The sequence below is a fragment of the Phenylobacterium sp. genome (genome assembly GCF_013911965.1).
Lineage (GTDB): Bacteria > Pseudomonadota > Alphaproteobacteria > Caulobacterales > Caulobacteraceae > Phenylobacterium.
Genome location: NZ_JACESE010000006.1, coordinates 110,231 through 207,932 on the forward strand (window position 1 = coordinate 110,231; position 97,702 = coordinate 207,932).

General features: G+C 70.6%; 89 protein-coding genes, 2 tRNA genes and 1 other annotated feature (1 of these 92 only partly in view). Of the genes, 44 read left to right on the top strand and 47 right to left on the bottom strand.

Translation table 11 applies throughout. The features are described from left to right. A protein-coding gene (locus tag H2041_RS08085) for a hypothetical protein (protein ID WP_293411434.1) crosses the window boundary here: on the bottom strand, positions 1-658 show its 5' portion. It extends 68 nt beyond the left edge of the window; the window shows 658 of its 726 coding nt (coding positions 1-658); it begins with the start codon at positions 656-658; its stop codon lies off the left edge, out of view. A gap of 68 nt (positions 659-726) precedes the next feature. Next, entirely contained in the window at positions 727-2,238 is a 1,512-nt protein-coding gene (locus H2041_RS08090) for a CoA-acylating methylmalonate-semialdehyde dehydrogenase (RefSeq protein ID WP_293411437.1), read from the bottom strand. 79 nt (positions 2,239-2,317) lie between these two features. On the opposite strand from H2041_RS08090, the gene H2041_RS08095 reads away from it, so the two are divergent. From H2041_RS08095 to katG, 11 genes are all read left to right on the top strand, one after another. After that, positions 2,318-3,193, top strand: coding sequence for a GNAT family N-acetyltransferase (locus tag H2041_RS08095; RefSeq protein ID WP_293411439.1), 876 nt, complete (start codon positions 2,318-2,320; stop codon positions 3,191-3,193). Then, positions 3,190-3,657 carry a tRNA (adenosine(37)-N6)-threonylcarbamoyltransferase complex ATPase subunit type 1 TsaE gene (gene tsaE, locus H2041_RS08100; RefSeq protein ID WP_293411442.1) on the top strand — a complete coding sequence of 156 codons (468 nt, stop codon included), beginning with the start codon at positions 3,190-3,192 and terminating at the stop codon, positions 3,655-3,657. Before H2041_RS08095 ends, tsaE begins: the two co-directional genes overlap by 4 nt. Continuing rightward, entirely contained in the window at positions 3,635-4,729 is a 1,095-nt protein-coding gene (amgK, locus tag H2041_RS08105; RefSeq protein ID WP_293411444.1) for an N-acetylmuramate/N-acetylglucosamine kinase AmgK, read from the top strand. Before tsaE ends, amgK begins: the two co-directional genes overlap by 23 nt. Then, positions 4,726-5,442, top strand: a complete 717-nt coding sequence (locus tag H2041_RS08110; protein ID WP_293411447.1) for a nucleotidyltransferase family protein — start codon at positions 4,726-4,728, stop codon at positions 5,440-5,442. Before amgK ends, H2041_RS08110 begins: the two co-directional genes overlap by 4 nt. Further along, entirely contained in the window at positions 5,439-8,465 is a 3,027-nt protein-coding gene (gene addB, locus H2041_RS08115; RefSeq protein WP_293411449.1) for a double-strand break repair protein AddB, read from the top strand. Before H2041_RS08110 ends, addB begins: the two co-directional genes overlap by 4 nt. Next, the gene (gene addA / locus H2041_RS08120; protein WP_293411451.1) at positions 8,462-11,965 is read left to right on the top strand and encodes a double-strand break repair helicase AddA; all 3,504 of its coding nucleotides are present in this window, start codon (positions 8,462-8,464) and stop codon (positions 11,963-11,965) included. Before addB ends, addA begins: the two co-directional genes overlap by 4 nt. 81 nt (positions 11,966-12,046) lie before the next feature. Then, a complete protein-coding gene (gene trxA / locus H2041_RS08125) occupies positions 12,047-12,382 on the top strand; it encodes a thioredoxin (RefSeq protein ID WP_293411453.1) in 336 nt (111 codons plus the stop codon). A 644-nt stretch (positions 12,383-13,026) separates the two neighbouring features. Continuing rightward, a complete protein-coding gene (locus tag H2041_RS08130) occupies positions 13,027-14,223 on the top strand; it encodes an efflux RND transporter periplasmic adaptor subunit (RefSeq protein WP_293411455.1) in 1,197 nt (398 codons plus the stop codon). 2 nt (positions 14,224-14,225) lie between these two features. After that, positions 14,226-17,414 (top strand): CusA/CzcA family heavy metal efflux RND transporter, encoded by a 3,189-nt coding sequence (locus H2041_RS08135; RefSeq protein WP_293411458.1) that lies wholly within the window; start codon positions 14,226-14,228, stop codon positions 17,412-17,414. 115 nt (positions 17,415-17,529) lie between these two features. After that, a complete protein-coding gene (locus tag H2041_RS08140; protein ID WP_293411461.1) occupies positions 17,530-18,507 on the top strand; it encodes a nitronate monooxygenase family protein in 978 nt (325 codons plus the stop codon). Positions 18,508-18,855: 348 nt separating this feature from the next. Next, complete coding sequence (katG, locus tag H2041_RS08145) at positions 18,856-21,093, top strand: catalase/peroxidase HPI (RefSeq protein WP_293411463.1); 2,238 nt, start codon at positions 18,856-18,858, stop codon at positions 21,091-21,093. A 59-nt stretch (positions 21,094-21,152) separates the two neighbouring features. Here katG and H2041_RS08150 read toward each other — a convergent pair whose 3' ends face one another. Further along, positions 21,153-21,422, bottom strand: coding sequence for a hypothetical protein (locus H2041_RS08150; protein ID WP_293411466.1), 270 nt, complete (start codon positions 21,420-21,422; stop codon positions 21,153-21,155). Positions 21,423-21,490: 68 nt separating this feature from the next. Next, entirely contained in the window at positions 21,491-24,820 is a 3,330-nt protein-coding gene (locus tag H2041_RS08155) for a type ISP restriction/modification enzyme (protein WP_293411469.1), read from the bottom strand. 154 nt (positions 24,821-24,974) lie between these two features. On the opposite strand from H2041_RS08155, the gene H2041_RS08160 reads away from it, so the two are divergent. Further along, entirely contained in the window at positions 24,975-26,606 is a 1,632-nt protein-coding gene (locus tag H2041_RS08160) for an NAD(P)/FAD-dependent oxidoreductase (RefSeq protein WP_293411472.1), read from the top strand. Positions 26,607-26,624: 18 nt separating this feature from the next. Here H2041_RS08160 and H2041_RS08165 read toward each other — a convergent pair whose 3' ends face one another. The 10 genes from H2041_RS08165 to aroA form a co-directional block, all read right to left on the bottom strand. Then, the gene (locus H2041_RS08165) at positions 26,625-27,944 is read right to left on the bottom strand and encodes a folylpolyglutamate synthase/dihydrofolate synthase family protein (RefSeq protein ID WP_293411474.1); all 1,320 of its coding nucleotides are present in this window, start codon (positions 27,942-27,944) and stop codon (positions 26,625-26,627) included. Between the two features lie 30 nt (positions 27,945-27,974). Next, positions 27,975-28,901 carry an acetyl-CoA carboxylase, carboxyltransferase subunit beta gene (gene accD / locus H2041_RS08170; RefSeq protein ID WP_293411476.1) on the bottom strand — a complete coding sequence of 309 codons (927 nt, stop codon included), beginning with the start codon at positions 28,899-28,901 and terminating at the stop codon, positions 27,975-27,977. Between the two features lie 11 nt (positions 28,902-28,912). Then, on the bottom strand, positions 28,913-29,746 hold the full coding sequence (gene trpA / locus H2041_RS08175; RefSeq protein ID WP_293411478.1) for a tryptophan synthase subunit alpha: 834 nt from the start codon (positions 29,744-29,746) through the stop codon (positions 28,913-28,915). Beyond that, positions 29,743-30,966: a tryptophan synthase subunit beta gene (trpB, locus tag H2041_RS08180; RefSeq protein WP_293411620.1), complete on the bottom strand. Its 1,224-nt coding sequence runs from the start codon at positions 30,964-30,966 to the stop codon at positions 29,743-29,745. The genes trpA and trpB overlap by 4 nt, the downstream gene beginning before the upstream one ends. A gap of 34 nt (positions 30,967-31,000) precedes the next feature. Next, a complete protein-coding gene (locus tag H2041_RS08185) occupies positions 31,001-31,654 on the bottom strand; it encodes a phosphoribosylanthranilate isomerase (RefSeq protein ID WP_293411480.1) in 654 nt (217 codons plus the stop codon). Positions 31,655-31,709: 55 nt separating this feature from the next. Then, positions 31,710-32,183 carry a large-conductance mechanosensitive channel protein MscL gene (mscL, locus tag H2041_RS08190; RefSeq protein ID WP_293411482.1) on the bottom strand — a complete coding sequence of 158 codons (474 nt, stop codon included), beginning with the start codon at positions 32,181-32,183 and terminating at the stop codon, positions 31,710-31,712. Between the two features lie 50 nt (positions 32,184-32,233). Continuing rightward, positions 32,234-32,515 carry an integration host factor subunit beta gene (locus tag H2041_RS08195; RefSeq protein WP_293411484.1) on the bottom strand — a complete coding sequence of 94 codons (282 nt, stop codon included), beginning with the start codon at positions 32,513-32,515 and terminating at the stop codon, positions 32,234-32,236. Positions 32,516-32,694: 179 nt separating this feature from the next. Further along, positions 32,695-34,407, bottom strand: coding sequence for a 30S ribosomal protein S1 (rpsA, locus tag H2041_RS08200; protein WP_293411486.1), 1,713 nt, complete (start codon positions 34,405-34,407; stop codon positions 32,695-32,697). Positions 34,408-34,593: 186 nt separating this feature from the next. After that, on the bottom strand, positions 34,594-35,232 hold the full coding sequence (cmk, locus tag H2041_RS08205; protein ID WP_293411488.1) for a (d)CMP kinase: 639 nt from the start codon (positions 35,230-35,232) through the stop codon (positions 34,594-34,596). Further along, a complete protein-coding gene (gene aroA, locus H2041_RS08210) occupies positions 35,229-36,575 on the bottom strand; it encodes a 3-phosphoshikimate 1-carboxyvinyltransferase (RefSeq protein ID WP_293411490.1) in 1,347 nt (448 codons plus the stop codon). Before aroA ends, cmk begins: the two co-directional genes overlap by 4 nt. A gap of 120 nt (positions 36,576-36,695) precedes the next feature. On the opposite strand from aroA, the gene H2041_RS08215 reads away from it, so the two are divergent. The 12 genes from H2041_RS08215 to H2041_RS08270 all read left to right on the top strand — a co-directional run bounded on the left by H2041_RS08215 (position 36,696) and on the right by H2041_RS08270 (position 48,317). Then, entirely contained in the window at positions 36,696-37,184 is a 489-nt protein-coding gene (locus H2041_RS08215; RefSeq protein ID WP_293411492.1) for a TIGR02300 family protein, read from the top strand. Positions 37,185-37,289: 105 nt separating this feature from the next. Continuing rightward, a tRNA-Ala gene (locus H2041_RS08220) sits at positions 37,290-37,365 on the top strand. A 468-nt stretch (positions 37,366-37,833) separates the two neighbouring features. After that, positions 37,834-38,649: a sulfurtransferase/chromate resistance protein gene (locus H2041_RS08225; RefSeq protein ID WP_293411494.1), complete on the top strand. Its 816-nt coding sequence runs from the start codon at positions 37,834-37,836 to the stop codon at positions 38,647-38,649. Beyond that, positions 38,646-40,049, top strand: coding sequence for a chromate efflux transporter (chrA, locus tag H2041_RS08230; RefSeq protein WP_293411496.1), 1,404 nt, complete (start codon positions 38,646-38,648; stop codon positions 40,047-40,049). The genes H2041_RS08225 and chrA (H2041_RS08230) overlap by 4 nt, the downstream gene beginning before the upstream one ends. A gap of 35 nt (positions 40,050-40,084) precedes the next feature. Next, positions 40,085-40,789 (top strand): superoxide dismutase, encoded by a 705-nt coding sequence (locus H2041_RS08235; RefSeq protein WP_293411498.1) that lies wholly within the window; start codon positions 40,085-40,087, stop codon positions 40,787-40,789. A 22-nt stretch (positions 40,790-40,811) separates the two neighbouring features. After that, the gene (locus tag H2041_RS08240; RefSeq protein ID WP_293411500.1) at positions 40,812-41,240 is read left to right on the top strand and encodes a hypothetical protein; all 429 of its coding nucleotides are present in this window, start codon (positions 40,812-40,814) and stop codon (positions 41,238-41,240) included. Positions 41,241-41,304: 64 nt separating this feature from the next. Then, positions 41,305-42,534 (top strand): TolC family protein, encoded by a 1,230-nt coding sequence (locus H2041_RS08245; RefSeq protein ID WP_293411502.1) that lies wholly within the window; start codon positions 41,305-41,307, stop codon positions 42,532-42,534. Further along, positions 42,531-42,788: a hypothetical protein gene (locus H2041_RS08250; RefSeq protein WP_293411504.1), complete on the top strand. Its 258-nt coding sequence runs from the start codon at positions 42,531-42,533 to the stop codon at positions 42,786-42,788. Before H2041_RS08245 ends, H2041_RS08250 begins: the two co-directional genes overlap by 4 nt. A gap of 10 nt (positions 42,789-42,798) precedes the next feature. Beyond that, a complete protein-coding gene (locus tag H2041_RS08255) occupies positions 42,799-44,295 on the top strand; it encodes an efflux RND transporter periplasmic adaptor subunit (RefSeq protein ID WP_293411506.1) in 1,497 nt (498 codons plus the stop codon). Positions 44,296-44,304: 9 nt separating this feature from the next. Next, complete coding sequence (locus H2041_RS08260; RefSeq protein WP_293411508.1) at positions 44,305-47,397, top strand: efflux RND transporter permease subunit; 3,093 nt, start codon at positions 44,305-44,307, stop codon at positions 47,395-47,397. Positions 47,398-47,399: 2 nt separating this feature from the next. Then, positions 47,400-47,750 (top strand): DUF3147 family protein, encoded by a 351-nt coding sequence (locus H2041_RS08265; RefSeq protein ID WP_293411510.1) that lies wholly within the window; start codon positions 47,400-47,402, stop codon positions 47,748-47,750. 243 nt (positions 47,751-47,993) lie between these two features. Continuing rightward, positions 47,994-48,317, top strand: coding sequence for a hypothetical protein (locus H2041_RS08270; protein WP_293411512.1), 324 nt, complete (start codon positions 47,994-47,996; stop codon positions 48,315-48,317). On the opposite strand, the gene H2041_RS08275 is transcribed toward H2041_RS08270, so the two are convergent. Then, complete coding sequence (locus tag H2041_RS08275) at positions 48,275-48,964, bottom strand: hypothetical protein (protein WP_293411514.1); 690 nt, start codon at positions 48,962-48,964, stop codon at positions 48,275-48,277. The genes H2041_RS08270 and H2041_RS08275 overlap by 43 nt on opposite strands. A 395-nt stretch (positions 48,965-49,359) precedes the next feature. Between H2041_RS08275 and H2041_RS08280 the strand changes: the two genes are divergently transcribed. Continuing rightward, positions 49,360-49,593 carry a helix-turn-helix transcriptional regulator gene (locus tag H2041_RS08280; RefSeq protein ID WP_293411516.1) on the top strand — a complete coding sequence of 78 codons (234 nt, stop codon included), beginning with the start codon at positions 49,360-49,362 and terminating at the stop codon, positions 49,591-49,593. Further along, complete coding sequence (locus tag H2041_RS08285) at positions 49,590-50,873, top strand: type II toxin-antitoxin system HipA family toxin (protein WP_293411518.1); 1,284 nt, start codon at positions 49,590-49,592, stop codon at positions 50,871-50,873. Before H2041_RS08280 ends, H2041_RS08285 begins: the two co-directional genes overlap by 4 nt. Before the next feature lie 3 nt (positions 50,874-50,876). Here the strand turns inward: H2041_RS08285 and H2041_RS08290 are convergent, their stop codons facing one another. Both H2041_RS08290 and H2041_RS08295 read right to left on the bottom strand, forming a co-directional pair. Beyond that, positions 50,877-51,686 (bottom strand): hypothetical protein, encoded by an 810-nt coding sequence (locus tag H2041_RS08290; RefSeq protein WP_293411520.1) that lies wholly within the window; start codon positions 51,684-51,686, stop codon positions 50,877-50,879. Continuing rightward, positions 51,679-51,885, bottom strand: a complete 207-nt coding sequence (locus tag H2041_RS08295) for a hypothetical protein (protein ID WP_293411522.1) — start codon at positions 51,883-51,885, stop codon at positions 51,679-51,681. The genes H2041_RS08290 and H2041_RS08295 overlap by 8 nt, the downstream gene beginning before the upstream one ends. A gap of 229 nt (positions 51,886-52,114) precedes the next feature. Between H2041_RS08295 and H2041_RS08300 the strand changes: the two genes are divergently transcribed. Further along, positions 52,115-52,921, top strand: a complete 807-nt coding sequence (locus tag H2041_RS08300; protein ID WP_293411524.1) for a hypothetical protein — start codon at positions 52,115-52,117, stop codon at positions 52,919-52,921. Positions 52,922-52,923: 2 nt separating this feature from the next. On the opposite strand, the gene H2041_RS08305 is transcribed toward H2041_RS08300, so the two are convergent. The 3 genes from H2041_RS08305 to H2041_RS08315 form a co-directional block, all read right to left on the bottom strand. Then, positions 52,924-53,646 (bottom strand): autoinducer binding domain-containing protein, encoded by a 723-nt coding sequence (locus H2041_RS08305; RefSeq protein WP_293411526.1) that lies wholly within the window; start codon positions 53,644-53,646, stop codon positions 52,924-52,926. Positions 53,647-53,737: 91 nt separating this feature from the next. Further along, complete coding sequence (locus H2041_RS08310) at positions 53,738-54,895, bottom strand: DUF3363 domain-containing protein (protein ID WP_293411528.1); 1,158 nt, start codon at positions 54,893-54,895, stop codon at positions 53,738-53,740. A 407-nt stretch (positions 54,896-55,302) separates the two neighbouring features. Next, the gene (locus tag H2041_RS08315) at positions 55,303-56,235 is read right to left on the bottom strand and encodes a DUF2493 domain-containing protein (protein WP_293411530.1); all 933 of its coding nucleotides are present in this window, start codon (positions 56,233-56,235) and stop codon (positions 55,303-55,305) included. Positions 56,236-57,585: 1,350 nt separating this feature from the next. On the opposite strand from H2041_RS08315, the gene H2041_RS08320 reads away from it, so the two are divergent. Further along, positions 57,586-58,527, top strand: a complete 942-nt coding sequence (locus H2041_RS08320; protein WP_293411532.1) for an ImmA/IrrE family metallo-endopeptidase — start codon at positions 57,586-57,588, stop codon at positions 58,525-58,527. 163 nt (positions 58,528-58,690) lie between these two features. On the opposite strand, the gene H2041_RS08325 is transcribed toward H2041_RS08320, so the two are convergent. The 9 genes from H2041_RS08325 to H2041_RS08365 all read right to left on the bottom strand — a co-directional run bounded on the left by H2041_RS08325 (position 58,691) and on the right by H2041_RS08365 (position 65,636). Continuing rightward, positions 58,691-58,993, bottom strand: a complete 303-nt coding sequence (locus H2041_RS08325) for a lysozyme inhibitor LprI family protein (protein ID WP_293411534.1) — start codon at positions 58,991-58,993, stop codon at positions 58,691-58,693. Positions 58,994-59,226: 233 nt separating this feature from the next. After that, entirely contained in the window at positions 59,227-60,018 is a 792-nt protein-coding gene (locus H2041_RS08330; protein WP_293411536.1) for a hypothetical protein, read from the bottom strand. A gap of 11 nt (positions 60,019-60,029) precedes the next feature. Further along, positions 60,030-60,737 (bottom strand): hypothetical protein, encoded by a 708-nt coding sequence (locus H2041_RS08335; RefSeq protein ID WP_293411538.1) that lies wholly within the window; start codon positions 60,735-60,737, stop codon positions 60,030-60,032. A gap of 158 nt (positions 60,738-60,895) precedes the next feature. Beyond that, complete coding sequence (locus H2041_RS08340) at positions 60,896-61,297, bottom strand: single-stranded DNA-binding protein (RefSeq protein ID WP_293411540.1); 402 nt, start codon at positions 61,295-61,297, stop codon at positions 60,896-60,898. A gap of 31 nt (positions 61,298-61,328) precedes the next feature. Next, positions 61,329-61,676, bottom strand: coding sequence for a single-stranded DNA-binding protein (locus H2041_RS08345; protein ID WP_293411542.1), 348 nt, complete (start codon positions 61,674-61,676; stop codon positions 61,329-61,331). A 144-nt stretch (positions 61,677-61,820) separates the two neighbouring features. Beyond that, complete coding sequence (locus H2041_RS08350) at positions 61,821-62,210, bottom strand: hypothetical protein (protein ID WP_293411544.1); 390 nt, start codon at positions 62,208-62,210, stop codon at positions 61,821-61,823. A 77-nt stretch (positions 62,211-62,287) separates the two neighbouring features. Then, positions 62,288-63,358, bottom strand: a complete 1,071-nt coding sequence (locus tag H2041_RS08355) for a strawberry notch C-terminal domain-containing protein (protein WP_293411546.1) — start codon at positions 63,356-63,358, stop codon at positions 62,288-62,290. A gap of 81 nt (positions 63,359-63,439) precedes the next feature. Further along, complete coding sequence (locus H2041_RS08360; RefSeq protein ID WP_293411548.1) at positions 63,440-64,771, bottom strand: site-specific integrase; 1,332 nt, start codon at positions 64,769-64,771, stop codon at positions 63,440-63,442. Between the two features lie 364 nt (positions 64,772-65,135). After that, on the bottom strand, positions 65,136-65,636 hold the full coding sequence (locus tag H2041_RS08365; RefSeq protein WP_293411550.1) for a MarR family transcriptional regulator: 501 nt from the start codon (positions 65,634-65,636) through the stop codon (positions 65,136-65,138). 51 nt (positions 65,637-65,687) lie between these two features. Between H2041_RS08365 and H2041_RS08370 the strand changes: the two genes are divergently transcribed. Together H2041_RS08370 and H2041_RS08375 are read left to right on the top strand one after the other, a co-directional pair. Then, the gene (locus H2041_RS08370) at positions 65,688-66,596 is read left to right on the top strand and encodes an SDR family oxidoreductase (RefSeq protein WP_293411552.1); all 909 of its coding nucleotides are present in this window, start codon (positions 65,688-65,690) and stop codon (positions 66,594-66,596) included. After that, the gene (locus tag H2041_RS08375) at positions 66,593-67,573 is read left to right on the top strand and encodes an aldo/keto reductase (protein ID WP_293411554.1); all 981 of its coding nucleotides are present in this window, start codon (positions 66,593-66,595) and stop codon (positions 67,571-67,573) included. The genes H2041_RS08370 and H2041_RS08375 overlap by 4 nt, the downstream gene beginning before the upstream one ends. A gap of 60 nt (positions 67,574-67,633) precedes the next feature. On the opposite strand, the gene chrA (H2041_RS08380) is transcribed toward H2041_RS08375, so the two are convergent. Continuing rightward, complete coding sequence (chrA, locus tag H2041_RS08380) at positions 67,634-69,001, bottom strand: chromate efflux transporter (protein WP_293411556.1); 1,368 nt, start codon at positions 68,999-69,001, stop codon at positions 67,634-67,636. A 116-nt stretch (positions 69,002-69,117) separates the two neighbouring features. Continuing rightward, positions 69,118-69,172, top strand: a sequence feature (sul1 is cis-regulatory element that is thought to sense ions involved in sulfur or methionine metabolism; They are found in Alphaproteobacteria). A gap of 76 nt (positions 69,173-69,248) precedes the next feature. On the opposite strand from chrA (H2041_RS08380), the gene H2041_RS08385 reads away from it, so the two are divergent. The 4 genes from H2041_RS08385 (at position 69,249) to H2041_RS08400 (ending at position 72,509) form a co-directional block, all read left to right on the top strand. After that, positions 69,249-70,727 (top strand): SulP family inorganic anion transporter, encoded by a 1,479-nt coding sequence (locus tag H2041_RS08385; protein ID WP_293411622.1) that lies wholly within the window; start codon positions 69,249-69,251, stop codon positions 70,725-70,727. Positions 70,728-70,740: 13 nt separating this feature from the next. After that, complete coding sequence (locus H2041_RS08390; protein ID WP_293411558.1) at positions 70,741-71,595, top strand: universal stress protein; 855 nt, start codon at positions 70,741-70,743, stop codon at positions 71,593-71,595. A gap of 123 nt (positions 71,596-71,718) precedes the next feature. Continuing rightward, complete coding sequence (locus tag H2041_RS08395; protein ID WP_293411560.1) at positions 71,719-72,138, top strand: Hsp20 family protein; 420 nt, start codon at positions 71,719-71,721, stop codon at positions 72,136-72,138. Between the two features lie 119 nt (positions 72,139-72,257). Then, positions 72,258-72,509, top strand: a complete 252-nt coding sequence (locus H2041_RS08400) for a DUF1150 family protein (protein ID WP_293411562.1) — start codon at positions 72,258-72,260, stop codon at positions 72,507-72,509. Positions 72,510-72,566: 57 nt separating this feature from the next. On the opposite strand, the gene ptsN is transcribed toward H2041_RS08400, so the two are convergent. From ptsN to H2041_RS08415, 3 genes are all read right to left on the bottom strand, one after another. Beyond that, positions 72,567-73,031 (bottom strand): PTS IIA-like nitrogen regulatory protein PtsN, encoded by a 465-nt coding sequence (ptsN, locus tag H2041_RS08405; RefSeq protein WP_293411564.1) that lies wholly within the window; start codon positions 73,029-73,031, stop codon positions 72,567-72,569. A 76-nt stretch (positions 73,032-73,107) separates the two neighbouring features. Further along, positions 73,108-73,743, bottom strand: a complete 636-nt coding sequence (gene raiA / locus H2041_RS08410) for a ribosome-associated translation inhibitor RaiA (protein ID WP_293411566.1) — start codon at positions 73,741-73,743, stop codon at positions 73,108-73,110. 40 nt (positions 73,744-73,783) lie between these two features. Beyond that, complete coding sequence (locus H2041_RS08415; protein ID WP_293411568.1) at positions 73,784-74,407, bottom strand: exopolysaccharide biosynthesis protein; 624 nt, start codon at positions 74,405-74,407, stop codon at positions 73,784-73,786. Between the two features lie 274 nt (positions 74,408-74,681). Between H2041_RS08415 and H2041_RS08420 the strand changes: the two genes are divergently transcribed. Then, a complete protein-coding gene (locus tag H2041_RS08420) occupies positions 74,682-75,758 on the top strand; it encodes an aspartate-semialdehyde dehydrogenase (protein ID WP_293411570.1) in 1,077 nt (358 codons plus the stop codon). Positions 75,759-75,878: 120 nt separating this feature from the next. Here the strand turns inward: H2041_RS08420 and rpoN are convergent, their stop codons facing one another. Next, positions 75,879-77,387, bottom strand: a complete 1,509-nt coding sequence (gene rpoN / locus H2041_RS08425) for an RNA polymerase factor sigma-54 (RefSeq protein WP_293411572.1) — start codon at positions 77,385-77,387, stop codon at positions 75,879-75,881. 172 nt (positions 77,388-77,559) lie between these two features. On the opposite strand from rpoN, the gene H2041_RS08430 reads away from it, so the two are divergent. Further along, positions 77,560-78,846 (top strand): O-acetylhomoserine aminocarboxypropyltransferase, encoded by a 1,287-nt coding sequence (locus H2041_RS08430; protein WP_293411574.1) that lies wholly within the window; start codon positions 77,560-77,562, stop codon positions 78,844-78,846. Positions 78,847-78,980: 134 nt separating this feature from the next. On the opposite strand, the gene lptB is transcribed toward H2041_RS08430, so the two are convergent. The 5 genes from lptB to H2041_RS08455 all read right to left on the bottom strand — a co-directional run bounded on the left by lptB (position 78,981) and on the right by H2041_RS08455 (position 81,780). Beyond that, positions 78,981-79,742 carry an LPS export ABC transporter ATP-binding protein gene (lptB, locus tag H2041_RS08435; RefSeq protein WP_293411624.1) on the bottom strand — a complete coding sequence of 254 codons (762 nt, stop codon included), beginning with the start codon at positions 79,740-79,742 and terminating at the stop codon, positions 78,981-78,983. 15 nt (positions 79,743-79,757) lie between these two features. Beyond that, the gene (locus tag H2041_RS08440) at positions 79,758-80,312 is read right to left on the bottom strand and encodes an LptA/OstA family protein (protein ID WP_293411576.1); all 555 of its coding nucleotides are present in this window, start codon (positions 80,310-80,312) and stop codon (positions 79,758-79,760) included. A gap of 31 nt (positions 80,313-80,343) precedes the next feature. Then, a complete protein-coding gene (gene lptC, locus H2041_RS08445; protein WP_293411578.1) occupies positions 80,344-80,970 on the bottom strand; it encodes an LPS export ABC transporter periplasmic protein LptC in 627 nt (208 codons plus the stop codon). 7 nt (positions 80,971-80,977) lie between these two features. Then, the gene (locus H2041_RS08450; RefSeq protein ID WP_293411580.1) at positions 80,978-81,595 is read right to left on the bottom strand and encodes a ribonuclease D; all 618 of its coding nucleotides are present in this window, start codon (positions 81,593-81,595) and stop codon (positions 80,978-80,980) included. A gap of 98 nt (positions 81,596-81,693) precedes the next feature. Next, positions 81,694-81,780: transfer RNA gene (locus H2041_RS08455), tRNA-Leu, on the bottom strand. A gap of 150 nt (positions 81,781-81,930) precedes the next feature. On the opposite strand from H2041_RS08455, the gene H2041_RS08460 reads away from it, so the two are divergent. Further along, on the top strand, positions 81,931-82,932 hold the full coding sequence (locus H2041_RS08460; RefSeq protein ID WP_293411582.1) for a complex I NDUFA9 subunit family protein: 1,002 nt from the start codon (positions 81,931-81,933) through the stop codon (positions 82,930-82,932). Here the strand turns inward: H2041_RS08460 and H2041_RS08465 are convergent. Beyond that, positions 82,899-84,083 (bottom strand): citrate synthase, encoded by a 1,185-nt coding sequence (locus H2041_RS08465; protein WP_293411584.1) that lies wholly within the window; start codon positions 84,081-84,083, stop codon positions 82,899-82,901. The two genes, H2041_RS08460 and H2041_RS08465, sit on opposite strands and share 34 nt — an antisense overlap. A gap of 80 nt (positions 84,084-84,163) precedes the next feature. On the opposite strand from H2041_RS08465, the gene H2041_RS08470 reads away from it, so the two are divergent. The 4 genes from H2041_RS08470 (at position 84,164) to queG (ending at position 88,184) form a co-directional block, all read left to right on the top strand. Further along, positions 84,164-85,267, top strand: coding sequence for a citrate synthase/methylcitrate synthase (locus tag H2041_RS08470; protein ID WP_293411586.1), 1,104 nt, complete (start codon positions 84,164-84,166; stop codon positions 85,265-85,267). 60 nt (positions 85,268-85,327) lie between these two features. Then, on the top strand, positions 85,328-86,305 hold the full coding sequence (locus H2041_RS08475; RefSeq protein ID WP_293411588.1) for a cation diffusion facilitator family transporter: 978 nt from the start codon (positions 85,328-85,330) through the stop codon (positions 86,303-86,305). Positions 86,306-86,377: 72 nt separating this feature from the next. Next, entirely contained in the window at positions 86,378-87,064 is a 687-nt protein-coding gene (locus H2041_RS08480; protein WP_293411590.1) for a glutathione S-transferase family protein, read from the top strand. Beyond that, positions 87,045-88,184 carry a tRNA epoxyqueuosine(34) reductase QueG gene (queG, locus tag H2041_RS08485; RefSeq protein WP_293411592.1) on the top strand — a complete coding sequence of 380 codons (1,140 nt, stop codon included), beginning with the start codon at positions 87,045-87,047 and terminating at the stop codon, positions 88,182-88,184. Before H2041_RS08480 ends, queG begins: the two co-directional genes overlap by 20 nt. A gap of 173 nt (positions 88,185-88,357) precedes the next feature. On the opposite strand, the gene H2041_RS08490 is transcribed toward queG, so the two are convergent. From H2041_RS08490 to rfbC, 3 genes are read right to left on the bottom strand one after another with little or no spacing between them, the layout of a single operon-like run. Beyond that, entirely contained in the window at positions 88,358-89,182 is an 825-nt protein-coding gene (locus H2041_RS08490; protein WP_293411594.1) for a crotonase/enoyl-CoA hydratase family protein, read from the bottom strand. 53 nt (positions 89,183-89,235) lie between these two features. Further along, the gene (locus H2041_RS08495; RefSeq protein ID WP_293411596.1) at positions 89,236-90,072 is read right to left on the bottom strand and encodes an acyl-CoA thioesterase II; all 837 of its coding nucleotides are present in this window, start codon (positions 90,070-90,072) and stop codon (positions 89,236-89,238) included. After that, on the bottom strand, positions 90,072-90,629 hold the full coding sequence (rfbC, locus tag H2041_RS08500) for a dTDP-4-dehydrorhamnose 3,5-epimerase (protein ID WP_293411598.1): 558 nt from the start codon (positions 90,627-90,629) through the stop codon (positions 90,072-90,074). The genes H2041_RS08495 and rfbC overlap by 1 nt, the downstream gene beginning before the upstream one ends. A gap of 36 nt (positions 90,630-90,665) precedes the next feature. Between rfbC and H2041_RS08505 the strand changes: the two genes are divergently transcribed. Further along, on the top strand, positions 90,666-91,703 hold the full coding sequence (locus H2041_RS08505; protein WP_293411600.1) for a glycosyltransferase family 2 protein: 1,038 nt from the start codon (positions 90,666-90,668) through the stop codon (positions 91,701-91,703). Here H2041_RS08505 and argE read toward each other — a convergent pair. Continuing rightward, a complete protein-coding gene (gene argE / locus H2041_RS08510) occupies positions 91,663-92,841 on the bottom strand; it encodes an acetylornithine deacetylase (RefSeq protein WP_293411602.1) in 1,179 nt (392 codons plus the stop codon). The two genes, H2041_RS08505 and argE, sit on opposite strands and share 41 nt — an antisense overlap. Before the next feature lie 207 nt (positions 92,842-93,048). Here argE and H2041_RS08515 point away from each other — a divergent pair, with 207 nt between their 5' ends. Beyond that, the gene (locus tag H2041_RS08515) at positions 93,049-94,791 is read left to right on the top strand and encodes an ATP-binding protein (protein WP_293411604.1); all 1,743 of its coding nucleotides are present in this window, start codon (positions 93,049-93,051) and stop codon (positions 94,789-94,791) included. Here the strand turns inward: H2041_RS08515 and H2041_RS08520 are convergent. Next, the gene (locus H2041_RS08520) at positions 94,788-95,351 is read right to left on the bottom strand and encodes a cation transporter (RefSeq protein WP_293411606.1); all 564 of its coding nucleotides are present in this window, start codon (positions 95,349-95,351) and stop codon (positions 94,788-94,790) included. The genes H2041_RS08515 and H2041_RS08520 overlap by 4 nt on opposite strands. A gap of 166 nt (positions 95,352-95,517) precedes the next feature. Here H2041_RS08520 and H2041_RS08525 point away from each other — a divergent pair, with 166 nt between their 5' ends. Continuing rightward, positions 95,518-95,922 (top strand): helix-turn-helix domain-containing protein, encoded by a 405-nt coding sequence (locus H2041_RS08525; RefSeq protein WP_293411608.1) that lies wholly within the window; start codon positions 95,518-95,520, stop codon positions 95,920-95,922. On the opposite strand, the gene H2041_RS08530 is transcribed toward H2041_RS08525, so the two are convergent. After that, positions 95,919-96,407, bottom strand: coding sequence for an FKBP-type peptidyl-prolyl cis-trans isomerase (locus tag H2041_RS08530; protein ID WP_293411610.1), 489 nt, complete (start codon positions 96,405-96,407; stop codon positions 95,919-95,921). The genes H2041_RS08525 and H2041_RS08530 overlap by 4 nt on opposite strands. A 34-nt stretch (positions 96,408-96,441) precedes the next feature. Continuing rightward, complete coding sequence (locus H2041_RS08535; protein WP_293411626.1) at positions 96,442-97,650, bottom strand: threonine ammonia-lyase; 1,209 nt, start codon at positions 97,648-97,650, stop codon at positions 96,442-96,444. Positions 97,651-97,702: the final 52 nt, after the last annotated feature.

The window sequence follows — 97,702 nt, forward strand, 5'->3', positions numbered from 1 at the left end:
CGAGGGGCGTGTCGCTCTCGGCGGGCAGGCCGAAGTCCTGACGCAGGTCGGCGTAGCTCTCGCGGCGCTGGCAGACGCAGGCCGTCATCTGATCGGCCTCGTCCCACCAGACGAGCAGGGGGTAGCCGAGGTCCACGCCGTTGCCGGCCATCAGCGGCTCGAGCTCGGCGAGGAACCGGCGGCTCGCCTCGACCACGGCGCTGCGGGCCGGATCCCCGTCGGCGGGACGGATGCCCGGCGCGTCCCACTGGGCGGCGGGAACCGCGCGCCAGCGCTGCAGCAGGTCCCAGTCGCGGCTCAGCCAGAGTTCGGCCACGGTCGATCGCTCCATGGGCGTGGACTGGGACAGGGCGTTCACGTCGGGGCGCGCGACCATGATGACGCGGGTGTCGACGCCGGCCGCCTGCAGGTCCGGGAACTGCTCGGCCATGAAGCGCAGGCAGTCGGCGCAATCGCGATGGGCGACCATGTAGAGCGGCCGCCCCTCGCCCCCCGGCGAGACCCAGCCGGCGCTCTCGAGCAGGGCCGCGATCTCCTCCTGGTTCTTCTCCACCGTGGTCGGCCGCCAGCGCAACTCGAAGTTCCAGTAGGCGAAGAGGCCGCCGCCGACGACGAGCACCACGAGGGCGAGGGCCGCCCAAAGCTTGAAGTTCTTCATGTCGCTGTCCTGCTCCTCGCCGTTTCGTCGAAAGCTTAACCGCCGGCGGGCCGAGCGGTTCAGCCGGACTATCGCATGGTCGGGATGACGAAGGCTTGGTCCTCCGAAGCGCCCTCCGGCCAGCGCGCCGTCACCGTCTTGACCTTGGTGTAGAAGCGGACGCCCTCCATGCCGTGCTGGTTGGCGTCGCCGAAGGCGCTGCGTTTCCAGCCGCCGAAGCTGTGATAGGCCACCGGCACCGGGATCGGCACGTTGATCCCGACCATGCCGACGTTCACGCGGGATGCGAATTCCCGTGCCGCGCGGCCGTTGCGGGTGAAGATGGCCACCCCGTTGCCGTAGGCGTGCTGCGAGGGCAGGGCCAGCGCCTCCTCGAAGGTCTCCGCCCGCACGATCTGCAGGACGGGACCGAAGATCTCCTCCTGATAGGACCGCATCTGCGGCGTCACCCGGTCGAACAGGGACGGCCCGATGAAGAAGCCCGTCTCATGGCCCTGCAGGCGGAAGTCACGGCCGTCGACCACCAGTTCGGCGCCTTCGTCGACGCCCATCCGGATGTAGTCCGTCACCCGCTGCCGATGGGCCGCGCTGACGACCGGCCCGTACTGCGCCTCCGCGTCGCTGGAGACCCCGACCTTCAGCGTCTCGATCTTGGCCGTCATGAGTTCGCGGAAGGCCTCGGCGGTCTTGGCCCCGACCGGCACGGCCACCGGCAGGGCCATGCAGCGTTCGCCGGCCGAGCCGTAGGCCGCGCCCAGGATGTCGTTGGCGGCCGCCTCCAGATCGGCGTCGGGGAGGAGGATGCCGTGGTTCTTGGCCCCGCCCATGGCCTGGACGCGCTTTCCGTGCGCCGCGGCCGTGGAATAGACGTAATGGGCGATGTCGGAAGAGCCGACGAAGCTGACCGCGGCGATGTCCGGATGGGTCAGGATGGCGTCCACCGCCGCCTTGTCCCCGTGGACGACGTTCAGCACGCCGGCCACGTCGATCCCGGCTTCCGCGCCGGCCTCCATGAAGAGTTCGGCCAGCCGCACCGGCACGCTGGGGTCCTTCTCCGAGGGCTTGAGGATGAAGGCGTTGCCGACGGCGACCGCCACGCCGAACATCCACATCGGGATCATGGCCGGGAAGTTGAACGGCGTGATTCCCGCCGCCACGCCCAGAGGCTGGCGCATGGAATAGACGTCGATGCCGGGGCCCGCGCCCTCGGTGTATTCGCCCTTGAGCGCGTGCGGGATGCCGCAGGCGAACTCGATCACCTCCAGGCCGCGCTGCACGTCGCCCTTGGAATCGGCGATGACCTTGCCGTGTTCGGAGGAGAGCAGGGCGGCCAGTTCGTCCATGCGCGCCTCGACGAGCCGCTTGAAGGCGAACATGACGCGGGCGCGGCGTTGCGGATTGACCGCGGCCCAGGCCGGCTGGGCGGCCAGCGCGGCCTGGACGGCGGCGTCCAGCTCCTGCGGCGAAGCGAGCGCCACGCGCGCCTGGACCTCGCCGAGGTTGGGATCGAAGACGTCGCCGAAGCGGCCCGAGGTTCCGGCCTGGCTCCTGCCGGCGATGAAGTGATGGATCTCACGCATGGGAGAAGTTGTAGGCGCACGCGACGACCGCGCCTAGCGCTTGCCCAGGATATGGGCGCGGGCGCATTCTGGCGTGGCAATGACGATCGCTTCGTCCACGGACATCCTCAGCGCCGCCCGCAGCCGCCACGACCACGTGGTGGACGTGCTGATCGCCGAGCGCGCGCCGAACCTGACCGGCCACCCGGCCTGGCCCCTGCTGCGCCCGGCCCTCTACGGTCTGCTGGACTACGGCAAGGCGCGCCGGATGGCCGACGCCATCGCCCCCCTGCCCGGCGCCGACGCGCTGGAGACGGTCTCGCGCCTGCTGGACGTGAAGCTGCACGTGCAGAACCTGGACCGCCTGCCGCGGACGGGGCGCTGCGTCGTGATCGCCAACCATCCCACCGGCATCGCCGACGGGGTCGCGGTCTATGATGCTTTCAAGCACCTGCGGCCCGACCTCTGCTTCTACGCCAATTCCGACGCCCACCGCGTCTCGCCGGGATTCCAGGACGTGCTGATCCCGGTCGAATGGGTCGAGGAGAAGCGCACCCGCGAGCGCACGCGGCTGACGCTCCAGCTGACCCGCGAGGCCATGGAGGCCGAGCGCGCCCTGGTGATCTTCCCGGCCGGCCGCCTGGCCCGCCGCGGGCCGGACGGAACCCTGGCCGATCCGGCCTGGATGCCCAGCGCCGTCTCCATCGCCCGCAAGTTCGACGCGCCGGTGGCGCCGCTGCACATGGCCGGGCCCTGGTCGACCCTCTTCCACTTCTTCAACCGCTTCTCGGCCGAACTGCGCGACATCACCCTTTTCCACGAGCTGCTGAACAAGCGCGGGCGGCGGTTCTCGCTGACGCTGGGGCCCCTCATCCCGCCCGAGGCCCTGGCGGGGGAGGCCCAGGCCGCCACCGAGGCGCTGAAGGCCTATGTGGAACGCGCCCTGCCCGCCGATCCGGACCGGCCCTTCGCATGATCGTGGCCGCCGAGGGCGACTTCCGCCTGGACGACGAGGCCGCCACCCAGCGCCTGGGCGCGGCCCTGGCCAAGGCCCTGCAGCCGGGGGAGGCCATCTGCCTGACCGGGCCTCTGGGGGCCGGCAAGTCGACGCTCGCCCGCGCGCTGATCCGCGCCCGGACCACGCCCGACGAGGACGTGCCGAGCCCGACCTTCACCCTCGTCCAGTTCTATGAAGGCGAGGGGCTGCCCATCGCCCACTTCGACCTGTACCGGCTCTCCGACCCCGACGAGGCCTATGAGATCGGCCTGGACGAGGCGCTGGACGAGGGCGCGGCCATAGTCGAATGGCCGCAGCGCCTGGAGGGTCGCCTTCCCCCCCACCGCTTGGATATAGAGATCGCTCTGGACGGGGAGGCGCGCCGCGTTCGGCTGATCCCCCACGGCGCCTGGGAAGGACGTGCGATTGAGTTCGGATCGTGAAGGCCAGAAGGCCGAGTTTCTGGCCCGGCACGGCCTGGCGGACGCCGAGCGCGTGCCGCTGGCCGGCGACGCCTCCACCCGTCGGTACGAGCGCCTGAAGCGCCCGGGGAAGGCCAGCCTGATCTTCATGGATCAGCCGCCGGTCGAAAGCGCGCCCTGCCCGCCCGAAGCCACCCCCGACCAGCGGCGTCTGGCCGGCTACAATGCGATGGCCAGGCTCGCCGCCGGCCGCGTAGACGCCTTCGTGGCCACGGCCGAATGGCTGCGCGGCCAGGGCTTCTCCGCGCCCGAGATCGTCGCCCACGAGGCGGGCGAGGGCCTGGCCGTGCTCGAGGACCTGGGGGACGACCTCTATGCGCGCCTGATCGAGGGCGGCACGGACGAGGCGCCGCTCTACGAGGCCGCCGTCGATGTCCTGGCGCAGCTGCATCGGGCGAGCCCGCCGCCGGTCCTGGTGGCGCAGGGCGCCTCCTGGCCGCTGCTGACCTATGACGACCTGGCCCTGCGCACCGGCGGGGAGATGTTCCTCGAATGGTGGCCGAAGTACGCCGGCCTGCCGCCCTTCTCCGAAGACGCCGTCGCCGAGTGGGAGGACCTGTGGGCGCCCATCCGCGCCCGCGGCGAGGCCGAGGCCCGCGTCTTCTGCCACCGCGACTACCACGCCGAGAACCTGCTGTGGCTGCCCCTGCGCAAGGATGTGGCGCGCGTCGGCCTGCTGGACTTCCAGGACGCCGTCCGCGCCCATCCGGCCTGGGACTTCTCCATGCTGCTGCACGACGCCCGCCGCGACGTCTCGGCCGAGCGGGAGACCGCGGCCCTGGAGCGCTACCTCGCCCAGCGCGACGACCTGGACCGGGAGACCTTCCTGGCCGACTACCGGGCGCTCGGCGCGCTCAACTCCGCCCGCATCCTCTTCATCTTCGCCCGCCAGGTGGCCGGATACGGCCGTCCGCGCTACGAGGCCTTCATGCCCAGGACCTGGCGCTATCTGAACCGCTGCCTGCAGGCGCCGGAGCTTAAGCCCATCAAGGCCTGGTTCGACCGTCACGTGCCGGCCGAGGCGCGGCGGTGAGCGACGCCCCCAAGACCGCCATGGTCATGGCCGCGGGGCTCGGCACCCGCATGCGGCCGCTGACCGACCACAGGCCCAAGCCGCTGGTCGAGGTGGGCGGCAAGGCGCTCATCGACCATGTGCTGGACCGGCTGGTGGAGGCGGGCGTCGAAACCGCCGTGGTCAACATCCACCACTTCGCCGACCAGATGGTGGCCCACCTGGCGCGCCGCGACGACATCCGCATCAGGATCAGCGACGAGCGGGCCGCCCTCTTGGATTCCGGCGGCGGCATCGCCAAGGCGCGCGCCCTGCTGGGCGAGGACCCCATCCTGGTGGCCAATATCGACTCCCTGTGGACCGGCGGCGCGACCCCGCCGCTGGAGACGCTGAAGGCCGCCTGGGACCCGGAACGGATGGACGTCCTGCTGCTGCTCGTCCCGCGCGGCCACGGGCTGGGCTTCGAAGGGCCGCAGGGCTTCTTCCGCGACGACGAAGGGCGGCTGACCCACTCGGCCGCGCCCGAGCCGCCGACGCCCTACGCCAATGTCGGCTTCCAGATCCTCAAGCCCCAGATCCTGGACGACGTGCGTGAGGAGGCCTTCTCCATCGTGCCGATCTGGAAGGCGCTGGCCGAAAAGGGCCGCCTGCACGGGGCGGTGATGGACGCCTTCTGGATGCATGTCGGCGACCCGGCCGCCCGGGAGGCGGCCGAGGCGAAGCTGGCCCCGTGACCGGGGCCGACCTCTTCGCCGGTCCCGCCCCGCGCTGGTTCAACATCCCGGCGCACCGTCCCTTCGTGCGCGACCTGGCGCAGGGCCTTTTCGACGCCTTGGCCGACGGCGGGCCGGAGGCGCTGTCCCAGGCCGTCGTCCTGACGCCCACCCGCCGCGGCGCGCGGGCCCTGGCCGACGCCTTCCTCGCCGCCGCCGGGGGGCGCGCCGTCCTGCCGCCGCAGATCCGGCCGCTGGGCGACCTGGACGCCGGCGAGTCGCCCTTCGAGCCCGGCGAGCTGGCCGCCCGCCTGCCCGCCGCCATCGAGCCCCTGCGCCGCCGGCTGGAGCTGACCCGGCTGGTCAAGACGCACGAGGGCCTGCTGCGCCGCGAGCTGGACGCCTCCGCGGCCCTGGAGCTCGCCGACGCGCTCGGCGGCTTCCTCGACAGCCTGCAGATCGAGGAGGTCGACGCCACGGCCGCCCTGACCGACCTGGTGGAGGCGGAGCTGGCCGAGCACTGGCAGGTCAGCCGCGACTTCCTGGAGACGGCCCTGGCCGCCTGGCCCGAGCGGCTGAGGACCCTGGGCGTGGTCGACATCAGCGCGCGCCGCGTGCGCCTGCTGCGCGCCCTGGCCGACCAGTGGAGCGCCCGGCCGCCGCAGGGCGTGCTGGTGGCGGCGGGCTCGACGGGCACGGCGCCGGCCACCGCCGACCTCCTGCGCGTCATCGCCGAGGCGCCGCAGGGCTGCGTCGTCCTGCCCGGCCTCGACGAGAGCCTGGCGGGCGAGGCCTGGTCCAATGTGGACGAGCAGCATCCGCAGGGCGCCATGCGCCGCCTGCTGCTGCGGGCCCGCATCACCCGCGAGGACGTGGAGACCTGGCCGGCCTCGCGCCCCTTCCAGTCCCAGGGCCGCTGGCGGCGGCGCATCGTCAACGAGGCCCTGCGCCCGGCCGAGGACACGGCCGACTGGCTGAACGTCATCCACGCCCTGCGCGCCGAAGGCGCCGAGGAAGGGGTCGACCCCATCGCCGAGGGGCTGAAGGGCCTGTCGGTGGTCACGGCGCGCAGCGAGGAGGAGGCCGCGACCGCCGCGGCCCTGCTGCTGCGCGAAACCCTGGAGACGCCGGGCGCCACCGGCGCCCTCGTGACGCCCGACCAGAACCTCGCCCGCCGGGTCTCGCTGAAGCTCGCGCGCTGGGGCGTCGTCCCCGATTCCTCGGTCGGCGCGCCGCTCTCGGCCTGTCCCGTCGGCGTGCTGGCCGGCGAGATCGCCAAGCTCGCCGCCGAGCCCCTGAACCCGGTGATGATGCTGGGCGTGCTCAAGCATCCCCTGGTGCGCCTGGGCGAGAGCCGCGAGGCCCTGGAGGGGCGGCTGGCCGACCTGGAGCGCCACGGCCTGCGGGGGCCCAGGCCCGCCGACTGGGCGGCGCTGACGCGCCGGCTGGCCGAGAAGATCGAGGACGAAGGCCGCCGGTCCGGGGCGGCGGGGCTCGTCCTGGCCCTGCGCACGGCGCTCCTGCCGCTGACCGACATGAGCGAGCCGGCGCCGGCGGCCCTGCGCGCCGAGGCGCTGGCCCAGGCGATGGAGGCGCTCGCCGCCGACGGCGCGGGAAGCCCCGGGCGGCTGTGGGGCGGCCAGGGCGGCGAGGCCATGTCCCAGCTCCTGTCGGGGCTGATCGCCGAGGCCGGGGCTCTGCCGCCGGTGACGCCGCGCGGCTTTTCCGACCTGCTGGTCCGCCTGATGGGCGAGGAGACGGTGCGCGCCGGCGGGGCGACCCACCCGCGGCTGCGCATCCTGGGCGCCATCGAGGCCCGCCTGGTCCGCGCCGACCGGCTGGTGGTGGCGGGCCTGGAAGAAGGCGTCTGGCCCCAGGGCGCGCCGCTCGATCCCTTCCTGTCGCGGCCCATGCGCGAGCGGCTCGGCCTGCCGCCGCCCGAGCGCCGGGTCGGCCTGGCCGCCCACGACTTCGCCCAGGCCGCCTGCGCGCCCGACGTCGTCCTGCTGCATTCGGAGCGGCGCGAGGGCCAGCCGGCGGTGAAGTCGCGCTGGCTGTGGCGGCTGGAGACCCTGGCGCGCGGCGCCGACCTCGACCCCCTGCCCGGCCGGCCCGAGCTGCTGGACTGGGCCCGGCGGCTGGATGCGGCGGAGACCTACGCCCCCATCGCCCGGCCCGCGCCGGTCCCGCCCGTGGCCGACCGGCCCACGAAGCTGGCGGTGACGCGGATCGAGGCCCTGACGCGCGATCCCTACGCCGTCTGGGCCCGCGACATCCTCAAGCTCTATGCGCTCGACCGGCCCGACGAGCCGGTGGAGGCGCGCGCCCGCGGCACGGCCATCCACGCCGCCTTCGAGCGGTTCGCCACCGACTGGCCCAAGGCCCTGCCGCCGGACGCGCCGCGCGAATTCGCCCGCCTCTATCTGGAGGCCCTCGTGGAGGCCGGCGCCCCGCCGGAATCCCTGGCGCGCGAGGCGGCGCTCGCCCGCGAGGCCGCCGAATGGGTGGTGGCGCTGGAGGCCGAGCGCCGCGCCGACGGGCGCGACATCCATGTGGAGCAGGGCGGCCAGATCGTGGTCCGCGCCGGCGGGCGCGACTTCACCCTCACCGCCAAGGCCGACCGCATCGAGACGGGTCCGGACGGCTTCGCCCACATCCTCGACTACAAGACCGGCCAGGCCCCGTCGAAGAAGATGGTGGAGACCGGCTTCTCGCCCCAGCTGACGCTCACCGCCGCCATCGTCGCCCGCGGCGGCTTCGCCGGCATCCCGGCGAGGCCGCCGGGCGATCTCCTCTACCTGCAGGTCACCGGGCGGCGGCCGGCCGGCCGGGTGGAGACGCGGGGTAACGCCGGCGCGGACTCCCTCGACGCCGCCGAGCGGGCCCTGGCCGGCGCCGTCCGCCTGCTGGAGCAGTACGAAGACCCCGAGCGCCCCTACCTGTCGCGCACGGCGCCGCAGTTCGTGCACGACCATGCCGGCGACTACGGCCACCTGGCCCGGGTCTTCGAATGGTCGACCAGCGGCGAGGAGGGCGAGGAATGAGCGTGATCGCCTTTCCCGGCGGCGCCGATCCGCAGCGCACCGCCGCCGACCCCAAGCTCTCGGCCTTCGTCACCGCCAACGCCGGTTCGGGCAAGACCAAGACCCTGATCGACCGGGTGGCGCGCCTGCTGCTGTCGGGGGCCGCGCCGGCCGCCATCCTCTGCGTCACCTACACCAAGGCCGCCGCGGCCGAGATGCAGCGGCGGCTCTTCGACCTGCTGGGCGGCTGGTCGGTGTGCGACGACGCCGCCTTGCGCGCCGCGCTCGCCAAGCTGGAGGGACGACCGGCCGAGTCCTACGACCGCGCCGAGCTGTCGGCCGCGCGCGCCCTCTTCGCCCGCGCCCTGGAGACGCCGGGCGGCCTGAAGATCCAGACCATCCACGCCTTCTGCGAGAAGCTGCTGCGGCGCTTTCCGCTGGAGGCCGGCGTCTCGCCCGCCTTCCGGGTGATGGACGACGCCGACGCGGCGCTGATCGCCGACGCCGCCCGCCGCGGGGTGGCGCGCCATGCCCTGACCGGCGAAGGCGCGGTCGCCCAGGCCTATGCGCGGCTCTCCACCAGCCTCGACTTCCGCTCGTTCCAGCAGATGTTCGCCACCTTCGAGGCCCGGCGCGGGGCGATCGCGGCCTTCCTGGCGCGCGAGGGCGGGCTCAACGGGGCCCTGGGGTGGATCTGGGACAGGTGCGGCTTCAAGGGCGAGACCGATCCGGACACGGTGGCGCGACAGGCCATGGCGGCGCTGGACCGCGGCCTCTGGCGCGGCGCCGCCGAGGCGCTCGCTCTGGGGGGTAAGAAGGATCAGGAGTGCGCGGCGAGCCTCGCCGCCGTGGCCGCCGATCCGGACGCCGCCCTGGAGACTGCGCTTTCCGCCCTCTTCACCCAGGGCGGCCAGGGGACGCCGGCGACCTGGGTCGCCAAGACGAGCGCCTTCAAGGCCGCCGAGGCCCTGCGCGAGGCCCTGCTGGCCGAGCAGGAGCGGCTGGCCGCCGCGCGCGAGGCGGTTCGCGCCGCGACCGTCGCCTGGGAGAGCGCCTTCGCCCTGGTTCTGGCGGAGGCCTACCTCACCGCCTTCGAGCAGGAGAAGGCCGCCGCCGGCGCGCTCGACTTCTCCGACCTGATCGAGAAGACCCGCGCGCTGGTCGCCGAGCGGCCCATGGCCGCCTGGGTGCTCTACAAGCTCGACGGCGGCATCGACCACATCCTGGTGGACGAGGCGCAGGACACCGCGCCGGAACAGTGGGCCATCCTCTCGGCGCTCACCGCCGAATTCTTCTCAGGCGAAGGCCGCGAGCGCGAGCAGCTCCGCAGCCTCTTCGTGGTCGGCGACGAGAAGCAGTCCATCTATTCCTTCCAGGGTGCCGCGCCCGAACGCCTGCGCCTGGAGACGGAAGGCTATCTCGAACGCATCGCAGCCTCCGGGGCGGTCGCGCGCTCGGTGCCGCTGGCCGCCTCCTGGCGCTCGACGGTCGAGGTGCTGCGTTTCGTCGATGCGGTCTTCGCCGCGCCGGAGACCCGGGCCGGCGTGCCGCCCGCCCGCGGCGAGGAGGCCGTGCGCCACATCCCCATGCGCCGCGACCACCGCGGCTGCGTCGACCTCTGGCCCCTCTTCCGCGAGCCGGAGGGCGAGGTGCGCGAGGCCTGGGACGCGCCGCTGGACGTCGAGGGCGAGGGCAGCGCCAACCGCCGCCTGGCCGAGGCCATCGCCTGCGAGATCGAGGCCCTGGTCGCCCGGGGCGATGCGGTGTTCGACAAGGACCTGGACGCACCCGACGGGACCCGCGGCGCCTGGCGGCCGGCCCGGTTCGGCGACGTGCTGATCCTGGTGCGCCGGCGCAAGGCCCTGTTCGAGGACATCCTGCGGGCGCTGAAACGGCGCGGGGTTCCGGTGGCCGGCGCCGACCGGCTGGCGCTGTCGGAGCATATCGTCTTCGACGACCTCCTGGCGCTCGCCCGCTTCTGCCTCTTCCCCGGCGACGAGCTGACGCTGGCGGCCCTGCTGAAGAGCCCCTTCTGCGGGCTGTCGGACGAGGACCTCTACGCCATCGCCCGCGACCGCCGGCCCCGCGACCTGTGGGCCGCCCTGCAGGCCGGCGCGGCCGAACAGCCGGCCTGGGCCGCGGCTCTGTTCTTCCTGACGCGAGCGCGGGAGGCGGCCGGGCGGCTGCGGCCCTTCGAATTCTACGGCCAGCTCCTGGGCTGGCGCGACGGCGGGGGCGCCTCCATCCGCCGTCGCATCGTCGAGCGGCTGGGCGGCGAGGCCGAGGACGCGCTGGACGAATTCCTGGCCCAGGTGCAGGCGGCCGAGCGGCGCGGGGTCTGCGACCTGGAATGCCTGGCCGATGCGCTGGCGGGGCTCTCCATCACCGTCAAGCGCGAGATGGAGGCCGCCCGCGACGAGGTGCGCGTCATGACCGCCCACGGCGCCAAGGGGCTGGAGGCGCCCATCGTCTTCCTGCCGGAGACGACGCTGTCCAATCTCGGCCGCGGTTCGCCCCTGCTGGAAACCGAGGACGGCGGCTTCCTCTGGTGCGGCTCGAAGACGAACGACTGCGAGGCCTCGGGCAAGGCCCGCGCCCTTCGCGAGCAGAAGGCCGAGGAGGAGGCCTATCGCCTGCTCTATGTGGCGCTCACCCGCGCCCGCGACCGGCTGGTGCTGTGCGGCCGCATCGCCGCCAAGGGCAAGGAAGAGAACCTGAAGGGGTGGTGGAGCGCCATTCAGGCGGGCTTCGCCCACGCCGACATCGCCCCCCACCTGCGCGAGGCCGCCTGCGGCGATGTCATCGCCACCCGCTATGGGCCCGATCCGCAGGCCCTGGGCGCCGGCGCAGCCGAGGCGGGCGCGGCGGAAAGCCCCCTGCCGGACTGGACGGCGCACGATGCGGCGACCGACCCCCTGGCCCGCTTCGCCTCGCCCTCCGACTTGGGCGAAGCCGAGGCGCCGCTGGCGCCCTCGCCGCTCGCCCGCGTGGGCGGGCTGGGGCGCTTCCGCCGGGGGGAGCTGATCCACCGCCTCCTGCAGATCCTGCCCGACCTCGCCCTCGACGCCCGCGCAAGCGCCGCCGCCGACATCCTGGCCCGCGAGCCGGACGTGAGCGCCGACCAGCGCGCGGAGATGGCGGCCGCCGCGCTGGGCGTGCTCTCCGACCCGCAGTTTTCCGAGGTCTTCGCCGCCGACGGCCGGGCGGAGGTGGCCATCGCCGGCACGGCCGCGGCCCTGCCGGCGGGCCTCTCCATCTCCGGCCGCATCGACCGGCTGGTGGTGCGGCCGGACCGCGTCCTGGTGGCCGACTTCAAGACCAATCGGCCCTCGCCGGACCGGATCGAAGACGCCGACCCGGCCTATATCCGCCAGATGGCCCTCTACGCCGCCGTGCTGGCCGAGGTCTTCCCCGGGCGCGCCATCGAGGCGGCCATCGTCTGGACCGACGGGCCGAAGCTGATGGCCGTGCCAGAATTCCTGAGGGCCAAGGCGCTTGCCGAGCTTGGGTCCAAGAGTTGATACAGGGACGTCCCGCCCCTAAATCGGCGGATCGAGAAGCGGCGGGCCGCGTTCCTGGCCGGCACGCATAGGGAGCTTTCCATGAGCACCGTCACCGTCACCGACGATTCCTTCGAGGCCGATGTCCTGCAGGCCCAGCGCCCCGTCCTTGTGGACTTCTGGGCCGAATGGTGCGGCCCCTGCAAGCAGATCGCCCCGGCGCTGGAGCAGATCGCCGCCGAGCTGGCGGGCCAGGTGACCATCGCCAAGCTGAACATCGAAGACAGCCCGACCACCCCCTCGCGCTACGGCGTGCGCGGCATCCCGACCATGATGCTTTTCAAGGACGGCCAGATGTCCTCGATGAAGGTCGGCGCCATGCCCAAGCAGAAGATCCTCGAATGGCTCTCCGAAGCTGGCGTTCAGCCGGCGGCGTGAGGCTGAGGGGCTGAGGCCTGAGAGATTGCGAAAGGGTCGGCGGAAGCCGGCCCTTTTTCGTTGGTGTGAGCGTCCGCGGCGTTGACTGGCCTTGGCTGCTCGCCCGGGACGCAACCGGCTCGCCCCGACCTCGGCTGCGCCCTCATCCTCCTCCCCCGAACGCGACTTGGCGGCGGCGTTTTGCTGAGGGGGCGCTGTTCGAGGTTTCTGCGTCTGTGCTATAGGCGCAATCGTGCCGCGCCCCTTTCAGAGTTCGCACGTCCTCGCCGCGCTCATCCTCATGATGGCCGCGCTCTTCGCCTTTTCACCGGTGGCGGAGGCGGTCGCCTGTGCGCCCGAGGCGCTGGGGCCGGCCGCTTTGGCAGAGACGGGGGTCACCGCCCACGTCCATTCGACGGGTGAAGAGAGCGGTCGCCCTGCCGCGGCGCATGGCTGTGCGCATGGCCATTGCCACTCGCCCGCGACGCCGCCGCAAGCGAGCTCTGAGCAGACATCCATGGCCAGAGCTTCGGCGCGGCTCAGCCCGCCGCCGGCGGCCTGCCTCCGCTCGACTCCGCCCGAGAGCCTGACCCGACCTCCCAGAGCCTGACGAACCGCGCATTGCGCGCGGCCCCCGTCATTGAAAACTCTCTGGGACCTTTCCGATGTTCTCATCTCATCGCCGGCCCGATGCGGCCGGCCCTGCGCCCTTCGACCGGCGCCGTCTGCTGGGCGGCGCCGCCGCCCTCCTGCTCGCCGCCGCCGGCGGCTTTGGCCTGGCGCGATGGACCCTGCCCGCCGCCGGGGCGCCCCCCGCCGAGTCCGAGGCGCCCGCCGACCCTCATGCGGACGAGGGCGAGGCCCTCCATGTGCCGCTCTCGGCGGAAGAGGCGGAGCGACTGGGCATCGTCATCGACTCGCCCACGCGCGCCGCAGGGGACCTGGCGACCCTGCCGGGACGGGTGGTCCTGTCTCCGGGCGCCGAGGCCGCTGTCGATGCGCCTGTGGCCGGGGTGGTGGTCGCCGTCCGGGTCGGGCCCGGCGACCGGGTCGCCAAGGGCGCGGCGCTCGCCACGATCCGCAGCGCAGAAGGGGCGGCGTCTCGCTCGGAGGTCGACGCCGCCGAAGCCGGGGCGATCGCCGCCCGGGCCGCCGAGCGGCGCGACCGCGCTCTCTTCGCCGACGGCTGGATTGCGGCCTCCCGGCTCGAGGTGACGGTGGCCGAGGCCCGCCGGGCCGAAGCCGAACTGCGTGCGGCGCGGGCGCGGGCGCAGACCTATGGCGCCCCCGATTCCGACGGGCTCCTGCAGATCCGCACCCCGATCGCCGGCGTGGTGACGGCGGTCAGCGTCGCGCCGGGCCAGGTGCTGCACGAGGAGGCGCTTCAGGTGGCCTCGGTGTCCGACGCGCGGCAGGTGGAGCTCGCCTTCCAGGCGCCGCCGCAATACGCCCACCGCATCGGCGTCGGCGATCGCCTTTCGGCCACGGCCCCCGGCGGCCGGACGCTTTCCGCGGTCGTGACCGCCGTCGCCCCGGCGGACACCGCGGGCGTCGCCCTGATCCGCGCCCGGAGCGAAGAGGGGCTTCCCCCGGTCGGCGCCGTCATGTCCGCCCGGCTGACCTCGGGGACCGGCGGCGTCCTCTCCGTCCCGCAGGACGCGCTCCAGACCCTGGACGGCGCGCCTTCGGTGTTCGTCTTCGACGGCGACGGGTTCAGCGCCAGACCCGTGACGCCGGGCGCGAGCTCCGGCGGGCGCGTGGAGATCGTGTCCGGCCTCCGGGGCGACGAGCGGATCGCCGCCCGCAACGCCTTCCTGCTCAAGGCCGAGCTCGGCCGGGGCGATGTGGAGCACGCGCACTGATCATGCTGGCTTCCATCATCGACGCCTCTGTGCGCTTCCGCTGGCTGATCGTCGTCCTGGCGATCGCCTTCGCGGCCTTCGGCCTTCGCGAACTTCTGCGTCTGCCGATCGACGCGGTGCCCGACATCACCAACCGCCAGGTCCAGGTGACCACCGTCGCCCCGGCGCTGGGTCCGGAGGAGGTCGAGCGGCAGGTCACCTTCCCCCTGGAAACCGCCCTGGCCGGCCTGCCGGGCCTGTCGGAGACGCGCTCGCTCTCCCGCCACGGCTTTTCGCAGATCACGGCCGTCTTCAGCGACCGCACCGACATCTATTTCGCCCGCAACCTGGTCAACGAACGCATCCAGGTGGCGGCGGCGGACCTGCCCGCCGGGTTAGCGCCCTCCATGGGCCCGGTGGTGACCGGCCTCGGCGAGGTCTTCATCTGGACGCTCGAGTTCGAAGGCCCGGCGGCCCGTTCCGGCGCGGCCTATGTCACCCCGGAAGGCGAGCGGCTGGTGACCGACGCCGAGAAGGCGACCTATCTGCGCACGGTTCAGGACTGGATCATCCGGCCCCAGTTGCTGACCGTGCCCGGCGTCGCCGGCGTCGATGTGATCGGCGGCTACGTCAAGGAGTACGCGGTTCATCCCGATCCCGCGCGTCTGGCCGCCTATGGCGTCGGCCTGGCGCAGCTGGTCGAGGCCCTGGAACATGCCAACCGCATCGCCGGCGCAGGCTATGTCAGTCGGGCCGGCGAAGCCTACATCGTGCGCGCCGACGCGCGGATCCGAACCCTGGAGGAACTGGCCACCACGCCCATCCTCAACCGGAGCGGACAGGTCGTCCGGGTGTCCGACGTCGCGACGGTCGAGATCGGCCGCGCCCCGCGCCTCGGCTCGGCCAGCGCCGACGGCCGGGAGACGGTGATCGGCACCGCCCTCATGCTGCAGGGGGAAAACTCGCGCGATGTGGCCCGCCGGACGGGCGAACGGCTGGAGGCTCTGGCCGCGAGCCTGCCGCCTGGCGTGGCCATCCGGCCGGTGCTGGATCGCACCGAACTGGTCGAAGCGACGATCCGGACGGTCGAGCACAACCTCGCGCTTGGCGCGCTGCTGGTGATCGTCGTGCTGTTCTTCGCGCTCGGAAACGTCCGGGCGGCCCTGATCACGGCGCTCGTCATCCCGCTCAGCTTCCTGTTCGCCGCCAGCGCCATGAACCGGTTCGGGATCAGCGCCAACCTGCTCAGCCTGGGCGCCCTGGACTTCGGGCTGATCGTCGACGGCGCCGTGGTGGTGATCGAGAACACACTGCGTCGGCTGGCGCTTCGTCGCGCCCAGGCCGGGCGCGCCCTGACCCTGGCCGAACGGCTGGAGGTCGCGGCGGCCGCCGCACGCGAGATGGCACGCCCCGCCGCCTTCGGTCAGGCCATCATCCTGCTGGTCTACGCCCCGCTGCTGATGTTCGAGGGCGTCGAAGGCAAGATGTTCGGCCCGATGGCCGGGACGGTGATGTTCGCCCTGCTCGGGGCCTTCGTGCTCAGCTTCACCTTCGTGCCCGCCATGGCGGCGCTGCTCGTCCGCGAACCGAAGGGCGGGCACGAGGAGACGCGGCTGGCCCGCGCCGCCCAGGCTCGCTACCGCCCGCTGATGGAAGGCGCCCTGGCGCGGCCCCGGTCGGTGCTGGTCGGCGCCGCGGTGGCGCTCCTGGCCGGCCTCCTGGCCTTCGCCTCCTTGGGCCGCGAATTCGTGCCCCAGCTCGATGAGGGGGACCTGCTCGTCCAGGCCATACGCCTGCCGTCCACCTCGCTCGAACAGAGCCAGGCCATGCAGTTCCAGGTCGAGCGCGCCCTCCTGGAGACGCCCGAGGTGGCGCACGTCTTCACGCGGACCGGGACGGCGGAGGTCGCCTCCGATCCGATGCCGCCCTCGATATCGGACACCTTCGTGATCCTGAAGGACCGCCCGCTGTGGCCCGATCCCCGGCTGCCGAAGGCCGAGCTCGTCGCGCGCCTGGAGGAGAGGCTCTCCGGCCAGATCGGCCAGAACTTCGAGTTCACACAGCCGATCGAGATGCGGTTCAACGAGCTCATCGCCGGCGTGCGCTCCGACGTCGCCGTGATGGTCTATGGCGACGACTTCGAGGAGATGGACAGGACCGCGCAGCAGGTGGCGGCGATCCTCGGGCGGATCGAAGGGGCGGCCGACATCCGCGTGGAGCAGGTGACCGGGCAGCCGACGCTCACCGCCAGCGTCGACCGCACGGCTGCGGCGTCTCTCGGCATCCACGCCTCCGACGCGGCCGACGCCCTGGCCATCGCCTTCGCCGGCCGCGCGGCGGGCCAGGTCTATGAAGGCGACCGCCGCTTCGACGTGGTCGTCCGTCTCGACGACGACCTCCGCGACGATCCGCTCGTCATGATGCAGCTGCCGGTGATGCCGGAGGAGGCCGAGGCGGGCGCGCCGACGACGCCCCTCTCTTCGGTGGCCAGGTTCGACGCCGCCGAAGGGCCGAACCAGATCAGCCGCTCCAACGGCAAGCGGCGGATGATCGTCCAGGTCAATGTGCGGGGCCGCGATCTGGGCGGGTTCGTCTCCGAAGCCCAGGCCCGGGTGGGCGCCGGGGTCCAGCCGCCGCCGGGCGGCTGGGTCGCCTGGGGCGGACAGTTCGAGAACCTGGAACGGGCGTCGCGTCGGCTGGCCCTGATCGTTCCGGCCGTCTTCCTGACCATCGCCGTGCTGCTAGTCCTGGCCCTGCGCTCGTGGAAGGACGCCCTGCTCGTCTTCGCCGGCGTCCCGCTGGCTCTGGTCGGCGGCGCCCTGGCGCTGGCGCTTCGGGGGATGCCGATGTCGATCACCGCGGCGGTGGGCTTCATCGCGGTGTCGGGCGTGGCCACCCTCAACGGGCTCGTCTTGATGCAGGCCATCCGCGGGCGGCTCCAGGAGGGTCTGGCGCCATCGCGCGCGGCGCTCGAGGGCGCGGTCGCACGGCTGCGGGCCGTCCTGACCACGGCGCTGGTGGCCGTTCTCGGCTTCGTGCCGATGGCCTTCGCCTATGGCCCGGGCTCGGAGGTCCAGAAGCCCCTAGCCACCGTCGTCATCGGCGGTCTGACGACAGCCACCGTGCTGACCCTGATCGTGCTTCCGGTCCTCTCATCCCTCTGGCTGAGAGCCGAAGCCCCTGCGACGGCCGTCCGCGAGGAGGAGCCTTGAGCCCTCCTCGCCGACGGGGCGGCGAACGGCGCCGCCCCATGCTCGCCCTTGCGCAGCCTCGCCATTCCGCGCACGACTCCGGCCCGAGGAAACACGCCCTTGGGAGGAGCCGACCATGAAGACCCGCATCACTGAACTGCTCGGGATCGAGCATCCGATCGTCCAGGGCGGCATGCACTATGTGGGCTTCGCCGAGATGGCCGCGGCGGTGTCGAATGCGGGGGGCCTCGGGATCATCACCGGCCTCACCCAGGGGACGCCGGAGAAGCTGACCGCCGAGATCGAGCGGTGCCGGGGGATGACCGACAAGCCGTTCGGGGTGAACCTGACCTTCCTGCCCTCGGTCACGCCGCCGGACTATCCGGGCTTCGTCGAGGCCATCGTCAAGTCGGGCGTCAAGGTGGTCGAGACCGCGGGCAACAATCCGCAGAAGTACCTGCCGGCCCTGAAAGAGGCGGGCATCAAGGTGATCCACAAGTGCACGGCGGTCCGCCACGCGCTGAAGGCCCAGGCCATCGGCTGCGACGCGGTCAGCGTCGACGGCTTCGAATGCGGCGGCCATCCGGGCGAGGACGACGTGCCGAACTTCATCCTGCTGCCCCGGGCGGCCGAGGAGCTGGAGATCCCCTTCCTGGCCTCGGGCGGCATGGCCGACGGCCGCTCGCTGGCCGCCGCGCTCTGCCTGGGCGCCGACGGGATGAACATGGGCACCCGCTTCATCGCCACGCAGGAAGCGCCCGTGCACCCCAATGTGAAGCAGACCCTGGTCGACGCCAGCGAGCTGGACACCCGGCTGATCATGCGGCCCCTGCGCAACACCGAGCGGGTGCTGAACAACGCCGGGGTGGAGCGCCTGCTGGCCAAGGAGAAGGAACTCGGCTCCGCCATCACCTTCGCCGACATCGCGCCGGAGGTGGCCGGCGTCTATCCGGCCATCATGCGCGACGGCGACATGGACGCCGGCGGCTGGTCCTGCGGCATGGTCGCCGGCCTGATCCACGACATCCCGACCGTGAAGGCGCTGATCGACAGGATCATGGCCGAGGCCGAGGCCATCCTGCGGCGGCGCGTGGGCCAGTTCGAGCTGGCCTAGGCTTCATCCCATCGTCACCCTGGGCCTTGCGCCCAGGGTCCCTGGCGCCGCTCGCACCTGCCCTCGACAGGGACCCTCGGGACGAGCCCGAGGGTGACGAAGGGTGTTGAGGCGCAAAGCCCCTCCCCCTTGCGCGGCGGCGGCGTGAAATCTGGGTGACATCTCGCAGCGCCGCGGGGTCCGCTGCGGCGCGGGAAGCTTCGGATTCCATTGATCTATCTATGGCGACGCTTCGATCCATAGATTTCGCCACTGCCGGCCATCAAGTCTTTCGTTTTGCCAGCGGCTTCACGCTGCGCCCAAGCTCCCTCCAGACGCGACAAACGGCCGCGACCCAAGGAGGACGAGATGGACGACGCGACCCCCCGAGATCCGCTTAGCGACCCGCGCAAGGAGCCCGCGGCCCTGCGCGCCCTGCTCGGGCGCACCAACCGCGACTGGTGGCCCAACCAGCTGTCGCTGGACATCCTCCACCAGCACGGGCTGCACGGCGACCCGATGGGCGACGACTTCGACTATCCGAAGGCGTTCCAGAAGCTGGACTATGCGGCCCTGAAGGCGGACCTGACCAAGGTGATGACCGACAGCCAGCCCTGGTGGCCGGCCGACTATGGCCATTACGGCCCCTTCTTCATCCGCATGGCCTGGCACAGCGCCGGCACCTACCGCACCGGCGACGGCCGCGGCGGGGCCAACAGCGGCAACCAGCGCTTCGCCCCGCTGAACTCCTGGCCCGACAACGCCAATCTGGACAAGGCCCGGCGCCTGCTGTGGCCGGTGAAGAAGAAGTACGGCGCCCAGATCTCCTGGGCCGACCTGATGATCCTGGCCGGCAATGTGGCCATCGAGAGCATGGGCGGCCCGGTCTTCGGCTTCGGCGGCGGCCGGCGCGACATCTTCGAGCCCGAGAAGGACATCTACTGGGGCACCGAGGAGCAGTGGGTCGGCCAGGAAGGCAATCTGACCCGCATCGACGAGGAGTCCGGCCGGGCGCTGGAGAACCCGCTGGCGGCCATCCAGATGGGCCTGATCTACGTCAATCCGGAAGGCCCGGGCGGCGTGCCCGATCCGCTGAAGTCGGCCCGCGACATCCGCATCACCTTCGCCCGCATGGGGATGAACGACGAGGAGACCGTCGCGCTCACCGCCGGCGGCCACACCTTCGGCAAGTGCCACGGGGCGGGCGACGCCTCCAAGGTGGGCGCCGAGCCCGAGGGCGCCGACATCGCCCAGCAGGGCCTGGGCTGGACCTCCAGCCACGAGAGCGGCATGGGCGACCACACCATCACCAGCGGCCTGGAAGGCGCCTGGACGCCCACGCCCATCCAGTGGACGAACAACTACTTCCGCATGCTGTTCGAGTACGACTACGAGCTGGTCAAGAGCCCGGCCGGCGCGTGGCAGTGGCAGCCCAAGAACCAGAAGCCCGAAGACATGGCGCCCGGCGCGCACAGCCCGGACAAGCGCCTGCCGACCATGATGACCACGGCGGACATGGCCTTCAAGATGGACCCGGAATACCGGAAGATCTCGGAGCGGTTCTACAAGAACCCCGACCAGTTCGCCGACGCCTTCGCCCGGGCCTGGTTCAAGCTGTGCCACCGCGACATGGGGCCGAAGTCCCGCTACTACGGCCCCGAGGTGCCGGCCGAGGACCTGATCTGGCAGGACCCGATCCCGGCCGCGGACCATCCCATCATCGAGGCCGGCGACATCGAGACCCTGAAGTCGATGATCCTGGACTCCGGCCTGTCGACAGCCGAGCTCGTCTCCACCGCCTGGGCCTCGGCCTCGACCTATCGCGGGTCCGACCACCGGGGCGGCGCCAACGGCGCGCGCATCCGCCTGGAGCCGCAGAAGAACTGGGACGTCAACGAGCCCGAGAAGCTGGCCCGCGTCCTCTCCGCCCTGGAGAAGATCAAGGCCGACTTCGACGGCCAGGCCTTCGGCGGCAAGAAGGTCTCCCTGGCCGACCTGATCGTGCTGGCCGGCGGCGTGGGCGTGGAGCAGGCGGCCAAGGCCGCGGGCCACAACATCACCGTGCCCTTCAGCCCGGGCCGCACGGACGCGAGCGCAGAACAGACCGACGCCGAGAGCTTCGAGGTGCTCGAGCCCAAGGCCGACGGCTTCCGCAACTATCTCTCGGTGCGCTTCAGCGTGCCGACGGAAGAGCTGCTGGTCGACCGCGCCCAGCTGCTGGGGCTGTCGGCGCCGGAGATGACAGTGCTGGTGGGGGGCTTGCGCGTCCTGGGCGCCAACCACGGCGGGCAGAAGCATGGCGTCCTGACCGACCGCCCGGGTCAGCTGACCAACGACTTCTTCGTCAACCTGCTCGACATGGGAACGGCCTGGAAACAGGTCGACGACCGCGGCGACGAGGTCTTCGTCGGCACGGACCGGGCGAGCCACGAGGAGAAGTGGACGGCCACCCGCACCGACCTCGTCTTCGGCTCCAACTCCCAGCTCCGCGCGATCTCGGAGGTCTACGCCGCCGACGACGCCAAGACGAAGTTCGTCAACGACTTCGTCGCCGCCTGGACGAAGGTGATGAACGCCGACCGCTTCGACCTGAAGCGGGCCGCGTAAGCGCTCCGGAGCAAGCGGGGAGTCTCGCGAGGGGCCGGCAAAAGCCGGCCCCTTTGTCCCTAGGCGACGCGGGTCTGGTCCGCCCCTTCCAACCGGGCGACCTCGGCCACAAACGCTGCGCAGAGCGCATCGCGTTCGGCGTCCGGCAGCCAGCGCGACATCTGCGGGAAGACGGTGCGCCAGAACCGCAGCTCCTTGGGCGAGAGCGGCATGATCTGGCTGCCCTGCAGCTGCGCCAGGACAGCCGACAGCTTCGGCCGAACATCCTCCGGCGTGGGCAGCTTCGCCTTGGGCGCCGGCGGCGGGCCAAACATGTCGAGCTGGGACATTTGAAAATGCTGTCCGATTCGGGACGCCCAGGGAATCGGCGGCCGTCGCTTGCCCACAGAAATTCCCGCTACGAGACCTCGACGTCGACCACATGCGACCGGCGCGGCAGCGTCGCCGGCGGGCGGCGCGCCTCTGCGGCGGGGGTCGGGAGCTGGCTGGCCTCGATGAGCGGACCGTCGCAAATGCGCTCCAGCAGATCGGCCAAGGCGGGCTCCTCATCGAGGGTCAGAGTCAACACGCGCACCAGATCGAGCAGTTCGTCGTTCCACGCGTCGGCCCATTGCGTGGGGCGAATGGCGTCGAGTTCGCTGCTGGAGGATGCGGCGCGACCGGCGCCTTTCGCGGTCCGATAGGCCAGCCATTTGCTCAGCACCGGCATGCCGCTCACCTCGAAGGCCCAGACCTCCGGCCGAACACCGGTCAAAACGCCATCAGCGATGTGAAGCGCCTGAGCCTCGGGATCGTAAGTCACCTCACCGCCGTCCCTGGGGATGCGCCCCACCGCCGCCGCCCACTCGACGCCTTCGAGAGGCGGCACATACCGACCGCGGCCGTCTTCCGTGGATGTGAAGCGCTCGGCGAAGGTGTGGAGCCACAGGCGTCGCCGACCGATGTCGACCGCCTCCGCCCACAGGCCCGCATCGGCGGTGATCGGCGCCCGTAGCCCCGCCGTCTGCAGCGCCTCAGCGAACCGGGTCTGGTAGGCGGTCGTGCTCAGCAGGGCGTAGACATAGGCGGCGACATCCTCGACCGTGGGCGGTTCAATTCCCAGGGCCTGAGACAGGGCTTCGCCCAATCCCGCGGTGAGATTGGGCTCCTGCGCCGCGGCGTCGCGCCAGAGGGGGATGACATCTTTCCCACCATGACTCCCGCGGAAATGGTGGAGGTCTGGGACATAGGCTGAAGCCGTCAGCGCAGGACCGCCTCCGACCCTCCCAGTCAGCAGCGACGTGAGAAAAACCTGACGATCAGACATGCTCTGCCAAAGCGAGGGACTCTCAGTCTTCGCCAGCCGCGGGTCCTCGATCGCCCACTGGCGATCAAAGCTTCGGAAGCCGTACCGGCGGAACGGCTCCGGCGGGGAGGCTGCTGTCGTGTCACTCAGACGGGGATAGCCCTCCACCCGTGTTTCGACATTGCGTCCGGAGTTGGCCGTGTAGAAGAGCAAGGGCTTTTCGTCCCTTGGCGCCTCTGCGAGCCGACGCCATCGGTCCCCCAGCGCCTCCGCCGTCGGCGCCACCGGCCAGGTGCGGCCGAACTTGCACCCCGGCTGCTGCCACGGGAAAAGATCGGTGATCAGCGGCATCGCGGTCCATTCCGCATCGCCCGTGGGCGGCGCAAATGGGGCCATCCAGTCCGACGGACCGGTCGCCCATTCGCCGGCCATCGGATCGACCGCAGACGCCATCTGCGCCACGGCGTCCAGCTTCTGGTCGGCCGTCCCTCGCACGCGCCGATAGTGGACGTCGGCCGGCCGCGCCCGGTCCGACGCGCCATCGCGCGCCATCACCACCACCGCCACCGGCGTCTCGATGGCGAAGACGTTCTCTTCGGGATTGGCGCCGTGATTGTCGCCGCCGAGATCGATCACCCAGATATCGTCCGCCAGTTCGCGCGCCAGCTTTCGCAAGCCCACAAATCCTGGGCCCGTCAGCCAGCTGGCCCCGGTGATGAAGGCGACGACCCCCGGCCCGGCGCCGTGCGCCTCGAACGCCTTCCACAGCGCCCAGCGCCAGAAATAGACGTAGAGATTATAGAGGCTGGCGTGGTGGCTGAAGATCGTGTGCTCGCGCGCCACATCCAGAATGTCGTCGAACAGGCTCTTTCCCGTGGCCCGGCCAGGCACGGCGCCGTCCAGCACCCAGCCGCCCGAGCCACGGCCCTGGATCTCCCGCTCCACCCGCCGATAGGGCGGATTTCCGATGACCACCGTGACCTGCTGTTCGAGCTTGATCTGCTGTGCGCGCAGCTGCTCGGCCGCCAGAACCTCGGCGTCGCCGAAGAACTCGGCCTGATGCGGCGGCTGGTAGGGCGATTCAAGCGTGTCCGTCAGCACGACCTGCGCCGTCGTCGGCTCAGCGCCCTCTCCGCGCAGTTCCGTGAGCCGCTGGCCCAACCGGAGATGAGCCACCGAATAGGGGCCGGGCAGCAGCTCGAAGGCGAACAGCGACCGGGCAAGGTTGGCCGACGCCTGTTCCGGGCCAGCGGCCCCGCGGACCGCCCGTGCGCGCTCGGCGGCCTTGTCGATCACAGCCAGGGGGAAGGCGCCCGAACCCGCCGCGGGATCGAGGGTGACCACGGCCGGATCAGCGAATCCCAGCCGGCGGCCGAATCGTTCGCTCAGCAGGTGATCGACCATGTTGGTCATCGCCCGCACGATGGCGATGGGCGTGTAATAGACCCCGGCCTGCCGGCGTTCGTCGGGATCGTAGGCGGCGAGGAAGTCCTCATAAAAGTAAAGCCAGGGCTCGCCCCGCGTGTCGGCGCTGGCGTTCACCCGGTCGGGCTGGATGGCGCTGATCAGGGTCTCGAGCGCGCCGACCTCCACCGCGACGGCCTCTGCGAGCGCCGCCTTGTCCATGAGCGGCGCGAAGGCGGCCGCCAGCACCGGGTTCGTCTGACGAAGGGCGTTGCGAGCTTCGCCAATCGTGATGAAGCCGTCATGGTCGGCGTCGGCGTCTCGCGGACTGAGGGCGGCGATGACCATCCCATAGGCGAGGACCTGAGAGACGCCATCGGCGAAATCGCGCACCGAGCCGGTCGGTTGGACATGTTGGCGCCAAGCTCGGTAGCCTCCCTTCGCGGCCTCGGCGGCTGGACCGGATTGGTCGACCAGCCAGAGGAGCCGGTCTCGCAGGTCCGCTGTGCGGTGGGCGAGGCGGGTCGAGAGGTCTCGGACACTGACCACCGGCGAGGGATCGAGTTCGATGAACAGCCCGAGCAGCCGGATCAGCCCCTCAGCCTTCCAGCCGTCAGGGTCCTCATAGGGAAGATCGGCCGGCCCATCATAGGGCTCGCCGTTTCGATAGATCTGCGCCCTGACGCCATTGCATACGATGAGGATCTCCGCCTCCACGGACATTCGGCCCCACTGCCGGGCGTTGCGTCCCGACCAAGTCGAGACATCGACGGAGATCGAAGGCGCCTTGAGTTCGACAAAGCCCTTCTGCCGGCTGGAGCCGCCACGGGTCACAATAGCGGCGAAGTCCGGCCTAACCCCCTCCAGGCGCGTCTCTCGGACGAGGTTCAGGGTTCCCAGCCCCGCGACATCCGCCAGAGCGCAAAACAGATTGCTTACCGGCGTGGTGAGCTGAGCCTCTTCTTCTGCGTTCAAGGCGCCGCGGGCGGCGGCATGGACGGAATCGAAGTAGCGGCGCGCGAGGTCCTGAACGGTCATAGGCTCAGCTTATGGCGCGTCATCTCACCACGGAAGAGCGCGCCGTTGCGCCGGTGCGCGGCCCGGTCGTAGGAGGGCGGCGGCGACCCCACGACTGGGCTCGCGGCGTCGCAACCCCGTGCGCGCCGCGCCGCCAGGCGCTATCTAGGCGGCCATGTTGCGGATTTCCGAACTCAAGCTGCCGCTGGACCATGCGCCGGGGGACCTGCCGGCGGCGATCGCCGCGCGGCTGGGCTTGGCCGAGGCTGAGCTTCTGTCGTGGTCGGTGTGGAAGCGGGCGCATGACGCGCGGCGGAAGTCCGCCATCCTGAAGGTCTATATCGTCGATGTGGCGGTGGCGGACGAAGCCGCCGTGCTCAAGCGGTTCGAAGGCGACCCGCATGTGCGCGCCACGCCCGACACCGCCTATCGCCCCGTGGCCCGCGCGCCGGCCGGCCAGGGCCTGCGGCCCGTGGTGGTGGGCGCGGGCCCCTGCGGCCTCTTCGCCGGGCTGATCCTGGCCGAGATGGGCTTTCGCCCCATCATCCTCGACCGCGGCAAGGTGGTGCGCGAGCGGACCAAGGACACCTGGGGGCTTTGGCGGCGCAGCGAGCTGAACCCGGAATCCAACGTCCAGTTCGGCGAGGGCGGGGCCGGCACCTTCTCGGACGGCAAGCTCTACAGCCAGATCAAGGATCCCCGCTTCCTCGGCCGCAAGGTGCTGACCGAGTTCGTGGAAGCCGGCGCGCCGCCGGAGATCCTGACCGAGGCCCACCCCCACATCGGCACCTTCCGCCTGGTGACCATGGTCGAGTCCATGCGGGCCAAGATCGAGGCGCTGGGCGGCGAGTACCGCTTCGGCCAGCGCGTCGCCGACTTTGAATTCGCCCGCGGCGCGGACGGGACAAAGGTGCTGCGGGGCCTGCACCTGCACACCGGCGAATTCCTGGAGGCCGACCAGGTGGTGCTGGCCATCGGCCACTCCTCGCGCGACACCTTCGAGACGCTCTACGACCGCGGCGTCCACATCGAGGCCAAGCCCTTCTCCATCGGCTTCCGCATCGAACATCCGCAGTCCTGGATCGACCGGGCCCTGTTCGGCCCCTGCGCCGGCCACCCGGATCTAGGGGCTGCCGCCTATTCCCTGTCGCACCACTGCGGCAACGGGCGGACGGTCTATTCCTTCTGCATGTGCCCGGGCGGCACGGTGGTGGCCGCGACCTCCGAGCCCGGCCGCGTCGCGACCAACGGCATGAGCCAGTATTCGCGCAACGAGCGGAACGCCAATTCCGGCTTCGTGGTGGGGATCAGCCCGGCCGACTATGGGAGCGACCATCCGCTGGCGGGCGTCGAACTGCAGCGCCGGCTGGAGAGCGCGGCCTTCGTCGCCGGCGGCGGCGACTATTTCGCGCCGGGCCAGCGGGTAGGCGACTTCCTGGCCGGCCGCCCCTCGGCCGCACTCGGCGAGGTGATCCCCAGCTACCGCCCGGGCGTTCGTCCCACCGACCTCGCCCCGCTCATGCCGGCCTATGTGATCGAGGCCATGCGCGAGGCCCTGCCCGTCTTCGGCCGCAAGATACCCCGCTATGACGATCCGGACGCCGTGCTGACCGGCGTGGAGACCCGCACCTCCGCCCCTCTGCGCATCACGCGTGGCCCCGACTTCCAGAGCCTGAATGTCCGCGGCCTGTTCCCGGCCGGCGAAGGGGCGGGCTATGCCGGCGGCATCCTCTCGGCCGCCGTCGACGGCATCAAGGTCGCCGAGGCGGTGGCGAGAGCGATCGTCGGCGAGGCGCAGGCGGCGTGAGGCGGCTGGGCGCGCGCCTCAGCGCGGCCAGGTTTCCGGGTCCAGGGCCAGGACTTCGCCGGCGAAGTGGAGGCCGCCGCAGATCAGGATGTGCGGGGGCGTGGTCGCCGCAGCCAGCGCGGCTTCCAGGGCGGCCTTGGCGTCCGCCGCGGTCTCCGCCGTCAGCCCCGCGGCGCGGGCGGCTTCGGCGATCTCCTGCGCCGGCGCGGCGTTGGGGCTGTCGAAGCTGGTGGCGTAGACGCTGGGCTTGAGGTCGGCGAAGGGGGCGAAGAAGCCCACGGCGTCCTTGCGGGCGAACATGGCGCTGATCAGGACCACGGGCCGCGGATCGCGGGCGACGAGGCGGCCGACCGCCTGGGCCAGCGCCGCGCCCGCATGCGGATTGTGGCCCCCGTCCAGCCAGAGATCGACCCCGGCGGCGCTCGCCATGGCGCCAAGATCGCCCTCGCGCAGGCGCTGGAAGCGGGCGGGCCAATAGGCCGACGCCACGCCGCGGGCGATGGCGTCCTCGTCGATCCGCGGATGGGCCAGGGTGAGCATGGCGGCCGCCGCCAGACCGGCGTTGTCGAACTGGTGGGGCCCGAAGAGGGAGGGCGGCGGCAGGTCGAGCAGGCGGTCCTCCGCCTGGACCAGCAGGCGGCCGTTGGCCTCCCAGGCGTCGAAGTCCCGGCCCATCAGGCTCATGGGGGCGGAGAGCTTTTCCGCCTCGGCCTCGATGACCGCCAGCGCCTCCTCCATCTGGCGCGCGACGACCACGGGACGGCCCTGCTTGATGATCCCCGCCTTTTCCCAGGCGATCTTGGGAAGCTCCGGGCCCAGCATCTCCAGGTGGTCGTAGTCCACCGGCGTGATGACGCTGAGCGCCGGGGCGTCGAAGATGTTGGTGGCGTCGAACCGGCCGCCCAGACCCACCTCGATCAGACAGAGATCGGCCGGGGTCTGCGCAAAGGCGTGCAGGGCCAGCACGGTGGAGATCTCGAAGAAGCTGATCGGCTCGCCCGCATTGGCGGCCTCCACCTCGTCGATCAGGGCGTCGAGCGCCGCGTCGGTGATCAGCTCGCCCGCCACGCGGATGCGCTCGGCGAAGCGGACGAGGTGGGGCGAGGTGAGCGCATGGACCTTCAGGCCCGCCGCCTCGGCGATGGCGCGCATATAGGCCACCGTCGAACCCTTGCCGTTGGTGCCGGCCACATGGATCACCGGCGGCAGGCGCCGCTCCGGATGGTCCAGCGCCGCCAGCAGGCGCTCCACCCGGCCGGTGGTCAGGTCGATCAGGCTGGGGTGGTTGGCGCGCAGGCGCGCGATCACCGCATCGGAGGCGCGGATCGGGTCATACATCGGCGGGGCGGCCCTTGCAGGGGTTCGGCGTCAGGCGGCTTTCGAAGAGGCGCGCCCCATCATCAGAGTCTTGAGGATCGAACCCAGCACCTTGGGGATGTCGGGCCGCGAGACGACCTTGTCGACCATGCCCCGCTCCATCAGGAACTCCGAGCGCTGGAAGCCCGGCGGCAGAACCTCGCGGATGGTCTGCTCGATCACCCGGCGGCCGGAGAAGGCGATCATGGCGTTAGGCTCGGCCAGGTGGACATCGCCCAGCATGGCGAAGGACGCGGTCACCCCGCCCGTGGTCGGGTCGGTCAGGACCACGATATAGGGCAGGCCCGCGGCGTTCAGTTCGTTGATGGCCAGAGTCGTGCGCGCCATCTGCATCAGGGAGAGGGTGCCCTCCTGCATGCGCGCCCCGCCCGAGGCGGTGAAGATGACGAAGGGGATCTGGCGCTCCAGCGCCTCCTTGGCGGCCCGGATGAAGGTCTCGCCCGCGGCCATGCCCAGGGACCCGCCCATGAAGGCGAAGTCCTGGACCACGACCACCGTCTCCTGGCCCTGGATCTTCCCCACGCCGATGGCCATGGCGTCCTGCTCGCCGGTCGCCTTGCGGGCCGCCTTCAGCCGGTCGTGATAGGGCCGGTCGTCGGGGAACTTCAGCGGGTCTTCCACCACCGACGGCGTGGCGATGCGTTCGAATGCGCCGTCGTCGAAGGTGATCTTCAGCCGATCCTTGGCGCCGACCCGCATATGGTGGCCCGAGGGCGTGACCCAGAGCGCGGCCTCCAGGTCGGGGCGATAGATCATCTCGCCGGTCTCGGGGCACTTGACCCAGAGGTTCTCGGGCGTCTCGCGCTTGGCGAAGGGGTTGCGCACGCCCGGCGCGATGCGGGACAGCCATCCGCCGCCGGAAGAGCCCTGGGGCTTGCTCTGCGGCTTGGCCGGCTTGTCGTTCTTCTGGTCCGCCATTGGGTTCGCCCTCAGGCCGTCACGGGGGAGCGCTTCGCAGCGCGCACAGCCTTGGCCAAGGCCTCGACCTTGGAAAGGACCCGCACGGTCACGTCTTCGTTTGCAGCCAGCGCCTCGGCCACCTCGTCCACCAGGGCCGAGCCGACGACGGCGGCGTCGGCCACCTGGGCGATGGCCCCGGCGCGTTCCGGCGTCTTGATGCCGAAGCCGACCGCCACGGGCAGGCCGGAGGCGGCGCGGATGCGCTCCACCGCCGGGCGCACGGCGTCGGCGTCGGCCTCCTTGGCGCCGGTCACCCCGGTGACCGAGACATAATAGACGAAGCCCGAGGTGCGCTTGAGCACCGTCGGCAGGCGCTTGTCGTCGGTGGTGGGCGTCGCCAGGCGGATGAGGGCGACGTCGGCGGCGTCCAGGGCGTCGGCCAGGGGATCGGCCTCCTCGGGCGGACAGTCGACGATGATCAGGCCGTCGATCCCGGCCTTCGCCGCGGCCTCCGCGAACCGCTCATAGCCCCAGGTCACCAGCGGGTTGAGATAGCCCATCAGGATGAGCGGGGTCTCCGCATCGCCCTGGCGGAACTCGGCCGCGAGGTCGAGCACGCCCTGCAGGGTCGTGCCGGCGGCCAGCGCCCGCTGGGCGGCCCGCTGGATCGGCGGGCCCTCGGCCATGGGATCGGAGAAGGGGAAGCCCAGTTCGATCAGGTCGGCGCCGGCGGCCGGCAGTCCGGCCAGAATGCTGGCGGCCGTGGCGGCGTCGGGATCGCCGGCCATGACATAGGCGACGAAGGCCGCCCGGTTCTCCGCCTTCAGGGCGGCGAAACGGGCTTCGATACGGGCTTTGGTCAAATCGTGCGTCCCAGGTGCTTGGCCACGGCGGCCACGTCCTTGTCGCCCCGGCCGGAGAGGTTCATCACCACGACGCCGCCCTTGCCGATCTCTTGCGCGATGTCGGGCAGGCGGGCGATGGCGTGCGAGGATTCCAGCGCCGGGATGATGCCCTCGAGCTCGGCGCAGAGCTGGAAGGCCTCCAGGGCCTCCTTGTCGGTCGCCGTCAGATACTTGGCCCGGCCGACGTCGTGCAGCCAGGAGTGTTCGGGCCCGATGCCGGGATAGTCGAGGCCCGCGGAGATGGAGTGGGCTTCGGTGATCTGGCCCTCGGCGTCCTGCAGCAGATAGGTCTTGTTGCCGTGCAGCACGCCCGGACGGCCGCCGTTGATGGCCGCGGCGTGGCGGTCGGTGCCCATGCCCTCGCCGGCGGCCTCGACCCCGAAGATCTTCACGCCCTCGTCGTTCAGGAAGGGGTGGAAGGTGCCGATGGCGTTGGAGCCGCCCCCGACGCAGGCGACCACGGCGTCGGGCAGGCGGCCCTCGGCCTCGAGGATCTGGTCGCGGATCTCGCGCCCCATGACCGACTGGAAGTCGCGGACCATCATCGGATAGGGGTGCGGCCCGGCCGCCGAGCCGATCAGATAGTAGGTGTCCTCGACGTTGGTGACCCAGTCGCGCAGGGCCTCGTTCATGGCGTCCTTCAGCGTCGCCGAGCCGCTCGTCACCGGCACCACCTCGGCGCCCAGCAGGTTCATGCGGAAGACGTTGGGCTGCTGCCGCTCGGTGTCGACCTTGCCCATATAGACCACGCAGGGCAGGCCGAAGCGGGCGCAGACCGTGGCCGTGGCCACCCCGTGCTGCCCGGCGCCGGTCTCGGCGATGATGCGCGTCTTGCCCATCTTCCGGGCCAGCAGGATCTGGCCGATGCAGTTGTTGATCTTGTGCGCGCCGGTGTGGTTCAGGTCCTCGCGCTTGAAATAGATCTTCGCCCCGCCGAACCGCTCGGTCAGGCGCTCGGCGAAGTAGAGCGGCGAGGGACGGCCCACATAGTGGGTCATCAGGTCGGCCAGTTCGGCCTGGAAGGCGTTGTCCGTGCGGCTGGCCAGATAGGCCGCTTCCAGGTCGAGGACGAGCGGCATCAGCGTCTCGGCGACGTAGCGCCCGCCGAACTCCCCGAACTTGCCGTGGACGTCGGGATAGGCGGTGTAGTCGTTGGGCTGGGCGTTGGGGGCGTTCACGTCGGTTGCGCGTCCTTGCATCAAGCTTGAGCCATCAGGCGCGGCGCACGGCGTCCAGGAACGCCGTGATCAAGGCCGGGTCCTTTAGTCCGGGACCGCGTTCCACGCCAGAGGAAACGTCCACCACGGGCGCGCCGGAGCGGCTCACCGCCTCGGCGACGTTCCAGGGATCGAGCCCCCCGGCGAGGAACCAGGGCCGGGCGTAGCGGCGCCCGGCCATCAGGTCCCAGTCGAAGCGTGCGCCCACCCCGCCCGGCAGGGCGGCGTCCTTGGGGGGGCGGGCCTCGAACATCAGGTGGTCGGCGGCGCCCTCGTAGCGCGCCGCGGCGTCCAGATCGGCCGCCTCCGAGACATGCAGCACCTTGATGACGCGCGCGCCCGTGCGCTGGGCGACGGCCCGCACCCGTTCGGGGGACTCCTGGCCGTGCAGCTGGACGAGGTCCGGCGCGAGCGCCTCGGACAGACGGTCGAGCAGGATGTCGGAGGGATCGACGGTGACCGCCACCACCTGGGCGCGGCCGCCGCGCGCCGGCTGCGCCAGCCGGGCGGCGTCCTGCGGGGCCACATTGCGCGGGCTCTTCTCGAAGAAGATGAAGCCGAGATAGGCCGCGCCGCCATCGAGGGCGGCGGCGACGGAGGCCGGCGTGGACAGGCCGCAGATCTTGGAGGCGACGCGAGGAGCGCTCATGGCGCTCGATTAGGGGATCGGGCCGGTCCTAGGCAAGGCGCGGCCGGAGAAGAGATCAGGCCTTGGGCGCGGTCGAGCCGGCGCCGGGCGGGGCGGGCGTCGCGCCGGCGGCGGCGTTCTGCGCCTTCAGCTGGTCGCGGATCTCCATCAGCAGCACCTCGGTGGCGGTGGGCTGGGGCTTGGCTTCCGGGGGCTTTTCGGCCTCCCTTCGGCGCACCGAATTGACGAGCTTCACCAGCAGGAAGACCACCCAGGCCACGATCAGGAACTGGATCACGGTGTTGATGAAGGCGCCGTACTGGATGGCCACCTGCTCGACCGCCTCGGTCGCGGGGTCTTCCGGCCGCAGAACCCATTTGAGCCGGGAGAAGTCGATGCCGCCCGTCAGCAGGCCGATCGGCGGCATGACCACCTGGTCGACCAGGCTCTTGACGATGGCGTTGAACGAGGCGCCGATGATCACGCCCACGGCGAGGTCGATGACGTTGCCGCGCTCGATGAACTCGCGGAATTCCGAGACGATGCTCAAGGCGTCGCTCTCCCTGATCGTCAAAACTCTGGAACGGCGACGCCGCCGGTTCAGTCGGCGTTCAGCCGCTCGCGCAGTTCCTTGCCGCTCTTGAAGAAGGGAACGTGCTTGGCGCGGACGTCGACGGGTTCGCCGGTGCGCGGATTGCGGCCCGAGCGGGCGTCGCGGGCCCGGACAGACAGGGCGCCGAAGCCGCGCAGCTCGACCCGCCCGCCCTCTTCCAGGGCGACGATCATGCGCTCCAGGATCACGCCCACGACGCGCTCGATGTCGCGCTGCGTCAGGTGGGGGTTTTCCTCAGCCAGGCGGGCGATCAGTTCGGATTTGATCATGAGGCCTTCCGCTCGTTCGGCGCCGGGACCATGGGCGAGTCCCTTGGCATGTTCAAGGCTCGATCATGGTTGACGACGGACGGATATCCGTCCGCCCGCCGGAGGCGCAAGGAGACGCGCAAGAAAAAGCCCCGCCCGGCATGCCGGACGGGGCCTTTCTTTCGGATACGCCCGAAGGCTTAGTCCTTGCCGCCGGCCTTCTCGCGAAGGGCCGCGCCCAGGATGTCGCCCAGCGAGGCGCCGGAGTCCGACGAGCCGAACTGCTCGATGGCTTCCTTCTCCTCGGCCATTTCCAGGGCCTTGATCGACAGGGACAGGCGACGGGCCGCCTTGTCGACATTGGTCACCTGGGCGTCGACGCGGTCGCCCACGGCGAAGCGCTCGGGGCGCTGGTCGGCGCGGTCGCGCGACAGGTCCGACTTGCGGATGAAGGCCGTCATCGGGGCTTCGTCGTCGCCCAGGCGGACTTCGATACCGCCCGAGGTGACTTCCGTCACCGTGACCGTCACGGTCTGGCCCTTGCGGTAGGTGTCGCCGGCCATCGGATCGCCGGCCAGCTGCTTGATGCCGAGCGAGATGCGTTCCTTCTCGACGTCGACGTCCAGCACCTGGGCCTTGACCACGTCGCCCTTGTTGTAGCGGGCGATGGCTTCCTCACCCGGCGCCGACCAGTCGAGGTCGGACAGGTGCACCATGCCGTCGATGTCGTTCTCCAGGCCGATGAAGAGGCCGAACTCGGTGGCGTTCTTGACCTCGCCCTCGACGACGGAGCCGACCGGATGGGCTTCGAGGAAGGCGTCCCACGGATTGGCCATGGCCTGCTTCAGGCCGAGCGACACGCGGCGCTTGGACGGATCGACGTCCAGCACGACCACGTCGACCTCTTGGCTGGTCGAGACGATCTTGCCCGGATGGACGTTCTTCTTGGTCCAGGACATTTCCGAGACGTGCACCAGGCCTTCCACGCCCGGCTCCAGCTCCACGAAGGCGCCGTAGTCGGTGATGTTGGTGATGCGGCCGGTGAACTTGGCGCCGACCGGATACTTGGCCTCCACGCCGTCCCACGGGTCGGACTGCAGCTGCTTCATGCCGAGCGAGATGCGCTGGGTGTCCGGGTTGATCTTGACGATCTGCACCTTGACCGTGTCGCCCACCGCCAGCACCTGGCTCGGATGGTTGACGCGCTTCCAGCTCATGTCGGTGACGTGCAGCAGGCCGTCGATGCCGCCCAGGTCCACGAACGCGCCGTAGTCGGTGATGTTCTTGACCACGCCTTCGCGGACTTCGCCTTCCTGCAGCTGGGCCACCAGCTCGGTGCGCTGCTCGGCGCGGGCTTCTTCCAGGATGGCGCGGCGCGAGACGACGATGTTGCCGCGCGGACGGTCCATCTTGAGGATGGCGAAGGGCTGTTCCTTGCCCATCAGCGGGCCGACGTCGCGGACCGGACGGATGTCCACCTGGCTGCCCGGCAGGAAGGCCGAGGCGCCGCCGAGGTCGACGGTGAAGCCGCCCTTCACGCGGCCGACGATGGCGCCCATCACCGGCTCGTTCTTGGCGTAGACGCCTTCCAGGCGCGTCCAGGCCTCTTCGCGGCGGGCCTTGTCGCGGCTGATCACCGCTTCGCCCATGGCGTTCTCGACGCGCTCGAGGAAGACCTCGACGGTGTCGCCGGCGGCGACGGTCGGCTTGCCGTCGTCGGTCAGGCCGAATTCCTTCAGCTGGACCCGACCCTCGGTCTTCAGGCCCACGTCGATGATGGCGAAGTCCTTCTCGACGCCCACGACCTTGCCCTGGACGACGGTGCCTTCCATGAAGTCACGACCGCCGAGGGACTCGTCCAGCAGGGCGGCGAAATCGTCGCGCGAGGGGTTCAGGCTCATATCGTCAGCCATAGTGTTCTTTCGTTCGAATGACGGCGGACGCCCCGGCCGCGAACGGTCCTTGGGCGGAATCCCGACGTCAGGTTAGGGGTTGGACCGAAGGCGCAGGCGATCCCCGCGCGGGATGAATTCGCCCGCAGCCGTACGAGGGAAAGGCGCGGTTGGATTTGCTCGGCCAGGCTCCCGCAGGGGGAACGATCAGCCGGCGCGCGCCGCCTCGACGATGCGGCGGGCCGCATCGGCGGCTTGGTCTATAGTCATTTCCGAGGTGTCCAGCAAGACGGCGTCGGGGGCCGGCCGCATGGGCGCGGCCGAACGGCCGGCGTCGCGCTCGTCCCGGCGGCGGATGTCGGCGAGCACCTCGTCCAGGCTGACCGCCTCGCCCTGGCCGGTCAGCTGGCGCCAGCGGCGCTCGGCGCGGACCTCGGGCTTGGCGGTGACATAGAGCTTGGCCGGCGCCTGGGGACAGATGACCGTGCCCATGTCGCGCCCGTCGAGCACCGCCCCGCCCGGCTGGGCGGCGAAGTCCCGCTGCAGGGCCAGCAGCACCTCGCGCACCTTCGGGTGGACGGCGACCCGGCTGGCCGCCTCGCCCGCGCCGCGGGTGCGGAATTCCGGATCGGCGAGCTGGGCCGCGGTGAGGGCGGCGGCCGTCCGGGCGGCGGCGGCCTCGTCGTCGAGATCGCCGCCGGCGCGCTGCAGCAGGACCCCGACCGCCCGGTAGAGCAGGCCGGAATCGAGCACCGGCAAGCCGTAGCGGCGCCCGAGCCCGCCGGCGATCGTGCCCTTGCCGGAGGCGGCGGGCCCGTCGACCGTTATGACGAAGCCCGCGCTCATGCCGGCGCCAGCCCGGCCGGCCTCAGGTCGCCCCCCAGGCCCTGCATCATTTCGACGAAGCCCGGGAAGCTGGTGGCGATCATGCCGGGCTCGTCGACGCTGACCGGCGCCTCGGCTGCCAGGCCCAGCACCAGGTGCGACATGGCGATGCGGTGGTCGCCGTGCGTCGTGACCCGCGCGCCGCCGGCCACGGGATGATTGCCGCGCGAGGTTCCGGCGACGATCAGGCCTTCCGGCTCCTCCTCGACGCCGACGCCGCAGGCGGCGAGGCCGGCGGCGGTGAGCGCGATGCGGTCGCTTTCCTTGACCCGCATCTCGCCGATGCCGCGCATGACGGTGGGCCCCTCGGCGAAGGCCGCGGCGATGGCGAGGATGGGGTATTCGTCGATCATGGCCGGCGCCCGCTCGGGCGGAACGACCACGCCGCGCAGGGCCGAATGGCGCGCAGTGACGTCGCCCACCTGGTCGCCGCCCTCCTCCCGCGCGTTGGAGATGACGAGGTCGGCGCCCATTTCCTGAAGCGTCGTGAAGAGGGCCGCGCGCAGCGGATTGAGCAGCACGCCCTCCACGGTCACCTCCGAGCCCGGGGTGATCAGGGCCGCCACCAGCGGGAAGGCGGCCGAGGACGGATCGCCCGGAACCTTGACCTGGGCGCCGGTCAGCTTCTGGCCGCCGGCCACGCGGATGCGGCGCGCCCCGTCGGCGGCGCGTTCGACGCTCACCTCCGCCCCGAAGGCGCGCAGCATGCGCTCGGTATGGTCGCGGGTGGCTTCGGGCTCGATCACCTCGGCGCCGCCGGCCGCGGAGAGCCCGGCCAGCAGGACGGCCGACTTCACCTGGGCCGAGGGTTCGGGCAGGCGGTAGGCGATGGTCTTCAGATCACCGCCCCGGAGCGTCAGCGGCAGGCGGCCGCCGGTGCGGCACAGCCAGGCGGCGCCCATCTCGCCCAGCGGCTTGAGCACCCGGTTCATGGGCCGGCCGCGGAGAGAGGAATCGCCGGTGAAGGTGGCGCAGAGGGGAAAGCCCGCCGCCGCGCCCATGATCAGCCGCACGCCCGTACCGGCGTTGCCGCAGTCGACCACGTCCGCCGGCTCGGAAAAGCCGCCCCGGCCCTGCACCCGCCAGCGGCCCTCGCCCAGGCGCTCGACCTGCGCGCCGAAGGCGGCCATGGCCGCGGCGGTGCGCTTGACGTCCTCGCCCTCCAGAAGGCCCTCGATCTCGGTGGTCCCCGTCGCCAGGGCGCCGAGGATGAGCGACCGGTGGGAAATCGACTTGTCGCCGGGGGCGCGCACGCGCCCCCTCAGCGGGCCGCCGCGCGTCGCGGTCAGTCCTGCCGCCGCCATGGATTTCGAAGCCTCCTCTAAGGCTTGCCGTTTTTCCGAGGGGGTTTGCTTTTGACAGCCGCCCTGGCCCGTGGCAAGGGAGCCCGCTCTTAAGAAACCGCTCTCCAGGGGATCGCCTACGTGGCCAATCCAGAGCTGGGCGCCAAGCAGGTTTGCCCCAATTGCCAGGCCAAGTTCTACGACTTGAACAAGCGCCCGGCTGTCTGCCCGAAGTGTCATACCGAGTTCGACCCTGACGAGGCGGTTCGCAGCCGCCGCGTGCGTGGTCGCGCCGCGGCGCCGGAACACGAGGCCGAGGACGAGGATCGCGAGGATCAGGTCAAGGGTCGCGCCGCCGCCGATGACGAGGACGAGGACGAGGAAGTCCGCGCCCCCGAAATCGACGAGGAGGCCGACGACGTCGCCTCGACCGACGATGACGACGACGACACCCGCGAACCGGCCGAACGGGCCGGCAAGAAGCACGGTCCGGCGGACGACATCAGCGACTTCGGCGACGACGAGGACCTCGAGGACGACGAGGACGAAGACGTGCCCTTCCTCGAGGACGAGGAGGAGGATTTCGACGACTCCGAGATCGACGGAATCGGGGAAGACGACGAGGACTAAAGGACGCAGAAAAAAGCCCGAAAATGGTGCTTGATCACGTCCCGACCTTTGACTAGGTTCCGCGCCTCTTCGGGCGGCGACCCCCGCCCGAAGAGCCCAGGACCTGGGGCTATAGCTCAGTTGGTAGAGCGCTTGAATGGCATTCAAGAGGTCAGCGGTTCGACTCCGCTTAGCTCCACCATGGACCCCGCCAGTAAACCACTGGCGGGGTTCGCCTTTTCTGGAATGTCGCGCCCCTCAATCGAAGTCGGACTGGACTACGGTCGAGCTTTAGGTACCACCGAGGTACCATTCGGAGCGTGAACAATCGGGGCGTTTCGCCGCATCTCCGGCCGTGCCAGCGCTTTTCAAGTTGGAGAGCGAGTCGGCGTCTTCCCCAGACATCGGCGGGCCGCATGGGGCCGCCGCCGGTTCGCGCCGATCGGCATGTCGGCACGGAGATCATTGGCTTGGCCCGGCTTTGTTGAGGTGGACCGAAAGTTCCGGGCGCTGGCGCCTCGAAGAACGGTGGGTTTTGCGAGCGAGAGGCAGGCCGCGACGGAGATTGACACGTGGCTCTGGCAATCTCTATCTGAACTCATGGGGTGTGCGATCTCCCCACGAGGCGTCATGCTGAATCATCGCGTCCCCTCGAGTATCCGGACGCCGCATGCCTGCTCTCAACACCATCACATCTGATAAGCTCGGCCGCCTGATCGGCACACCATCCTGCCCAGCGCTCATAGACCTTCGGCCTGGGCGGCCTGATCTGTTGCCAGGCTCGCTACGGTGCCCTGCCGAGACCGTCGAAGACTGGAGCGGCGCGATCAGCGCCCCCGCCGTCGTGATCTGCGGCGATGGCGCGGAAGCCAGTCCGGGCGTCGCGGCCTACCTGCGCAGCCGCGGGGTGGAGGCCGAGGTGCTGGAAGGCGGCATCAAGGCCTGGACAGCGCAGGGTCAGCCGCTGGTCCGCGAATCGGCGCTGCCGCCTCGGGACCGCCTCGGCCGGACCGTGTGGGTGACGCGCGCGCGGCCCAAGGTCGATCGTATCGCCTGCCCGTGGCTGATCCGTCGCTTTGTCGACCCCGAGGCTCTGATCCTCTACGTCGCGCCAGGCGAGGTCGCGCGTGTCGCCGAGCAACTGCAGGCGGCGCCGTTCGATGTCGACGGCGTGTTCTGGAGCCATCGCGGTGCGCTTTGCACCTTTGACGTCATGGTCGAGGAGTTTGGGCTTGCGCGCTTGCCCGGCCTCGGCCGGCTCGCTGAAGTCGTCCGTGGGGCCGACACCGGTCATCCCGAGATCGCGCCCCAGGCGGCAGGGCTTTTGGCAGCCTCCCTGGGACTTTCGCGCATGTTCAGCAGCGATGAGGAGCAACTCGCCGCGGGCATGCTGCTTTACGACGCCTTCTTCCGCTGGGCCCGCGACGCCTGGGAGGAGACCCACACCTGGGAGTCTCACCTTCCCAAGGGGAGAGCGCGCACATGAGCGCCATGGCTACAGACCCCGGAACCAGTGGCCAGGCTGGCGCCCACGGCATCCCCTTTCGGGAGGCCGTCGCCGTTTGGGCGCGGATCGCGGCCCTGAGCTTCGGCGGCCCGGCAGGACAGATCGCCGTGATGCATCGCATCCTGGTCGATGAGAAGCGCTGGATCGGCGAGGAGCGCTTTCTGCACGCGCTCAACTACTGCATGCTCCTGCCGGGGCCCGAGGCCCAGCAGTTGGCCATCTACATCGGCTGGCTGCTGCACAAGACCAAGGGTGGTCTGGTCGCCGGAACCCTCTTCGTACTGCCCGGCTTTGTCGCCATTCTGGCGCTCAGTTATGTCTACGTCCTGCTCGAGGACGTCGCCCTCATTGAGGGCCTGTTCTTCGGCCTCAAGGCGGCGGTGCTGGCCGTCGTCCTCCAGGCCGTCGTCCGCGTGGGCTCGCGCGCGCTGAAGAACAACGTCATGCGCGGCATCGCCGTCGCCGCCTTCGTCGCCATCTTCTTCCTCGACGCGCCGTTTCCGCTGATCGTGCTCATCGCCGCATTGGCCGGTTACGCCGGCGGGCGCGCGGGCCTGCCGGCCTTCAAGGGCGGGGGCGGACACGGCGCGGCCAAGGGCGAGGTCGTGCATGACCGTGACACCGCGCTCGGCGAACACCTGCCCGAGCACGCCAAGCCCAACCTTGGATGGTCGCTGCGAATCTCTGGTGCGCTACTGCTTCTCTGGCTCGCCCCGGTCGCTGCCTTGTTCGTCTTGGCCGGGCCGGATGACGTGTTCACCCGTATCGCCACCTTCTTCAGCCAGATGGCGGTCGTCACCTTCGGCGGCGCCTACGCCGTCCTCGCCTATGTGGCGCAAGAGGCCGTAGAGACCTTCGGTTGGCTACAGCCCGGCGAAATGCTGGACGGCCTCGGCATGGCCGAGACTACCCCGGGCCCCCTCATCATGGTCACCCAGTTCGTCGGCTTTCTGGCGGCGTTCCGCGACGCGACCGGCCTGCCGCCGTTGGTGGCAGCGACCCTCGGCGCCGTCCTGACCACCTGGGTCACCTTCGTCCCCTGCTTCCTCTGGATCTTCGCCGGCGCCCCGTTTGTAGAGCGCTTGAGAGGTAACGCGGCGCTCTCCTCGGCGTTGACGGCGATCACGGCGGCCGTCGTTGGCGTAATCCTCAATCTTGCGCTCTGGTTCGCAGTCCACGCGCTCTTCGGTCAAGTCCGGGAAGTCCCCTTCGCCATGGGGGCGTTCAGCGTGCCGGTGCTCGGCACGCTGAACCTAGCCGCCGCTGTGCTCTCGCTCGGCGCGATCATCGCTATCTTCCGTTTCAAGGCCGGCGTTTTGCCGGTGCTCGGCGCCTGCGCGGTGCTCGGGGCAATCTACGGATTGGCTCAGCTTGCCTAGCGGACCGGAGAGAAGAAGCGTCAAAGAACACCATAGTGGAGGTCGAGATGAGCAACCCTGAACTGGACCGGCGAGCGATGCTGGGCGCGGGCGCCTTGGCGGCCGCCGCGCTGACCGCAGCGCCAGCCAACGCACAGCCGTCAACCGCTGCCGCCTTTCAGCCCAAGCCCCTGCCGTTCAACCCGGCGGCCGTGCCGGGGCTGTCGGAGAAGCTGCTGCGCAGCCACTTCGACAACAACTACACGGGCGCGGTTCGCCGGCTCGGGCAGATCGAGGCGCAGCTCTCCGGCCTGACCCCCGCCAGCACGCCCGGCTTTCAGCTGAACGGGCTGAAGCGCGAGGAGCTCATCGCCTGGAATTCGATGATCCTGCACGAGGTCTATTTCGCGAGCCTTGGCCAGCCAGCCGGGCCATCCGGCGCGCTCGCGACGGCGCTGGAGCGGGATTTCGGCAGCCACGACCGGTGGGCGGCAGAGTTTGCGTCGACCGGAAAGGCGCTCGGCGGCGGATCCGGCTGGGTGCTGCTGACCTGGAGCCCGCGGGACCGCAGGCTGGTGAATACCTGGGCGTCCGATCACACCCAGACCCTCGCCGGCGGCGCGCCGTTGCTGGCGCTCGACATGTATGAACACGCCTATCACATGGACTTCGGGGCCGCGGCCGGCGCCTATGTCGACGCCTTCATGAAGGCGCTCAACTGGCGGAGCGCCAGCGAAGCTTATGCGCGGCTCGCCGCGTGATGGCGGCCGCCGATTGTAGGTCATGACGTTCAGCGGTAAGCAAGGCGTCGTGGTGCAGGTCAGCCGCCTTCTAGCCCGCCTCCTGGGTGTGATGCTTCTCGTGGTCGCGGTGGCCTCTCCGGCCGTGCCGATGGATGCGCATGCCGCCGCGCACCGGGTCTCCAGCGTCGACGCCACGCACCATCATCATCACGATGCCAGCGGCGCGGTGGTGGCCGACGACCACCATCATCGTCATGAGTCTGGCGCGCCGGCCGACGACGACAAGGCCGACAGCGACGGCGGCCATCATCACCTGCCCATCGGACAGATCCTGTTCGAGGTCGCGCCGCCGCCGGCCCATTTCGGCGTGATCATCGCCGCCACCGAAATCAAGCAGACGATCGGCAGCGAACGCGCTCTGCCTGACATCGCGCCCGCGCCGCCCAACCGACCACCGCGCTCCAGCTGATCGCTCGGCGCCGCGCGCATCCGTGAAGGATGCGCCTGGCGCGCCTTGCTGTCTGGAGCTCAACATGCCTTTTCGCCTGCCTGCCGCGCGACTGCGCGGTCTATCCCTCATCCTGCTGACCGCGTGTCCCGCCGCCACGGCGGCGGCGCAGACCGCGCCCGTGCGCCTCACCGAGGCGCAAGCCATTGAGCGGGCCCTGCGCGACCCGGACTTCTCTGCTGGCGCCGCCGCCCGCATTGATGCGGCGCGGGCCGAGGCCCGCAGCATCACAAGGTTCGACAACCCGAGCGTCAGCGCCCGGCGCGGCGAGATTTCGGGGCCGGCGCAGGACGAGGTCGAAACAGAGATCGGCCTGGTGCAACCCTTCGATCTTGCTGGCCGCCGCTCAGCGCTGCGCGCCGCCGCCGGCGCCGAGGCCAATGCGGTGGAGGCCGAGATGACGCGCAAGGCGCAGGAGCGCCGCGCAGAGGTTCGCCGCGCCTATGCGGGCTGCGCGGTCGCGACCGAGACGGCGGCCTTGAAACGGACCCTCGTTTCGCGGCTCGCGGCCGCCGAACGGATCGTCGCGGCCCGCGCGGGCGCCGGCGACACGGCGGTCTATGACCTGCGCCGTGTCCGCGTCGAAGGCCGCAGCGCCGCCGCTGAAGCCGACCTGGCGGAAGGCGAGGCCGCCTCGGCTTGCACGGCGCTGGAGAGTCTGACCCGCACACCGGGCGCTCGTCCCGAAGGTCCGCCCGTCCCGCCGGCCGCCGCCGCCGTCGCCAGCGCCTTGCGCAGCGACCTCGCCGCGCGGGAGCAGCGGCTCGAGGCGGCGGATTTCGCGGTGCGCGCGGCGGAGCGATCGCGGATTCCAGAGCTTGAAGTCGGCCTCGGCTGGCGGCGGCTGGAAGTCGCGGGCCTCGAAGCGAACGGTCCGCAGATCTCCGTCGGCGCGACCATTCCCCTGTTCGATCGCGGCTCGGCCAGCGTCGCCGCCGCCCGCGCCCGGCAGAAGGCGGAGGCCGCCGAGCTGGCCCTGGCCCGGCGGCGGATCGAAGCGGAAACGGCGGCGGCCCAGGCGCGATCAGATGCGGTCGCACGGGCGCTCGCCAGCAGCCGGAGCGCCCGCGATGACGCCGCCCGCCTCGGCCAGATCGCCGAGACGGCCTACGAGGCCGGCGAGACCGGCGTCACCGAACTGGTGGACGCCTATCGCGCGGCCCACGACGCGGAACTTTCAACCCTCGAGCTGACGGGGCGGGCCATCCAGGCCGCGATCGAGCTCGAACTGGCCCAAGGAGGACCTACCCCATGAAGATGCAAACCCTGCTCGCCGTGGCGACCGCAGCCGCCCTCTGCGCCTGCTCGCCGGCGCAAGAGCCCACCGAGACCAAGACCGAGCCGGCCGCCGCCGCGGCCCCCGCGACCGATGCGGCCGCGACGCCGGCGGCCGCCGACGCCAAGGCTCACCCCGACGACGATGCGGCGGCGCCGGCCGCCGACGACCACGCCCACGACGAGAAGGGCGATCACTCCCACGACGGCGAAGACGCCGACCACAAGCACTAGAGGATCACCCATGAAGGCGATGCTTCCTGCCCTGGCGGCGCTTGTCCTGCTCTCGTCGTGCGGCGAACGCGGCGAGCCGGCCGCCGCCCCGCCCGAGGGCGGGACCTTCGCCGTCACCCACTATGCGCCCACCACCGAACTGGTGGTCGAGTACCGGCCACTGGTGCTCGACCGCCGCCGCCGCTTCGACGCGCACTTCAGCCGCATCGCCGACTACCGGGCGATCAGCGAAGGGCAGGCGGTGGTCGAACTGGTCTGGCCGGATGGCCGGATCGACACCGGTTCGGCGCCGGTGTCCGAAATCCCAGGCATCTTCCGGCCCCTGGTGACGGCGACCCGGACCGGCCAGGCGAGGCTCCGCATCAAGCACGTGGGCGCGCAGGGCGAGAGCGTCCACGACCTGGGCGTCGTCACCGTCTATCCGACCAGCGAGGCCGGCGCGAGGGCCGCGCCGCCGCACGAGGAAGCCCCCGGCCGCATCGCCTTCCCCAAGGAAGCGCAATGGAAGGTGCCGTTCCGGGCCATTCCGGTGACTGACGGCACGGTCGCTCAGGCGATTCCGGTGACCGTTGATGTCCGCCTTGCGCCTAACGCGGAAGCGGTCATCTCCGCGCCGGTCAGCGGCGTGGTGCGGACGGGCGGGGCGGTGCCGTCGACCGGCATGTCCGTGCGCGCCGGACAGCAGCTCGCCACCATCAGCGCCCAGCTCGGGGGCGGCGAGGACGTGGCGTCCCTGGACCTTGGCATCGCCGAGGCCCGAATTGCGCTCGATGCGGCGCGGCGCGAGGTCGCGCGCATGCAACGGCTGGTGGAGGCGGAGGCCGCGCCACAGCGGCGTCTCGACGAAGCGCGGACCGCAGAACGCTTGGCCGCGGCCCAGCTCGACGCGGCCCAGAGGCGGCGCGCCTCGCTTGGCGGCGGGCCCGGCGTGGCCCTGGTCTCCCCAATCTCCGGGCGCATCCTGCAGTCGTCGCTTGTCCGCGGCGCCTCGGTGCAGGCGGGCGCAGAACTGATGCGCATCGGCGATCCAGGCCGTCTCTGGCTTGTCGCCCGCGTTCCCGAGGCGCAGGCCGCGACGCTTGGCGAAGGCGCGGCACTCGAAGTGCTGGTCAACGGCCAGCCGCTGCCTCTCGCAGCCACCCGCGTGGCCGACGCTGGTTTCATCGATCCGGCGACGCGGACGGCCGAGGTGATCTTCGCCGCCGGCTCGCCCCAGCTGCGGCCAGGCCAGCGCGTGCAGGGGCGACTCGCCACCGGCGCGGGTGTGCGCAGCCTCAGCGTCCCGGCCTCGGCGATCCTCAACGAGAACGGCCAGGACGTTGTCTACGTCCAGGTGTCGGGCGAGGCTTTCGAGCGCCGGCTGGTCCAGCCGACAGTTCGCAGCGGCGACCGCGTCGCGGTTGCCGGCGACCTGCGGGCCGGCGAGCGGGTAGTCACCATCGGAGCCGCGACCGTGCGCGCCGCCGCCGCCAATCCAGACGCCTTCGGCCACGGCCATGCGCACTAGGGGGCGTCGATGATCCAGTCCCTTGTTCGCTGGTCGCTGAAGAACCGGCTCGTCGTCTATGCCCTGTCGATCCTGCTGACGCTGGCAGGTCTATACGTCGCCACGCGGACGCCGGTGGACGTCCTGCCCGACCTGACCGCCCCCAGTGTCCAGGTGGTCGTCGACGCCGGCGGCTACACCCCGAGCGAGGTCGAACAGCTGATCACCATTCCGCTGGAGACGGCGCTGAACGGGGCGCCGGGGCTTCGGCGCGTGCGCTCCAATTCCACCACGGGCCTCGCGGTCGTCACCCTGGAGTTCGACTGGGCGACCAACACCAGCGAGGCGCGGCGCATCGTCAGCGAGCGGCTCGGGTCAGCGGCCAGCGCCCTGCCGGACGACCTGCCACCGCCGATCATGGCCCCCGCCTCCTCGGTAATGGGCGAGATCATGTTCGTGGCGCTCCGCTCGCCCTCGCATTCGCCGATGGAGGTGAAGAGCGTCGCCGACTGGACCGTCCGCCGAAGGCTACTGGCCGTTCCCGGCATCGCCGAGGTAATGACCATCGGTGGCGACGAGCGCCAGGTGCAGCTGCTTCTGGACCCCGCGCGGATGAGCGCCCGGGGCGTCGGCGTCAACGAGGTTATCGCCGCCATGCGGTCGGCCAGCGCCACCCGCTCGGCGGGTGTCGTCGTGCAGAACGGTCAGGAGCTGCTGGTCGAAGGCGTCGGCCGCGCGACCACCGCCGAGGAGTTCGGCGAGGTGGTAGTGGGCGAGCAGGGCGGCGTTCCCGTACTGGCCCGCGATGTCGGCGATGTCCGCATCGGCGAGGGGCTGAAGCGAGGAACCGGCGCCTTCAACGGCCGGCCGGCGGTGATCTTCGCCATCCAGAAGCAGCCCAACGCCAACACCCTGGAACTGACCCGCTCGCTCGATGACGTGTTCGCGGACCTGCAACGCACCTTGCCGCGCGGCATGGTGCTGGAAACCAAGGTCTTCCGCCAGGCGGACTTCATCCAGCGCGCCGTGGATAATGTCTCACGCGCGCTGGTCGAGGGCCTCATCCTGGTTTCGCTGGTGGTGCTCGTCTTCCTGGCCTCATGGCGGGCGACGCTGGTGACCCTGGCGGCGATCCCCGTCTCCGTGGTCGCCGCGCTGATCGCGGTGAACGCGGTGGGCGGCACCATCAACACCATGACGCTCGGCGGCATCGCCATCGCGCTGGGCGTGCTGGTCGACGACGCCATCATCGTCGTCGAGAACATCGTCCGGCGCCTGCGCCTGGAGCGCCTCAAGCCTCCCGCCGAACAGGCGCCGCCCCTGCGCGTCGTCGGCGATGCTGCGGTGGAGGTGCAGGGGTCCATTGTCTTTGCGACCCTGATCATCCTCCTCGTGTTCCTGCCCCTTTTCGGCCTTACCGGGATCGAGGGTCGGCTGCTGCAGCCTCTGGCGCTCGCCTATGGGGTCGCGCTGCTGGCGAGCCTCCTCGTCGCCCTGACCCTGACGCCCGTGCTCGGGCTCGATGTCCTGTCGCGCTCCGAGCGGGCGCTCGGCCCCGAACCGCGCTGGGTGCTCGGCATGAAGGCCCGCTACGGCCGCGCGCTCGACCGCCTGCTTCCCCGCTGGCGGCTGCTCGCCGGCGTGGCAGGCGCGCTGGTGCTCGTCGCGGGGATCGGCCTGGCGCTCTCGGGCCGCGCCTTCCTGCCGGAGTTCAACGAGGGCAGCCTGACGGTGAACGTCACCACCCTGCCGGGGACCTCTCTTGCCGCATCCGATGCCGCCGCCGCGCAGGTCGAGGCGGCGATGCTGGCCCAGCCGGAAATCGCAACCACGGCGCGACGCACCGGCCGGGCCCCCGGTGACCCCCATGCCCAGGAGGTGTTCGCCTCTGAGATCGAAGCGACGCTCAAGCCGGGTGGCCGCGATCGGGAGGCTTTGCTCGCCGCGCTCCGCCAGTCGGTGGGCCAGATCCCGGGCGTGCAGGCCATATACGGCCAGCCCATTTCGCACCGGATCGATCACATCCTCTCGGGGGCCCGCGCCAACATCGCGGTGAAGGTCTTCGCCCCGGACACGGCGACTCTCAACCGCCTGGCGCAGGAGGTGCAAACCCGCGTGGCGCAAGTGCCGGGTGCGGTCGACGTGCAGACCGACACCCAGAGCCAGGTGCCCTATCTGCGCCTGCGTTTCCGCCGCGCGGACCTGGCCCTGGCTGGCCTCACGCCGGCCGAAGCTGCCGACGCGGTGAGCGCCGCCATCGGCGGCGCGCCGGTGGGCAGCCTTGTGGAACGGCCGGTGATCACCGATGTGGTGGTCCGTTACGATCCCGCCCTCTACGGCGATGGCTCGATGCTCGGCGCGATGCTGCTGTCCACTGATGACGGCCGCCTGATCCCCTTGAGCGCCGTCGCCGACGTGGTCCGCGACCAGGGACCGAACGCCATCTCGCGCGAAAGCGTCGAGCGGGTGCAACTCGTCCTGGCCAACGTCTCAGGGCGCGACCTCGGGGCGGTGGTGGACGACATCCGGTCAGCGCTCGCCCCCGTGCGACTCCCGCAGGGCGCGCGCATCGAACTGGGCGGCCAGTTCGAGAGCGCCGCCTCGGCGACCCGCACCTTGCTCGCCCTGGGGGCCATCGTCCTCGTCGGCATGTTCCTCCTCCTGCGCCAAGCCTTCGGCTCCAGCCGCGATGCGGGCGTGGTCATGCTGAACCTGCCGCTGGCGCTGGTCGGCGGGGTAGCGGGGCTCTGGCTGATCGGCGGCGTGCTTTCGGTCGCCACCATCATCGGCTTTATCACGCTGTTCGGCATTGCGACCCGCAATGGCGTCATGCTGATCAGCCACATCAAGCACCTGCGCGAGGTGGAGGGTGTGGTCAACCTGGAGGTGGCTGTGCGCCAGGCGTCCGAAGAGCGCCTCGTGCCGATCCTGATGACGGCTATCGCCGCTGGCCTCGCCCTCGTCCCGCTGGCGCTCGCCATGGGCCGGCCGGGAAGCGAGATTCAAGCGCCGATGGCGGTGGTCATCCTCTGTGGCTTGGCCAGCTCGACGGCGCTCAACATGCTGGTCCTGCCGGCCATCTATCTGCGCGCGGCTCGCGGGCGCAGCGCATCGGAAGCCTGAGCATGCTCTATCTCCTCCTCAAGGCGGCGACCTCCGGCGTCATCATCGCCCTGGCCTCGGAAGTCGCGCGCCGTTTCTCGGGCTGGGGGGCGCTGATCGCTTCGCTGCCGCTGGTGTCGATCCTCGGCATGATCTGGTTGTGGCGCGACACCTCGGATCCGCAGCGTCTGGCGGATCATGCCCAGGCGACCTTCTGGTTCGTACTGCCGAGCCTTCCGATGTTCCTGCTGGTGCCGCTCCTCCTGCGGCGCGGCGTGGGCTTCTGGCCCGCACTTCTAGGCGGATGCGCTTTGACCGTAGTGCTCTACATCGCGATGACAGCCTTGCTGACGCGAACGGGCGTGAAGCTTTGACCGAAACGACGGCGCCTGACTCCCCGTTTTGGTCGGTCGTGACGCAAGCCGTCAATCACCCTCGTCGCTTCCGGATCTGCTCGGCACTTTGAACGACCCGCTCGTCACTGGGTCCAATGCGTCTGCTTCACTAAGCGCCCAAGCGGCCCATTTCTGCATGCCGTCTGACACGCCCTCACGCTGGCTCGCGAGGACCTCGGACACAAACCCGCGGATGTCCTGGGCTGACCGCCAAGCCTGCGCTTGGCCAAACAGCATCTCGCGGCGCGCCTTCTCCTCCGCAGCGCGCCTCTCGCGCTGACGCCGCTCCGCATCGGCGCGTCGTCGTTCGACTTCAGCCTCCAGCCGCGCCCGCTCTTCGAGCAGCCATCGGTGGTGGGCAATACAACGGGCGCGATATGTGGCTTCGCCTGCCACGACGGTCTCAAGGGCGATCGCCCCCAACTTGGCTTCAAGCTTTCCCTCGTCGTCGTCGGCCCAGACTGGGCGGTAGTCGGAAGCCTCCGCTTCTCCGATGACGAGCTTCAGTTCATCGACGGCGTCTGGCCGAACGGGCCACTCCCATGACGGGTAGGTTTCGCCGACGGATGATCGAGCGAAAGGCTCAAGTCAGTGTGACCGACGCGCGCACGAATCTCGCGGCCCGTCGGACCGGTCACCTCCAGGCTGGCGCCGGCCTTCGAGAGTCCGATCGCCAGACCATTGAGGATGGCGAGGCGCCGTCGCTCGAACGCTCCTGTGAACAGCGGTCGGTCCCACTCCCATCCGCTCGCGGCGAATTTCTGAGCCCGCCTCGCATCCTTCTCGAGCAGCTTCCGTAGTCCGTCGTGCGGGCTGGTAAGATCCCGGACGGACTTGACCTTGCCAAGCCGGCGTTCGGCGCGCTTCCGCACACTCTCAAGAGGCTCGGGAAAGTTTGGCGGGTCTGGTACACGCTCCGCCAAGCGGGCTTCCGGGTCGCTGTTCCATGACCAGCGGTCCCCACCGAACGTGACGTACTCGCTGGCGCCGGGATCTCGCGGAGGGAGCGCCTGGGCTTCCACGCGCTTGCCGGCCGCGAGCTTCGCCCAGTAGCCACGCTCCGGCACAGGTATGCCGGCTGCGATGCAGTGCTTCTTGAGGCCGACATCGGAAATTCCGAAGCGTTCGGCCACGGTTCGCATCGGGTCGGTCCAGACGAGTTTGTGAAGATCTTCGCGCTTAAGGGTCGGCATGGTGAGCGCTGGGGAGCGTGGAGGTTGTCGCCAAGCTGCTAGGCCAACTCACCTTGCATTTGCGAGTACCCGCGCAGCCTTGAAGTTCGCTGCGGCGAGCCAAGCTCCTCACGGATAGCTTCGACCCTACGGCGATGGGCGTCTCGGATGCGCAGGACCGTGCAAGTCCGCCGCAGCGCCGCGTTATACCCTGCGAGGGACATTCAGGCGATGCCTGCTTGCCTTGAGATTGCCCGTTCGGGAAACTCTCCGCCTTCTGATGTGCGGAATGATTCGAATGCACCGATCGGTAAAGTTTGACCGTTAGAAGGGCTAGACACTTCTAAATGTCCCGATCGGATAATTTAGCTTGACTTAGCTCACTTGGAAATGCAAATTTCCCGATCGGGAAAGCCATGACCGCGCCTCTCTCAGATATCGGCCAAGCCGTACGCACCGCCCGCAGGGGCATGGGCCTGACGCAGCCTGAACTCGCGGCCGCGGCCGGGGTCGGCCTGCGCTTCCTCGTGGAGCTCGAGCGCGGCAAGCCGACTGTGCGGCTTGACCGGATGCTGGCTGTCCTCGACGCGCTCGGCCTCGAGCTGCAGATCGCGCCGCGCGGCCGCAGTCCTTCCGGCGCTGCCCAATGATCAGGTCTCTGACCGTCTGGTGGGACGGCGCCCGCGTCGGTCTGCTCCGCATCGACGAGAACGGCGACCTGGAGTTCGTCTACGACGGGGCATGGCTGGAGGACGGGACGAAGCCTGCCATCTCTATCTCGCTGCCGAAGCGTCCCGGAGCCTTCAGCCGGCGGGAGACGCGGCCCTTCTTCGCGGGCCTCCTGCCCGAGGAGACGCAGCGGGACGCCGTGGCCCATGCGCTCGGCGTTTCGAGGGCCAATGACTTCCGCCTGCTTGAACGGCTCGGGGGAGACGTCGCCGGCGCGCTCACCCTCTGGCCCGAGGGGGACCTCCCCCCTGAGCCGCAGGGCGTCGCCGCTACCGAGCCGCTCACCGACGAGACCTTGCTGGAGGTCCTCGCCAGACTTCCGGCGCGGCCGATGCTTGCCGGGGAGGAAGGCCTGCGCCTCTCCCTCGCCGGCGCCCAGCAGAAGCTCCCAATTGTGCTCGTCAACGGCCGGGTGGCGCTGCCGGCGCCCGGCCAGCCGAGCACCCACATCCTTAAGCCGGCCATCGAGCGCCTGCCGGGCACGACCGAGAACGAGGCCCTGGCCATGCGCCTCGCCGCCGCCCTAGGCCTTCGGGTGGCGCCGGTGGAGCCCCGTCGCACCGGCGAGCGGACCTATCTGCTGGTCGAGCGCTACGACCGCGACGTCGGCACCGACGGCTCCATCCGCCGCCTGCACCAGGAAGACTTTTGCCAAGCCCTGGGCGTCGCCCCGGAGCGGAAGTACGCCTCCGAGGGCGGTCCGATCTTCCGGGACTGCTTCGATCTCCTCCGCCGCGCCTGCGCCGCGCCCGCGCCTGCGGTGCTGCGCCTCGTCGATGCCGCCATCTTCAACGTGCTCGTCGGCAATGCGGACGCGCACGGTAAGAACTACAGCCTCCTCTATTTGGACAGAGGCATCGACTTCGCGCCGCTCTACGACCTGCTCTGCACCGCGGCCTATCCCGACGTGCACGCCAAGCTCGCCATGAAGGTGGGCAAGCGCTCGACCCTTGAGGAGTTCACGCCCGATACCTGGGACGATTTCGCAAAAGAGATCGGCGTCGGCGCGCCGTTCGTGCGGCGGCGTGCGGGCGCGATCGCCGGTCTGGCCCTGGAGCGGATTGGTGCGGTCGGGGAGGAGATCGCCGCCATCGGCTTTGGAGGCGAACACCTCGAACGCGCCTCGGTGCTGATCACCGAGCGGGCTAAGACCCTGGTCGCGCTCGCAGAGGGCCGGCATCTCCCCACCCGCAGGCGCTAGAGTCTACCGCGGGTCTGCAAGCAGCCGATCCAGCCGCTCCGACCGCACGCTGTACGGGCGGTTCGTTGCACTCGTTGGATCTTCGTCCGGCTCATCGTCGTAGCGCCATTCCGAACGCCAGGCGGCTGCGAGCTCCGGGCTTTCCCAGAAGGCGACAAGCCGCGTGTAGATGGCGCGAACCAAAGTCGTCCGCTCGATCCGGATGTCCAGGTCGATGGTGTCGTCGGCCTCGGCGTCATTGGTGACCACGAACCGCACGGTGGCGCCCTGCGGCTCGAAGATGTGGAAGCTGACGACCACCCCTTCGGTGTCGATCAGGAGCCTCGGCGCACGACCCGCCGCCACCGCGTCCAGCCAGCTCGTGAGAGATGGGAATGGATCGAACACAGTGCTTGCCGAGAAGCTCACGGTCTGAGCGCCGGCGGCGATGGTCACCGGCAGCCAGCCGATGTGTGGGACCTCGAGGTCGAAGCTGAGACCATCGACCGATTTCGGCTTGCCCGGCAGCGGCGCAAGCGGCTCATCCGGCGCCCGCCATCGCCCGATCGACGCATCGAAAACCCAATCGTGCCCGGCGCCCGACCAGATGTCGGGACCAAGGAGCTCCTGCAGACCCGACGGCGGGTCGCGCATAAGAACCGTCATCACCTCGCGGATCTCCGCCGGGGCGATGGCGGCCTCAGCCAGCGCCTGACGAAGCTCTTGCTCCCCGCCTCCGAGGAGCATCATCCTCCAGCCCACCAGTTCGGTTTCCCGAACGGCGAAGTAGCGCACGGCGGACCTTGGAAGCTCGAAACCCCGCTGGTCAGCCATCAGGACTATCCGTCGCGAGGTTGGCCGCATGCCGCGCCCGCGCTTCGGCCACCGCCGCCTCATAGTCCCGTTCCGCCGCCATGCGACCAAGCAGGCCGGCGATCTCCAGCGCTTTCTCCCAGGCCTCCGCTGCTTCCTCGGGCGTGCCCGGCTCGATGATCTCGACCTCGCCGTTCGGTCCCAGGCGCGCGATGGCCATGCTCGTCTCCCCCAAACCTGCTCGCATCCATCGTGGCTTGCGGGCAACAATGACGCCAGCCCCCCTCGTCGAAGGCGCGTCCCGCCTTGACCGCCGCGCCCGTCAGGCACAGCTTCGTGGCTCGACAATCATCCGAGCTCCGACAACCTGACCTGCACACCCCGCCAGCCTCCGGCTGAGCGGGCGCTTTCGTTTGCGCGGAGCTCCCCGGTCAGAAGGAGAGGCCCGCATGCGTAAGGACATGGCGAAGGTTATCGTTGAGCGCCCGCGCAAGATCGACAGCTATCGGCGGCGCGGACGCTACGTGGACGACGAGCTTCTGCCCAAGGCGATCGGCCTGCGCCGCCATGTGCAGGAGGCTGGCGGCTACAAGATGCTCAACGAGAACCTGGCCCCGCTGCAGCGCTATCTCTCGCGTCAGGTCGGCCGGCCCTGGAACAAGATCTACGCCGAGATCGCCGAGCACCTGAAGCCCACCAGCACCGTGCAGCAGCATGTGCGCGATCACCTGAAGGATTTCGTGCAACTCCATCCTTCCGAGGACGTGCGTCAGTACCCCTGGAGCCGTCGGCCGTGGTTCCAGCCCTTCTACGTCGATCGGCGGGACGGTCTCCTCAAGCGGACGGATAGGCTAGCCTGGGCGAAGGCGTTCGCGGCCCGCCCGTCTCCGTCGAAAGCTGCCGACGTCATGCCGCTCGACGACAACCGCGAGCTGCGTCGCCTCGGCGGCTTGTGGTTCGAGGTGAGGCTCGCGCCGCTTCCCGAACCCGAATATCGCGCGGTCACGCGCAGCGTCTCCAGCCACGGAAAGCCGCCGCGCGAAGCCTCCCTTCGGCAGCTCGTCACGCCCGCCGTGCACGACGCCGTCACGGGCGCGGCCGTCTGTGCGGGTCCGGAACTCGATGAGCCACGGGCATGGGAGGCCTACCGCAAGGCGCACACCAGGAGGCTCTATGCGGTCGCCAAGCGCCAGGTCTCCCGGGCTGAGCTCCGCCGTTACGGTCTGACCAACGACCCCGCCGGGGAGCCGAGCTGAGGTCAGGCGAGCCAGCCCCTTTCCCAAGCCTCCGACGCTGCCACCGCCCGTTTGGGCGTATTCAGCAGCCCCTTGGCCTTCTCCAGGTGGTTGTGAACGGTCCGCGCCGAGATGCCGAGCAGCACGCCGATCTCGGCGTCCGTCTTGCCCGCCCGCACCCAGCGCAGGCATTCGGCCTGCCGCGGGGAGAGGGGACTCGGGAGCGGCGGGTTGAAGCCATCGACGATCTCGCGCCCGCGCAGCACGAAGTAGGTCCCCGCCAGATAGAGGGCGCCGCGCACCTCCGGGCACAGGTCCATCGCCGGCCCGCTGAAGGCCCCGGTAAGCACGGCCCCATCCGTGTCGCGAACCGGCACCACGAAGCCTTCGCGGCAGCCGGTGTGCTCGAAACAGGCGCCCATAACCGCCTCGGCCCCACGCGTCCTGTACTCAGCGAGCGCTTCTGACCAGGCGAAGGGCCGCGCCGACCCCAGCAGCTGCTTCACCGCCGGATCGTCCTCCCAATAGGCGTTGCGAACGTAGTGGCGGCCCCACTCGCGCCACCGCTCGCCCACAAGCACCCTGGGATTGATCGGCTGCCCGGGCACGTGGATCAGGTTGGCGGACAGGCAGGAGACCCCGAACGGCTCCAGCCGCACCTTCAGATCCTCTGCCAGAGCATCCGCATCATCGATCCCGTCGATCTGAGCGACAAACTCCAGAACCCGTACAACTTCACTTCGCATGCGGCCCTCGAAACGCTAAGCGCGTGCCGCCACCCCAACGCAACCCATACTTGATCTTCGAACAATGGGGCGCGTTTTGGGCAAACGCTGTTCAGAGGCCGCGCTCCGCCGTGGAGCGGCCAAGCCCGAGGATCTGCGCGCCCTTGGGTCCGGGCATGAGCTCCACCTGGGCGCCAAGCTTCGGGGACGACCGGCCAAATGCCAGCCGCGCGTAGTGCTCGGTCCCGGCTCTGTCCCGGACGATGACGTAGGCCGCGCCGCCCAGCTCGTCGTGCGAGCCGCTCCGCACGACCCGCCCGCGCACCTTCTGGTCGCCAAGCTGCTGCACATTGCGCGCCCCCTCGAGCCGGCGCTGGTTCAGGGTCCGGATGACATCCTGCCGGATCTGCAGCGTCCGCAGCTTCACCTCGAGGTCCGCCGCTAGCCGATATCGGTGCCCGAAAGGCGACGCGAGGCCGAGCTTCTCCAGGTGCCGCAGCCGGCCGCGGGTCAGGGCCGCCCAGGCGTCGCTGCGTCCGACGCCATCGTCCACCAGGCCGTCCTGATCGGCCGCCGCCAGCAGCCTTCGGTCGAAGCCGGTAAAGCGGTCGACCCCCGTCTCCTTCCAGATGCGCCGCTCGGCCTCTGCCCGGCTGAGATCCCCCAGCCGCTCCTGCGCCACCTCCTGCGCCCGCGCCCTGAAGCCGTAGCCGATGTAGTCCCGCGGGATAACCAGGTCGCGGCCGTCGTCCCGCTTACCGCGGACCAGCACATGCGCATGCGGCTGGTCGGTGTCGAAGTGGCAGGTCCCAATCCACGCCAGCCCCGGCTCGCCAAGGTCGGCCGACACCCGCGCCATCACCTCCCCGACGTAGCCCTTCAGGTCGTCGATGCGGTCGCCGTGCTCGGGCGAAATGATGAAGCGGAAGTGGTGCCGGTCTGCACCCCAGCCGCCGGTCCTCTCGACAGCATTGAGGCCTTCGGCGTCCCGATCAAAGAACTCCGGCCTCGCCCCCTCGACGCCGGCGCCGCTCCGCCCGAGATAGGCCACGTGCCGCGCCAGAGCCGCGCCGCGGACTGCGCCCTTGCCCTTATGCCGGCAGACCAGCGCCTTGACGATCACCCGCTGCCGGACGTCCAGCCGGAAGGCCCGGCCGGAGCGTCCCTGCGCCGCCTTGAGCACCCCTGAACGATCCCCGAGAGCGAACAGCCGCGACGCGGCCAGCCGCTGGTAGAGCGCCGTCCGGACGCCCTGCCGATCCCGCTTCATGGACCGTGGAAGCCGAACGCGCGGCCCTTCCTCCTCGCGGCCGTTCGCCCCTGAAAGCCGGGCCTCTATCGCCTGTCTGACGAGCATCGCAGGCCTCTCCTGCTGCTGATCCAGCCGGCTCGCAGGCGTAACTCAACGAAAGTCGCAGATCGGCGGCGTCGCGCCAGCAAGCCGCTGACAGCGTAGAAGAAAAACGCCCCGCGAACATCCTCCTTTTATCTTGCCCTAAGCAAGAAAACAGAGATTTCCGCCGCTGCTCATCTATTCAGATCAACAGCCATCAACACGCGACAACATTCAAAAGCATGACGCGAGTCGGCCGCCGCGAGCAGTGGCTCCATCCGACAAAAAGAAAGCCCCGCCCGGCTGGGGAGCCGAACGGGGCTGAAGATCAGGCTTTGAAGACCTCAGTGAGGACGCTGACGGATGGCCATGTGCCGCAGCCCCTGGGCCGCCGCCTGCTGCGCCATGTTGAGCGCCGGCCCGAACGGCTTCGACCCGTCCGCCCGCGCGTCGTCCAGCGAGTGGCTCAGGGTCAGGCAGCAGGCCGGCTGTAGCGCCAGAAGCTCGTCGTTCGCCCGGAACGGCGCCGCCTTCCCATGCCGCTCGAAGTCAGCCTTCGCCAGCACGAGCTTCACGCCCTTCTGCCGCGCCCAGCGGATGGCGAGCTTCTCCGCGCCCTTCGCTCCGGTGGTGGCTAAGGCCATGTCCGGCCACTGCGCCTTGGCCCAGTTCAGGGCGTCGAAGATGCGGTTCGCATCCGCCGCCGTGTCAGCCATCGGCGCCGCCCGGAAGGCGACGATCGGACCGCCCGGGTCCTGCTCGGCCCTGCGCCGCGCTTCGATCCCCCGCAGCGCCTGCTTGGCCTCCAATTGCGCCGCCGTCAGGTGCGTGCCGCGCCGGCTTCCACGCCAGGCCGTCCAGACGTCGCCGGTCTGGGTGGTGTAGAGTTCCGAGGCGGCGTCGCGGATCAGCTCCGCCGCCATCTGAGCCACGTCCGCCGAGCGCGCCTTCAGCGTCGCCTCCTGCAGCTCGGTATCCGCAAGCTCGGACCCGTCGAAGTCCCGCTCCAGCACCCGCATGCGGTCCCGCGCCCGGTCCGCCTCACGCTCGATCCGGCCCGCCGCGGAATGGAAGGCGCCGATCAGGCTCTCGGCCAGGATCGCCTGGACGTCCTCCAGCGCGGTCTCGCCGACCACATCCAACAGCTCGGTCATCATCGCCTGCCCGAGCTGGACGAGCGCCGCTTCCGTCGGATGCGGACGCGCATCCTCGATGCCAGCGGCCATCACGTCGAACGCGGTATCGCCGGAATTGAAGGCATGCAGGGAGAAGGTCATGGGAAGCTCCTTTGAGCGAAGAAGCCGTGCGCCCTATGCGCAACGACCCTCTCCCCGCCCACGTCGGGCCCCGGGATGTCACCGGAGCGGAGCCGAAGGCGCAGCGCAGGGGAACGGCCGCCTGGCCGTTGACATCCAGGGTGACGTGACAGGATCGGAGGTCGTTGTGTGGGGGCATTGCGCCCGCCAAAGGCGGGCGCTCCGTCCGGCGCGCCCCTCGCGCCGGGACGGACGAACGATCAGGCGCCGCGGTCTGTTCGACGGCGTAGGCGCCGTCGCACCTGGGAGGTGTCCGCACGCGATTGGACGGGGCCCAACACCCAGGGCCGTCTTCACTCAGCGAAGTTGGAGATGCACCTCTTCTATAGGCGGAAGCGGTGTGCCCCTATCCAGAGACCGGACGACGGATTCCGGTGGGCGACGACTCGCAAACCCGCCATCGACGTGGCGCAGGAAGAGCGAGGCCAAAGCGATGAAGTTGGCCTTCTGATCCGAAGGGCCGCAACAGTCTGCATATCGCCGGCTCTCCGAGCCGCAGCCGCAGAGTTCATCGGGTCGGCATTCGACCCGCCTGTAATACGCCTGAAGGTGAGGGTGGCCGTGAAGGAGCGCATACTGCTTGCCCGGCCACCGGCCAAGATGAGCTAGATGCAGGTGCCTCAGCGCCCAGACCGTATAAAGGTCGAGTAGAGTTCGCAGATCGCCGCCTTCGTCCCACGCGTGATCGTCAGCGGAAAAGGCGCAGATCGAACCGTCCTGGAAGTTCGTGTGGCGGGGACCGATCCACACGGGACCGTCGGCGCCGCGCCAATACGCCCAGCCGCGGACGCCCGCGCCAGGTCGATCAGGCAGGGCGACGAGGAACGTGACTCTGTGGGGGAGTCCGGTGAGCACCAAGCTGTCCGCCACAAGCCACGTTCCCTTCTCGTCGGGGTGTAGCTGCGCCGAAGGGTAAGCCTCCTTCAGGCAAGCGGCCTGGCCCACGTAAGCGGCGCGAAGATCTGTGCTGCCGATCCGTGGTGGGGAACGGGGCGGCCGTGGTCGATCGGCTGCCCCTTGCCGTCGGGCGGTCCTTTGCCGTGGTCCGGCTGAGGGTCTTGGCGGGGTCGATCCTGCATCACCGATGTCCTTTTCTTGCAGAAGGTTGAGGCCGAGGCTGACGACGCCTCGGTTGTGCACACGGAGCGGGCGCTGCTCGTCGAGCGCTTGGCCCAGTTCCCGCAGCACAGACATCACCTCAGGTGCTAAGGGCTCTTCCTTCGGTGTCTGAGCTGTGCGAATCTGTGTCACCAGCACAGCTTCGGGCGCCGACCCGGAGTGTGTCAAGGCGTGTCGTTCGCACAGAGCATTATGGCATCATTCGAAGACCAGCTGATCCAGGCGATGAAGCGCAAGCGCGAGGCCGAGGGCTTGAGCATTCGCGCGCTTTCCGCCGCCATCGGGATCAGCTTCTCCACCCTGGCCCGTATCGAAAGGGGAGAGGGGCAGCCCGACAACAACTCCAAGATCAGGCTGTTGGAATGGCTGGGAGCCGACGCGGAAGCCGCCGGCCTAGGCTTCGAGAACGTCGCGCTTGTGCACTTCCGCGCAGCGAAGAACGTTCAGTCCACGACGGTGCGTACTTTGCTGAAGGCGGCGGATTGCCTCCGCCGCACGCTCGGCGGCCACAACGCGCACCGCCCTGCCGACGAGGTCGGCGACGGCGCGTCCGAAGCGGTGTCGCTTTCGAAGGAAGAACTTGAGCAGACCGCGGAGCGATTTCGCGCGGATCTCGGCCTCGCGCCGGACCAGCCATTGGACAGCCTGCGCATCAAGGTGGAGGGCGTAACTGTCGTCGGGGCAAGCGTGTCCGACAGCCTTGAGCCGAGCCTTAAGGCCGCCCTGCTCGGTGGCTTGAGTGGAGAGTGGTCCGCGATGAGCGTACCGCTGGATGCCGACCACGATGAATGGGCCGTCCTGCTTAACGACAGCCATACTGTTGAACGGCAGCGCGTGACCGTCCTCGAAGAGTTCTGGCACATCCTGTTAGGGCATAAGCTTACCAAAATCTCTCGCGTGGCCGAAGCCTACGGGCGGACTTACGACAGCGCCGAAGAGCACGACGCCTACTACTGTGCCTCAGCGACTCTTCTGCCGAGAGCGGCTGTGGCGGGCGCTGTCGCCGAAAAGCAGACATCAGCGCAGATCGCGGCAAGATTCGGCACCTCGCCAGAGCTCGTCGACTACCGGATCAAGCGCCTCGGCCTCTGGCGCGAGCACGTAGGAAAGCAGGTTCAGCTCGCACCGGAATAAACGCGCCCCCGCGTGAGGGATCGTCACCCGAAGGGCGGAGACCCGGCACGGGGCTCCGGGAGCCGCGCCAGCGGCGAGTAGAGCCCGACCCGGCCGTCAGGCCGGGGCACGCCCGTCGCTCGCTATTCCAGCGGCAAGGCGAGCATCTCCCACCGACCCTGGATTAGCCGGCATCCCCCATCGCTTCGAGCTCGATGGTGCGCCGCACCGTCGCATCGAGAATGCAGCCTCCGCTGTTGAGAATATCCATCGTGCCGCCGCTCTGGCTCTCGGAGGCGCACTTCGTGTCCCGGAACTTGATCCAGGCGCGCTGGGCGTCCCGGAGCTTCTGCCGCGGCGCCTCTTCAAGTCCGCGCATCACCTGCTGGTAGGCGGCGTTCAACTTGCCGTCCTGCACTTCGATCTCCGCCGAAGTGCAGTCGGCCATCGCCACGGTCACGCCTTGCGCGGCCTCACCAGTGCTCATGCACGCGTCGTATGCCGGGGAGTAGCGCGCCTCCACGGACGAGGCGTCGGCCGCAGGGGCCACTGACGGGGCAGCTGCCTGAGCCGCTGGCGGCTGAGGCGCCGGCGCTGCGGCTATGGTGGTATCGACGGCTCCGGCGTTCGTGGCGGCCTTGTCTGCTGAGCGGTCACAGCCAGCCAGGACAGCGACCGCAGCGAAGGCAGTCGCAATGAGAAGCATATGGCGCATGATTTCTACTCCCCCCGCCAGCCTTCCGGGAGCGACTCCAGCTCCGCGGGCTTGGCCCAGGCTATGTGATAGATGCCGCCGGGCTGCGGCTCTCCGATGGTCGTGATGCTCAGAACGCGCCGATCGGGCGCGATCCAATAGACGGTGCAGAAGCCCATGCCGGTGCCGGAGCAGGTTTCGACCTCCGGCAGGTCCGTATCGGCTTCGCAGTCGAGATACTCGCCAGAGGCCATTTCCTGAGCACAGACCCGCCGTGGCTCGGATGCCGCCTTGGCGGGCCGGTAGCCGAGGGCGAGAAGCTCCGTGCGGGCCCGCCAGTAGCTGTCGGACAGCTTCGGCGCATCGGCGGGCGGCGCCGGCGGGATTGAGGGAAGGCCACGGGCCGTCGGGGGATACGAGATGGACGTGACGCGCGGCGGGGCGCCCTCGGTGTCCACGACGACGTAATGACGCCACCCTTCGGCATCGGTCTCCAGAAACAGCCCCGAGCAGGCGCCGGTCGCGGGATCACAATCCAGCTCAGGGTACTGCGCGTCTGGGCGCTCGGGCTTGTCCGACGCGATCACCAGACCGCGCCGCAGCAGGTCCGCTCTCGCCGCGACATAGTCGGCCGGCACGCCTGGAAACTGCGAATCGGCGACGACGCCGGATGCGGCGCCGGCGCGGCTTATCACCGTCGTGTCGACAGGCTGCTCAGACTCGGGCGGCTTACGTCCGTCGCAGGCGCTGACGATCAGCGCCGCGCTCAAAGCAAGACTGAGCGCGGAGGTGCGCTGGCCGCACCTCTCCAGGTTCACCGGTCGCACCGTCAGGCCGACGCAGGCGAGGACCCGCCAGCCCCTGGCGTGCGGTCCACCATCTGCACAAGCCGAAGGTTCCGCTCGATCTTCACGAAGATGAAGCAGAACACGATCAGGAGGAAGACGAGCAGGGCCACGGCCGCCACCGCGATCGCCTGCAGCGCAGCGGCGTTGTCGGCGGCCTTCTTGGCGGCCTGCGCCTCGACGTTCGACTGGAATTTCTGGTCGTGCCAGTTCAGCAGCTCATTGATCTGATCCATCTGGAGCGGACTGCCCTTCGACACGACCAGCTGTTCCATGAGCCGCTTGAGGCTGGCCCCGTAGGCACTCTGATATTCGTAAGGCAGGGCGTCGTGCCGCTCCATCAGCACGCGGGTCGCGCCGTTCACGTCGAGGTCCTCGCCGAGGCGCTCCTTGTCGTAGCGGGCCAGAAGCGCAACCGCCTCCTTGATGCTTTGTGGCGTTTCCGGCTGGGCGGCCGTTGGCGGGGCCGCTGCTGTTTCGATGCCTTCCGCGCGCTTCTCGCTGACGAATTCCGACAGGCTTCCGCCGGTCGTCTGCTGCTGCTGCGAAGCGCCGCCGAGCTGCTGCATGAGCAGCGGCGCTGACCGCACGCAGCCAAACACGACGATCACCAGCGCGATCGTTGCTGCAGCCAGAATGATGACTCTTAAAATCGAGAGATAGAATCCCTCGATGCGCGAAAGCAGCGCCATGTAATCCCCCCTTCCCGATGACGACTTGTCTCGGGCCCCACGACATTCAACCAGAACGAGCTGCGCCTTGGCAATCCTACTTCCAGCAGGCCGACAGGTGAGCGCAAATGGCCCCGCCGGCGAAGCCGACGGGGCCGAACTCGATGTGTCGAAGAGCTTTAGAACGGGATTTCGTCGTCGAGGTCGAACTGCGGTTCGGGCGCTTGCTCCCGGGGCGCGTCCGCCTCGTCCCGCCGGGTCTTGATGCGCATGTCGCGCACCACCAGCCGCAGGTCGAAATGCGTGAGCCCGTCCCGGCCAGTCCAGGTGACGTTCTCGACATGGCCCTGCACCACGACACGGCTCCCCTTCTTGGCGAATGGCGCGATGTAGTTCTCCGCCGTCGCTTCGTTGAAGCAGACGCAGTTGAAGCCGGTGGTGCGCTCCCCCGGCTGGCCGTCCCCGCGTCGGAAGCGGGTCGTCTCGATGAGGCGGAAGCTCGCCCGCTTCGCGCCTGAGCCCTGAGCCGACAGAATGGACGGATCGGCGGCCAGATAGCCCTCTACGATCACGGATTGCATGACAGTCTCCTTGTTCTCGTGGGGTTGAAGTTCAGGCCGCTTCGGCCTCGGTTTCCGCCAGCCGGTCGGACGCCCAGTCGAGGACCGTGAGCCGGTTCACCACCAGCTCCTTGGCGGTGCGCTCGCCCCCGTCCCGGGCCTGGTAGCGGTTGTCGACGAAGGCGCCGACCACCACCACCTCGCAGCCCATCGCCAGCCCCTCGGCGATGACGCGCTCGTTGAGCCCCCTGGCCCAGCTCACGCAGTTGACCCCCACCACGCGCGGCTTGCCGGCCGCATCCCGGCCGCGGTTCTCCAGCAGCCGGAACACCGCTTTGCCGAAGTCGTCGGTCACCTGCGGGTCGGCCGCCAGGCGGCCTGCGAACACCACGTTCTGCATGTCAGTCTCCTTCATCCCTGAAGCCGCCGGGAGCCTGCCTCCCAGCCCCGCTTCGCCCGGCGGAGCCCTCCCTTCGTCCTCTCCCCCGATGCCCGCGGCCGCCCGGGACGGCGACCAGGACGCGAGGCGGCAGCGGCACGGTGGTCATCGGCCCTCCTGATGGCCGATGGCCTCGGCCAGGGCAGGATCGGCAGGAACCCCGAGCAGGGCGGCATGGGCGCGGTGGTAGGTCCACGCGGTGCGGCGCGCGGCTTCACGCAGGCGCTCGCCACGGCCGGGCTCGGCTTCGAACCGGTGGAGCCCCAGCGCCAGGTAGGGGATCGCCCAGTCGCAGTCCTCCTCGAACCAGCCGCCCTGGCTGTAGGCGGTGCTCCGGAGGGGCAGCGGGATCTCGGAGAGGGCCCGACCCGAGACGCGGATGCCCCCATGCGACGGCGTGGAGACGAGGACGGCGTCCGGACCGAGCGGGGTGGCGGACTGTACGAGGCCCCACGGCGAGTACGCGCCCACCGTGGGCGGGAAGGGATAGGACATGGCGGGCTCCTGCGCCGAGCGGGACCCATTCCCGCCCGGCTCGCCCGCGACTTCCCTTCCTCCGCCCTGGTCCGCCCTCAGGCGGCCTCCGCCGGAGAGATCACCTGCTGCACCGGGTGGCGTCCCAGGACGGCCGCCAGGACCGCCGGGGGCTCCAGGGGCACGAAGACCCTTGGCGTGTAGGCGATGATCTCCACGAAGCAGCCGAGCCCCTGCAGCGCGGCGCGCTGGGCGCCTGCGCCGACGAGCTCCAGGCGCCAGCGGTCCATCACCCGTGCGCGCCGCAGCCACAGGCCGCCGGCAAGCGACAGCTCGACGCCGCGCTTCACCACCTCGGCGGCTGTCGCGGCGGGGTCGGCCGCGAACGCGGCGGCCGCATCCGTCAGGCCGAGCGAGGCCTTGAGCTGCAGGGCCAGTGTCGGATCGAGGACGCGTCCCAGCCACCGGCGGCCGTCGGGCCCCTTGATCCGCCGGACCTGCGCGCCGCGTGCGGGCAGGCGGCCCCAGATCGGCAGCAGGAGGCCGGTCACCAGGACCAGCTCCCGCGTCCGCCAGGGATCCGTCGCCTCCAGCTCCGCCTGCCACGCCCCGCGCCAGGCGCCCGCCTCGGCCGGCGCCCAGGCGCTCTCGGCGAACGCCGCCTCGGCGACCAGGGTGCTTCGCTCGGGCCGGACCAGCCGCACGGCGGGGGCGAGGCGGTCGTCTTCCCCCAGCAGGGTCAGCCCGTGCTCCACCAGGGCGGCGCGGCCGGTCCGCTCGTTGAGCACCAAGGCCGCCGCCGGGCCGAGCGCCTCGGCCCGTGCGAGCGCGGCCTCCAGCGACATGAGCTCCCGCCGGGTTTTAAGCCGGAAGTGCAGGAGCCGCGTCTCCGCCCCGGACCTCGGGTCGGTCCGCACCACCTCTTCGCTGGCGAGCTCGAGCTGCTCGGCGACGACGTCCTCGATGCCGCGCTCGAGCTCGCCGCTGGCGCCGGCGCGCTCGAGCACACCTGCAAGGATGGAGTCCAGGTCGCGGAAGAGGGTGTTCTGGTCGGCGATGCGCAGGGCCAGCAGCCGGTTGAGGAACGTGTTCATCGGGGGCAGGTCGTCGGGTTCGCGGAGGCTTCCCCCGTCCCTGCGGGCGCTTGAGGGTGAGTTTGCCGCGTCCACCTAGTCCGCCTCCGTAACGAACAAGCCAGCAGACTGAGCAGTGGCACGGCGCCGGCGACGTGGCGTTCGCGAGGATGCGGTTCAGAACCTCATGGCCTGGGAGAGCCGATCCGCGGTCCGGTTCGCCACCTGCTTGATCGGATCGTCGCTGAGGTGGGCGTAGATCTCCGTGGTCCGCGCCTGCTTGTGCCCGAGCACCTTGCCCACCATGAACAGCGAGGCGCCGTCGGCGATGGCGAAGCTCGCAAAACTGTGCCGCAGGTCATGCAGCCGCACGTCGGCCAGGGTTGGAACATCGTCCGGATGCTCGCCGGCCTCTTGAGCTCGCTTGCGCGCTATAGCGTCCGCCCGCAGGCGCACCTTCTCCCAATGGTGGCCCAGGCCGATGTAGTGGCCTTCGCCCTTCATCGCCGGCAGCACGTAGGGTGACCGCCGCTTCGGCTCGGGACGTTCGCCCGAGTTGTGGCCCCGCATGTCGGGCTCGGGCCGTCCGGCCTCCCAGCGCCGCTTCAGCAGCGCCACCGCCGCATCGGCCAGCGGCACGACCTTGGCGCCGGTCTTCGAGTCCGGCAGCCGCAGGCAACTCTTGCGCCAGTCGACCCAGGCCCACTCCAGGGTCAGGATTTCGCTCTTCCGGCAGCCGGTGAGCATCAGGAGGCGCACGGCGTCGGCCATCACCTCCATCCGCGGATCCTCCCGCTCGAACTCGGCGATGGCTTCGCTGAAGCAGGCCACCTCCTTCTCGGACAAGTAGCGCTCCCGCCGGTTGATCTTGAAGGCCTTCACCGTCTTCGTCGGGTTATGGCTCACGCGGCCGGTCTCGATGCCCCACTGGTAGCAGGCGCCCAGCACCGCCACGGCCATCGAGGCGATGCGCTTGCCGCCCTTCACCACCGAGCGGCGGCGCGGCCCGGTCTTCTCGTTGCGGGCCGTCTTTCCGCGCGAGATGTCGAGCTGCATGGTGGCGATGTCCACCTTCGTCACCTCCCGCGCCAGCATCCGGCCGATCAGCGGCTTGACGTGGTTCCTGAAGAGCCCGCGGTCGGTGTCCCAGCTCGACTGCTTCTTCTCCGGCTTCAGCGCCGGCCCCAGCTCAAGGTAGAGGTCGGCGAGCTCGGCGACGCTCAGGGCCTGGCGCTCCTCGGCCTTGGCCTCCTGCGGGTCGACGCCGTCGCGCAGGCCCTTCAGGAGATCCTTCGCCCGCTCGCGCGCCTCCTTCACGCCATAGCCCACCCGCAGGGCGCCCATGGTGTGCTTGCGCTTCTTGCCACCGCGCCGGTACATCAGGATGAAGCTCTTGGAGCCGGTGCGCTGCACGCGGACCCCAAGGCCGATCACCTCGCTGTCCCAAACCACGTATTCGCGGTCCTGCGGCTGCAGCGCCTCGACGGATTTTTCAGTCAGTTTCGGCATCGACGGGCTCGTTTTGCGGTACCACCCAGGTACCAAACGGCGCGATTTCCGCCGCTTTTCGCCTGGGCTCACACTGTCGCTAAAACTCGCCCTTTCTTCAACTCCGACAATGACTTAGGAACGGATTGAACAGGCGTGGAAAGACCTGAAAAACACCCCCCGGGGCACATGGCATTCAAGAGGTCAGCGGTTCGACTCCGCTTAGCTCCACCATGAGGGCCCGCCGGTGACGCCGGCGGGCCTTCGCCTTTTCCGGGTCCAGCCGATCCGAGACCAGGGCGTCAGCGTGACCGCCTAGACCCTGGGCGCCGGTCTGCGGGCACCAGGCCGGCGTCGGCCGTCATCCCGGCCTCCGCCGGCGGCTCTATTGCGGACCTGAGCCGTCCCTGCCCGCTTTGGACCCGAGTTCTTCGGCGAGCACGTCCATCACGGCGCCCCACTGACCAATCGCCTCAGCCCCCAAGCGGTTCACCGCAGCGGCGAAGACGGCCCGTTGCGGCTCCGTGAGCTGGGCTTCAAGCGCTCGTCCGGCCTCAGTGAGGCTCACCCGTCGCAGGCGCCGGTTCTCCTCGTCCGTCGTCGACTGGATGAGATCGCGATCGAGCAGCTCACGCATGGTCTTGTGCAGCGCTTGCAGGCTGACCCCGAGGAACCCCGCCACGGCGCCTGTCGGGAGGCCGGGCTGACGGGCCACCACCCACAGCACCCGTTGATGCGCGCGCCCCAGTCCCCGCTCGGCGAGCAACCGGTCGGCCTGCTCGACCAGCCCGCGGAACACCAGATGGGTGCGCTCGAGACAGTGGTCGAGCTCATCGGCGTTCAGAACGCACTGATCTATCAACCGGGTTGACAAGTTCTCCTCCATGATGGGAATATATCAACATCGTTGATCTGTTAAACGAATGGAGTTTCGACGATGGCCTCCAGCGATCTGAAGGGCAAGACGGTCCTCCTGACCGGGGCATCCGGGGGCGTGGGCTGGGAAGCCGCTCGCCTGCTGGGATCGCGCGGCGCGCGAATCGGGCTGGCGGCCCGGCGGACGGAGCGCCTGCAGGCGCTGGCCGACGAGATCGTGGCCTCGGGCGGTGCGCGCCCCGTGGTGCTGGCCGCAGATCTCGGCCGTCGGGGCGAGGCGAGCCTTCTCGCCGCCCGGGCGCAGGAGGCGCTGGGGGACATCGACGTCCTGATCAACGCCGCGGGCGGGGCGCTTCAGGCCCTGACCTGGATCGCGGGGGATCGCGACGAGGCGCGTGATCTCATGGAGACGAACCTGTGGTCGCCCCTGGCCCTCGCCGCGGCGCTCGCCCCCCGGATGCTGGCGCGCGGCTCGGGCATGATCGTGAACGTGGGTTCGATGGCGCGGGTCTCGCCGTTCCCGCACCTCGGCCACTACGCGGCCTCGCGCGCCGCGATCTCCGCCGCAACCCTCGTGATGCAGATGGAGCTCGCCCCCCGGGGCATACGCGTCCTGGAATTCGCCCTGGGGCCGGTCGACAGCCCGGCCTCGCGCGAGACCCGCCAGCTGAAGGGGTCCGAACGCTGGCTGAACGGCCCGCCGAAACCCAGCACGGTCGGGGCGGCGGCGGCCGCCCTGGTCGCGGCCGTCGCGGATCAGCAGGCGGGCGTGGTCTACCATCCTGACGTCTTCAAATGGATCGACCGGTTTCCGGCCCTGGGGCGGCGGTTCGCCAAACGCCTCGCCCGCGGCGCCGATCTCGACGACCGCGCCGTCCGGGTGGCCGGATCGGGCGGAGACGCCTCCATGCGGCGTCTCCACGAGGAATGGACCGTCGAGCGAGGGGCCAGCCGGCCGGTGGCGTCGTGAGGCGTCGGCGACTGGGCTCCACCGGTCTGCAGGTCTCGGAGGTCTGCCTGGGGGCCATGACCTTCGGCGCAGCCGCCCCGCGCGACGAAGCCGCCAGAATTCTCGACGTCTTCACCGATCACGGCGGCGACTTCATCGATACGGCCGTCAACTATGCGGGCGGGGCGAGCGAGGAGGTGCTCGGCGAGCTGCTTCACGGGCGGCGCGACCGATATGTCTTGGCCACGAAGTACAGCGGCCTGCTTGCGGCCGATGACGTACGATCCGGCGGCAACAGCGCCCGCAGCCTGAGGCTCTCCTTGGAGACCAGCCTGCGGCGCCTGCGCACCGACCATGTCGACCTCTACTGGGTGCATTTCTGGGATCAAGTCACGCCGCTCGAGGAAATCGTGCGCGCCCTCGACGATGCGGTGACGAGCGGCAAGGTGCTCTACGTCGGAATCTCCAACACGCCGGCCTGGGCGGTCGCCCGCGCGGCGACCCAGGCCGAACTGCAGGACCGGGCGCGCTTTCAGGCGATCCAGGTCGAATACAATCTCACAGAGCGGTCGGTCGAACGTGAGCTCGTTCCCATGAGCCGGGCCCTGGGGATGAGCGTCGTCGCCTGGGGCCCCCTCGCCGGAGGTTTGCTGACGGGCAAGTACGCGCTGGCCCCGACCGACCAGCAGGTTCGCCTGCAGTCTGGAGACAGGCGGTTCTCACCGCGCAATCAGTCGCTGGTCGACGAGCTGCTCACGATCTCCCGGGAGCTTGGCGCCTCGCCCGCCGCCATCGCTTTCAAGTGGCTCCTGGACCGTCCGGCGCGTCCCATACCGATCGCCGGCGCACGCAATGCTCCGCAGCTGCAGGAGCAACTCGCAGGCCTTGACCTCCAACTGCCGGACGACCTTCGCGAGCGACTGGATCGCGCCAGCGAGATCCCGCTCGGCTATCCGCATGACTTCATCGAGCGCCTGCTGATGAATCGGCGGTTCTGAGCGCGTCTGGGCCTCGTGATCGCCAGGGCCTTTTCCGGCGCCTGGCGGACGCCTCGGCCGTCAGGCCAGGCCTGCGAGGTGGGCGAGCGTGCCCGCCGCCGCCGCGCCGCCGATCAGCGGCAGGACGCCCAGGCGCAGGCGCCAGGCCGCGAGCCCCGAGGCGGCCACGAGAACGAGGCTGACCGGCTGGAGCGAGGCCAGCCGCGGCGCATCGAGGCTGAGGGGGCCGATCGCGAAGGTCCCGACGTCGGAGAAGAGCACGCGCGCCCCGAACCAGAGGGCGAGGTTGAGGATCACCCCCACCACCGCCGCGCTGACGGCCGAGAGCGCCGCCGACAGGGCTCGGACCCGGCGCAGGGCCTCGACATAGGGCGCGCCCAGGAAGATCCACAGGAAGCAGGGCGTGAAGGTCACCCAGGTGGTGAGGGCCGCGCCGATCACGCCCGCCAGAAGAGGCGGAAGCCCGGTTTCGCCTCGGAAGGCGGCGAGAAAGCCGACGAACTGGGTGACCATGATCAGCGGACCGGGGGTGGTCTCGGCCAGGCCCAGGCCGTCGATCATCTCGCCGGGCGAAAGCCAGCCGTGCGTCTCCACGGCCGCCTGCGCCACATAGGCGAGCACCGCATAGGCCCCGCCGAAGGTGACCACGGCCAGCTTGCTGAAGAAGACCGCGATCTGCGTGAAGACGTGGTCCCAGCCCAGGCCGAGGCCGAGCGCGAGCACCGGCGCCAGCCACAGAACCAGGAGCACGGCTGAGATCCGCAGCGCCCAGCCGAGCCGCGGCCGGGCGTGGTCGGGCGCCCCTTCCCCCGGGACCCTCTCGGCGTCGGAGGCCTCGGCGCCGTGAGCAGAACCGCCGACGCCGGGATCCAGACGCGCGGCGAGCAGGCCGGTCAGGGCGGCCGCCAGGACGATCAGCGGGAAGGGGGCGGAAAAGGCGTAGATCGCCAGAAAGGCCGCCGCGGCCAGGGCCCGGGCGAGCCCCGTGCGCAGCGTGCGTCCCCCGAGCCGGATGAGCGCCTGGACGACCACCACCAGAACGGCCGCCTTGAGCCCGAAGAAGAGGGCCTCGACCACCGGCAGATCGCCATAGAGGACGTAGAGCCCGCTGAGCGCCAGGATGGAGACGGCGCCCGGCAGGATGAAGAGCAGGCCCGCGGCCAGGCCGCCCGCCGTGCGGTGCATGAGCCAGCCGAGATAGGTGGCCAGTTGCTGGGCCTCCGGTCCCGGCAGCAGCATGCAGAAGTTGAGCGCGTGCAGGAACCGGCGCTCGCCGATCCAGCGCTTCTCGTCCACGAGGATGCGGTGCATCACCGCGATCTGGCCGGCCGGGCCGCCGAAGCTGAGCAGGGCGACGCGGGCCCAGACGCGCAGCGCCTCTCCGAAGGAGACGCCGTGAGCCGGGACGGGCGGGCGCTCTGCGGTCACGGGGTTTCTCCGGCGGGGCGGGAGCCGCAATCTCGACGCAAGGCCGCGCCGCCACAAGCCCGCGCCGTCGCCTGCGGTTGCATCGCCGCGCCGGGACTGGCATAGCCGCGCCTTCGAACGGACCCGGCCCCGCCCGGGTGGCTCGGCCGGGCGCCTATCCCCCGGACAACCGACGGTCGCGACGCCCCCGCTGTGCGCAGGGGGCGCGCCGGCCGCCTCTGTGACATCGAAATCCCCAAGTATGAACCTGCTGGCTTCCCTGCGGCGCGAGTGGCTCGCCAATCCGCGCGGCGACATCCTGGCCGGAATCGTGGTGGCGCTCGCCCTGATCCCCGAGGCGATCGGCTTCTCGGTGATCGCCGGCGTCGACCCGAAGGTCGGGCTCTACGCGTCCTTCTCCATCGCCGTGATCATCGCCTTCACGGGCGGCCGGCCGGGCATGATCTCCGCCGCCACGGCGGCCATCGCCCTGCTCGTCGGCGACCTCGTGCGCGACCATGGGGTGGAGTACCTGTTCGCCGCCACCGTCCTGATGGGCGTGATCCAGATCCTGGCCGGCCTCGCCCGTCTGGGCGGGCTGATGCGCTACGTCTCGCGCTCGGTGATCACCGGCTTCGTCAACGCGCTCGCCATCCTCATCTTCATGGCCCAGCTCCCGGAGCTGACGGGGGTGGGCTGGCAGACCTACGCCATGGTCGCCGCGGGCCTGGCCATCATCTACCTCTTCCCGCGCCTGACGCGGGCCGTGCCCTCGCCGCTGATCGCCATCCTCGCGCTCTCGGCCCTGGCCGTCTGGATGGGCCTGGACGTCCGGCGGGTGGGCGACCTGGGCGAACTGCCGGAGGCCCTTCCCTTCCTCCACTTGCCGCAGGTCCCGCTCAACCTGGAGACCCTGCAGATCATCCTGCCCTATTCGATCACCATGGCCGCCGTCGGCCTGATCGAGAGCCTGCTGACCGCCACCATCATCGACGACCTGACCGACACCGGCTCGGACAAGAACCGGGAGTGCCGCGGCCAGGGGATCGCCAATCTCGCGACCGGCTTCCTGGGCGGCATGGGCGGCTGCGCCATGATCGGCCAGTCGGTGATCAACGTGAAGTCGGGCGGCCGCACCCGCCTGTCGGCCCTGGTCGCCGGGGCCTTCCTGCTCTTCCTGATCGTCGTCCTGGGGCCCTGGGTCGCACAGATCCCGATGGCCGCCCTGGTCGCGGTGATGATCATGGTCGCCATCGGCACCTTCAGCTGGAGCTCGATCCGCAATCTGCGCGTCCATCCCTGGTCGTCGTCGGTGGTGATGGTCTCGACCGTCGTCGTGGTGGTCGCCACCCACGATCTGGCGCGCGGCGTGCTGGTCGGCGTGCTGCTGAGCGGCATCTTCTTCGCCCGCAAGGTGGCCCGCATCGTCGCGGTGCGGAGCACGCTCAGCGAGGACGGGCGCACCCGCGCCTATGACGTGGAGGGCCAGATCTTCTTCGCCTCCGCCGAGACCTTCGCCGCGGCCTTCGACTTCAAAGAGGTCATCGAGAAGGTGGTCATCGACGTCTCCCGGGCCCACTTCTGGGACATCTCCGCCGTCGGCGCGCTGGATCGGGCCGTGCTCAAGTTCCGGCGTGAGGGAACCGAGGTCGAGATCGTCGGCCTCAATGCGGCCAGCGCGACCATGGTCGATCGCTTCGCCCTGCACGACAAGGACGGCGCCGAGGCCGGGCTCGGCGCGCACTGAGGAGGAACCCGCCATGACCAAGGTGCTCTGCGCCATCGACGCCTCGACCTATGGCCCCAGCCTCTGTGACCACGCCGCCTGGTTCGCCGTGCGGATGGGCGCCGGGGTGGACGTGCTGCACGTGCTCGACCGCGGCGAGACGGGCGCAGGTCCCGGCCTCGACCTCTCCGGCAGCGTCGGCCTGGGGGCCAGCGAAGCCCTGCTCGAGCAGCTGGCCAAGGCCGACGAGGTCCGGGCGCAGGCCGCCCAGGCCCACGGCCGCGCCATGCTGGAGGGCGCCGCCCGGCGGCTGAACGAGGCCGGCGTGGCCGAGGTCGGCCTGATCCACCGGCACGGCGAGGTGGCGCAGACCATCATCGAACTGGAGCCCGGCTTCGACCTCGTCGTGATCGGCAAGCGCGGCGAGAGCCACAACTTCGCCGAGGGGCATCTGGGCTCCAAGGTCGAGCGCGTGGTCCGCGGCAGCGTCCGGCCCGTTCTGGTGGCGCCGCGGGTCTTCATGCCCATCGCGCGGGCCGTGGTCGCCTTCGACGGCGGGACCAGCGCGACGCGGGCGCTCGACCACGTCCTGCAGAACCCCGCCTTCGACGGCCTGCCGGTCACCGTCGCCATCGTCGGCGCGCCAGGCGCCCCGCGCGACGAGCGGGTCGCCGCCGCGAGGGCGCGCCTGACCGGCCGGCCCGGGGCCGAGGTGAAGGCGCTGGAGGGCGAGGTGGAGGCCGCGCTCAAGGGCGAGCTGCGCCAGGGGGCGGGCGACCTGCTGGTCATGGGCGCCTACGGGCACTCGCGCATCCGCGAACTGATCGTGGGCTCGACCACCACCGCCATGGTGCGCACCGGCAAGGTCCCGGTCCTTCTGTTCCGCTAGCCGCCGCCGCGGCCGTATTGAAACGGGGCCTTGGCCTCGCCAAATAGAGGACAACCGAAGGGTCTGCGCCGTCTTCCGGGCAGGTCCTTTGGGGAGTCGCTTGATGGTGAGGACTCAACAGCTATGAGCCGGTCGATCGTTTTCGACAGCCCCTTCCTGCTCGGTTTCGAGCACACCCGCGCCCTGGCCGAGCGCGCCGCCAAGGCGGCCGCCGAGGCCTATCCCCCCTACAATGTGGAGGATCGCGGCGAGGGCCGCCTGCGCATCACGCTTGCGGTGGCCGGGTTCACGCCCGACCAACTGCAGGTGACGGTCGAGGACCGCCAACTGGTGGTCGCCGGGCGGCGGGACGACGAACGCAAGGCCGAGGACGCCTATCTGCACCGCGGCATCGCCGCGCGCGGCTTCCTCCGCAGCTTCGTCCTGGCCGACGGCATGATCGTCGAGGGCGCCAGCCTGGAACACGGGCTGCTGCACATCGACCTCGCCCGGCCGGAGCCCGAGACCTCCGTCAAGACGATCCCCATCCGGTCGGCGGGCTGAGACGCCACGCCGAAGCCGGAATCCCTGCTGGCCGGCCCGTCGGGCGGTCAGGTCTGCGCCGCGCCATCGGCTGAACCGGCGATGGTCCGGCGCGTTGCGAATGTACGGAGGTGGTCATCATGACGCCGATTTTGTCGACTGAAGCCTTTGCGGCCCTGGGCGCGCCGGACCTCGTCTATGTCCGGCCGGTCAAGGCCGCTGAAATCCTCGCCAGCGTTCCGACGCAGACCGCGACGCTGGAGCTCGATCCCGAGCAGACCCTGTACGCGGTGCACCGCGCCGACGGCGAGAGGCTTGCGGTTCTGACCGACCGCGACGCGGCGATGGCCGCCGCCCTGGCGCACGAACTGGCGCCGGTCTCGGTGCACTGAGCTGTTGAGGCGCCGCCTGGCGGGCTCTCGCCCGCCGGGCCGCCACAGCGCCGACGCCTAGGCCGCCGAGGGCGTCGCTTCCTGGACAAGCAGAGCGTAGAGCGCGTCCTGGCTGCGCGCCTGGCGCAGGTGTTCGCGCAGGTCGGCGCTGCGCAGCATCCGCGACACCCGGGCCAGGGCCCGCAGATGCTCGGTGCCGGCTTCCGGCGGGGCCAGCAGCGCGAAAATCAGGTCCACCGGCTGGTCGTCGATGGCGTCGAACTCCACCGGCTGCTCCACCCGCAGGAACACGCCGTGAATGCGATCCAGCCCCTCGACGCGGGCGTGCGGGGCGGCCACGCCGTGGCCGATCCCCGTGGAGCCGGCGTTCTCGCGCTCGGTCAGGGCGTCGAGCACCAGGCTGGCGTCCAGCCCGAAGTTGCGCGCGGCGATCTCGGCCACGTGGGCCAGGATCTGGCGCTTGTCGGTCGCGCTCACACGCAACGCAATGGCGCTGCGATCCAGGATATCGCCGATCTGCATGCTTGCTTCGGAACGCCTGTTCTTACGGATCCGAACGCAATGAGACCGGCGAAACGCGAATTTGGCGGCGCCGCCCTCAGGCCGCGCCGTCAGCTCCGTTCCCGTTCACCGATTTCGTACGCTCGGGGTCAATCCAGCCGATATTCCCATCGGGCCGGCGATATACCACGGACAATCCGCCGTGGGCGGCGTTCCTAAACACGATTGTTTGAGTCCCCGTCAAGTCCAACTCCATGACCGCCATGGAAACGGTCATCGTGCGGATGGGCTTTTCGGTCTCGGCGATGACCATGGCCGAGGGGGCGCCGTCGCCGGGGCCCTCGTCCTCGCCCTCCCAGTCGGACTCGTCCTCGCCCTCAGGGGCGCGCAGGACGTAGTAGGAGGCGGTCTCCGCCTGCTTGGCGAGCGCCTGCTGGTGGTGATCCTTCAGCCGGCGCTTATAGCGCCGGACACGGGTCTCCATCTTCTGCAGGGCGGAATCGAACGCCGAGTGGGCGTCCGAGCCCAGGCCATTGCTCTGCAGCTGCTGGCCGGAGGCGAGGGTGACCTGGCAGTCGACCTTGAAGGCGTGGCCTTCCCGGCTGACCACCACGTCGGCGCCGCCGCCGTCGCGATCGATATATTTGCCAATGCTGCTGGTGAGTTCGTCTGAGACCCGCACTCGCAGGGCCTCTCCGACATCGACATGCTTGCCGGTGACTTGGACTTGCATGCCCCATGAACGCGCCGCGCCCGGGATGGTGTCAAGTCCGTCAGAACCCCGAAACGACGGACACGATTCCCCTGTGGATAATCCCGGCCGCCAGGGCCAGGACGCCGAAGCTGATCGCCGCCAGGACGTAGCCCAGCAGGGCCAGCAGACCGTCGCGCTGGATCAGGGCGATGGCGAAGACGCTGATGGTCGCCGCCGGCAGCAGGTTGCCGCCCAGCAGGGGCAGCATCAGGATGAAGGCGAGCAGGGTGCAGACCGCGCCGATCATGCGATCGCCCACCGGTCCGAACAGGAAGGTCAGGCGCGCGCTCGAGACGTGCTCGATCCGGCGCACCACGGGCAGCAGGCGCTGAAACCCGCCGCGGAGGGCGCGCATGTCGAAGGGACGTTCCCGCCAGCCTTGCGGCATCCAGGGCGTGGAGACCCCGGCCGCCAGCTGAGGCGTGAAGAGGACCAGCGGCGCGCCGAGGAAGGTGGACGCGCCCGGCGGCAGGGGCAGCAGGTTCGGGGCGGCGAAGACGAACAACAGCGCCCCGAAGGCGCGTCGCCCGAAGCGGGTGAGCAGTTCGCCCAGGGTCTCCGAGGCGTGGGATTCGTCGCACAGGTCCTGCAGGATCTCCGACAGGCTCAGGCGATGTTCCGGGTCGGGCGGCGGCTCGCTCATCGCGTCCCCTATGAACGGCGGGGCGCTCGGCTGCAATCGCGCCGCGGCGACAGCGGCTTTACTTTGGGGCGCATTGGGCCTATCGGGCGGCCCATGCTGCATCTGGCCGCCATGACCATGATTATTAAAACCGCCGCGCCTCGGGGCGCGGGGGTTCGGTCGTGGCTGCGCGCAGCCGCCTGACGATCCCTCGCACGACCCCGCCGGACGGTAGGGGTCGAACGGTCGCCAGACACGCCCCGCCTCCGGCTCCTCGCCAGCCCCGGAGGCCCCCATGTCGCTTTCCTCGCCCGACGTCCTCGACCGCCCCGCCGCAAGGCCGGCGCGCCGGCCCCTCACCGTCGCCATCGTCGGCGCCACCGGCGCGGTGGGCGCCGAGCTGATCGCCTGCCTGGAACGGCGCGGCTTTCCGGTCGGGGAGCTTCGCCTGCTCGCCTCGCCGCGATCGGCCGGCCAGACACTGTCCTTCCGCGGCGCGCCGGTCACCGTGCAGGCGCTCGACGAGGACAGCTTCGACGGCGTCGACCTCGCCCTCTTCTCGGCCGGCGCCTCGGTCTCCCGCCGCTATGCGCCCGCGGCCCAGGCGGCCGGCGCCTGGGTGGTCGACAACTCCTCGGCCTTCCGCATGGACGAGGCGACGCCCCTGGTGGTGCCGGAGGTCAACGCCTGGCGTCTGGACGAAGCGCCGGGGCGGCTGATCGCCAACCCCAACTGCGTGGCCGCCATCGCCGCCGTCGCCCTGCAGCCCCTGCATGCGCGCCGGCTGGTGGTGCGGATCATCGGCGCGACCTATCAGGCCGCCTCCGGCGCCGGCGCGGCGGCCATGGAGGAGCTGCGCGCGTCCACCGCAGCGGCCCTGGCGGGCGAGGCCTTCACGCCGCAGGTCCTGGCCCATCCCTACGCCTTCAACCTCTTCAGCCACGACGCCGCGGTCGATCCGGAGACGGGCTATAACGGCGAGGAGCTGAAGGTGATCGCCGAGCTTCGCCGCCTGCTCGCCTCGCCCGAGCTGCCGGCCAGCTTCACCTGCATCCGCGTGCCGGTCCTGCGCGCCCACGCCATGGCCCTCACCGTGCGCTTCGCCGAGCCGGTCAGCGTGGCCGAGGCGCGCGCCTGGCTGGCCGAAGCGCCGGGCGTGCGGCTGGTGGACGACGTCGCGGGCAATCACTTCCCGATGCCCAGCGAGGCGAGCGGCGCCGACGAGGTTCTGGTCGGCCGCATCCGCACCGACCTGTCGGACCCGTCGAGACGGAGCCTGTCGCTCTTCGTCGCCGGCGATCAGTTGTTGAAAGGCGCGGCCCTCAACGCCGTCCAGATCGCCGAGGCCCTGGTGCGGACGGGAGCGCTCTGAGCTCAGGGCCGCGTCAGAGGCCGGAAGACCCCCTCCGGCCCTCCGGGCCACCTCCCCCTGAAGAAGGGGGAGCTGGCGCGAAGCGCCTGCGGGGGTCTTCGGCCTCGGGCGTGCGCCGCCTCAGACGGCTTCCTTCAGCATCCGCCGGCGTTCGACGGAGGACGGGATGCGCATGGCCTCCCGGTACTTGGCGACCGTGCGGCGGGCGATGTCGACGCCGGCCTCCTTGAGGATCTCCACGATCGCGTCGTCGGAGTGAACCTCGGCGCCGGACTGCTCGGCCTCGATGAGCTGGCGGATCTTGTGCCGCACGCTCTCGGCCGAGTGAGCCTCGCCGCCGGCCGTGGAGGCGATGGCCGAGGTGAAGAAGAACTTCAGCTCGAACAGGCCCCTGGGCGTGGCCACATACTTGTTGGAGGTCACACGGCTGACGGTGGATTCGTGCATGCCGATGGCCTCGGCCACGGTCTTCAGGTTCAGCGGCCGCAGGTGCTCGACGCCGAAGGCGAAGAAGCCGTCCTGCTGGCGCACGATCTCGCTGGCCACCTTCAGGATCGTCTTGGCGCGCTGGTCGAGGCTGCGGACCAGCCAGTTGGCGCTGGCCAGGCAGTCGGCGACGAAGACCTTGTCCTGGTCGCTGCGGGCGCCGCCGGCGATGCGGGCGTGGTAGCGCTGGTCCACCAGCAGGCGCGGCAGGGTGTCGGTGTTGAGCTCCACCAGCCAGACGCCCCCCGGGCCTTCGCGCACGAAGACGTCGGGGGCCACCGGCTGGGCCGGCTCGCCGCCGAAAGCCGCGCCCGGACGCGGGGTCAGCGCCCGAAGCTCGGCGACCATGTCGCGCAGATCCTCGTCGTCGACGCCGCAGGCGCGCTTCAGCCCCGCCATGTCGCGGCGGGCGAGCAGGTCGAGATTGTCGAGCAGGGCGGCCATGGCCGGGTCGTAGCGGTTCTTGTCCTGCAGCTGCAGGCGCAGGCATTCGGGCACGCTGCGGGCGAAGACGCCGACCGGCTCCAGGGTCTGCAGCTGCGCCAGCACGGCCTCGACGCGGGCGGACTCGCAGCCCAGGCGCTCGGCGGTTTCGGCCAGGTCGAGCCGCAGGTAGCCGCCCTCGTCGACGCCGTCGATCAGCACCCTGGCGATCGCCTGGTCGGCCGCGGCGAGGCCCAGCAGGGCCGCCTGGTCCTCCAGATGTTCGTGCAGGGTCTTCTGGTGGGCCGCCAGGCTGTCATAGCCCTCGCCGTCGCCTTCGAAGCTTCCGCCCTTGCCGGCGCGCGACCAGTCGACGGCGCCGCCGGCTTCGCCGGCCTCCGGCGCGTCTCCGGTGGCCCGTTCGCCGGGCGAGACCTCGTCGTGGCTGACGTCCAGGTCCGACTGGGCCGAGCCGGCGGACACCTCGTCCAGGGCGGACTCCGCCCGCGCCTCGCCGGCGCCGTCGTCCCCGTCGGGAGCCGATTCGGCCGCGGCTTCGGTCTCTTCGCGCTGCAGCAGCGGATTGCGCTCGAGCTCGCCCTCGACGAAGGCTTCCAGCTCGAGGTTGGAGAGCTGCAGCAGCTTGATGGCCTGCTGCAGCTGGGGCGTGATGACCAGCCCCTGCCCCTGCCGGATCTCGAGTCGCGCGCTGAGCGCCAAGGTCAGCCCTCCTGGCCTGCTTCTTGCTGGCAAGGCTAGAGGGCCATCCCCCACCGATTGGTTAACCGCAGCGAGATCGTCTGCGACCAAGCGTCCGTGGTTCCTGGGACGGGCGCCGGCGTGCTAGTCGCCTCCTCCGAAAAGAGACGAGACGTCCACAGGAGAACGCCGCATGTCCGACCAGCCCAAGCTGCGCCCGGAAACCCTGGTCATCCACGCCGGGGCCCAGCCCGATCCGGTGACCAAGGCCCGCGTCACCCCCATCTATCAGACCACCTCCTACGTCTTCGATGACGCCGACCACGCCGCGGCCCTGTTCAACCTGGAAGCCCCCGGCAACATCTACTCGCGCCTGGGCAATCCCACCGCCGGCGTGCTCGAGGCGCGCCTGGCCGAGCTGGAAGGCGGCGCGGCGGCGCTGGCCGTGGCCAGCGGCCATGCGGCGCAGCTGCTCGTCTTCCACACCCTGCTGGAGCCCGGCTGCAACATCGTGGCCTCGCGCAAGCTCTACGGCGGTTCGATCACCCAGCTCAGCCAGAGCTTCAAGCGCATGGGCTGGGGCGTGACCTTCGTCGAGGAGATGGAGCCCTCGGCCTTCGCCGCGGCCATCGACGACAAGACCCGCGCCGTCTTCATCGAATCCGTCGCCAATCCGGGCGGCGTGGTGATGGACATCGCCGGCATCGCGCAGGCCGCCCATGCCGCCGGCGTGCCGCTCGTCGTCGACAACACGCTGGCCACCCCCTACCTCTGCCGGCCCCTGGATCACGGCGCCGACATCGTCGTCCATTCGCTGACCAAGTTCCTCGGGGGCCACGGCAACTCCATCGGCGGCGCCATCGTCGACGGCGGCCGATTCGACTGGGCCGCCAGCGGCCGCTGGGCCAATCTCAGCGCGCCGAACCCGGCCTATCACGGCAAGGTCTTCACCGAGGCCTTCGGTCCCGCGGCCTTCATCGTCGCCTGCCGAGCGGTGGGCCTGCGCGACCTGGGCCCCGCCATCTCGCCGTTCAACGCCTTCATGATCCTGACCGGCATCGAGACGCTGGCCCTGCGCATGGAGCGCCACTGCGAGAACGCGCTGAAGGTGGCGCAATGGCTGAAGGCGCACCCGAAGGTCGCCTGGGTCTCCTACGCCGGCCTGGCCGACGATCCCAACCACGCCCGCGCCCAGCGCTACACGCCCAAGGGCCCCGGCGCGGTCTTCACGTTCGGGCTGAAGGGCGGCTTCGAAGCCGGCGTGAAGCTGGTCGGCGGGCTGAAGCTCTTCTCCCACCTGGCCAATATCGGCGACACCCGCAGCCTGGTGATCCACCCGGCGTCGACCACGCACCGCCAGCTGGAGGAGGCCGATCAGATCGGCGCCGGGGCGGGCCCCGACGTGGTCCGCCTGTCGGTGGGGCTGGAGCACATCGACGACATCCTCGCCGACCTGGAGCAGGCCCTGGCGGGGGTTTGAGCGGAGAGGCCGCTCTCCCCCTCCGGCCCTCCGGGCCACCTCCCCCTCGACGAGGGGGAGGATCTGGGCTGTGGACGAAGATGCTCCCCCCCCCAGGGGGAGCTGTCACCGAAGGTGACTGAGGGGGTTTCGGCTCAGCCGCCGAAGCGGTCGCCGAGATAGACCCGGCGGACCTCGGCGTTCTCGACGATCTCGTGCGGCGAGCCCTCGAACAGCAGCTCGCCGGCATGGATGATCGAGGCGCGGTCGATGATGTCCAGGGTCTCGCGGACATTGTGGTCGGTGATCAGGATGCCGATGCCGCGGCTCTTGAGGTAGGTGATCACCTCGCGGATGTCGGCGATGGCCAGCGGGTCGATGCCGGCGAAGGGCTCGTCCAGCAGCATGAAGGACGGTTCGCTGGCCAGCGCCCGGGCGATCTCGACGCGGCGCCGCTCGCCGCCCGAAAGCGAGATGGCCGGCGCGTCGCGCAGATGCTCGATATGCAGCTCCTCGAGCAGCTCGGTGACGGTCGCGCGGGCCTTGGCGGGATCGTGCTCGCGCAGCTCGACCACGGCCATGACGTTCTGTCCCACCGTCATGCCGCGGAAGATCGAGGTCTCCTGCGGCAGATAGCCCAGGCCCATGCGCGCGCGCTGGTACATGGGCTGGGCGGTGATGTTCTCGCCGTCGAGATAGATGGCGCCGTAGTCGGCCTGGATGAGGCCGGTGATCATGTAGAAGCAGGTGGTCTTGCCCGCGCCGTTGGGACCGAGCAGGCCCGCCACCTCGCCCCGGGCCAGCCGCAGGGAGACGCCCTTGACCACCGGCCGCCCGCGATAGGACTTGCCGATATTGTCGACCACCAGGCCCTCGCCCGCGACGACGGGAGGCGCTTCCTGGGAACTGCGGTCCAGCACGCGCGAACGCTCCTACCGCTTGGCGGCAGGCTGGCCCTGCGTGCGGTTGGGATAGAAGACGCCGCGCACGCGGCCCGTCGGCGCGGGGGTCTCCATGCGCGCCTGGCCGGTGTTGACGTTGATGACCAGCCGCTCGCCGCGCAGGACGTTCAGCCCCTGGGCGGCGACCACGTCGCCGGTCATGGTGATGGTCTCGCTGGCCGCGTCATAGACGGCGGCGTTGGCCCGCACCCGCTGCTGGGGCGTCACATAGTAGACCGAGCCCTCGGCCTCCATGCTCTGCAGGTCGCCGCAGCTGGCCTGACCGGCCCCCTGCCGCACCGAGCGGCTGGGCGCGTACTTGATGCGCAGCACGTCGGCCCGCAGCCGCGAGTTGTCCTGCAGCGCCTCGGCCGAGCCGCGCCAGATGGCCAGGCACTGGGCGTTGAGCACCTCGAGCTCATCGGCGGTGATGTCGACGGGCGCGTCGGAATTGCCGGCCAGCTGGGCTCCGGCCGGGGCGGCGCTCCCCATGGCCGTCAGGGCGACCAGGGCGGCGGCGACGGCGCCTGCGCGACGGATCATCATATCAATCGACCTCATACCTGCGCTCGCCCGCTCAGTTCGGCTGGATACGGCCCCGGACGCCGCCCTTGAAGACCATCCGTTCGCCCTTGTCGTACACGCCATAGGACTTCGCGGTGATTTCTCCAAGCGGTCCGGCCCCGGTGATCAGGCCCTCGCCCTCCAGCACGCCGGTGGCGGTGTCGAAGGTGGCGGCGGCCGTCTCGAAGGCGGCTTCCTGATCGTTCAGCCGAACGCCGCCCTGCAACTTAAGGAGGCCATCCTCCTCATGATAGACCCCTGAGGCCGCCGACAGGCGGATCGGGCTCGGCCCGTCCTCGTCCAGCACCAGGGCCGGACGATCCATGATGACGCGCTGATAGTCGTCCTCGGCGCGCACGGCGCTGGCCGCCGTAATCACGAAGCTGCGGCCCTGGTCGTCGCGGCCCAGGAAGCGGGGATTCACCAGGCGGATCGGCGCATCCTCCTCCGGCGCCGCCTGATCGGCGCCGACGACGCTGCGATAGACGACGGTCCCCACCAGACCCAGCACGATGGCCGCGATCAGGGCCGGCAGGATCACCCGGAGCCGGCGGATCAGCACCGAGCGGCGACGCCAGCGGGTCATCGCCTCCGTGTGGGCCGGATGGCCGAAGGACCGGTCTGGGGCGAGCGCCGTCATCGGGCGCTCACGAATGGGCGAAGATGTCGGCCTCCTCCCAGCCGGCCACGTCGAGCAGGGCGCGGTGGGGCAGGAAGTCGAAACAGGCCTGGGCCAGGGCGTCACGGCCCTCGCGGGCCAGCATGTCGTTCAGGCGGGCGCGAATGGCGTGCAGGTGGAGGACGTCGGAGGCCGCATAGGCGATCTGTTCTTCGCTGAGCGTCTGCGCGCCCCAGTCGGAACTCTGCTGGGCCTTGGACAGGTCGACGCCGGCGCACTCCTTGGCCACGTCCTTCAGCCCGTGCCGGTCGGTGTAGGTGCGGGCCAGCTTGGAGGCGATCTTGGTGCAGTAGACGGGCGCGGTCATCACCCCCAGATGGAGATGGAACATGGCGATGTCGAACCGCCCGAAGTGGAAGATCTTCAGGATCGTCGGGTCCGTCAGCACCCGCTTCAGGTTCGGCGCGTCATAGGTTGCGCGGTCGAGCTGGACGAGATGGGCGTCGCCGTCGCCGGCCGACAGCTGCACGACGCACAGCGGATCTCGGCCGAGCTGCAACCCCATGGTCTCGGAATCGACCGCCACGGCGGCCGCGCCTTCGAACAGGCCGGCGGGCAGATCGCCCTTGTGAAGGAAATTGGCCAAGGTCCGTTCGCTCCGCGAGAGGACGCGGCCCGAGGCCGCGTACAGTCTGATACTCTACGGGGGAACGAAAGACGACCACCCCGCGACAACAGAGGGGGTGGTGCCCAGGAGAGGACTCGAACCTCCACGGCCGTTAAGCCACTGGCACCTGAAGCCAGCGCGTCTACCAATTCCGCCACCTGGGCCCGGTCCGTCGGATCGGGAGGCGATCTACTAGGGAAAAGCCTTCCGGGCGTCAACGGACCTTTTTGCATCGCCTGCGAGTCGCATTGCGGCGCAGGGCCGCATCGTCTATCCGGGCGGCTTCTGGAGCTTTGGAAACAGCGGGCCGGGCCATGCAGGATCTCGTCACCGTCTTCGGCGGATCGGGCTTTGTGGGGACACAGGTGGTGCGGGCGCTCGCCCGGGCGGGCCTGCGGGTCCGGGTCGCCGTTCGGCGGACCAATGTGGCCGAGGGACTTCGCCTGCTGGGCGACGTCGGCCAGATCCAGATCGTCCAGGCCAACATCCGCAATCCGGAGTCCGTCGCCCGCGCCCTGGAGGGCGCGCAAGCCTGCGTGAACCTGGTGGGCGTGCTCTACGAGGCCGGGCGCCAGAAGTTCGCCAGCCTCCACGCCATGGGCGCGCGCAACGTGGCCGAGGCGGCCCGCGCGGCCGGGGTGACGCGGCTGGTGCAGATGTCGGCCATCGGCGCCGACGCGCAGAGCGAGTCCAAGTACGCCCGCACCAAGGCCGAAGGCGAGGCGGCCGTGCGCGAGATCTTCCCGGACGCCGTGATCATTCGCCCCTCCATCGTCTTCGGGCCGGAGGACGACTTCTTCAACCGCTTCGCGCGGATGGCGACCCTCTCGCCCGCCCTGCCGCTGATCGGCGGCGGCAAGACGCGGTTCCAGCCCGTCTATGTGGGCGACGTCGCCCAGGCGATCGCCCGCGCCTTGCGCGATCCGGCCTGTGCGGGCCAGACCTACGAGCTCGGCGGTCCGGCCGTGCTGACCTTCCGCGAGCTCATGGAGCTGGTGCTGGAGGAGACCCAGCGCCGCCGCTTCCTGGTTCCCCTGCCCTTCGCGGTCGCCCGCGCCATCGGCGGCGTCGGCGACCTGATCGCCGCCACGCCGGTCCCGCCGCCGCTGACCACCGATCAGGTGGCCCAGCTCAAGCGCGACAACGTGGCCAATCCCGACCTGCCGGGGCTCGAGGCGCTGGGGATCCGCCCCACGGCCATCGAGGCGGTCCTGCCCTCCTATCTCTACCGCTACCGTCTGGGCGGCCAGTTCGCCGAGCCGCCCGAGAACAATCCCGCCGCTCAGGTCGACGAGTCCGGCCGCACCCCGGCGTAGCGGGCGCGGGGCCGGATCAGGTCGCCGGTCTGCACCTGCTCGATGGCGTGAGCGATCCAGCCCGCGCAGCGGGCCACCGCGAACAGGGCGAAGGGCGCATCCTGCGGCAGGGCCAGCCGCTCGGCCAGGGCGACGAGCGCGAAATCCACATTCGGCGCCTTGCCGGTCGCGCCCTCGACGGCGGCGCGCAGGCGGGCCAGTTCAGGCGGCGGCTCGAACCGCGCCAGCAGGGCGCCTGCGCGCGGATCACCCTCCGGATAGAGCGGATGACCGAAGCCCGGCAGGGTCCGGTCCTGGGCGAGCCGCGCGGCGATGGCCGCCTCTGCGCCCTGCTCGGCGGCCTCGGCCGCCAGGCTGCGAAGCGCCGCCGCCGCCCCGCCGTGCCGGGGCCCTGACAGGGCGGCCAGGCCCGCGAGCGCGCCGGCGGCGAGCGAGGCGCCGGTGGAGGCCGCCACCCGCGCGGCAAAGGTCGAGGCGTTGAGCTCATGGTCGGCCAGCAGGACGAGCGCCCGGCGGAGCAGGTCGGCGCCCGGTCCGCCCCCGGCGCCCGCCGCCGGGCCGCTCGTCGCACACCCCCAGGCGAGCGCCAGGCGCACATGGATCGGCCCGCTGCCCGCCGCGCCGGCGACAGCGTCCGCCAGCACGTCCAGCAGGGTCGCCGCCTCCGCCGCCAGCGCCAGGGGGTGGCGGCCCAGCGCCGGCCCGTCGGATCCGGCCCGGGCGGCCAGCGCCAGGAAGGCGCGGGCGCGCATGTCCGGCGCCGTCGGCGGAGCGCCGCGGGCGTCGCGCTTCAGCGCCGCCCCGTGGCCGCCGCGCAGCAGGCGGGCCGTCGCCTCCAGGGTCTCGGTGTCGGACAGCTCGACCGCGTCGCGCCCCCGATAGTAGAGCCGCCCGCCCTCCACCGTGGTGATCGCCGACTCCAGAACCGGCTCGCCCCAGGCGATGGCCCCGGCCGCCACCTGGGACGCCTTGCGGCTGCGCGTCTTGCGCTCGGCCAGGAGGCCGATCTCCGAGGCGCGATAGAGGCTGCGCCGCGGGTCGGCCGGGTCGGGCCGCGTCGAGAGCCGACCCCGGCTGACATAGGCGTAGAGGGTCTGCGGCCGCACCCCCAGCCGCGCCCGGGCCTCCTCGGCCCCGATCCAGTCGGACATAGATTGATTATCTTGATCAAGATTGACGGTGCGAGCCTCGCCGCTGAGATCGCGGAAAGCAAGTCCGATTGGAGGTTCCCATGACTGAGGTCCAAGCCTTTCCCGACGGCCTCGAAGGCGTCGTGGCCGCCCACACCGTGCTGTCGGAGGTGGATGGCCAGGCCGGGCGGCTGATCATCCGCGGCCGCTCGCTGGACGATCTGGCGGGCCGCGCCCGGTTCGAGGATCTGGTCGCCCTGCTCTTCGACGGCTTCTTCGCGGACCTGCCGGCCGACCTGACCCAGGCGCTGGGCCAGGCCCGCGCGGAAGTCTTCGCCGAGGCGGCCTATCTGGACGACCGCCTCGCCGCCCGCGATCCGGTGGAGGCCGTCCGCGCGCTCACCGCCCGTCTGGCCGACGGCGACGATCTTCCCACCGCCCTGCGCCTGCTGGCCGCGCCGGCGGTCTTCACGCCGGCGGTCGTCCGCGCCCAGGCGGGGAAGGCGCCCGTCGCCCCCGACCCGTCCCTGCCGCACGCGGCCGACATCCTGCGCATGCTGCGGGACGCCGCGCCCGCCCAGGCGGAGATCGACGGCCTGGACGCCTATCTGGTGACGGTCAGCGACCACGGGCTGAACGCCTCGACCTTCGCCGCCCGGGTCGTCGCCTCCACCCGCGCCGGCCTGACCTCGGCCGTCCTGGCCGGGATCAGCGCGCTCAAGGGCCCGCTGCACGGAGGCGCGCCCGGCCCGGTGATCGAAATGCTGGACGGCATCGGATCCCCGCAGAACGCCCGCCCCTGGATCGAGGCGGCGCTCGCCCGCGGCGAACGGCTGATGGGCTTCGGCCACCGCATCTACCGCGTGCGCGACCCGCGCGCCGACGCCCTGAAGGGGCCGGTCCGGGCGCTGGCCGCCGCCGGCGCCGGCCAGGCGGGCCGCGTCGAGTTCGCCGAGGCCGTGGAGGCCGCGGCTCTGGCCATCCTGAAGGACCACAAGCCCGACCGGCCGCTGGACACCAATGTGGAATTCTACACCGCCCTGCTGCTGGAGGCGCTCGCCTTCCCGCCCTCGGCCTTCACCTGCGTCTTCGCCATGGGCCGCACCGCCGGGTGGCTGGCGCACGCCCGCGAACAGCTGGCGGGCGGCCGCCTGATCCGGCCGCAGTCGGTCTATGTGGGCCCCGAACCGCGTCAGGCGGCTTGAGCGGCCGGGTGCGAGTCGTTCGCTCTTAAGCTCGGGCGGGCGGCGGGCTAGGTTCGCGCCATGACCGCCGCGCCGCACAACCTGCCCCTGGCCGAGGCCGCCGCCCTGACCCGGCGGATCACCCTGCTTTCGGTGGCCACGGCGAGCCTGCTTGTGGCGATCAAGGCCGCGGCCTGGCTGGCCAGCGGTTCGGTGGCCCTGCTGGCCTCCATGGCCGATTCGGGCCTCGACCTCGTCGCCTCGCTGGCCACCTTCTTCGCCGTCCGCTACGCGACCGTCCCGCCCGACGCCGAGCACCGTTTCGGCCACGGCAAGGCCGAGGCCTTCGCCAGCCTGATGCAGGCCGGCCTGGTCTTCGCCTCGGCCGCCCTCGTCACGCGCGAGGCGATCGCCCGGTTCCTCGACCCGCAGCCGGTCGAACAGGGCGGCTGGGCCATGGCGGTGATGGCCGGCTCCATCCTGGTCACCGGCGGCCTCGTCTACGCCCAGAGCCAGGTGCTGAAGAAGACCACCTCGGTCGCCGTGGCCGGGGACCGGGCGCACTACTTCTCCGACCTCGCCTCCAATCTCGCCGCCCTGCTCGGCATCGCCGGGGCGGCGCTCGCCGGCCTGACCTGGCTCGATCCCGTGGCGGGCCTCGTCGTCGCCGCCCTGCTGGTCTGGGCGGCCATCGGCGTGTTCCGCGAGGCGGCCAACCAGCTCATGGACCACGAACTGCCGGACGCCGAGCGCGCCGAGATCCGCCGCCTCGCCCTGGACGACCCGCGCGTGATGAACGTCCACCAGCTGCGCACCCGCGCCTCCGGGCCCTATGTCCACATGCAGATGCACATGGAGCTGGACCCCGACCTGACCCTCGAGGCGGCCCACCGGGTGATCGTCGAGGCGGAGCGGCGGCTGCTGACCGCCTTCCCCGCCGCCGACATCCTGATCCACGCCGATCCGCGCGGCCGGGCCGAGCCCCACGGCGGCGCCTTCGGCGAGACGCGGCCGGACGACGCAGAGCGCTCAAATCGGGCCCCAGACCCGGCACCGTAAACGCGCCCTTAAGGCCGGCCGGCGCCTAAGTAAGCGCCAACGATTCGGCCGCTCCGGCGGCGAGATGCGGCCATGAGCGTCGAACGCACCCTCTATCACTTCCCGCTCGACCCAGCCTCGCGGCAGGTGCGCCTGGCGCTGGGCGAAAAGCGCCTGCCCTTCGAGGACAAGGTCGTCCGCTATTGGGAGCAGCCGGAGGAACTGGCCGCCCTCAACCCCTCGGGCCTGACGCCGGTGCTGGTCGAGGACGGGCCCGACGGCCGCCTCGTCCTGTGCGAGAACCGGGCGATCCTGGATCATCTGGAAGAGCGCTATCCCGAGCCGGCCCTGCTCGGGCGCGAGCCCGCCGACCGCGCCGAGGCCCGGCGCCTGCTGCAGTGGTTCGACCGCAAGTTCGACTACGAGGTCGGCTCCTTCCTGCTGCACGAGAAGATGGAGAAGCGGCTTCTGCGCCTGGGCGCGCCCGAACTCGCCGCCCTGCGCCGCGGCCGAGAGGCGCTGAGGGCGCACATGTCCTATCTCGAGCATCTGCTGGCCGAGCGGGACTGGCTGGCGGGACGCCGCCTCAGCCTGGCCGATTTCGCCGGCGCGGCGCACCTGTCGGTCATCGACTATTTCGGCGACGTGCCCTGGCGCGACTACCCGGCGGTCAAGACGTGGTACATGACGGTGAAGTCCCGGCCCTGTTTCCGGCCGCTGCTCGCCGATCGCTGGCCGGGGCTCGCGCCCGCTGGCCATTATGACGACCTCGATTTCTGATCCCTCGACGCCCGAAGACCTGATCCGCCGCGAGGCCCTGGCGCTCGGCTTCGACGACTGCCGCTTCGCGCGTGCGGACCGGCCGTGGGCGGCGGGCGAGCGGCTGTTCGACTTCATCGCAGAAGGCCGCCACGGCCAGATGAGCTGGATGGAGACCACCGCCGAACGCCGCGCCCATCCCCAGGCCATGTGGGCCGGCGCCCGCTCGGCGGTCCTGCTCGGCGTGAACTACGGACCGGAAGCCGATCCTCGGGCGGTCCTGAGCCAGGCCGACCGCGGGGCGATCTCGGTCTACGCCCAAGGCTCCGACTATCACGACCTGATCAAGAAGCGGCTGAAGCGTCTGGCGAGCTGGATGGTCCAGACTTTCGGCGGCGAGGTGAAGGTCTTCGTCGACACGGCCCCCCTGCTGGAGAAGCCGCTGGCGGAGGCGTCCGGCCTCGGCTGGCAGGGCAAGCACACCAACCTCGTCTCGCGTCAGTTCGGCTCCTGGCTCTTCATCGGCTCGGTCCTGACCTCGCTGGAGCTTGCGCCGGACGCTGCGGGCGAGGACGCCTGCGGGTCCTGCCGCGCCTGCCAGGACGCCTGCCCGACGGACGCCTTCCCCGCGCCCTATCAGCTCGATGCGCGCCGCTGCATCTCCTACCTGACCATCGAGCTCGCCGGCCCGATCCCCCGCGAATTCCGCCAGAGCCTCGGCAACCGCATCTATGGCTGCGACGACTGCCTGGCCGTCTGCCCCTGGAACAAGTTCGCCCAAACCGCCCGGGAGACGCAGCTGCAGGCGCGCGCGGCGCTTCAGGCGCCGCGCCTGGAGGACCTGGCCCGCCTCGATGACGCCGCCTTCCGGGCCCTCTTCACCAAGAGCGCGGTCAAGCGCCTGGGCCGCGACCGCTTCGTGCGCAACGTGCTCTACGCCGTCGGCAACAGCGGCGAACCGGGGCTGGTCGATGTTGTGCGTGAACGGCTGAGTGACGCGGCGCCGGTCGTCAGGGGCGCCGCGGTCTGGGCGCTGTCGCAGCTCCTGCCAGCCGACGCCTTTTCCGCCGAACGGGCCCTGGCCCTGCTGGGGGAGGCGGACGAGACGGTGCGGGGGGAGTGGGCCTTGCAGGCCGACTGACGGGCCGCACAGCCGAAAACCCCCTTTAGGCGCTACACGCCAGCTCCCCCTGCAAGGGGGAGCATCTTCGTGCGGGGCGCTTCAAAGCCGCTGAGCAGATCCTCCCCCTCCGTGGAGGGGGAGGTGGCCCGGAGGGCCGGAGGGGGCCGGCGCGCCAGCGCCGGATCCGCCCCTCAGTCGGCGAAGGCCGGCGCCCGCTTCTCCATATTGGCCATCACGCTTTCCTTCTGGTTCGCCGATCCGATGAGGGCGCCCTGCTCGGCGCTTTCGGCCAGCAGGATGTCGTGCTGGCTGGCGGGGGTTTCGGCCAGTTCGATCAGCCGCTTGGCGCCGCGGATGGCGGTCGGGCTCTTGCCGGCGATCTCGGCGGCGAACGCCAGGGCCTCGGCCCGCGGGTCGGCGCAGACGCGGGTGGCGAAGCCCAGCCGCAGGGCCTCCTCGCCCTCGAAGATGCGGCCCGAATAGGTCAGTTCCCGGATCACGTCGCCGCGGGCCAGGTGGCGCATCAGGACCATGCCGCCCATGTCCGGCACCAGGCCCCACTTGATCTCCATCACCGCCATGCGGGCGTCCGGCGCGACGAAGCGCATGTCCGGGGCCAGCGCCAGCTGGAAGCCGCCGCCGAAGGCCACGCCGTGGACGGCGGCGATCACCGGCACGGGCTGTTCGCGCCAGACCATGACGGCGTGCTGGGCGCGGTTGGAGCCGCCGGGCGTGCGCTTGGGCGTCAGCAGCGTCCCGCTGTCGGCCGTCTCGGGCTTACGCTCGCCCGAGGCCATGGCGGCGAAGGAGCCCATGTCGAGCCCGGCGCAGAAGGCGCGGCCCTCGCCCGACAGCACGACCGCGCGGACGCCCTTGGTGGTCTTCAGCGCCTCGCCCGTCTCGATCAGGGCCGAGAACATGGCGTCGTCCAGCGCATTCATCTTGTCCGTGCGGACCATGCGGACGTCGGCCACCCCGTCCTTGATGTCCACCTTCACCCGATCGTTCATGAGCATGTCCTCCCGTCCGTCCCGGCTTGCCGCCGGCGTCTGCGGAAGACTGTCACGGATCAGCCGGCCGGGCGATGGCGGATCAGGGCCTCCTGCGTCGCCGAGGCGACCAGCCGCCCCTGCCGATCGAAGATGGAGCCGCGGTTGAAGCCCCGCCCGCCCGAGGCCGAGGGGCTGTCCTGGACGTAGAGGTGCCAGTCGGAGAAGTCGCTCGGCCGGTGGAACCACAGGGCGTGGTCGAGGCTGGCCACCTGCAGCTCGCCGTGCGGGACCGGGTGGGGGCGCAGGCTGGCGTCCAGCAGGCTCATGTCGGAGCCGTAGGCCAGGGCGCACTGGTTGACGGCGACGTCGGTCCCGACCGACTGGCGGGCCCTGAACCAGACATTGTAGAGCGGGGCCATGGCTTCCGTCTGGCCATGGCGCTGCGGGTCGATGGGGCGGACCTCCACCGGCCACTCGCGGTCGCGCGGCGGCACGCCGTCGGCCTCGCGCAGCTGCTCCTCGTTCAGCAGGTCTTCCGGCGGCGGCGCGGCCGGCGCCTCGTCCTGGTGCTCGAAGCCCTCCTCCGGGACCTGGAACGAGGCGGCCAGATTGAAGATCTGCTTGCCGTTCTGAATGGCGACGACCCGGCGGACGGAGAAGGAGCCGCCGTCGCGGGCCCGGTCCACCTGAAAGAGGATCGGCATGGACGGGTCGCCCGGCCGGATGAAATAGGCGTGCATGGAGTGGCAGAGTCGCCCCTCGATGGTGCGATAGGCCGCCGTCAGCGCCTGGGCCACCACCTGGCCGCCATAGATGCGGCGGCCTTCACGGGCCGGCGTAAAGCCCCGGTAGAGATCGAGGTCGATCTGCTCCAGGTTCAGGATGTCGACCAGTTCGTTGTCGGTTTCCGTCATCAGAAGCTCGCTTCCGGCATGTCCTTCAGGCGCGGCAGCGCCTTGTCCTTCTCCGAGGTGACAGCCTCGTCCGCCGCCACCGGCCAGTCGATGGCCAGGTCCGGATCGTTCCAGATCACCCCGCCCTCGCACTGCGGCGCATAGAGGCCGTCGACCTTGTAGAACAGCTCGCAGTCGTCGGTCAGCGTGCAGTAGCCATGGGCGAATCCGCGCGGCACGAACAGCTGCTCGCCGCCCTCGGCGGTCAGCTTCGCGCCGACCCACCGGCCGAAGGTGGCCGAGCCCTGGCGCACGTCGACCGCCACGTCGTAGATGGCGCCCTTCAGCACCCGGACCAGCTTGGCCTGGGCGTGGGGGGCGGTCTGGAAGTGCAGGCCCCGCACCGTGCCCGTCTTCGCATTGTAGGCCTGGTTGTCCTGTACGAAGTCGCAGTCGATCCCGGCGCCCGCCAGGCTCTTCCGGCTCCAGGTCTCGGCGAACCAGCCGCGCGCATCGCCATGGCGCTTGGGCGTGATAAGCAGGACCTCGGGCAGGGCGAGCGGGACGATGCTGGTCATGGAACTCTACGGGCAGTGATTGGAGCGCGCCCCCGCATGGACGACCTCTCCGGCGAAGACAAGGCGCCGCCGGCCCTCAGCGTGGTGATCGTGGCCTACAACAGCGCCGCGACGCTTTCGCGATGCGTCGAGGGCCTCGCGCATCAGACCCTGCGCGACTTCGAGCTGCTGATCGTCGACAACGACTCGCCCCAGGGCGAGGCCGCGCCGGCCGCCGAAGGCCACGCCTTCGCCCGCCTTGTCCGCGCCGGCGGCAACCTCGGCTTCGCCGGCGGGGTGAACCTGGGCGCGCGGGAGGCCCGCGGCCGCTGGCTCGTCCTGCTCAATCCCGACGCCTATCCGGACGTCCGCTGGCTCGAAGCCCTCGCCGAAGCCGCGCGGCGCCACCCGAAGGTGCGCGCCTTCACCTCCCGTCAGGTCATGGCCGAGGATCCGAGCCTGCTGGACGGCCTGGGCGACGTGATGTCGGCGCCGGCCATCCCCTATCGCGGCGGATATCTTTCGCCCGATCCCGGCGACACGCCCGAGGGCGAGGTCTTCTCGCCCTGCGGGGCGGCGATGATGGTCGACCGCCGGCTCTTCCTCGACCTCGGCGGCCTGGACGAAAGCTTCTTCTGTTACTGCGAGGACGTGGATTTCGGCTATCGCCTGCAGCTCGCCGGCGAGCCGACCCTGCTGGTCCCCTCGGCGGTCGTCCGCCACGAGGGGTCGGCCTCCTCGGGCGGGCCGAAGTCGGAGTTCGCCGTCTTCCACGGCGTGCGCAACCGCTTCTGGGTGCTGGTCAAGGACACGCCGGCCCTGCTCTTGCCGGTCGTCCTGCCGCTGCACCTGGCGGCCTTCGCGCTCGTCTCCCTGAGGCCCCAGAACCGGCCCCTGCTCGGCGTCACCTGGCGGGCCTTCAAGGCGGCGCTGGCCGGCCTGCCGGCCCAGCTGAAGAGCCGCCGCGCCGTTCAGAGGGCGCGCAAGGCCCGGGCGCTCGACATCGCCCGCGCCATGACCTGGAACCCGAAGGACCTGTCGGGCCGCCGTCCCGTCATTCGCCCCTTGCGGCCCAGTCGACGAGGCGCGCCATGAAGGCCGCGCCCCGCTCCATCTGGGACATCTCCACGAACTCGTCGGGCTGGTGGGCCTGGTCGATGGAGCCCGGGCCGCAGATGACGGTGGAGAAGCCCGCCTCCTGGAACTGACCGGCCTCGGCGGCGAAGGCGACCACGCGCGCGGGGCCGTTGTCGCCGGCCAGGCGCCGGGCGAAGGCCTCGGCCGCCCCGTCCTTTTCCGGCGCCAGCGGCGGGGTGTGCGAGCGGCGGACGACGCTGACGCCGGCCCGGGGGAACTGGGCCTTCAGGGCGGCGTCCATCTGCCGGCAGTCCTCGAAGAAGGGCTCCAGCACCGCCATCGGGTCGACGCCGGGGGGCGCGCGAAGGTCGAAGAAGAAGACGCACTCGCGGGCCAGGATGTTGACCGCCGTGCCGCCGTTCACCTGGCCGACCGTGAGGGTCGCGTGCTTGGGCGTGAAGGGCGAGGCGGGGTCGGCCTCGCGCTCCAGCTGTTCGGACAGGTCGCAGAGCCGGCCCATCAGACGGATGGCCGCCATATTGGCCGAGACCCCGAGCTGGGTCTGGCTGGAATGGGCCTCGTGACCGTTCACCGTCACCTTGAAGGTGGTGATGCCCTTATGGCCGCTGACCGCCTCCATGTTGGTCGGCTCGCCCACGACCACCAGGGCCGGGCGCGGCAGTTCTGCGGCGATCACCTTGATCATGTCCGGCGCGCCCAGGCAGCCCACCTCCTCGTCATAGGAGAAGGCCAGGTGCACCGGCTTCTGCGGACCGGCCGCCAGGAGATCGGGCACGGCGGCCAGCGCCAGGGCCAGGAAGCCCTTCATGTCACAGGTCCCGCGCCCGTAGAGCCGGCCGTCCCGCGGCGTGACCTTGAAGGGGTCGGAGGTCCAGGGCTGGCCGTCCACCGGCACCACGTCGGTGTGGCCCGACAGGACGACGCCGCCGGGAATGTCCGGCCCGATGGTGGCGATCAGGTTGGACTTGGTCCCCTCGGCGTTGGGCACGCGCCGGTGAGGCGCGCCGTGGCCGTCGAGATAGGCCTCCACCCACGAGATCAGCTCGAGGTTGGAAAGGCGCGAGGTGGTGTCGAAGGCGACGAGCCGCTCGAGCAGTTCGAGCGCGCGGGGCGTCAGGGTCTGGGCGGATGACATCGCCGCCAGCCTAGACCCGGCGGACCAAAGGCTCCACCCCGAGCATCGCTGCGATGCGCCGACTCGCAGGGCCGCCCGATTCCCGACCAGACGCGCCGCGCCCGCGGTCGTCCGCCGCTCCCCGCTCCGGTCGCGTCCGCGCCTTCATGCGACATTAAGTGGCGCGGCTCATGGATGGCGTCCGCCAGGAGCAGAGGGGGCCGGGCGATGCGGGACGGACACAGGCGAACAGTCGATCTGGAGCTTTCCACCGGCGCGCGGTGGCTGGAGGTCGTGGGATTCCGCCAGCGGGACGCGAAATACATCCTGCCGCTCACGGTCTTGGCCGCCGTCGGATCCCTCATCTGGCTGGCCTGGTGGATCTCCGCCGTCTGGCTCGCGGTCAACATGACGAGCCAGATCCTCAACCTGCTCCTCTGCCGGCGCATGGGGCGGCTCAAGCAGCCCGAGCCGCGGCACGAGCTGTTCCTGGCGGCCTTCACGGGCGTGGAGACGGTTCTTTACGCCACATTGCCGGCGGCCCTGCTGCTCGACGGGACGCCCGGCGCGGCCGTCGCCGCCATGTCGATCATCGGGGCCATCGCCCTCAGCGCCGCTTCGGAGATCCCCCTCTCCCGCCGGATCGGCTTCGCGGCGCTCGGCGCCAGCGCGGCGGTCACGGCCGCGGCCATCCTGTTCAGCGCCCCTCAGGTGGGCGCCTTGCACGTGGCGGTCACCCTGGCGGCCGTGGCGAGCATGTACGTTTATGTGGTCGAGGCCGCCTTTCACCGGGAGGCCATCGAGACCCGCCTGGCCGAGGCCGTCGCCCACGCCCGCGCCAAGGAGGCCGAGGCCGAAGCGGCCAACGCCGCCAAGAGCGCCTTCCTCGCCACCATGAGCCACGAGATCCGCACGCCGCTGAACGGCGTGCTGGGCATGGCCCAGGCCATGGCCCGCGACGAGCTGAAGCCCGCCCAGGCCGAGCGTCTGGCCATCATCCGCCAGTCGGGCGAGACGCTGATCGGCCTGCTGAACAACGTGCTGGACCTCTCGAAGATCGAGGCCGGCCAGATGTCCATCGAGGCCATTCCCTTCGACCTGGTGGATCTGCTCGAATCCACCTGCGCCGCCTTCGTAACGCTCGCCGCCGAGAAGGATCTGAGCCTCGAACTCCACATCGAGGGCGCCGCCGACGGCCTGTTCGAGGGCGACCCGACCCGGCTGCGCCAGGTGGTCTCCAACCTCGTCTCCAATGCGGTGAAGTTCACCGAGCGCGGCGGCGTCTCCGTCGCGGCCGAGCTTCGCCCCGAGGGCCTGGCCATCCGCGTGGCCGACACCGGCCCGGGCATGGACGCCGAGCAGAAGGCGCGGCTCTTCTCGCGCTTCGCCCAGCTGGAGGCCTCCATCACCCGCCGCTATGGCGGCACAGGGCTGGGCCTGGCCATTTCGCACGAACTGGCGGGGCTGATGGGCGGTGGGCTCGGCGTCGAGAGCGAACCCGGCGAAGGCTCCGTCTTCCTGCTCGCCCTGCCCCTGCCGCGCCTGGGGGACCGCCCCGAAGCCCCGCCCGAGGATCCGTCGCACCAGGCGGGGGTCCTGTCGCATCTGCGCGTGCTGGCCGCCGAGGACAACGCGGTCAACCAGGTGGTCCTGAAGGCCCTGCTGGCGCCGCTGGGCGTCGATCCCGTGATGGTCGGCGACGGCGCCGAGGCGGTGGTCGCCTGGGAGACCGGCGACTGGGATCTGATCCTGATGGACGTGCGAATGCCGGTGATGGACGGGCTCTCCGCCACCCGCGAGATCCGCGCCCGGGAAAAGGCGCAGAGCCGGCGGCGCACCCGGATCATCGGCCTCACCGCCGACGCCATGGCCCATCAGGTGGACGAACTGCTCGCGGCCGGCATGGACGCCCACGTCGCCAAGCCGATCGAGGTCGAGCGCCTCTATGAGGCCCTGGAGGCGGTCGCCTAGTTCGTCGCGGGCAGCGGCGGACGAGAGAGGCCCCGGAGTTCCCCGGCGGCCTGACGCACGATCTGCCAGCCGCCGGCGATCGCCAGGCTTGCCATGACGCCGGCGACAATCAGATCCGGCCAGGCCGTGCCGGTCCCGAACACCCCGGCCGCGGCGGCCACGACGGCGACATTGCCGATGGCGTCGTTGCGCGAGCAGATCCAAACCGAACGCATGTTGGCGTCGCCCTCGCGGAAGGCGAACAGCATCGCCGCCACGGCCAAGTTGGCGACCAGCGCCGCCACTCCGACGACGCCCATGGTGGCGGCCTCCGGCACGCCCCCGGCCAGGGCCCGCCAGGCGATGGCGGCGGCGACGGCCAAGCCCAATACGGCGAGGGACAGCCCCTTGGCCAGGGCCGCGCGCGCCCGCCAGGCGAGGCCCAGGCCGGCGACGGCGAGGCTGATGGCGTAGTTCGCCGCGTCCCCCAGGAAGTCGAGGGCGTCGGCCTGCAGGGCGACCGAACCCGCGTGGAGACCGGCCGCCACCTCTGCGACGAACATGCCGGCGTTCACCGCCAAGGCGATCCACAGCGCGCGCCGCCACTTTGGGCTGTTCGCCGGCTGGGCCGAACATCCGTCGCCTGAACAGCAACCCGCCATCGGGGAATCTCCTGCAAAACGTCTGACGGCGCCCTATCTGGACCCTGTAGTCACTACAGGCTCAAGGCCCTGCGGGAGATTTTCCATGCGCGACATGACCATCGGCGACCTGGCCCGGCGAACGGGCGCCAAGGTGGAGACCGTGCGCTACTACGAAAAGGCCGGTCTGCTGCCGGCGCCGGCGCGGACGGCCGGCAACTACCGGGCCTATGAGCCGGCGCATCTGGCGCGGCTGAGCTTCGTGCTGCGTGCGCGGAGACTGGGATTCTCGCTGGATCAGGTCCGGGAACTGCTGGGTCTGGCGGACGACCGGGAGCGGCCCTGCGACGCCGTCGACGCCATCGCCCGCGCCCACCTCGTCGAGGTCGAGCAGAAGATCGCCGAACTGACCCGCCTGCGCGATGAGCTCTCCAGCGTCATCGGACGCTGCCGGAGCGGCGTCGTCGCCGACTGCCGCATCATCGAGAGTTTGGCGGCCGAGCCGGCCTAGCCGAGCTGAACGCGACCGGGGCCGGGCAGGACGTCGATCAGCTCGATACGGAAGATCAGGACCGAGTTGGGCGGAATGGGCCCCTGGCCGCTTTCGCCGTAGCCCATTTCAGGCGGCACATAGACGATCCACTCGTCGCCCGGCTTCATCTTCTGCAGCACCTCGATCCAGGCCGGGATGAGGCCCGCCAGCGGCATGGCCGCGGGCACGCCGCGCTCGTAGGACGAATCGAAGACTTCGCCGTCGGCCAGCTTGCCCTCGTAGTGGACCTTGACCTCGTCGGCCTCCTGCGGGCTCAGGCCGCCCTCAGGGCCGGAACGGACGACCTCGTACTGCACGCCCGAGGGCAGGGTGACGACGCCCTCCCGCTTGGCGTTCTTCTCCATGAAGGCCTTGGCCTCCGCGGCGGAGTCGGCGGCGTTCCCCCCGGAGCAGGCGGCGAGGGCGAGAGCGGCGGCGAGGCCGAGGAAGAGACGGCGGCGCATGGGGGAGCCTCCTGAGGCGGGCGCGCGGCTGGGATCAGACGGCGCGCGGCGGATAGCCCTGCTCGCGCAGGGCGTCCATGATTTCCTGGGTGTGCTGGGCGTCGCGGGTCTCGATCATGATGTCGAACTCCGCCCCCTTGGCCGGGACGTCGAGCGCCAGCCGGTTGTGGGCCACCTCGACGATGTTGGCGCCCATCTGGCCGATGATGGCCGAGACGTTGGCCAGGAGACCCGGGCGGTCGTCGCCGATGATGCGCAGGGAAACCAGACGCTGGTCGCGCACCAGTTCGCGGGTCAGCACCGAGGCCAGCAGGCGCGTGTCGATATTGCCGCCGGTGATGATCAGGCCGCACTTCTTGCCGCGGAACCGCTCGGGATAGGCCAGCAGTCCGGCCAGGGCCGCCGCCCCGGCGCCTTCGGCCACCGTCTTCTCGACATTGCAATAGAGGGCCACGGCGCGTTCGAAGAAGGGCTCCTCGACCAGCAGCACGTCGTCGATCAGGGGCCGGGCCACGCCGTAGCTGACGTCGCCCACCTGCTTGACCGCGATGCCCTCGGCGATGGTCGCGCCCCCGGTGCCGCTGGCGCCGTTCACGCCGCGCATGCGGGCGGTGAAGGAGGGGTACATGGCCGGCTCCAGCCCGACGATGCGGATGTCCGGACGGATGTGCTTGGCCGCCGTGGCGCAGCCGGCGATCAGGCCGCCGCCGCCGATGGGGATGGGCAGGACGTCCAGGTCGGGCACGTCCTCCAGCATCTCCAGGGCCACCGTCCCCTGGCCGGCCATGACGTCCAGGTCATTGAAGGGATGGACGAAAACCAGGTCGCGCTCGTCGCACAGCTTGCGCGCATGGGCCGAGGCGTCGTCGTAGCCGTCGCCCTCCAGCACCACCTCGGCGCCGAAGGCCCGGGTCTGCTGCACCTTCACGAAGGGGGTCGAGCGCGGCATGACGATGGTGACCGGAATGCCCAGCCGCGCGGCGTGATAGGCCAGGCCCTGGCTGTGATTGCCGGCCGAGGCGGCGATCACGCCGCGCGTCTTCTCGGCCTCGGTGAGCTGCAGCAGCTTGTTCAGCGCGCCGCGCTCCTTGTAGGCGGCGGTGAACTGCAGGTTCTCGAACTTCACCCAGACTTCCGCGCCGGTGATCTCCGACAGGGTCCGCGACAGGCGGCAGGGCGTGCGCTCCACTTGGCCGTTCAGCCGTTCGGCGGCGGCGCGGATGTCATCGATGGCGAGGGTCATGAAGTTCGGCGGTCCGGGGAGGCCGCCCATGTGGCGGGCGGCCTCCCCGGAC

What these genes read in the sequence shown, in the direction of transcription:
- rpsA (WP_293411486.1), bottom strand. Translation starts at nt 34,407, where the DNA reads ATGGCTGACGATATGAGCCTGAACCCCTCGCGCGACGATTTCGCCGCC.
- H2041_RS08165 (WP_293411474.1), bottom strand. Translation starts at nt 27,944, where the DNA reads ATGTATGACCCGATCCGCGCCTCCGATGCGGTGATCGCGCGCCTGCGC.
- H2041_RS08465 (WP_293411584.1), bottom strand. Translation starts at nt 84,083, where the DNA reads ATGTCCGACTGGATCGGGGCCGAGGAGGCCCGGGCGCGGCTGGGGGTG.
- H2041_RS08275 (WP_293411514.1), bottom strand. Translation starts at nt 48,964, where the DNA reads ATGCCGACCCTTAAGCGCGAAGATCTTCACAAACTCGTCTGGACCGAC.
- H2041_RS08225 (WP_293411494.1), top strand. Translation starts at nt 37,834, where the DNA reads ATGCCTGCTCTCAACACCATCACATCTGATAAGCTCGGCCGCCTGATC.
- lptC (WP_293411578.1), bottom strand. Translation starts at nt 80,970, where the DNA reads ATGACGGCGCTCGCCCCAGACCGGTCCTTCGGCCATCCGGCCCACACG.
- H2041_RS08420 (WP_293411570.1), top strand. Translation starts at nt 74,682, where the DNA reads ATGTCGCTTTCCTCGCCCGACGTCCTCGACCGCCCCGCCGCAAGGCCG.
- H2041_RS08460 (WP_293411582.1), top strand. Translation starts at nt 81,931, where the DNA reads ATGCAGGATCTCGTCACCGTCTTCGGCGGATCGGGCTTTGTGGGGACA.
- H2041_RS08415 (WP_293411568.1), bottom strand. Translation starts at nt 74,407, where the DNA reads ATGAGCGAGCCGCCGCCCGACCCGGAACATCGCCTGAGCCTGTCGGAG.
- H2041_RS08140 (WP_293411461.1), top strand. Translation starts at nt 17,530, where the DNA reads ATGAAGACCCGCATCACTGAACTGCTCGGGATCGAGCATCCGATCGTC.
- H2041_RS08135 (WP_293411458.1), top strand. Translation starts at nt 14,226, where the DNA reads ATGCTGGCTTCCATCATCGACGCCTCTGTGCGCTTCCGCTGGCTGATC.
- H2041_RS08260 (WP_293411508.1), top strand. Translation starts at nt 44,305, where the DNA reads ATGATCCAGTCCCTTGTTCGCTGGTCGCTGAAGAACCGGCTCGTCGTC.
- H2041_RS08505 (WP_293411600.1), top strand. Translation starts at nt 90,666, where the DNA reads ATGGACGACCTCTCCGGCGAAGACAAGGCGCCGCCGGCCCTCAGCGTG.
- H2041_RS08370 (WP_293411552.1), top strand. Translation starts at nt 65,688, where the DNA reads ATGGCCTCCAGCGATCTGAAGGGCAAGACGGTCCTCCTGACCGGGGCA.
- H2041_RS08185 (WP_293411480.1), bottom strand. Translation starts at nt 31,654, where the DNA reads ATGAGCGCTCCTCGCGTCGCCTCCAAGATCTGCGGCCTGTCCACGCCG.
- H2041_RS08350 (WP_293411544.1), bottom strand. Translation starts at nt 62,210, where the DNA reads ATGTCCTATCCCTTCCCGCCCACGGTGGGCGCGTACTCGCCGTGGGGC.
- H2041_RS08345 (WP_293411542.1), bottom strand. Translation starts at nt 61,676, where the DNA reads ATGCAGAACGTGGTGTTCGCAGGCCGCCTGGCGGCCGACCCGCAGGTG.
- H2041_RS08195 (WP_293411484.1), bottom strand. Translation starts at nt 32,515, where the DNA reads ATGATCAAATCCGAACTGATCGCCCGCCTGGCTGAGGAAAACCCCCAC.
- H2041_RS08475 (WP_293411588.1), top strand. Translation starts at nt 85,328, where the DNA reads ATGACCGCCGCGCCGCACAACCTGCCCCTGGCCGAGGCCGCCGCCCTG.
- queG (WP_293411592.1), top strand. Translation starts at nt 87,045, where the DNA reads ATGACGACCTCGATTTCTGATCCCTCGACGCCCGAAGACCTGATCCGC.
- cmk (WP_293411488.1), bottom strand. Translation starts at nt 35,232, where the DNA reads ATGAGCGCGGGCTTCGTCATAACGGTCGACGGGCCCGCCGCCTCCGGC.
- rfbC (WP_293411598.1), bottom strand. Translation starts at nt 90,629, where the DNA reads ATGACCAGCATCGTCCCGCTCGCCCTGCCCGAGGTCCTGCTTATCACG.
- H2041_RS08305 (WP_293411526.1), bottom strand. Translation starts at nt 53,646, where the DNA reads ATGCGAAGTGAAGTTGTACGGGTTCTGGAGTTTGTCGCTCAGATCGAC.
- tsaE (WP_293411442.1), top strand. Translation starts at nt 3,190, where the DNA reads ATGATCGTGGCCGCCGAGGGCGACTTCCGCCTGGACGACGAGGCCGCC.
- H2041_RS08280 (WP_293411516.1), top strand. Translation starts at nt 49,360, where the DNA reads ATGACCGCGCCTCTCTCAGATATCGGCCAAGCCGTACGCACCGCCCGC.
- argE (WP_293411602.1), bottom strand. Translation starts at nt 92,841, where the DNA reads ATGTCATCCGCCCAGACCCTGACGCCCCGCGCGCTCGAACTGCTCGAG.
- H2041_RS08470 (WP_293411586.1), top strand. Translation starts at nt 84,164, where the DNA reads ATGACTGAGGTCCAAGCCTTTCCCGACGGCCTCGAAGGCGTCGTGGCC.
- accD (WP_293411476.1), bottom strand. Translation starts at nt 28,901, where the DNA reads ATGGCGGACCAGAAGAACGACAAGCCGGCCAAGCCGCAGAGCAAGCCC.
- H2041_RS08360 (WP_293411548.1), bottom strand. Translation starts at nt 64,771, where the DNA reads ATGCCGAAACTGACTGAAAAATCCGTCGAGGCGCTGCAGCCGCAGGAC.
- H2041_RS08490 (WP_293411594.1), bottom strand. Translation starts at nt 89,182, where the DNA reads ATGCTCATGAACGATCGGGTGAAGGTGGACATCAAGGACGGGGTGGCC.
- H2041_RS08530 (WP_293411610.1), bottom strand. Translation starts at nt 96,407, where the DNA reads ATGCGCCGCCGTCTCTTCCTCGGCCTCGCCGCCGCTCTCGCCCTCGCC.
- H2041_RS08250 (WP_293411504.1), top strand. Translation starts at nt 42,531, where the DNA reads ATGAAGATGCAAACCCTGCTCGCCGTGGCGACCGCAGCCGCCCTCTGC.
- H2041_RS08315 (WP_293411530.1), bottom strand. Translation starts at nt 56,235, where the DNA reads ATGACCTTCTCCCTGCATGCCTTCAATTCCGGCGATACCGCGTTCGAC.
- H2041_RS08285 (WP_293411518.1), top strand. Translation starts at nt 49,590, where the DNA reads ATGATCAGGTCTCTGACCGTCTGGTGGGACGGCGCCCGCGTCGGTCTG.
- H2041_RS08245 (WP_293411502.1), top strand. Translation starts at nt 41,305, where the DNA reads ATGCCTTTTCGCCTGCCTGCCGCGCGACTGCGCGGTCTATCCCTCATC.
- H2041_RS08320 (WP_293411532.1), top strand. Translation starts at nt 57,586, where the DNA reads ATGGCATCATTCGAAGACCAGCTGATCCAGGCGATGAAGCGCAAGCGC.
- H2041_RS08295 (WP_293411522.1), bottom strand. Translation starts at nt 51,885, where the DNA reads ATGGCCATCGCGCGCCTGGGACCGAACGGCGAGGTCGAGATCATCGAG.
- H2041_RS08395 (WP_293411560.1), top strand. Translation starts at nt 71,719, where the DNA reads ATGAGCCGGTCGATCGTTTTCGACAGCCCCTTCCTGCTCGGTTTCGAG.
- ptsN (WP_293411564.1), bottom strand. Translation starts at nt 73,031, where the DNA reads ATGCAGATCGGCGATATCCTGGATCGCAGCGCCATTGCGTTGCGTGTG.
- H2041_RS08535 (WP_293411626.1), bottom strand. Translation starts at nt 97,650, where the DNA reads ATGACCCTCGCCATCGATGACATCCGCGCCGCCGCCGAACGGCTGAAC.
- H2041_RS08160 (WP_293411472.1), top strand. Translation starts at nt 24,975, where the DNA reads ATGTTGCGGATTTCCGAACTCAAGCTGCCGCTGGACCATGCGCCGGGG.
- H2041_RS08310 (WP_293411528.1), bottom strand. Translation starts at nt 54,895, where the DNA reads ATGAAGCGGGATCGGCAGGGCGTCCGGACGGCGCTCTACCAGCGGCTG.
- H2041_RS08430 (WP_293411574.1), top strand. Translation starts at nt 77,560, where the DNA reads ATGTCCGACCAGCCCAAGCTGCGCCCGGAAACCCTGGTCATCCACGCC.
- H2041_RS08480 (WP_293411590.1), top strand. Translation starts at nt 86,378, where the DNA reads ATGAGCGTCGAACGCACCCTCTATCACTTCCCGCTCGACCCAGCCTCG.
- H2041_RS08365 (WP_293411550.1), bottom strand. Translation starts at nt 65,636, where the DNA reads ATGGAGGAGAACTTGTCAACCCGGTTGATAGATCAGTGCGTTCTGAAC.
- H2041_RS08095 (WP_293411439.1), top strand. Translation starts at nt 2,318, where the DNA reads ATGACGATCGCTTCGTCCACGGACATCCTCAGCGCCGCCCGCAGCCGC.
- H2041_RS08150 (WP_293411466.1), bottom strand. Translation starts at nt 21,422, where the DNA reads ATGTCCCAGCTCGACATGTTTGGCCCGCCGCCGGCGCCCAAGGCGAAG.
- H2041_RS08325 (WP_293411534.1), bottom strand. Translation starts at nt 58,993, where the DNA reads ATGAGCACTGGTGAGGCCGCGCAAGGCGTGACCGTGGCGATGGCCGAC.
- H2041_RS08495 (WP_293411596.1), bottom strand. Translation starts at nt 90,072, where the DNA reads ATGACGGAAACCGACAACGAACTGGTCGACATCCTGAACCTGGAGCAG.
- H2041_RS08255 (WP_293411506.1), top strand. Translation starts at nt 42,799, where the DNA reads ATGAAGGCGATGCTTCCTGCCCTGGCGGCGCTTGTCCTGCTCTCGTCG.
- chrA (WP_293411496.1), top strand. Translation starts at nt 38,646, where the DNA reads ATGAGCGCCATGGCTACAGACCCCGGAACCAGTGGCCAGGCTGGCGCC.
- trxA (WP_293411453.1), top strand. Translation starts at nt 12,047, where the DNA reads ATGAGCACCGTCACCGTCACCGACGATTCCTTCGAGGCCGATGTCCTG.
- H2041_RS08400 (WP_293411562.1), top strand. Translation starts at nt 72,258, where the DNA reads ATGACGCCGATTTTGTCGACTGAAGCCTTTGCGGCCCTGGGCGCGCCG.
- H2041_RS08515 (WP_293411604.1), top strand. Translation starts at nt 93,049, where the DNA reads ATGCGGGACGGACACAGGCGAACAGTCGATCTGGAGCTTTCCACCGGC.
- H2041_RS08130 (WP_293411455.1), top strand. Translation starts at nt 13,027, where the DNA reads ATGTTCTCATCTCATCGCCGGCCCGATGCGGCCGGCCCTGCGCCCTTC.
- addA (WP_293411451.1), top strand. Translation starts at nt 8,462, where the DNA reads ATGAGCGTGATCGCCTTTCCCGGCGGCGCCGATCCGCAGCGCACCGCC.
- H2041_RS08265 (WP_293411510.1), top strand. Translation starts at nt 47,400, where the DNA reads ATGCTCTATCTCCTCCTCAAGGCGGCGACCTCCGGCGTCATCATCGCC.
- H2041_RS08525 (WP_293411608.1), top strand. Translation starts at nt 95,518, where the DNA reads ATGCGCGACATGACCATCGGCGACCTGGCCCGGCGAACGGGCGCCAAG.
- H2041_RS08290 (WP_293411520.1), bottom strand. Translation starts at nt 51,686, where the DNA reads ATGGCTGACCAGCGGGGTTTCGAGCTTCCAAGGTCCGCCGTGCGCTAC.
- H2041_RS08300 (WP_293411524.1), top strand. Translation starts at nt 52,115, where the DNA reads ATGCGTAAGGACATGGCGAAGGTTATCGTTGAGCGCCCGCGCAAGATC.
- H2041_RS08090 (WP_293411437.1), bottom strand. Translation starts at nt 2,238, where the DNA reads ATGCGTGAGATCCATCACTTCATCGCCGGCAGGAGCCAGGCCGGAACC.
- H2041_RS08440 (WP_293411576.1), bottom strand. Translation starts at nt 80,312, where the DNA reads ATGATGATCCGTCGCGCAGGCGCCGTCGCCGCCGCCCTGGTCGCCCTG.
- katG (WP_293411463.1), top strand. Translation starts at nt 18,856, where the DNA reads ATGGACGACGCGACCCCCCGAGATCCGCTTAGCGACCCGCGCAAGGAG.
- aroA (WP_293411490.1), bottom strand. Translation starts at nt 36,575, where the DNA reads ATGGCGGCGGCAGGACTGACCGCGACGCGCGGCGGCCCGCTGAGGGGG.
- H2041_RS08390 (WP_293411558.1), top strand. Translation starts at nt 70,741, where the DNA reads ATGACCAAGGTGCTCTGCGCCATCGACGCCTCGACCTATGGCCCCAGC.
- H2041_RS08335 (WP_293411538.1), bottom strand. Translation starts at nt 60,737, where the DNA reads ATGGCGCTGCTTTCGCGCATCGAGGGATTCTATCTCTCGATTTTAAGA.
- H2041_RS08240 (WP_293411500.1), top strand. Translation starts at nt 40,812, where the DNA reads ATGACGTTCAGCGGTAAGCAAGGCGTCGTGGTGCAGGTCAGCCGCCTT.
- H2041_RS08155 (WP_293411469.1), bottom strand. Translation starts at nt 24,820, where the DNA reads ATGACCGTTCAGGACCTCGCGCGCCGCTACTTCGATTCCGTCCATGCC.
- raiA (WP_293411566.1), bottom strand. Translation starts at nt 73,743, where the DNA reads ATGCAAGTCCAAGTCACCGGCAAGCATGTCGATGTCGGAGAGGCCCTG.
- H2041_RS08340 (WP_293411540.1), bottom strand. Translation starts at nt 61,297, where the DNA reads ATGCAATCCGTGATCGTAGAGGGCTATCTGGCCGCCGATCCGTCCATT.